98 protein-coding genes and 1 tRNA gene are annotated in these 112,453 nt (G+C 74.1%); 62 read left to right on the forward strand and 37 right to left on the reverse strand.

Features of this window, described 5'->3' with window-relative positions; genetic code table 11:
• The first annotated feature begins 4 nt into the window (after positions 1–4).
• From ANAE109_RS25230 to ANAE109_RS06860, 3 genes are all read left to right on the forward strand, one after another.
• Positions 5–169, forward strand: a complete 165-nt coding sequence (locus ANAE109_RS25230) for a hypothetical protein (RefSeq protein WP_158305873.1) — start codon at positions 5–7, stop codon at positions 167–169.
• 218 nt (positions 170–387) lie between these two features.
• Positions 388–588 carry a sulfur carrier protein ThiS gene (gene thiS / locus ANAE109_RS06855; protein WP_011985659.1) on the forward strand — a complete coding sequence of 67 codons (201 nt, stop codon included), beginning with the start codon at positions 388–390 and terminating at the stop codon, positions 586–588.
• A gap of 3 nt (positions 589–591) precedes the next feature.
• On the forward strand, positions 592–1,365 hold the full coding sequence (locus ANAE109_RS06860; protein WP_011985660.1) for a thiazole synthase: 774 nt from the start codon (positions 592–594) through the stop codon (positions 1,363–1,365).
• 44 nt (positions 1,366–1,409) lie between these two features.
• Here the strand turns inward: ANAE109_RS06860 and ANAE109_RS06865 are convergent, their stop codons facing one another.
• Positions 1,410–2,219 carry a hypothetical protein gene (locus ANAE109_RS06865; RefSeq protein WP_011985661.1) on the reverse strand — a complete coding sequence of 270 codons (810 nt, stop codon included), beginning with the start codon at positions 2,217–2,219 and terminating at the stop codon, positions 1,410–1,412.
• A 42-nt stretch (positions 2,220–2,261) separates the two neighbouring features.
• On the opposite strand from ANAE109_RS06865, the gene thiE reads away from it, so the two are divergent.
• Positions 2,262–2,882, forward strand: a complete 621-nt coding sequence (gene thiE / locus ANAE109_RS06870; protein ID WP_011985662.1) for a thiamine phosphate synthase — start codon at positions 2,262–2,264, stop codon at positions 2,880–2,882.
• Positions 2,883–2,937: 55 nt separating this feature from the next.
• On the forward strand, positions 2,938–4,032 hold the full coding sequence (locus ANAE109_RS06875; RefSeq protein WP_011985663.1) for an IS630-like element ISAnsp10 family transposase: 1,095 nt from the start codon (positions 2,938–2,940) through the stop codon (positions 4,030–4,032).
• Between the two features lie 716 nt (positions 4,033–4,748).
• On the opposite strand, the gene ANAE109_RS06880 is transcribed toward ANAE109_RS06875, so the two are convergent.
• From ANAE109_RS06880 to ANAE109_RS06890, 3 genes are read right to left on the reverse strand one after another with little or no spacing between them, the layout of a single operon-like run.
• Positions 4,749–5,402, reverse strand: a complete 654-nt coding sequence (locus ANAE109_RS06880; RefSeq protein WP_011985664.1) for a class I SAM-dependent methyltransferase — start codon at positions 5,400–5,402, stop codon at positions 4,749–4,751.
• A gap of 32 nt (positions 5,403–5,434) precedes the next feature.
• Entirely contained in the window at positions 5,435–5,899 is a 465-nt protein-coding gene (locus ANAE109_RS06885) for a MauE/DoxX family redox-associated membrane protein (protein ID WP_011985665.1), read from the reverse strand.
• Positions 5,896–6,429: a rhodanese-like domain-containing protein gene (locus ANAE109_RS06890; RefSeq protein WP_011985666.1), complete on the reverse strand. Its 534-nt coding sequence runs from the start codon at positions 6,427–6,429 to the stop codon at positions 5,896–5,898. Before ANAE109_RS06890 ends, ANAE109_RS06885 begins: the two co-directional genes overlap by 4 nt.
• An 87-nt stretch (positions 6,430–6,516) precedes the next feature.
• On the opposite strand from ANAE109_RS06890, the gene queD reads away from it, so the two are divergent.
• Positions 6,517–6,909 (forward strand): 6-carboxytetrahydropterin synthase QueD, encoded by a 393-nt coding sequence (queD, locus tag ANAE109_RS06895; RefSeq protein WP_011985667.1) that lies wholly within the window; start codon positions 6,517–6,519, stop codon positions 6,907–6,909.
• Here queD and ANAE109_RS06900 read toward each other — a convergent pair.
• Positions 6,894–7,430 carry a hemerythrin domain-containing protein gene (locus ANAE109_RS06900; RefSeq protein ID WP_011985668.1) on the reverse strand — a complete coding sequence of 179 codons (537 nt, stop codon included), beginning with the start codon at positions 7,428–7,430 and terminating at the stop codon, positions 6,894–6,896. The two genes, queD and ANAE109_RS06900, sit on opposite strands and share 16 nt — an antisense overlap.
• Positions 7,431–7,482: 52 nt before the next feature.
• Here ANAE109_RS06900 and ANAE109_RS06905 point away from each other — a divergent pair, with 52 nt between their 5' ends.
• Positions 7,483–10,545 carry a PD-(D/E)XK nuclease family protein gene (locus ANAE109_RS06905; RefSeq protein WP_234945260.1) on the forward strand — a complete coding sequence of 1,021 codons (3,063 nt, stop codon included), beginning with the start codon at positions 7,483–7,485 and terminating at the stop codon, positions 10,543–10,545.
• Positions 10,542–14,132 (forward strand): exodeoxyribonuclease V subunit beta, encoded by a 3,591-nt coding sequence (locus tag ANAE109_RS06910; RefSeq protein ID WP_011985670.1) that lies wholly within the window; start codon positions 10,542–10,544, stop codon positions 14,130–14,132. Before ANAE109_RS06905 ends, ANAE109_RS06910 begins: the two co-directional genes overlap by 4 nt.
• 187 nt (positions 14,133–14,319) lie before the next feature.
• Here the strand turns inward: ANAE109_RS06910 and ANAE109_RS06915 are convergent, their stop codons facing one another.
• Positions 14,320–14,619, reverse strand: coding sequence for a DUF2795 domain-containing protein (locus tag ANAE109_RS06915; RefSeq protein ID WP_011985671.1), 300 nt, complete (start codon positions 14,617–14,619; stop codon positions 14,320–14,322).
• Between the two features lie 188 nt (positions 14,620–14,807).
• On the opposite strand from ANAE109_RS06915, the gene ANAE109_RS06920 reads away from it, so the two are divergent.
• A complete protein-coding gene (locus tag ANAE109_RS06920) occupies positions 14,808–15,737 on the forward strand; it encodes a class I fructose-bisphosphate aldolase (RefSeq protein WP_011985672.1) in 930 nt (309 codons plus the stop codon).
• A 361-nt stretch (positions 15,738–16,098) separates the two neighbouring features.
• Positions 16,099–16,617 carry a DUF507 family protein gene (locus tag ANAE109_RS06925; protein WP_011985673.1) on the forward strand — a complete coding sequence of 173 codons (519 nt, stop codon included), beginning with the start codon at positions 16,099–16,101 and terminating at the stop codon, positions 16,615–16,617.
• Positions 16,618–16,780: 163 nt separating this feature from the next.
• On the opposite strand, the gene ANAE109_RS06930 is transcribed toward ANAE109_RS06925, so the two are convergent.
• From ANAE109_RS06930 to ANAE109_RS06940, 3 genes are all read right to left on the reverse strand, one after another.
• Complete coding sequence (locus tag ANAE109_RS06930; RefSeq protein ID WP_011985674.1) at positions 16,781–17,542, reverse strand: DUF3108 domain-containing protein; 762 nt, start codon at positions 17,540–17,542, stop codon at positions 16,781–16,783.
• On the reverse strand, positions 17,539–19,227 hold the full coding sequence (locus tag ANAE109_RS06935; protein ID WP_011985675.1) for a DUF4091 domain-containing protein: 1,689 nt from the start codon (positions 19,225–19,227) through the stop codon (positions 17,539–17,541). Before ANAE109_RS06935 ends, ANAE109_RS06930 begins: the two co-directional genes overlap by 4 nt.
• Positions 19,228–19,402: 175 nt before the next feature.
• Positions 19,403–20,155 carry a DUF3108 domain-containing protein gene (locus ANAE109_RS06940; protein WP_041448172.1) on the reverse strand — a complete coding sequence of 251 codons (753 nt, stop codon included), beginning with the start codon at positions 20,153–20,155 and terminating at the stop codon, positions 19,403–19,405.
• Between the two features lie 340 nt (positions 20,156–20,495).
• Between ANAE109_RS06940 and ANAE109_RS06945 the strand changes: the two genes are divergently transcribed.
• On the forward strand, positions 20,496–20,714 hold the full coding sequence (locus ANAE109_RS06945) for a hypothetical protein (RefSeq protein WP_011985677.1): 219 nt from the start codon (positions 20,496–20,498) through the stop codon (positions 20,712–20,714).
• Positions 20,715–20,729: 15 nt separating this feature from the next.
• Here the strand turns inward: ANAE109_RS06945 and ANAE109_RS06950 are convergent, their stop codons facing one another.
• Genes ANAE109_RS06950 through ANAE109_RS06960 form a run of 3 tightly spaced genes read right to left on the reverse strand, consistent with a single transcriptional unit; the run spans position 20,730 to position 23,564 of the window.
• Positions 20,730–21,371, reverse strand: a complete 642-nt coding sequence (locus ANAE109_RS06950; RefSeq protein WP_011985678.1) for a YggS family pyridoxal phosphate-dependent enzyme — start codon at positions 21,369–21,371, stop codon at positions 20,730–20,732.
• Positions 21,368–21,985 (reverse strand): nucleoside triphosphate pyrophosphatase, encoded by a 618-nt coding sequence (locus ANAE109_RS06955; protein ID WP_011985679.1) that lies wholly within the window; start codon positions 21,983–21,985, stop codon positions 21,368–21,370. The genes ANAE109_RS06950 and ANAE109_RS06955 overlap by 4 nt, the downstream gene beginning before the upstream one ends.
• Before the next feature lie 7 nt (positions 21,986–21,992).
• Positions 21,993–23,564, reverse strand: coding sequence for a peptidylprolyl isomerase (locus ANAE109_RS06960; protein ID WP_011985680.1), 1,572 nt, complete (start codon positions 23,562–23,564; stop codon positions 21,993–21,995).
• A gap of 114 nt (positions 23,565–23,678) precedes the next feature.
• Between ANAE109_RS06960 and mreC the strand changes: the two genes are divergently transcribed.
• From mreC to rodA, 4 genes are read left to right on the forward strand one after another with little or no spacing between them, the layout of a single operon-like run.
• On the forward strand, positions 23,679–24,560 hold the full coding sequence (gene mreC / locus ANAE109_RS06965; protein ID WP_234945261.1) for a rod shape-determining protein MreC: 882 nt from the start codon (positions 23,679–23,681) through the stop codon (positions 24,558–24,560).
• Positions 24,557–25,066 (forward strand): hypothetical protein, encoded by a 510-nt coding sequence (locus ANAE109_RS06970; RefSeq protein WP_011985682.1) that lies wholly within the window; start codon positions 24,557–24,559, stop codon positions 25,064–25,066. The genes mreC and ANAE109_RS06970 overlap by 4 nt, the downstream gene beginning before the upstream one ends.
• Before the next feature lie 6 nt (positions 25,067–25,072).
• Positions 25,073–27,499 carry a penicillin-binding protein 2 gene (mrdA, locus tag ANAE109_RS06975; protein WP_011985683.1) on the forward strand — a complete coding sequence of 809 codons (2,427 nt, stop codon included), beginning with the start codon at positions 25,073–25,075 and terminating at the stop codon, positions 27,497–27,499.
• Positions 27,489–28,610, forward strand: coding sequence for a rod shape-determining protein RodA (gene rodA, locus ANAE109_RS06980; RefSeq protein ID WP_011985684.1), 1,122 nt, complete (start codon positions 27,489–27,491; stop codon positions 28,608–28,610). Before mrdA ends, rodA begins: the two co-directional genes overlap by 11 nt.
• Before the next feature lie 285 nt (positions 28,611–28,895).
• On the opposite strand, the gene trxA is transcribed toward rodA, so the two are convergent.
• Positions 28,896–29,228, reverse strand: a complete 333-nt coding sequence (trxA, locus tag ANAE109_RS06985; RefSeq protein WP_011985685.1) for a thioredoxin — start codon at positions 29,226–29,228, stop codon at positions 28,896–28,898.
• Between the two features lie 398 nt (positions 29,229–29,626).
• On the opposite strand from trxA, the gene ANAE109_RS06990 reads away from it, so the two are divergent.
• The 5 genes from ANAE109_RS06990 to ANAE109_RS07010 are packed head-to-tail and all read left to right on the forward strand — an operon-like array spanning position 29,627 to position 34,035.
• Entirely contained in the window at positions 29,627–30,478 is an 852-nt protein-coding gene (locus ANAE109_RS06990) for an inner membrane protein YpjD (protein WP_011985686.1), read from the forward strand.
• Positions 30,475–31,797: a glutamyl-tRNA reductase gene (gene hemA, locus ANAE109_RS06995; RefSeq protein ID WP_011985687.1), complete on the forward strand. Its 1,323-nt coding sequence runs from the start codon at positions 30,475–30,477 to the stop codon at positions 31,795–31,797. Before ANAE109_RS06990 ends, hemA begins: the two co-directional genes overlap by 4 nt.
• 13 nt (positions 31,798–31,810) lie before the next feature.
• Positions 31,811–32,752 (forward strand): hydroxymethylbilane synthase, encoded by a 942-nt coding sequence (gene hemC / locus ANAE109_RS07000; RefSeq protein WP_011985688.1) that lies wholly within the window; start codon positions 31,811–31,813, stop codon positions 32,750–32,752.
• Between the two features lie 4 nt (positions 32,753–32,756).
• Positions 32,757–33,533 carry a uroporphyrinogen-III synthase gene (locus ANAE109_RS07005; RefSeq protein ID WP_011985689.1) on the forward strand — a complete coding sequence of 259 codons (777 nt, stop codon included), beginning with the start codon at positions 32,757–32,759 and terminating at the stop codon, positions 33,531–33,533.
• A 25-nt stretch (positions 33,534–33,558) separates the two neighbouring features.
• Positions 33,559–34,035 (forward strand): DUF4265 domain-containing protein, encoded by a 477-nt coding sequence (locus tag ANAE109_RS07010; protein WP_011985690.1) that lies wholly within the window; start codon positions 33,559–33,561, stop codon positions 34,033–34,035.
• 32 nt (positions 34,036–34,067) lie between these two features.
• On the opposite strand, the gene truD is transcribed toward ANAE109_RS07010, so the two are convergent.
• Positions 34,068–35,435, reverse strand: coding sequence for a tRNA pseudouridine(13) synthase TruD (gene truD, locus ANAE109_RS07015; RefSeq protein ID WP_011985691.1), 1,368 nt, complete (start codon positions 35,433–35,435; stop codon positions 34,068–34,070).
• 135 nt (positions 35,436–35,570) lie between these two features.
• Here truD and ANAE109_RS07020 point away from each other — a divergent pair, with 135 nt between their 5' ends.
• Positions 35,571–35,783 carry a twin-arginine translocase TatA/TatE family subunit gene (locus ANAE109_RS07020; RefSeq protein WP_041448173.1) on the forward strand — a complete coding sequence of 71 codons (213 nt, stop codon included), beginning with the start codon at positions 35,571–35,573 and terminating at the stop codon, positions 35,781–35,783.
• Here ANAE109_RS07020 and ANAE109_RS07025 read toward each other — a convergent pair whose 3' ends face one another.
• A complete protein-coding gene (locus ANAE109_RS07025; RefSeq protein ID WP_011985692.1) occupies positions 35,784–35,978 on the reverse strand; it encodes a hypothetical protein in 195 nt (64 codons plus the stop codon).
• A 200-nt stretch (positions 35,979–36,178) separates the two neighbouring features.
• Here ANAE109_RS07025 and ANAE109_RS07030 point away from each other — a divergent pair, with 200 nt between their 5' ends.
• Positions 36,179–36,439 (forward strand): hypothetical protein, encoded by a 261-nt coding sequence (locus tag ANAE109_RS07030; RefSeq protein WP_011985693.1) that lies wholly within the window; start codon positions 36,179–36,181, stop codon positions 36,437–36,439.
• Between the two features lie 62 nt (positions 36,440–36,501).
• Positions 36,502–37,281 (forward strand): PHP domain-containing protein, encoded by a 780-nt coding sequence (locus ANAE109_RS07035; protein WP_011985694.1) that lies wholly within the window; start codon positions 36,502–36,504, stop codon positions 37,279–37,281.
• Positions 37,282–37,456: 175 nt separating this feature from the next.
• Here the strand turns inward: ANAE109_RS07035 and ANAE109_RS07040 are convergent, their stop codons facing one another.
• Both ANAE109_RS07040 and ANAE109_RS07045 read right to left on the reverse strand, forming a co-directional pair.
• Positions 37,457–38,149 (reverse strand): hypothetical protein, encoded by a 693-nt coding sequence (locus ANAE109_RS07040; RefSeq protein ID WP_011985695.1) that lies wholly within the window; start codon positions 38,147–38,149, stop codon positions 37,457–37,459.
• A gap of 104 nt (positions 38,150–38,253) precedes the next feature.
• Entirely contained in the window at positions 38,254–38,439 is a 186-nt protein-coding gene (locus ANAE109_RS07045; RefSeq protein WP_011985696.1) for a hypothetical protein, read from the reverse strand.
• Between the two features lie 163 nt (positions 38,440–38,602).
• On the opposite strand from ANAE109_RS07045, the gene ANAE109_RS07050 reads away from it, so the two are divergent.
• From ANAE109_RS07050 to ANAE109_RS23320, 3 genes are all read left to right on the forward strand, one after another.
• Positions 38,603–40,384 (forward strand): adenosylcobalamin-dependent ribonucleoside-diphosphate reductase, encoded by a 1,782-nt coding sequence (locus tag ANAE109_RS07050; protein WP_011985697.1) that lies wholly within the window; start codon positions 38,603–38,605, stop codon positions 40,382–40,384.
• 144 nt (positions 40,385–40,528) lie between these two features.
• On the forward strand, positions 40,529–41,176 hold the full coding sequence (locus ANAE109_RS07055) for a response regulator transcription factor (protein WP_041448174.1): 648 nt from the start codon (positions 40,529–40,531) through the stop codon (positions 41,174–41,176).
• A 128-nt stretch (positions 41,177–41,304) separates the two neighbouring features.
• Positions 41,305–43,416, forward strand: a complete 2,112-nt coding sequence (locus ANAE109_RS23320; protein ID WP_049768536.1) for a GAF domain-containing sensor histidine kinase — start codon at positions 41,305–41,307, stop codon at positions 43,414–43,416.
• On the opposite strand, the gene proC is transcribed toward ANAE109_RS23320, so the two are convergent.
• Genes proC through ANAE109_RS07075 form a run of 3 tightly spaced genes read right to left on the reverse strand, consistent with a single transcriptional unit; the run spans position 43,417 to position 47,030 of the window.
• On the reverse strand, positions 43,417–44,247 hold the full coding sequence (gene proC, locus ANAE109_RS07065; RefSeq protein WP_011985700.1) for a pyrroline-5-carboxylate reductase: 831 nt from the start codon (positions 44,245–44,247) through the stop codon (positions 43,417–43,419).
• 15 nt (positions 44,248–44,262) lie between these two features.
• Positions 44,263–45,741 (reverse strand): FAD-dependent oxidoreductase, encoded by a 1,479-nt coding sequence (locus ANAE109_RS07070; protein ID WP_011985701.1) that lies wholly within the window; start codon positions 45,739–45,741, stop codon positions 44,263–44,265.
• Positions 45,738–47,030 (reverse strand): 2Fe-2S iron-sulfur cluster-binding protein, encoded by a 1,293-nt coding sequence (locus ANAE109_RS07075; RefSeq protein WP_041448175.1) that lies wholly within the window; start codon positions 47,028–47,030, stop codon positions 45,738–45,740. Before ANAE109_RS07075 ends, ANAE109_RS07070 begins: the two co-directional genes overlap by 4 nt.
• 125 nt (positions 47,031–47,155) lie before the next feature.
• On the opposite strand from ANAE109_RS07075, the gene ANAE109_RS07080 reads away from it, so the two are divergent.
• Together ANAE109_RS07080 and ANAE109_RS25235 are read left to right on the forward strand one after the other, a co-directional pair.
• Entirely contained in the window at positions 47,156–48,082 is a 927-nt protein-coding gene (locus tag ANAE109_RS07080; RefSeq protein WP_011985703.1) for an alkaline phosphatase family protein, read from the forward strand.
• Positions 48,083–48,097: 15 nt separating this feature from the next.
• Positions 48,098–48,916, forward strand: a complete 819-nt coding sequence (locus ANAE109_RS25235) for a hypothetical protein (protein ID WP_011985704.1) — start codon at positions 48,098–48,100, stop codon at positions 48,914–48,916.
• A 16-nt stretch (positions 48,917–48,932) separates the two neighbouring features.
• Here the strand turns inward: ANAE109_RS25235 and ANAE109_RS07090 are convergent, their stop codons facing one another.
• Positions 48,933–49,409 (reverse strand): hypothetical protein, encoded by a 477-nt coding sequence (locus tag ANAE109_RS07090; protein WP_011985705.1) that lies wholly within the window; start codon positions 49,407–49,409, stop codon positions 48,933–48,935.
• Complete coding sequence (locus ANAE109_RS07095; RefSeq protein WP_011985706.1) at positions 49,406–51,148, reverse strand: TldD/PmbA family protein; 1,743 nt, start codon at positions 51,146–51,148, stop codon at positions 49,406–49,408. The genes ANAE109_RS07090 and ANAE109_RS07095 overlap by 4 nt, the downstream gene beginning before the upstream one ends.
• Before the next feature lie 419 nt (positions 51,149–51,567).
• Between ANAE109_RS07095 and ANAE109_RS07100 the strand changes: the two genes are divergently transcribed.
• The 14 genes from ANAE109_RS07100 to ANAE109_RS07165 all read left to right on the forward strand — a co-directional run bounded on the left by ANAE109_RS07100 (position 51,568) and on the right by ANAE109_RS07165 (position 67,220).
• Positions 51,568–52,071 (forward strand): hypothetical protein, encoded by a 504-nt coding sequence (locus ANAE109_RS07100; RefSeq protein WP_011985707.1) that lies wholly within the window; start codon positions 51,568–51,570, stop codon positions 52,069–52,071.
• Positions 52,072–52,499: 428 nt separating this feature from the next.
• Entirely contained in the window at positions 52,500–54,314 is a 1,815-nt protein-coding gene (locus ANAE109_RS07105) for a DUF4091 domain-containing protein (RefSeq protein WP_011985708.1), read from the forward strand.
• 105 nt (positions 54,315–54,419) lie between these two features.
• Positions 54,420–56,081 carry a serine/threonine-protein kinase gene (locus tag ANAE109_RS07110; protein WP_011985709.1) on the forward strand — a complete coding sequence of 554 codons (1,662 nt, stop codon included), beginning with the start codon at positions 54,420–54,422 and terminating at the stop codon, positions 56,079–56,081.
• A gap of 337 nt (positions 56,082–56,418) precedes the next feature.
• The gene (locus ANAE109_RS07115) at positions 56,419–56,928 is read left to right on the forward strand and encodes a MerR family transcriptional regulator (protein WP_234945262.1); all 510 of its coding nucleotides are present in this window, start codon (positions 56,419–56,421) and stop codon (positions 56,926–56,928) included.
• 81 nt (positions 56,929–57,009) lie between these two features.
• Entirely contained in the window at positions 57,010–57,594 is a 585-nt protein-coding gene (locus tag ANAE109_RS07120; RefSeq protein WP_011985711.1) for a sigma factor-like helix-turn-helix DNA-binding protein, read from the forward strand.
• 122 nt (positions 57,595–57,716) lie between these two features.
• Positions 57,717–59,291 (forward strand): bifunctional phosphoribosylaminoimidazolecarboxamide formyltransferase/IMP cyclohydrolase, encoded by a 1,575-nt coding sequence (gene purH / locus ANAE109_RS07125; RefSeq protein WP_011985712.1) that lies wholly within the window; start codon positions 57,717–57,719, stop codon positions 59,289–59,291.
• Positions 59,292–59,450: 159 nt separating this feature from the next.
• Entirely contained in the window at positions 59,451–60,713 is a 1,263-nt protein-coding gene (gene purD / locus ANAE109_RS07130; RefSeq protein WP_011985713.1) for a phosphoribosylamine--glycine ligase, read from the forward strand.
• On the forward strand, positions 60,713–61,225 hold the full coding sequence (gene purE, locus ANAE109_RS07135; protein ID WP_011985714.1) for a 5-(carboxyamino)imidazole ribonucleotide mutase: 513 nt from the start codon (positions 60,713–60,715) through the stop codon (positions 61,223–61,225). The genes purD and purE overlap by 1 nt, the downstream gene beginning before the upstream one ends.
• A gap of 4 nt (positions 61,226–61,229) precedes the next feature.
• Positions 61,230–62,342, forward strand: a complete 1,113-nt coding sequence (locus tag ANAE109_RS07140) for an LptF/LptG family permease (protein WP_011985715.1) — start codon at positions 61,230–61,232, stop codon at positions 62,340–62,342.
• Complete coding sequence (locus tag ANAE109_RS07145; RefSeq protein ID WP_011985716.1) at positions 62,339–63,421, forward strand: LptF/LptG family permease; 1,083 nt, start codon at positions 62,339–62,341, stop codon at positions 63,419–63,421. Before ANAE109_RS07140 ends, ANAE109_RS07145 begins: the two co-directional genes overlap by 4 nt.
• 64 nt (positions 63,422–63,485) lie before the next feature.
• Entirely contained in the window at positions 63,486–64,820 is a 1,335-nt protein-coding gene (locus tag ANAE109_RS07150) for an O-antigen ligase (protein WP_049768703.1), read from the forward strand.
• A 47-nt stretch (positions 64,821–64,867) separates the two neighbouring features.
• A complete protein-coding gene (locus ANAE109_RS07155; RefSeq protein WP_234945263.1) occupies positions 64,868–65,653 on the forward strand; it encodes an ABC transporter permease in 786 nt (261 codons plus the stop codon).
• A 2-nt stretch (positions 65,654–65,655) separates the two neighbouring features.
• Positions 65,656–66,420: an ABC transporter ATP-binding protein gene (locus ANAE109_RS07160; protein WP_011985719.1), complete on the forward strand. Its 765-nt coding sequence runs from the start codon at positions 65,656–65,658 to the stop codon at positions 66,418–66,420.
• Between the two features lie 17 nt (positions 66,421–66,437).
• Positions 66,438–67,220, forward strand: a complete 783-nt coding sequence (locus ANAE109_RS07165) for a trans-aconitate 2-methyltransferase (RefSeq protein WP_011985720.1) — start codon at positions 66,438–66,440, stop codon at positions 67,218–67,220.
• Between the two features lie 29 nt (positions 67,221–67,249).
• Here the strand turns inward: ANAE109_RS07165 and ANAE109_RS07170 are convergent, their stop codons facing one another.
• From ANAE109_RS07170 to wecB, 3 genes are all read right to left on the reverse strand, one after another.
• A complete protein-coding gene (locus ANAE109_RS07170) occupies positions 67,250–70,009 on the reverse strand; it encodes a glycosyltransferase (protein WP_158305874.1) in 2,760 nt (919 codons plus the stop codon).
• Positions 70,010–70,148: 139 nt separating this feature from the next.
• Complete coding sequence (locus ANAE109_RS07175; RefSeq protein WP_011985722.1) at positions 70,149–71,216, reverse strand: glycosyltransferase family 1 protein; 1,068 nt, start codon at positions 71,214–71,216, stop codon at positions 70,149–70,151.
• 23 nt (positions 71,217–71,239) lie between these two features.
• A complete protein-coding gene (wecB, locus tag ANAE109_RS07180; RefSeq protein ID WP_011985723.1) occupies positions 71,240–72,385 on the reverse strand; it encodes a non-hydrolyzing UDP-N-acetylglucosamine 2-epimerase in 1,146 nt (381 codons plus the stop codon).
• 134 nt (positions 72,386–72,519) lie between these two features.
• Between wecB and ANAE109_RS07185 the strand changes: the two genes are divergently transcribed.
• The 10 genes from ANAE109_RS07185 to ANAE109_RS25490 all read left to right on the forward strand — a co-directional run bounded on the left by ANAE109_RS07185 (position 72,520) and on the right by ANAE109_RS25490 (position 82,927).
• Positions 72,520–73,794, forward strand: coding sequence for a glycosyltransferase family 2 protein (locus tag ANAE109_RS07185; protein WP_011985724.1), 1,275 nt, complete (start codon positions 72,520–72,522; stop codon positions 73,792–73,794).
• Positions 73,795–75,201, forward strand: a complete 1,407-nt coding sequence (locus ANAE109_RS07190) for a sugar transferase (RefSeq protein ID WP_011985725.1) — start codon at positions 73,795–73,797, stop codon at positions 75,199–75,201.
• A 31-nt stretch (positions 75,202–75,232) separates the two neighbouring features.
• Positions 75,233–75,850, forward strand: coding sequence for an L-threonylcarbamoyladenylate synthase (locus ANAE109_RS07195; RefSeq protein ID WP_011985726.1), 618 nt, complete (start codon positions 75,233–75,235; stop codon positions 75,848–75,850).
• An 81-nt stretch (positions 75,851–75,931) separates the two neighbouring features.
• On the forward strand, positions 75,932–77,275 hold the full coding sequence (locus ANAE109_RS07200; protein ID WP_011985727.1) for a DUF1015 domain-containing protein: 1,344 nt from the start codon (positions 75,932–75,934) through the stop codon (positions 77,273–77,275).
• Positions 77,276–77,324: 49 nt separating this feature from the next.
• Positions 77,325–78,350: a porphobilinogen synthase gene (hemB, locus tag ANAE109_RS07205; RefSeq protein ID WP_011985728.1), complete on the forward strand. Its 1,026-nt coding sequence runs from the start codon at positions 77,325–77,327 to the stop codon at positions 78,348–78,350.
• Entirely contained in the window at positions 78,347–78,559 is a 213-nt protein-coding gene (locus ANAE109_RS07210) for a hypothetical protein (protein WP_011985729.1), read from the forward strand. The genes hemB and ANAE109_RS07210 overlap by 4 nt, the downstream gene beginning before the upstream one ends.
• A gap of 3 nt (positions 78,560–78,562) precedes the next feature.
• A complete protein-coding gene (locus ANAE109_RS07215; protein ID WP_011985730.1) occupies positions 78,563–79,102 on the forward strand; it encodes an RDD family protein in 540 nt (179 codons plus the stop codon).
• Between the two features lie 45 nt (positions 79,103–79,147).
• The gene (locus ANAE109_RS07220; protein ID WP_011985731.1) at positions 79,148–81,343 is read left to right on the forward strand and encodes an ATP-grasp domain-containing protein; all 2,196 of its coding nucleotides are present in this window, start codon (positions 79,148–79,150) and stop codon (positions 81,341–81,343) included.
• Positions 81,344–81,350: 7 nt separating this feature from the next.
• Positions 81,351–82,742, forward strand: a complete 1,392-nt coding sequence (locus ANAE109_RS07225) for a P1 family peptidase (RefSeq protein ID WP_011985732.1) — start codon at positions 81,351–81,353, stop codon at positions 82,740–82,742.
• 83 nt (positions 82,743–82,825) lie between these two features.
• Positions 82,826–82,927: an aminopeptidase gene (locus ANAE109_RS25490; protein WP_200860888.1), complete on the forward strand. Its 102-nt coding sequence runs from the start codon at positions 82,826–82,828 to the stop codon at positions 82,925–82,927.
• 96 nt (positions 82,928–83,023) lie between these two features.
• Here ANAE109_RS25490 and ANAE109_RS25240 read toward each other — a convergent pair whose 3' ends face one another.
• Positions 83,024–83,497 (reverse strand): hypothetical protein, encoded by a 474-nt coding sequence (locus ANAE109_RS25240; RefSeq protein ID WP_158305875.1) that lies wholly within the window; start codon positions 83,495–83,497, stop codon positions 83,024–83,026.
• Between the two features lie 947 nt (positions 83,498–84,444).
• Between ANAE109_RS25240 and ANAE109_RS07235 the strand changes: the two genes are divergently transcribed.
• The 4 genes from ANAE109_RS07235 to ANAE109_RS07250 all read left to right on the forward strand — a co-directional run bounded on the left by ANAE109_RS07235 (position 84,445) and on the right by ANAE109_RS07250 (position 87,734).
• Complete coding sequence (locus ANAE109_RS07235) at positions 84,445–84,723, forward strand: hypothetical protein (RefSeq protein ID WP_011985734.1); 279 nt, start codon at positions 84,445–84,447, stop codon at positions 84,721–84,723.
• Between the two features lie 9 nt (positions 84,724–84,732).
• A tRNA-Ala gene (locus ANAE109_RS07240) sits at positions 84,733–84,808 on the forward strand.
• Positions 84,809–85,371: 563 nt separating this feature from the next.
• The gene (locus ANAE109_RS07245) at positions 85,372–86,340 is read left to right on the forward strand and encodes an endo alpha-1,4 polygalactosaminidase (RefSeq protein ID WP_011985735.1); all 969 of its coding nucleotides are present in this window, start codon (positions 85,372–85,374) and stop codon (positions 86,338–86,340) included.
• 632 nt (positions 86,341–86,972) lie between these two features.
• On the forward strand, positions 86,973–87,734 hold the full coding sequence (locus ANAE109_RS07250) for an endo alpha-1,4 polygalactosaminidase (protein WP_011985736.1): 762 nt from the start codon (positions 86,973–86,975) through the stop codon (positions 87,732–87,734).
• A 96-nt stretch (positions 87,735–87,830) separates the two neighbouring features.
• On the opposite strand, the gene ANAE109_RS07255 is transcribed toward ANAE109_RS07250, so the two are convergent.
• Both ANAE109_RS07255 and ANAE109_RS07260 read right to left on the reverse strand, forming a co-directional pair.
• Entirely contained in the window at positions 87,831–89,207 is a 1,377-nt protein-coding gene (locus ANAE109_RS07255) for a glycosyltransferase family 4 protein (protein WP_143827920.1), read from the reverse strand.
• The gene (locus ANAE109_RS07260; protein WP_234945264.1) at positions 89,153–90,424 is read right to left on the reverse strand and encodes a glycosyltransferase family 4 protein; all 1,272 of its coding nucleotides are present in this window, start codon (positions 90,422–90,424) and stop codon (positions 89,153–89,155) included. Before ANAE109_RS07260 ends, ANAE109_RS07255 begins: the two co-directional genes overlap by 55 nt.
• Positions 90,425–90,581: 157 nt before the next feature.
• Between ANAE109_RS07260 and ANAE109_RS07265 the strand changes: the two genes are divergently transcribed.
• Positions 90,582–91,823, forward strand: coding sequence for a glycosyltransferase (locus tag ANAE109_RS07265; protein WP_234945265.1), 1,242 nt, complete (start codon positions 90,582–90,584; stop codon positions 91,821–91,823).
• Between the two features lie 3 nt (positions 91,824–91,826).
• Here ANAE109_RS07265 and ANAE109_RS07270 read toward each other — a convergent pair whose 3' ends face one another.
• Positions 91,827–92,837: an NAD-dependent epimerase/dehydratase family protein gene (locus ANAE109_RS07270; protein WP_041448182.1), complete on the reverse strand. Its 1,011-nt coding sequence runs from the start codon at positions 92,835–92,837 to the stop codon at positions 91,827–91,829.
• Positions 92,838–92,937: 100 nt separating this feature from the next.
• On the opposite strand from ANAE109_RS07270, the gene ANAE109_RS07275 reads away from it, so the two are divergent.
• From ANAE109_RS07275 to ANAE109_RS07290, 4 genes are all read left to right on the forward strand, one after another.
• On the forward strand, positions 92,938–94,350 hold the full coding sequence (locus tag ANAE109_RS07275; RefSeq protein WP_041448948.1) for a pyridoxal-dependent decarboxylase: 1,413 nt from the start codon (positions 92,938–92,940) through the stop codon (positions 94,348–94,350).
• 8 nt (positions 94,351–94,358) lie between these two features.
• Positions 94,359–95,057, forward strand: coding sequence for a M15 family metallopeptidase (locus ANAE109_RS07280; RefSeq protein ID WP_011985742.1), 699 nt, complete (start codon positions 94,359–94,361; stop codon positions 95,055–95,057).
• Between the two features lie 856 nt (positions 95,058–95,913).
• The gene (locus tag ANAE109_RS07285; protein WP_011985744.1) at positions 95,914–97,080 is read left to right on the forward strand and encodes an HNH endonuclease; all 1,167 of its coding nucleotides are present in this window, start codon (positions 95,914–95,916) and stop codon (positions 97,078–97,080) included.
• A gap of 401 nt (positions 97,081–97,481) precedes the next feature.
• On the forward strand, positions 97,482–98,756 hold the full coding sequence (locus tag ANAE109_RS07290; RefSeq protein WP_011985745.1) for an ATP-grasp domain-containing protein: 1,275 nt from the start codon (positions 97,482–97,484) through the stop codon (positions 98,754–98,756).
• 12 nt (positions 98,757–98,768) lie between these two features.
• Here ANAE109_RS07290 and ANAE109_RS25495 read toward each other — a convergent pair whose 3' ends face one another.
• Positions 98,769–101,660 (reverse strand): serine/threonine-protein kinase, encoded by a 2,892-nt coding sequence (locus ANAE109_RS25495; protein WP_011985746.1) that lies wholly within the window; start codon positions 101,658–101,660, stop codon positions 98,769–98,771.
• Positions 101,661–101,825: 165 nt separating this feature from the next.
• Here ANAE109_RS25495 and ANAE109_RS07300 point away from each other — a divergent pair, with 165 nt between their 5' ends.
• Positions 101,826–102,407, forward strand: a complete 582-nt coding sequence (locus tag ANAE109_RS07300; protein WP_011985747.1) for an RNA polymerase sigma factor — start codon at positions 101,826–101,828, stop codon at positions 102,405–102,407.
• A gap of 4 nt (positions 102,408–102,411) precedes the next feature.
• Here the strand turns inward: ANAE109_RS07300 and ANAE109_RS07305 are convergent, their stop codons facing one another.
• The 7 genes from ANAE109_RS07305 to ANAE109_RS07335 form a co-directional block, all read right to left on the reverse strand.
• Entirely contained in the window at positions 102,412–103,002 is a 591-nt protein-coding gene (locus tag ANAE109_RS07305; protein WP_011985748.1) for an LUD domain-containing protein, read from the reverse strand.
• Entirely contained in the window at positions 102,995–104,371 is a 1,377-nt protein-coding gene (locus ANAE109_RS07310) for a lactate utilization protein B (RefSeq protein ID WP_011985749.1), read from the reverse strand. Before ANAE109_RS07310 ends, ANAE109_RS07305 begins: the two co-directional genes overlap by 8 nt.
• Before the next feature lie 25 nt (positions 104,372–104,396).
• Positions 104,397–105,140 (reverse strand): (Fe-S)-binding protein, encoded by a 744-nt coding sequence (locus ANAE109_RS07315; protein ID WP_011985750.1) that lies wholly within the window; start codon positions 105,138–105,140, stop codon positions 104,397–104,399.
• Between the two features lie 60 nt (positions 105,141–105,200).
• Positions 105,201–106,871: an L-lactate permease gene (locus ANAE109_RS07320; RefSeq protein ID WP_011985751.1), complete on the reverse strand. Its 1,671-nt coding sequence runs from the start codon at positions 106,869–106,871 to the stop codon at positions 105,201–105,203.
• 11 nt (positions 106,872–106,882) lie between these two features.
• Positions 106,883–109,786: an FAD-binding and (Fe-S)-binding domain-containing protein gene (locus tag ANAE109_RS07325; RefSeq protein ID WP_011985752.1), complete on the reverse strand. Its 2,904-nt coding sequence runs from the start codon at positions 109,784–109,786 to the stop codon at positions 106,883–106,885.
• Positions 109,787–110,017: 231 nt separating this feature from the next.
• Entirely contained in the window at positions 110,018–110,728 is a 711-nt protein-coding gene (gene btsR, locus ANAE109_RS07330) for a two-component system response regulator BtsR (protein ID WP_011985753.1), read from the reverse strand.
• Positions 110,725–112,404 (reverse strand): sensor histidine kinase, encoded by a 1,680-nt coding sequence (locus ANAE109_RS07335; protein WP_011985754.1) that lies wholly within the window; start codon positions 112,402–112,404, stop codon positions 110,725–110,727. The genes btsR and ANAE109_RS07335 overlap by 4 nt, the downstream gene beginning before the upstream one ends.
• Positions 112,405–112,453: the final 49 nt, after the last annotated feature.

Below are 112,453 nucleotides of genomic sequence, written 5' to 3' on the forward strand. Positions count from 1 at the left end.
GATCATGAAGGGTTTCGCGCTTCTCGCACTCGCTCTCGCGCTCCAGGCGGCGTTCTTCTTCAGCGTGATGATGACGCCCACCGCGTCGGAGGCCGCCGCCCGCCTCCCGGCGGTCGACGACGAGCCGGAGCTCGTCCACTACGCGGCGCCGATCGTGGTGCGCTCGTGATCGCCGGTGCGACGCTCGCGCTCGCCGGCGATGCGCGCGGGCGCGGCCGAGCTCCAGCGCCGCGCGGGAGAGGCCGCCCGGACGCGCTGCTCTCGGCCGCTCGGGTCGAGCTCCCGGCGTGAGCGGTCTCCCGCGGCTGCGCCGTCGCGTGCGCCGGAGCCGGCGGCCCGGCGCGGCGTGCGTTGACGCGGGCGCGCCTACGTTCTAAGTGTGCGGTCATGCAGGTGAGACTCAATGGGGAGCTCCGGGAGGTGCCGGAGGGCGTCACCGTCGCCGGGCTCCTCGGCCACCTCGGCGTGAAGGCGCAGCGCGTCGCCGTCGAGGTGAACGACACGGTGGTCACGAAGGACCGCTACGAGTCGCAGCGGATCGGCCCCGGCGACTCCATCGAGATCGTCGCATTCGTCGGCGGAGGGTAGGCGATGGCGGACACCTGGAGCATCGGCGCGCACACGTTCACGAGCCGCCTGCTGGTGGGGACGGGCAAGTACCCGGACTTCACCACCATGCAGCGGGCGCTCGTCGCCTCGGGCGCCGAGGTGGTGACCGTGGCGGTCCGTCGCCTCGAGCTCTCGAAGAGCGGCGAGGCCTCCTTGCTCGAGTGGATCCCGAAGGGCATGAAGCTCCTGCCGAACACGGCCGCGTGCTTCACGGCCGAGGAGGCCATCCGGACGGCCAGGCTCGGGCGCGAGCTGGAGATGGGCGATCTGGTGAAGCTGGAGGTGATCGGCGATCGCCGGACGCTCTTCCCCGACGTCGAGGGGCTGGTGGCGGCCGCGAAGGTCCTCGTGAAGGAGGGCTTCACGGTCCTGCCGTACACGAACGACGACCCGGTGACGGCCAAGAAGCTCGAGGACGCCGGCTGCGCAGCGGTCATGCCGCTCGGCGCGCCCATCGGCTCGGGCCTCGGGATCCGGAACCCGTACAACCTCCGCATCATCATGGAGACGGTGAAGGTCCCGGTCCTCGTGGACGCGGGCGTCGGCACGGCGAGCGACGCCGCGGTCGCGATGGAGCTCGGCGCCGTGGCCGTCCTCATGAACACCGCCATCGCCGAGGCGAGGGATCCGGTGCTGATGGCGGAGGCGATGCGGGCGGGCGTCGAGGGGGGGCGCAAGGCGTACCTCGCCGGGCGAATCCCGACGAAGCTGCACGCCTCGGCGTCGAGCCCGATGACCGGGCTCATCGGCACCTAGCCGTCACCGCGATCGGCGGGTGGGGCGCAGCCCCGCGAGCTCCCTCAGCCCACCGGCGCGATGCGCGCGACGGACCGGATCTGCGAGCGGAACACGCGCGAGGGCTTGCCCCAGCTCCCCGCGGCGAACCCCTGGCAGATCCGCTCGTAGGCCTCCGGGTGCTGGTGGGGAGCGAACTCCTCCACCACGCCCTGCAGCACGTACCCGTGGAAGTCGTCGAGGTCGAGGACGAGCCGCGTCTCGTGCCGGTTCGCCTTCAGGTTCATGTACGTCTTCAGCGCGAGCCCGTCGCCGTGGAACAGCGACAGCCGATCGCCCTCGACCTGGTGGTGGAAGATGAACCGCGGAGAGATGTTGGCGGTCTCACCCACCCCGACGAGCGCGTACCGGACGCCCGCGAGCGTCTCCTGCAGCTCCTCGAAGGGGACGTTCTCGAAGAACTTGAGCGTGTAGGGGCTGTGGTGGACGGTGAAGATCTGCGCTCCCTTCACCAGCAGCGCCCCGCCGTCGAGCTCCTCGACGAGGTCCCGCTCGCTCGCGCCCGCCGAGAGCACGCGGGTCTTCACCTGGTACCCCTGGTACTGCTCGACCCGCGTCATGTGGACGGTGAGCGACTCGCCTTTCTGCGGCCGGCGCGCGAGCGGCCCGGAGAGGCGGATCTCGAGGTCTCGGCCGGTCGTGCCGGGGGCGATCTCGCGGATGCGGTTCACGGAGACGGTCGCGAACGTCCCGGCGAGGCTCGTCGTCCCCATGAACGACAGCGCCTTGTCGTACTTGACCGTCGGGAAACGGCTCGCCTGCTTCGCCTTCTGCTCCTCCAGGAACGCGAGGAAGCTGTGAAGGTCGCTCGACACGTGATCACCTCTGGGCGCAGGATGGCGAGCGCGAGCTTACGAATGGCCGTTCCCGTTGTCCACCTGATCACCGACCGCCGTCTCGCTCGGGATCTCCCCGCGCGCCTCGCCGCGGCGCTCGCCGGTCTGCCGCCCGGACGGGTGCTCGTCCAGCTGCGGGAGAAGGATCTCGGCGGGCGCGACCTGCTCGCGCTCGCGCGCGCGGTTGCGGCGGCGTGTCGCGCCGCGGGCCAGCGGATCGTGGTGAACGATCGCGTCGACGTGGCGCTCGCCGCGGGCGCGGACGGCGTGCACCTGCCGGCCGCCGGGATCCCGGCGGCGGACGCCCGTCGCCTGCTCGGCCCGGACGCGCTCGTGGGCGTCTCGTGCCACTCCGCGGCGGAGGTGCGGCGCGCGCGCGACGCCGGGGCGAGCTTCGCGACCGTGAGCCCGATCTACGACACGCCCTCGAAGAGGGGGTACGGACCGCCGGTGGGGCTCGCGGTGCTGCGCGAGGCCGCCGCGCTCGGGCTGCCGATCGTCGCGCTCGGCGGGATTACCCCGGCGCGCGTGCCGGAGGTGATCGCCGCGGGCGCGCACGGAGTCGCCGCCATCCGCGCCTGGCTGGAGGGCGGCGACCCGGCCGCGGCCGTTCGCGCCCTGCTCCCGGCCACGAGGAGCTAGTGCCGTGGAACGAAGATAGCTAGCAAAACGCTGCCGCCTGTGATCTTGTCGATGTATGGCAACCATCGGCCGCCCGAAAGCTCTGCTCGTCGTGAGCGACGACGAGCGCGAGGTTCTCGAGCGTTACGCCCGTCGAGGTCGCGCGAACCGGCACCTCTCATTTCGGGCGCGCATCGTCGTGCGTTGTGCGGCAGGCGAATCGAACTGCGACGTCGCTCGCGAGCTGCGGACGACGAATGCGACGGTTGGCAAGTGGCGCAAGCGCTTCATCGATCAGCGCCTCGACGGTCTCCTCGACGAGCCGCGGCCGGGGGCCGAGCGGACGATCACAGACGACCAGGTCGAGCGCGTCGTCGTCCAGACGCTCGAGACCACGCCGAAGGGCCGCACGCACTGGAGCACGCGGTCGATGGCGAAGAGCGTCGGGTTGAGCCACACGACGATTGGCCGCATCTGGCGGACCTTCGGCCTGAAGCCGCACCGCACCGACGACTTCCGACTCTCCGACGATCCGCTGCTCATCGAGAAGGTGCGCGACGTCGTCGGCCTCTACATGGCGCCCCCCCACAACGCCGTGGTGCTCTGCGTCGACGAGAAGTCGCAGATTCAGGCCCTTGCCCGCGCCACGCCCGTCTTGCCGATGGACCTCGGTCAACCCGAGCGGCGCACGCACAACTACGCGCGCCACGGCACGACCGACCTCTTCGCCGCCCTCGACATGAAGACCGGGAAGGTCACGAGCGCCCTGTACGCGAGGCATCGCGCCGTCGAGTTCATCAAGTTCCTCGGCACCATCGACGACGACGTGCCGGCTCAGTACGCCGTTCACGTCGTCCTCGACAACCTGTCGACGCACAAGACGCCAGCAGTGAAGCGCTGGCTCCTGCGGCACCCGCGGTTCTGCCTGCACTTCACGCCGACGCACGCGTCTTGGCTGAACATGGTCGAGCGCTTCTTCGGCCTGCTCACGGAGCACGCGCTTCGCCGCGGGTCGCACGACAGCGTCAAGCAGCTCCGCGCCGCCATCGTCGAGTACATCGAGACTCACAACGACGCGCCGAAGCCCTTCCGCTGGACGAAGAGCGCCGACGACATCCTCGCGTCGCTTGCTCGCTTCGGCGGGCGCACCCTCGCGGCGCACCCGACGTGAGCTCCTTATTCAACAAATCACCGATCCACGGCACTAGCAGGCCGTTGGAATTGTCCGGCCAGAGATCGACAGCCCGGACGGTTCATGATCTGGTCCGCGCACGGAGGTTCGCCGTGCGCGGACGCAAGACCCCGCAGACCACGATGCTGAGCCTGGTCGCGCCCGAGCAGCGGGTGCCCGAGGCGCACCCGCTCCGCCGAATCTAAGGAGTTGGCCGACGCGGCGCTCCAGGCCCTCTCTCCGAGCGGTTGCAGAAGTCGACGTGGCTGAGGGCGCTCTACAGCGTCCGCAGCGACCGGCTCTTTTGCGAGCAGCTCCTGCTCCGGTGTTCGGCTGGGCGAAACGGTCGCGTGCTTCCGGAAGGCGAGGTTCAGAGCGTGGGCGCGCACTCGGCTCGCCGCCCACTTCGTCGCCGCCGCTTACAACCTGCTGAGGATCTCGAAGCTGCTGCCCGCCTAACGACCGCTCGTGGTGAGCTCGTCGAACCACGAGCGGGACCCCGGTCGCCCTTCGACAGTGAGCGGCCAACTCGTTCACACGGCCGCCCCTCGACTCCGCCCGCCTGCGGCGGGCTACGCTCGGGGCGAGCGGGGTTGTGAAGCGCGTTCTTCAACGGCCTCTAGGAGAGGCACGGGCGCGCGCGATCCCACGCTTCAGGCTCCAGGCTTCGGGAACGGCGCTTGCGCGCCTCCCTGTGGCCCGTAGCCCGAAAGCCGTCAGGGCGCGGCGCGGGGTCTCATCGCGAGGAAGTACTGGTACGGCAGGAACGATCGCTCCTCGGCGACCTCCAGCCCCGCGGCCGCGGCAGCGGAGAGGAACGCCTCGCGCGAGACCTTGTGATCCGCAGGCGGGCCGACGGGCAGCTCCCCGGCGTGGAAGTCCACGTTCACGATCCGTCCGCCGGGCTTCAGCCGGTCGGCGAGCCGGCGCAGGTAGCCGGGGCCGTCGGGGAAGTGGTGGAACGTGTTCACCACCAGGATCGCGTCGCACGGCTCGGGCGGCAGCCCCTCGCCCTCGGGCGCGTGCAGGGGCCGGACGTTCGTGACCCCCGCCTCCCTCGCGCGCTGCTCGAGCAGCGCGATCATCCTCGCGTCGACGTCGATCGCGTGGACGCGGCCGGTCGGCCCCACGGCGCGCGCGAGGCGGATGGCGAAGTAGCCCGGCCCCGCGCCCGCGTCGCAGGCGACGTCGCCCGGGCGGAGGCCCAGCGCCGACACCACCTCGTCCGGCTTCTGCCACTCGACGCGCGACGGGTCCTCGAGCCGCGCCAGGTAGGCGTCGAGGTTCTCGGGGTTCCCGTGGCGGTCGCGGCCCTCGCCGTGGCCACCGGGGCCCGCGCCGCGCTCGTGTCCCTCGCCGTGTCCGCTCATGGAGGAGGAGAGCCAGCCCGGGCCGTGCCGGTTCAGCCGTTCGCCGCCGTGGCGCCCTCCTGGGCGGAACGCGCGGCGCGCGCGCGCGCGGGGAAGAGTCTCCCCGGGCCGCGCACGAGCAGGGCGAGGGCCGCGAGGAGCATCGCCCCGTCGCGCGCGACGGTGAGCCAGGTCGCGCTCTCGGTCCCGCCGAAGCAGCCGCAGCGGAGGTCGATCCCGCGCAGCAGCGCCTGCGAGAGACCGATCGTGAACACGGCGAGGAGCGCGGTCGCCACGAGCGCCGCGCCGCGGGCGAGCCGGCCGGAGACGAGCAGCGCCCCGAGGACGAGCTCGACCCCGATCACGCCCGCGGCCACGGCGGGCACGAGCGCCGCCGGGACCAGCCGGTAGTTCGCGACGGACTCGGCGAACGCGGCCATGTCCGGCAGCTTGGTGAGGGCCGCGTAGAGGAAGGTGCCGCCGAGGGCGACGCGGAGCAGGGCGAGGACGACGCTCATCGGTGAGCCTCGGCGTGGTCGTGGCAAGCGGGGCAGAAGCCGGAGGTCCCGGCGCCGCCTCCCGCGACCCAGGCCGGCCACGCGCCCTCGAGGACGCGAACGTCCGGGAGCCCCTCGCGGAGGAGCCGCTGGGCGACCTCGTCCGCGAGCGCGCAGGAGTAGTCGCCGTCGTAGACGACCACCATCGGGTAAGCGCGCAGCGCGGCGACGGCGGCGGCCTCGTCCGGATGCCCGGCGGGCGGCAGGTGGATGGCGTTGGTCACGTGGCCGGCGGCGAATTCGGTCGCCCCGCGCGCGTCCGCGAAGCCGGCCTTGCACGCGTCGCACAGCCCCTTCGCCTCGTCGACGGCGATGCGCGGAGAGCGGGCGACCGGCGCGGCGCCGGGCACGGCGCACATGCCCGTGCCGCTCTCCGCCGCCGAATGCACCGAGCGGGCGAGCGCCGCGGGCCTCGGGCTCGCGGCGTTTCCGGCGAGCCCGAGGAGCGCTCCGGCGGCGAGGACGAGGGCGGCTTCCGACAGCGTGCGCACGGAGGGGATGCTAACGCGGGAGCGCCCGCGGAGCGATCCGAAGGCACGAGTGCGCTCCCTCGCCAAGGCGGCTATATTGCGCCGCGCATGGGTGTCCCCGTCTTCGAGATCTCCAAGGAGTTCCTGTTCAGCGCCGCGCACCAGATCCGCTTCCACGGCGGCAAGTGCGAGCGGTTGCACGGTCACAACTGGCGGATCCGCGTCCACGCGCGCGCGTCGGAGCTGAATCGCATCGGCATGGTGATCGACTTCGCGGACCTCCAGCGGATCGTCGCCGACATCGGTGGGCGCTTCGACCACCAGAACGTGAACGAGATCCCGCCGTTCGACGAGCTGAACACCACCGCGGAGCTCCTCGCGCGCCACTTCTACGAGGAGGCGAACCGGGCCGTCCTCGAGCGCGAGGGCGGACGCGTCCGCGTCTCGAAGGTGGAGGTCTGGGAGAACGAGGGCTCGCTCGCCGTCTACCGGGAAGACTGAACCTGGCCTCGGCGCGCGCGGAGCTCGCGCACGATCTCCGCCCGCGCGCCGTCGCCCAGCACCGCTCGGACGGCGGGGAACACGACCTCCTCCTCCAGGGCGAGGTGCCGCTCGAAGTGCTCCCGGACCGAGGCCGCCGCGCCCGCGAGCGCGGGAGCCAGCTCGCCGTGGCGGCCGGGGGCGCAGGCGAGCTCCCCGCACAGCTCGACCATCCGCGCCAGCGCCGCGCTCTGGCCCTCGTGATCCCGGTGCATGGTCACGAGGGCGGCGTCCACCTGCCGATCTCGCCCGGCCAGGCGCGGGAGGAGCGACTCCTCCTCGTCCTGCATGTGCAGCGGGAGGGCCTCGGCGAAGTAGCGGCGCACGCCGGCCGCGGCCCCGGCGATCTCCTCCTCCGTCGCTCCCTCGGCCATCGCCAGGCGGGTCGCCAGCTCCGTGAACGTGCGGATGCGCCCGTGGCACTCCAGGAGCAGCTCCACCGCGTCCTCCGCGATCGCCAGCGCGCCGATGTGGGTGAGCATGCCTCTTCGAACGCGGCGGGGGACGTCAGTGTTCCCCGGTATCCTGGGGGTCGTGGCCGCGCTCATCCTCGCCCGGACGTCCCTCGCCGCGGCAAGGGCAGCGCGACGTCTCTGCGACGCGCAGGACGGCGTCCTGTTCGGGCCGCAGGTCGCGACCCTCGAGCGGCTCGTCCTCCCGCTCCTCGCCGCCTCGGGGGACCGGCGCGCGGTCATCGACCCGCCGACCGAGCGGCTCGTCGCGGTCGAGGCGGCACGCGAGGCGGGCGGTCCCTTCGGATCGCTGGAGGCGCACGACGGGAACGCGGCGGTGCTGGCGGCCACGCTGGCGGAGCTCCGGCGCGCCGAGGTCTCGGTGGACGACGCGCGCGCGGCGGCGCGGAGCCTCGCCGGCGCCGCCGCGCAGCGTCTGCTCGCCCTCGCCGAGGCGCTCGCGGCGTTCGAGGGACGGCTCGTCGCGGCGGGTGCGCTCGACCGGGCGGGAGCGCTGCGGGTCGCGGCGGACGCGGCCGCGCGGGGAGCGACCTGCCCGGAGACGGTCGATCTCGACCTGCTCGTGGTGGCGGGGATCGCGGAGGCGAGCCCCGCCGAGTGGGACCTGCTCGCGACCCTCGTCGCGCGCGCGCGCCGCTCCCGGCTGCTCCTGCCGTACTTTCCCGAGCGCGCCGACGCGTGCGCGCCCGTGGAGCCGCTCCTTCGCCGGGTGGAGGCGCTCCACGAGCTCGCCGGACGGCGCGAGATCGAGGTCGTGCTCGGGCGCCTGGAAGGGGACGGCCGCGCCCCGCTGCCGGCCGCGCTGCTCGCGAGCATGGGCCGCGGGCGGGCCGCGCGAGCCGTCGCTGGCGGCCAGCTCCTCGCGGTCGCGGCCGCGGGGGAGGAGGGGGAGGCGGACGCCGCCGCGCACACCGTCGCGAGGCTGGTCGAGGACGGCGTGCCGGCCGAGGAGGTCGCGGTGATCGCGGCCGCGCCGCGGCGCGTGGCGGCGCCGCTCGCGCGCGCGCTCGCCGCCCGAGGCATCCCGTTCGCCTCCGGGCGCGGCGCCGGGCTCGCCGACCTGCCGCCGGTGCGCGCCGCCCTCGACGCGATCGTCGCCGCGGGGTCGCCCACCCGCGCCGTCGTGGAGCGGCTCGCGGCCTCGAGCTACCTGGCCTCCGCCGGCCCGGGGCTCGCGCTCGGTGCGCTGCTCGACCGGGCCGGGGCGCTCGACGGGCGGGCCACGCCGCTCGCCGCGCTCCGCCGCCGCGCCGCCGCGCTGCGCGCGCCCGCCGCCGCCCGCGAGCGGGCCGCGCTCGAGCGCGCGGCGAGCGGGCTCGAGGAGCTCTCCGCGCTGCTCGCGCCGCTCGGCGTGGCGGCGACGCCGCGCGAGCACGCACGCAGGCTCGGCGGCTTCCTCGACGCGGCGGGGGTTCGCCGGCGCGCGGCGCGCGGCCCGCGGGACCTCGCCGCGCGCGATCTCGCCGCGCTGCGCGCGCTCGAGGAGGCGGCGGACGCGCTCGCGCGGGGGCTCGCGATCGCCGGGCGCGGTGAGGCACGGCTCGAGGCGGGCGCGTGGAGCGCCCTGCTCCGCGTCGCCGTGGAGGGCGGGGCGTTGCCGGCGCCTCCCGAGCCGGCCGCGGGCGCGGTGGAGCTGTGGGGGCTCGACGAGGCGCCGGGGTTCTCGATCCACGCCGCCGTCCTCATGGGCTGCGCCGAGGGCGCGTTCCCGCCTTCCGCCCCGCCCGACCCGCTGCTCCGCGACCCGGAGCGGATCGCTCTCGCGCGCCAGGTCCGCCGGGTCGCGGTCCCGACCGCCGCCGCGCGGCGCGCCGAGGCGCAGCACCGCGCGCTCTGCGCGGTCGCCGCGGGCCGCGAGGTCCTCGCGTTCGTATGGGCGGCGCCCGGGCCGTCGGGGCGGGGCGGATCGCTGGCGCCGGTGCTCGCCGACGCCCTCGCCGTGCTCGGCGTGCCCGTGTCGCCGGTGGCGGCTCCCGAGCCGGGGCTCGCCGCCGCCCGCACCGAGCGCGAGGCGCTCCGGGCGGCGGTCCGCGCCGGAGCGACGGGCGTCGCCGCGCTCGCGGGGACGACGCTCGCGAGGCGCGCGCAGGCCGCGCTCGACCTGGGCGCGGTGGAGGCGTCCCGCGGCGAGGCGCTCCGCGGTCGCCGGGCCGCGCCATACGCGGGGGCGATCTCGGGACCTGCCGGCGACGCGCTCCGGGCGATGCTCCCCGCCGAGTGGGCCCCCACGCAGCTCGAGGGCTACGCGCGCTGCCCGTTCCGGCTCTTCCTCCATTCCGCCGCGCGGCTGCCCGATCCTGCCGCGGGCGACCTCGATCAGGAGCCACGCGACGAGGGGAGCCTGCTGCACGCCGCGCTGGAGCGGTTCGTGGCGGCGCGGCGCGCGCGCGGCGCGTGGCCGCCGGCGGGCGACGCCGCCGACGTGGCGGAGGCGCAGGCGGCCGCCGAGGCGGTGTTCCTGCGCTTCGAGGCGGAAGGCCGCACCGGAGACCCCGCGGTGTGGGCGGCGCGGCGCGAGGCGGTGCTGGCGCGCATCGCGCGCGTGGTTCAGGCGGAGGCGCGCGACCACGACGGGCTCGTGCCGGCGCTCCTCGAGCACCGCTTCGGCGGGACCTCCGGCAACCCCCCGCTCGAGGTGCGGGCGAGCGGCGAGACCGTGCGCCTCCAGGGACGGATCGACCGCGTGGACGCGTCGGGCGAGCGGCTCCTCGTCATCGACTACAAGAACGCGCGCGACGGGAAGGCGTACGCGGAGCTGCTCGCCCCGGACGCGATGGGCGTGACGAGCTTCCAGGTGCCGGCGTACCTCGCGGTGGCGGCGCGCGACCTGCCCGGGCGGGAGCGGCTCGAGGCCACCTACGCGCTCCTGCGGCGGGCGGCGCGGACCGAGCCCTTCACCACCGAGGCGTCGGCGGCGTCTGTCGCGCTCGAGGCGGCGGCCGGCGAGGCGGGCTCGCCGGCCGGGGCGTACGGGTTCGCGCTGGGTGTCGTCGAGGTCGTGCGGCGCATCCGGGTGGGCGAGTTCCCGATCGCGCCGCGCGCGTGCGAGGGCTGCCCGTACGGCGCGGTGTGCCGCGCCGAGGGCAGCGCCGGCGAGCCGGACGACGCGGGAGGCGGCGCGTGACCGCGCGGGGACGGATCGAGTTCGGGCGGGCTGCCACCGCCCTCTTCCAGCTCGACGCGCCGACCGCGGTGTCGGCCGGCGCGGGGTCCGGCAAGACGACGGCGCTCGTCGAGCTGTGCGCGCGGCTCCTCTCCGGAGAGGCGCTCGGGACGCCGTGCGCGCCCGCCGAGATCGCCGCCATCACCTTCACCGAGAAGGCCGCCGAGGAGCTCGCGCAGCGGCTGCGCGGGGCCGTGGCGGAGCGGGCGCGCGCCGCCTGCGAGGCGGACCCCGGGTCGGAGGCCGCGCGGGCCTGGCTGGAGCGCCTCGACGGCCTCGAGCGGCTTTCGGCCGGCACGATCCACGGCTTCTGCGGGCGGCTGCTGCGCGAGCACGCGCCGGAGGCGGGGCTCGATCCGGAGTTCGCCGTCGCGGACGAGGAGCGCTCCTCCGGGTGGCTGACCGCGGCCGCGCGCGCCGCGACCATCGCCGCGCTCGACGCGGGACGGCCGGCGGCGCGCACGCTCGCGGCGGGCCTGGGGGCCGCCGGCGCGCGAGGGGGGCTCGCCGGGGTCGTGGCGGAGCTCGTTCGCGCTCGTGCCACCCGCGGCGACATCGGTCCGCTCGTGCCCGCTCCGGCGCGCCCCGCGGACGTGGACGCGGCGCGGGCGAGGCTCCTCGCGGCGGCGGAGGCGATCGCCTCCTCGGGACCGCAGGCGACCGGGGCGGGGGCGCGGGACCTCGTCGAGGCCGTCCGCCGCGCGCTCGACGCCCTCGCGCCGGACGACGTACGAGGAGAGGTCGACGCGGAGGGGCTCCGACGGCTGCTCGCGCTGGGCGCGGCCGCGAAGGGGAAGCGGCTCGGGAAGGCCGACGGCCCGTTGCGCGAGCTGAAGGACGCCCTCGCCGCCGCCGCCGAGGAGCTCGGGCCGCTCGCCGCCGAGGGGCTCGCCGCCGCGACGAAGGAGGAGCTCTGCCTGCTCGTGGCGGAGGCCGAGGCGCGCTACGCGGCGACCAAGCGCGCCGCCCGGGCGGTCGACTTCGACGACCTGCTGGTCCGAGCGCGGGATCTCCTGCGCCACGACGGCGCGCTCCGCGCGGAGCTGCGCGCCCGCTACCGGGCGCTCCTCGTGGACGAGTACCAGGACGTGAACGGCGTCCAGCAGGAGCTGTTCGAGCTGCTCTCGGGGCCGGGCGGCCCGGCGGGCCCGCTGCTGGTGGCGGTCGGCGATCTCAAGCAGTCCATCTACCGGTTCCGCGGCGCGGACGTCGCCGTGTTCGCGCGCCTGATCCGGCGGCTCGAGGCGGGCGACGGGCGCGTGCTCCACCTGTCCGACAACCACCGTTCGGCGCCGGCGGTGGTGGAGCTCGTGAACGAGGTGTTCGCGCGCTGCATGCGGCCGCCCGACGGCGCCCCGCCGCGCGACGACGAGATCCGCTTCTCCGACGCGGATCGGCTCGTCCCGCGCCGGCCCGAGGGGGCGCGGCCGGCCTGCGAGCTGCTGGAGGACCACGAGGACGGGAACGCGGCCGAGCGGCGGCGGCGTGAGGCGGGCGCCATCGCCCGGCGCATCCGTGCGGTCGTCTCGGGCGCCGCCGGCGTCGCGGTGCGCGAGCGAGGCGAGGGCGGGGCCGAGCGCGTCCGGCGCCCTCGCCTGAGCGACGTCGCGATCCTGTTCCGCCGCCTGACGCAGATCGGTGAGTACGAGCGGGCCCTGCGCGCCGCGGGGATCCCCTACCGGCTCGCGCGCGGCGGCGGCTTCTACCAGGCGCCGGAGGTGCGCGACCTCGGCGAGCTGCTCGCCACCCTGGCCGACCCGTCGGACGCGATCGGCTGGGCCGCCGTGCTCCGCTCGCCCATGTGCGGCGTCTCCGACGCCACGCTCTTCCTCCTCGCGCGCGCCGGCCTGGCCCGGCTCGCGCGGGTTTCCCCGGAGCGCCTCGCCGCCGAGGTCGCCCGGGCGCTCGGCGAAGGCGGCGCAGGGGCGCTCGCGCCGGAGGCGGCGGAGCGCGCCGTGGCGTCGGTGCCCGCGGAGGACTGGGCGCGGCTCACCCGGCTCCTCGACGCGTGGCGCGAGCTGCACGCGCTGCGCGATCGGCTGGCGCCGGACGCGCTGCTCACGCGCGCGGTGGAGCGGCTGGACCTCGACGCGGTGCTGCTCGCCGGCCCCGACGGCGAGCGACGCGCGGTGAACGTCGCGAAGGCCATCGCGCTCGCCGCGCGCTTCGGCTCGGACGGCGGGACCGCGGCGGAGCTGGCGCGCCACCTGCGGGCGCAGGCGTCGAGGCCGCCGCGCGAGCCGGAGGCCGAGGTCGAGGCGGGCGACGCGGTGGCGCTCCTCACCGTGCACCAGGCGAAGGGGCTCGAGTGGCCGGTGGTGTTCGTGCCGGACCTGGGCGCGCGCCCCCGCAGCGACGCACGCCGGGCGCTGCTGGACGCGGAGGGGCGCCTCTGCGCGATGCGCTACGACCCGGCGGCGGATCGCTTCGAAGAGACCGCCTCCGTGCGCGACGCGCGCGCGCACGAGCGGCGCGCGGCGGCGGCGGAGTCGAGGCGCCTCCTCTACGTGGCCATGACGCGCGCCCGCGATCGGCTCGTCCTGTCGGGGGAGGCCTCGAACGGCGCGGAGAGCTGGCGCGGCCTCGTGGAGGTCGCGGCGGAGGCGCGGGCGGAGCTGGTGCGCCGGATCGCGCTCGAGGAAGCCGGCTCCGCGCCGGCGTGCGGCCCGCCCGTGGACGGCGACGACGCGCCGGCGCCGGCGGAGCCTCCCGCGGTAGCGCCGCCGCGCCTCGCCGGCGCCCCGCGCGTGGCCGCGGTCCGCGTGGCCGTGACGGAGCTCGCCGAGTACGCGCGCTGCCCGCGACGGCACCTCCTCGGCCGCGTGCTCGGGCTGCCCGAGCCACACGGCGCGCGCGGCGCGCCCGCGGACGATCCGGGCCGGGCGACCGCGCGCGGCACGCTCGCGCACGCCATGCTCGCAGAGGCGGATCTCGCCGCGCCGCCGCTGGAGCGGCGCGCGCAGCTCGCCGCCGCGGCGGCCCGGCGCGGCTACGACCCGCGGTCCCCCGGCGTGCGCCGCATCCTGGGCGAGGTGGCCCGCTTCGCCAACGCCGAGGGCGGGCGCGCGCTCGCCGAGGCGGCCCGCGACGGCCGCCTCCGCCGCGAGGTGCCGTTCCTGCTGCGCCTGCCGTCGCGGACGCGCGGAGACCCTTCCGTCTACCTCGTCGGCGCCATCGACGCGCTCATGGTGGACCGGCGGGCGCGCGCGCTCACCGTCGTCGACTACAAGTACGCGACCTGGCGGCCGGACGCGGCGGACCGCTACCGGCTGCAGCTCCTCGCCTACGTGCTCGCCGCCCGCCGCGCGCACCCCGACGCCCGCGTCCGCGCGCGGCTCCAGTTCCTCCGCGGCGACTGCCGCGCGGTGGACGTGACGCCCGGTGAGCGCGAGCTCACCCGCTTCGCCGCCGACGCGCCGCGCCTGGCGTGGGAGGCGTTCCGCGGCGACGGCGACCGTCCCCCCGCCGAGCTCGGCCGCGACGAGCCGCGCTGCCGCGCCGAGGCCTGCGGCTACGTCTCGCGCTGCTATCCGCCTCGGCGGGGTTGACGCGGGGACGGACTCCAAGCTCTGGGGAGAGCTCCGTCGCAATCGGGCGGGGAACCTGCGCGCAGGCCGCGCCAGCGGGCGCGTCCCTCGACTCCGCTCCGCCGCGATCGCGTCGGAGCGACGCTCGGGATGAGCGGCCGTTCACGGCCCCCGCCGAGCAGGGGGCGGAGGACGCAGTCCCCCGTCCCTACGAATGCTTGGTGGGAACCGCGCCCGTCTCCGTCGCCTCCTTGCCGATGTTCCCGCGGTGCCGCACGTCGGTCGAGAACAGGCCGAAGCGCGCGCCCGCCTCGCCGAACTGGCGCATCACGTCGTTCGGGCTCGTATAGATCCGGTCGGGGAGCGATCTGAGGAAGTTGATCGCGTCCGCCGGCGCGTCGTTCTCCGCCGCCGCCTGTGCGAGGTCATCGCGTGAGATGGGGTACTCCACCGCGGACAGGATCGCCGCGGGGCTCCGCTCCGGCCGCTCACCGACTCCACGCGCCATGGGACCTTCCTTTTCGGGGGTTCACGGTGAACCTGCGCAGCGCGCCGCGCGCCGGCCACCGCCCGGCGGGCGAGCGGCGGCTTTTCCCCTTGCCTCCCGATCCCGGCGGTCTCTAGATTGCGCGTCGACTCGAAGCGGGACTCGTCCTAGAGAACCCGAACACCTCGCGACCTCTTGGGAGAACCGAAATGCCGGAGCGAACCACCGCGCGCGTGAAAGAGATCCTCTCCTGGTACCAGAGCGACAACCCCGGGACGCTCGCCAACCTCCACCGCCTCCTCATGACCGGGACCCTGGGCGGCACCGGCAAGCTCGTGATCCTCCCGGTGGACCAGGGGTTCGAGCACGGGCCGGCGCGCTCGTTCGCGCCGAACCCCGAGGGCTACGACCCGCAGTACCACTTCCAGCTCGCGATCGACGCGGGGTGCAACGCGTACGCGGCGCCGCTCGGCTTCATCGAGGCGGGGGCGGCGAGGTACGCGGGCCAGATCCCCACCATCCTCAAGCTCAACAACTCCGACTCGCTCTCGAAGCTCGGCGGCGCGCCCATCTCCGCCGTCACCGGCTCGGTGAAGGAGGCGGTGCGGCTCGGGTGCTCGGCGATCGGCTACACCATCTATCCGGCGTCCGACGCCCGTAACGAGCAGTACGAGCACCTGCGCGAGCTCACCGAGGAGGCGAAGGCGCACGGCCTCGTGGTGGTGGTGTGGAGCTACCCCCGCGGCTCCGGCGTCTCGAAGGAGGGCGAGACCGCCGTCGACATCGCCGCGTACGCCGCGCAGATCGCGGCGCAGCTCGGCGCGCACATCATCAAGGTGAAGCCGCCGAAGGACCTCGTCGAGCATCCCGAGGCGAAGAAGGTCTACGAGAAGTACCAGATCCCGACGAAGACCATGGCCGACCGCGTGCGCCACGTCGTGCAGTCCGCGTTCAACGGGAAGCGCATCGTGATCTTCTCGGGCGGTGAGGCGAAGGGCACCGAGGACGTGCTGAACGAGATCCGGGGCATCAAGGAGGGCGGCGGCTTCGGGTCCATCATGGGCCGCAACGCCTTCCAGCGTCCCAAGGCGGAGGCCCTGAAGCTCCTCTCCGACGTGATGAAGATCTACCAGGGCTAGCGAGCGCGCCCGGGCGGCGCCGCGCGCGTCGGTCATCGCCGCGGGGTCGACGTCGGCTGCCACCGTGCGTTCGGGAGAGCGGCGCCTCCAGGGGCGCCGCTCTCGTCGTCTCCGGGTGGCGCCGCGCGCCTCCGCGGGGGCCGGTCGAGGGACGGGGAGCGCCTCCGTGCCCGTGAGGGGACGGGCCCACGGGGGCGGGTGGCGGGGCCCCGGATCGCGTGGAACCATGCTGCAGCCGAGGCCTTTTTTTCTTGCCACCCCTGGCGGCCGGGGTTTATACGGCTTTACCTTTTGTTTCGCGGTCTTCGCAACGGCACTCGGCCCGCGGCGCGGTCCGCGGCCGTCCAGGCGAGGAACATCCATGCGGCTTTACCCCAAGGTCATCCCCACGATCGCCCGCGAGGTCATCCAGACCCTCATGCAGGACGGCGACATCGAGGTCGAGACCCTGCGCATCGCCGACGCCGAGATGGACATGGCGGCGATCATGAAGGAGTACCTCGCCGCCGAGGAGCGCGTGAACGCCGCGACCCGCGAGGCGCTGGAGCGCCGCGGCTACGATCACTCCAAGTTCAGCCAGGTGAAGCGCGAGATGGCGGACGTCCGCGGCTTCAAGATGGGCGACGAGGGGATCGAGTACGTCATCGGCCAGATGATCGAGTTCCTCCTCATCTCGCGGAACGTCGAGGAGGTCTACTCCGAGGATCACGCCCTCCGGAAGAAGGTCTTCGGCATCTTCAAGAAGCACCTCGACGTCGACGACGAGATCGATCGCGAGGCGCGCGCCCGCCTGAAGCACCTGCAGGAGGGGACCAGCGCCTGGGACGTCGAGTATCAGAAGACGGTCGAGCTCCTCCGCCGCTCCCGCGGCCTGATCTGATCCGCCGGGGACTGCGTCCCCCCCAGCAGCCGCGCCGCAGTGAGTCCACGCCCGCGGACGCGGCGCGCGGGGTCTCCTCGCCGGCGAGGCCTCTCGAGCTGCCCTCCGGGATTCACTTCGGGTGACTGGCGTGAGCCGCCGCGAACGCGCGCGGCGCGAGCGGTCAGCGCGCGCCCCGCACCGACGCGAGCTCGGCGCGGACGGACCCGAGATCGATCTCCGACGTCGCGGCCACCAGCAGGCGCCGCGCGTCCCGCGTGATCCAGAGCGTGATCGGGCGCGGGCGCGCGTCGGGGCGATCGACACGGCGCGCGACCGCGTCGAGCCGCAGGGTGTCGAAGTCCCCGGCCGGCGTCTCCACTCGCTCCGGCTCCGCGGCGACGCTCCCCTCCACGTGCCAGAAGCGGCGGACCGCGATCATGTCGAAGCAGAACGGCTCGCCCGGCGCGAGCCGCGCCGCGCGCAGGTAGTACACGGCGGAGAGCGCGTCGAGCACCTCGCCCGTCGCGCCGTAGGTCGTCTCGCTCGGGCGATCCCCCCTGCGGGTGAAGATGGTGATCCGCTCGGCGTCCTCCGGGATCCGCGTGTCGCTCGTCTTGCGGACGCCGGCGTCGTCGAGGTCGTCGAGGTAGCGCTCGGGCAGCAGCGTGCCGACGTCGATCCACGAGAGCGCCACGCCCGCGAACCTCCGGATGGCGTCGAGGGGCGCGCTGGTGCGGGCGCGGGCCCGGAGCGGGACGATGCGCCCGCCGGACATGGGCCGCTCCACCGAGAGCTGGAGCGTGCCCGCCTTCAGCGCCCCGAGGATGGCCAGCTGGAGCTCGAGCGTCTCGCCCGCGCGCCACGGGCGCTGGCCGTCCGAGAGCGGCGGCAGCCCGCAGGCGGGGCCGGCCGCGAGCGTCAGGGCGACGATCGGCCCGATCACCGGCGCGCTCCGTGCTGCGCCGCCGCGAGCGTCCGCCGGGCGAGCGCCTCGCCGAGCGCGAAGCGCGCGTCGAGCCACGGCCGCGGCGCGCGCTCGAACCCGCGGGCGGTCGGGATCAGCCGCGCCGCGGTCCTCTGCGCGAGCGCGCCGAGCCCGGCGGCGTCGGCCATGCGCAGCAGCTCCACGTCCTCGAGGGCGTCTCGGATGACCTTGAGCCGGATCGACTCCACCGGGAACCCGTGCTCGCCGCCGAGCTCCGCCGGCCGGCCGGGGTAGAGGAGCGTCCCGTCCCCGTTCCCCGCGAAGGCGCGGACGTCGTGCCAGGGGTCCGCGTCGATCCAGGCGTGCAGCACGTCGTAGTAGAGCTCGCCCGAGAGCCCGCGCCGCCAGCCGAGCCACGGCACCGCGCGAGCGGCGGTGGCCGGGCGGTCGATGGCGTACCCGGGCCAGCCGCGGAAGTCGCGCAGCATCGCCGTGCGGGTCGGCCCGCCGGGGGGGATCTCGTCGCAGCCGTGGGACATGCACGAGGCGTAGGAGAACGAGACGCCGCGCTCCGGACGCTCCGGCGCCAGCGTGAGGTTCGGCGCGAACGCGTCGACCGCGCCGGCGAGCGCGGGATGAGGCGCCAGCGTCGCGAACACCCGGATCCCGGCCTGCCGGGCGAGGCGGGCGCGACGGCGCAGCTCGGGGAACTGCTCGGGCCGCGGCTCGTCGAGCGTGTAGAGCCAGAGCCGGTCGCCCCAGCCGCGCGCGTCGAAGTGACGCTTCCAGGCGCGGAGCGTCGCGGCGAGGTCCTGCTCCGGTCCGTCCCAGACCTTCGCGGAGATCCGCACCTCGGCGAACGTGCCCTTCACCCCCGGCACCAGCGTGCCGTCGAGCACCGGGCCGAGCTCGGCGTCGAAGCGCGACCAGTCGAGGTCGCAGCGGCGCGCCGTGCAGGTGCCGTCCGGCGGATCGGCCGAGAGCGTATAGGGCGAGATCCGGTGGCGCAGGAGCACCGCAGCCAGGGCGCGCCCGAGCTCCGGATCGTCCGGGCGCCCCAGCGCGCGCGTACCGACGCGCGTGGGGAGCCCGAAGGCCGCGGTGAAGGTCCCGGTGGCGGGGAGCGCGAACGGCCAGACACGCAGGCGTACCGGCACGGCCGCCAGCGCGCGATCGCCGTCCCGGAGGCGCACCTCGCCTCGGTACTCGCCCGGCGCCGCGCCGGCTGGGACGCAGACCTCCACCCAGATCGCCTGCAGGCGCCCGGACGCGACCTCCACGGGGAACGCACGGCGAGCCTCGCCGAAGAAGGCATCGCGCGCCGGCACGAGCGGGTCCGGCCACTCGCCCGCGGTGCCCTCGGGACCCGACCCGCGGGGGAGCGCGAGCGTCGCCACCCGGTAGAGCTGCACCGAGACGGCGCCGGGCCCGCGGAGCGGCGCGGCCGCGGCCGAGAGCAACGCGATCCGGTGGGTCGCGCGAACCGCGATCTGGGCGGACTCGCACTCTCCGCGGGCCGCGACGAGCGAGACCTGGCGCTGCCCGGGGACGGGATCCCCCGGCCGCAGCTTCTCGAGCCCGCTCGCGACCCCGATCTCGACCGGGGCACCGCGGGAGGCGGCCGGTGCAGCCGCCGCCGACGACCGGACGGGAGTGCTCCCCGAGCACGCCGCGAGGAGGAGGAGGGGAAGGGCGGCACGCATCGACGCGAAGTTGCGATGCGGCGCCCGGGGATGCAACGCGCGGCTCGGCCGGGGCGTGCAGGAGACGCGGCGCGCGACGTCGCCACGGAGTGGACGCGCACGCGCGCCGCCGAGGCGCCTCCCGCAGCAGTCGGGCCCCGATGCCCGGGATCGTAGCGGAGCCCGGAGCGGCGCGTCAGCGCGCGGCGACCTCGCCGCCCGGGGTGTACCTGCTCAGCTCCGCGACGATGCTCCCCACCGCGAAGTCCGCCTCGGCGCGGAGCAGCACGTGCCGCCCGTCGTCGGAGAGCCACATCCACGAGTCGCGCTTGGTCGAGAACTTCCCCTGGAGCGCGGTGCCGATCTTCACCTTGAGCCCGGGGAACGTGCCCGCGGGCGTCTCGACCTGCTCGCGGCCGACGACCTCGGCCACGAGCGTGAACTGGTGGGTGCCGGACGCGACCGGGACGTCGAAGCGGCGGCCGACGGCGAGCGGCTGGAGTCGCAGCCACATGAACGCGCTCGTCAGGTCCTGCACGTCGCGCGGGACGTCGATGGTCTTCTCCTTCTTCTTGCCCTTGCGCTGGACCGTGACCGTCGCCTGACCGCGCTCGCGGTCGAAGCGCGCGCTGTCCTGGTGGAAGTCGCCCACCTCGTACGCCTTGAGGTCGGACCCACGGGTGAGCCGCGTGCGCGCATCCCAGTAGCTGACGAGGTGCTCGCGGATGTCGATGAGCCCTGCGATGCCCTGGGTCTTGGCCTGGAAGATCACCGGCCAGATGTCGCCCTCCGGCTTGCCGACCACGATCCGTCCCTCGCCGGTGGGCAGGCTGAGATACGTGATCCGGAACACGGTCTCCTCGCCCGGAGCGAACCCCCGCGCCGCCGCGGGGGCGACGAGGAGGGCGAGGGCGAGGGCGAGGGCGAGGGTGGCGAGGCGCTGGTGCAAGTAGGCTCCCGTTTCCGCGTAGGAGTTCGTTCCGCGAGGGACCGGTTCAGCAAGCGGGGTGCCATCTTCGGCCACCCCCGGTTTTCCGGCCATCCGGCGGTCCCACCGCGCCGCGCAGCGGCACGACTGCGACACGGGTGTCGGTTTCCCGCACGCTCCCCGCGGATCGCGTGCTCCCGCCGCATACAATGGAGCGCGGCCGGACGCTATTCCGCGGCCGAAACTCACGCTGAGTCCTACATCGGAGCCTCGGCGCTCGCTCGCACGCTCGCCGTCCCTGGCGTACGCTCCTGCCCGGCACGGCGCCCGGCGTGGCGGGCGCGCAGGGAAGGGGCGGACGATGGGCATCGATCCGGGGAACGACGAAGACGAGCAGCCCGAGGGGGAGGACGCGGGGAGGGGACGGCGCTTCGGCGACTTCGACTGCCCCGACTGCTCTGCGAACAACCCGTGGGACGACGGCTTCGGCGGCGGCGACGAGATCCGCTGCTTCTACTGCGGCCAGGAGTTCCGCGCGGACGTGAACGACTCGGGCCGGCTGCGGCTCAAGCCGGTCTGAGTCGTTGGCGCGAGCTCAACCCGCCCTGGGCGCGCGCGCACCGAAGATCGCCGACCCGATCCGCACGAACGTCGCGCCTTCCTCGACGGCGACGCGCCAGTCGCCGCTCATGCCCATCGACAGCTCGCGGACGCCGAGCGCGTCCCGCAGGGCGCGCAGGGCGCGGAAGTGCGGGCGCGGGTCGTCTTCCGGCGGCGGGATGCCCATCACGCCGACGAGCTCGAGCGAGGGCAGGTCGCGGATCGCGGCCGCGAGCGCGGGGACCTCGCCGGGCGCGCAGCCCGCCTTCGAGGCCTCGCCGCCGGTGTTCACCTCGACGAAGACCCGCGCGACCGCGCCCTTCTGGGCGAAGCGGCGCGAGAGCTCGCGGGCGAGCTCCTCGCGATCCACGGTGTGCACGTAGGCGACGCGGCCGGCGAGGTACTTCACCTTGTTCGTCTGCAGGGCGCCGATGAAGTGCCAGCGGAGCTCCGGCAGGTCGGCGAGCGCGTCCGCCTTCTCGCGCCATTCCTGCGCGTAGTTCTCGCCGAAGTCGCGCTGACCCGCCTCGTACGCCTCGCGGATCGCCGCGGCGGGCTGCGTCTTCGAGACCGCCACCAGCGTCACGCCGGCGGGGAGGTCCGCCCGCAGCGCGGCGAGGCGCGCGGCGACGCTCACGGCGCTCCCCCGCCCTGCGCCGGGCCGCCGGGCGCGTCCCAGGGGAGGGGGTGGCCGGCGCGGCGGAGCAGCTCGGCGGTCTCCGCGAGCGGCAGGCCGACGACGTTGGAGACGCTCCCCTCCACGCCGAGGACGAACGCTCCCCCGACGCCCTGGATGGCGTAGGCGCCGGCCTTGTCCAGCGGCTCGCCGGTCGCGACGTACCAGGAGATCTCGGCGGGCCCGAGCGGCGCGAAGCGCACCGCCGTCGACACCACCGCGTCGAGCTCCACGGCGGACCCGCGGCCGGGGCGGCGCCGGACGCAGACGCCCGTCAGCACCTCGTGGGCGGTGCCGGACAGCGCTGCGAGCATGCGGCGCGCGTCCTCCGCGTCGCGGGGCTTGCCGAGCACCTCCCCCCGGAGCACCACGGCGGTGTCGGCCGCGAGGACGAGCTCCCCCTCCACGGCGCGCGCCTTCTCGCGGGCGACCCGCAGGACGTAGGCGCGAGCGGGCTCCCCCGGGTGCACCGACTCGTCGGTGTTCGCCGGGCGCACCTCGTGGGCGACGCCGAGCTGGTCGAGCAGCTCGCGCCGGCGCGGGCTCTGCGACGCGAGGACGAGCCGGAACGCCATGGGAGGCCTACTGCGCGGCGGCGGCGCTCCCGAGCAGCGAGAGGTTGCGCTCGATCTCGGCGTCCTTGCGGAGGCCCTCGAGCCACCGCGAGACCACCTGCGCCTCCTTCTCGTTGCGCAGCCGCTCGGCCACCTGGTCCCGCGCGCCCTCGAACGCCTTCTCGTCCGGCGTCTCGCGCGCGGTCACCACCGCGACGACCGGCCCGGCGGGCAGGTCGTACACCTTCGGGAGGACCTCGCCGGCCTTCGCCGCGCGGGCGGCGCCGACGAGCTCGGCCGCTGGGCCCAGCTTCGGCACGAACGGGCTCGAGGCGGTGAACGTGCCCGTCTCCTCGGCGGCGATCGTCTGGCCGCCGACCTTCACGGGCGTCGCCTTCGCCTTCTTGGCCGCCTCCGCGTCCGGGAACTGCTGGGCGAGCGGCTTGCCGCTGCGGGCGGCGGCGTGCGCGGCCTGGGCGCGCTCGGCGGCGAGCTTGCGCGCCCGGTCCTGCTGGAGGAGCTCGCGCGCGATGTCCAGGCGGGCGTCGGCGAGCGAGACCTTCTTGGCCGGGACGACCTCCTCCGCCTTGACGAGGTGCCAGCCGGAGGCGCTGCGGACCGGCGCCGAGACCTGCCCCTGCTCGAGGGCGAGCGCCGCCTTCGCGAACTGCTCGTCGAACAGGCCCTCGGTCACGAAGCCGAGATCCCCGCCGCGGGCCTTCGTCCCCTCGTCGTCGGAGAGCGCCGCGACGACCTTCTCGAAGGCCTCGCCCTGCTTCACGCGGGCGGCGGCCTCCTCGATCTTCTTCCGCGCCGCCGCGTCGTCCGCGCCCGGGGTCACGCGCGCGAGGACGTGGCGCACCCGGACCTTCTTCTGCTGGTCGAAGCGGGCGGCGTTGTCCTTGTGGAACTGCTCGATGCGCGCGCCGTCCTTCTCCGCGAACGCCTTCACCTCGGCGTCGGAGGGCTTCACCTCGGCCTGGAAGGCGGCGAGCGGGAAGCGGACGAACGAGAGCGAGAGCTTGTCGGCGTCGGCCTGCCACGCCTCCTTGACCTCGGCGCCGGAGACCTTCACCGTCTCGCCGACGGCGGCGAGCATCTTGCCGTAGAGGAGCTGCTCGCGGTACCAGCTCTCGAACTTGGCGGGCGACCCGAAGTTCTGGCGCGCCGCCGCCTCGTAGGTCTCGAAGTGGAAGGCACCGCTCCGGTGGAAGGCGGGGATCGCGTGGATGGCGCTCGAGAGCTCCTCGTCGGAGACGACGATGCCGCGCTCCTTCGCCTCCTGGATCACCAGCTCGCGATCGACGAGCTGGCTCAGCGCCTGCTCGGCCAGGCCGAGCTGGGCCGCGAGCTCGCGGGTGAACCCGCCGCCCATCTGCGACTGGTAGAGGTCGTACAGCTGCGAGTACTGCCGCTCCCACTCCACCGCCGGGATGGTCTTCCCGTTGACCTTCGCGGCGTAGGAGGCTCCCGCCCCCGCGCAGCCGCCGCCCTGGTTGAGGCTGCCCGGACCGAAGCTGATCACGAACACGAGGATGATCGCCCCGAGGAAGATCCAGGTGATGATGCCGCCCTTGTTTGCCCGCAGGCCTTCCAGCATGAACCGGTGCTCCGAGTTGTTGTAGGTCGGCAGCCCCGCGTGGGAGGGGGCGCCGCGAAGTTGAACACCCTAGTCGAAATGGGCTAAAATGCAAGGGTTTCTGGCCCCGCCGGAGTGTCCGTGTTCGCACTGCTGAGGCGGTACCGCGAGCTCATCCTCGTCGCGGTGCTGCTCGTCGTACCGCTCGGTGTCTACTTCGCGCACGCGAGGAAGCCGAGCGAGCGCTCGAGGCTCGATCGCGCCATCCTGTGGCTCACCACCCCGGTGGAGCGGGCCGTGGGCTGGACGGTCTCGGGCGCGGTCGGCGCGTGGGACGGGTATCTCGCGCTCCGTCACGCGCGCGAGAAGGCGACGGCGCTGTCTCAGAAGGTGAACGAGCTCGAGATCGAGCGGCAGCAGCTCCTCGCGGAGCGGGCGGAGGTGGAGCGCCTGCGGAAGCTGCTCGGGTTCGCGCAGGCGTCGCCGGACCGCAAGTACGTCGGCGGACGGATCGTGGGCGTTCGGCTCGCGCCCGCGGGGCTCCAGGTCGTGACGATCGATCGCGGCGCCGAGGACGGCGTGGAGAAGTTGATGCCGGTCGTGGTCGCCGACGGAGTGGTGGGGCGCGTCCACGCGGTCTCCGCGCACACGGCGGACGTGCTCGTGGTCACCGACCGCAACAGCTCGATCGCCGCGGTGGTGGAGCGCACGCGCGCCCGCGCCAACGTGCGGGGGCTCGGCAAGCCGGACGCGTGCAAGCTCGACTACGCGCTGCGCGTCGAGGACATGATCGAGGGCGACGTGCTCGTCACCTCGGGCACCGACGGCGTGTTCCCGCGCGGCCTCCCCATCGGCAAGGTGACGAAGCTCGAGCGGAACCAGCACGGTCTGTTCCAGGAGGCGCGCGTGGTCCCCTCGGTCGACGTCACTCGCCTCGAGGAGGTGCTCGTGGTCACCGACTGGGAGCGGACCGCGGACATCCTCCCGGCCGCCTACGTGCCCGGACACGCCCCGTGAAGCCCCTCGCGCACGTCGTCTTCGCCCTCCTCCTCGCCGCCCTGCAGTCCGCCGTCCTCCGCTGGGCCGGGGGCGGGGGCTTCTCCGTCCTGCTCCTCGCCGCCTGCGTGGTCTACCTCGGCCTCCACGGCGGCAACGTGGAGGGCTCGGTGGCCGCGGCGGGGATCGGGTACGTGCTCGACCTCGTGACCGGCTCGCCCAAGGGGCTCATGACCTTCCTCGCGGTCCTCCTCTTCGTCCTCGTGCGCGCGGTGAGCGCGGGCTTCGACGTCCGGGGCAGGAGCGGGTTCGCGCTGCTCTCGGGGGCCGGCGCCCTCGTGCTGTCCCTGGGCGCGCTCGTGCTCACGCGCCTCACCGCCACGCCCGAGACGGCGCCGGGCCTGGGGCTCCTGCCGCGCATGCTCCTCGAGGCCGTCCTGACGGCGCTCGCCGCGCCGCTGCTCTACCCGGGACTCCGGCTGGTGGACCGGCTGTTCCACCGCGAGGAGCACGGGCTCCTCCGCTGACACGCGATGTCACTCATTCCTCCCAGCGCGCCGGGGACGGCGCAGAAGGACTTCCGGCCGCGGCTCGCCTGGGCGACGGGGCTCGCGGTCCTGACGTTCCTCACGCTCGTCGGGCGGCTGTACCTGCTGCAGATCCTGAAGGGCGACGAGTACAAGGAGAAGGCCGAGGAGAACTTCGTGAAGGAGATCCGCCAGCCGGCGGATCGCGGCCACGTCCTCGACCGTCACGGCCGCATCCTCGTCGACTCGCGCCCCTCGTACGACGTGACGCTGACGCCGTACTTCTGCGGGAAGCAGTGCGACGAGGTCCTCTCGCGCCTCGCGACCATGCTGGCGATGACGCCGGAGGAGGTGGAGCGGGCGCGGGGGCAGCTCGCCGGCGCCCGGAAGCTCGAGCGGTTCCGGCCCTTCACGGTGAAGGTCGACATCGCGCGCGAGGAGCTGGACCTCTTCCTCGCGCGCCAGATGGATCTGCCCGGCGTCGACGTGCAGGCGATCCCGCACCGGAACTACCGGTTCGGCGGGCTCGGCGGGCACCTCATCGGCTACATGAACGAGGCCGGCCCCGAGGAGCTGAAGCGGCTCAACGAGGAGGTGCAGCGCTCGGGCACGGGTCAGGGGCCGTACCTGCTCGGCGACTACACCGGGCGGCGCGGCCTCGAGCGGAGGTTCGAGCGGCAGCTGCGCGGCATCGACGGCAAGGAGCGCGTCCCGGTCGACGCGAAGGGGCGCCGGAAGGAGGACGCGGACGAGCTCATCCCCGAGGATCAGCGCGTCGTGCCGAGCGTCCCCGGGCACAACCTCGTGCTCTCGATCGACTGGCGCCTGCAGGAGGCGGCGGAGGCGGCGTTCCCCGCGACGGCGGGCGTCGTGCTCGCCATGGACGCGAAGACCGGGTTCCTCCTCGCCCTCGTCGACCGGCCCGCGCCGGACCCGAACAAGATGTCGGGCCGCATCACCTCGGCGGAGCTCGCCGCCATCCACTCCGACCCGCTGGAGCCCGAGCTGTTCCGCGCGATCCAGCAGCACTACCACCCCGGCTCGACCTTCAAGGCGCTCACCGCGATCGCCGCGCTGGAGGAGAAGCACTACCACCCCGGCACCACCGTGTTCTGCCCGGGCCACTTCAAGATGGGCAGGCACCGCTGGCGGTGCGACAAGGACTCGGGGCACGGGTACGTCGACTTCGCGCACGCGCTCGGCGCGAGCTGCGACGTCTTCTTCTACGAGGCCGGCGCGCGGCTCGGCGCCGACGCCCTCGCGCGCTGGGCGCGCGAGTTCGGCCTGGGCGTGCCGACGGAGTTCGGGCTGCCGGGCGAGGTCCCCGGCGTCGTGCCCGACGTCGCCTGGCACGATCGCCACCTCCGCGGCGGCTACCAGCGCGGCATGCCGGTCAACCTCGCCATCGGGCAGGGCGACGTGAACGTGACGCCCATGCAGCAGGTCGTCTTCTACGGAGCCCTCGCCACGGGCATCGTCTGGAAGCCGCAGGTGGTGCTGCGCGTCGAGGACGCGGACGGGAAGGTGCTGCAGGAGTTCGCGCCCCAGGAGCGCAGCCGCCCGCAGGTGAAGAAGTCGACCCGCGACACGGTCATGAAGGGCCTGCTCGCCGCGGTCAACGAGCCCTACGGGACCGCCTACTGGCAGCGCATCAAGGAGTTCACCGTCGCCGGGAAGACGGGCACCGCCCAGGTCGTGAAGATGGGCAAGCGCCTGCGCGCCGACCAGGTGCCGTACTTCGAGCGCGACCACGCCTGGTTCGCGGCGTTCGCGCCGGCGGAGGACCCGGAGATCGTGGTGGTGGTGCTGAACGAGCACTCGGGGTTCGGCTCCACGAACGCCGCGCCGACCGCGATGGCGGTCATCCGCAAGTACCTGGAGCTGAAGGCGCAGGACGCCGCGGAGCGGGCCGGCGTCGCGCTCTCGCCGCCCGCGCTCGGGGCTGCCCCGGGCGCGGCCCCGGCGGCGACCGCTCCCGCCCCGGCGGCGGCCGTCGCGGGCCCCGCGGCCCTTCGCGGCGCGAAGCCCGCTCCGACGGGAGCTCCCGCGGCGGCTCCGCCGCCCAGCCGGGGCGCCCAGGTCGTCCCCACGCCGCTCGCCACCTCCGGCGCCGCGGCGGTGGCGCCCGCGGCGATGAAGCCGAAGGCTACGCCGGTCGAGGCGAAGAGCCCGCCGGCCGCGGCGAAGCCGAGCACGCCGGTCGAGGCGAAGCCGAGCACGCCGGCCCCGGCGAAGCCCAGCGCGCCGGTCGCGAAGCCGAGCCCGCCCGTCGAGACGGAGCCGGTCGCCCCGGCCGCCTCGAAGCCGCTCGCGCCGGAGGCCCCGCCGCTCGAGCCCGCTTCGCCGCCGGTCGCCGCTCCGGCGGGCGCGGCCCCGGCGGCTCCCACGCGGTCGCACGGCGAACGACAGGGAGGGAACGACGGTGGCGCCTGACGTCTCGCTCTCGGCGACGCCGCACCGGCGGCTGTTCGCCCACTTCCCCTGGCACCTCGCGTTCGTCACGCTCGCCATCTCGGCGATCGGCGTGTGGAACCTGGCGTCGGCGTCGCGGAGCGCCCACGCGCCGGTCTGGATCTCCCAGGCCGCGTGGATGGGGCTCGGCGTCCTCGTCGCGCTGTCCCTCACGCTGTTCGATCAGCGCACCTTCCACCGCTTCGCGTGGGTGTTCTACGCGGTGGTGATCGTCCTGCTGGTGCTCGTCTACGTGAAGGGCCGCTACGTGATGGGGGCGCGGCGCTGGCTCACCATCGGACCCGTGAACTTCCAGCCCTCCGAGCTCGCCAAGCTGTCCGTCGCGCTCGCGCTGGCGAGCTGGTTCCACGGCGACGCCGAGCGGCGCAAGGACGGCTACGGCCTCGTCGGCCTGCTCATCCCGTTCGCGATCATCCTCGTCCCGGCCGCGCTCGTGCTGAAGCAGCCGGACCTGGGCACCTCGCTCATCGTGATGTCCGTCGGCTTCACGCAGATCCTGTTCGCGCGGGTCCGCTGGAAGACGCTCGCGCTGCTCGCGGGCGTGGCGGTCGTCTCGGCGGGGCTCCTCTACCCGCACCTGAAGCCGTACCAGAAGAAGCGGGTGGAGACGTTCCTGAACCCCCAGTCGGACGTGCTCGGCGCGGGCTATCACGCCACGCAGTCGATGATCGCCGTCGGCTCCGGGCAGGCGCTCGGGAAGGGCTGGGGGCAGGGCACGCAGACGTACCTGTCGTTCCTCCCGGAGCAGCACACCGACTTCATCTTCTCGGTGTGGGCGGAGGAGCACGGGTTCCTGGGCTGCCTCCTGCTGCTCGCCCTCTACTTCGTGCTGGTCGCGAGCGCGATCGACATCTGCGGCAACGCGCGCGATCGCTTCGGCCACTTCCTCGCCGCTGGGCTCACCGGGATGCTCTTCTGGCACGTCGCCATCAACATCGGGATGGTGATCGGGCTCCTGCCGGTGGTGGGCGTGACGCTGCCGCTCATGAGCTACGGCGGCTCGTCCGTCATCGCGATCTACACCGGGATCGGGCTGCTCGCGAACGTCGGGATGCGACGGTTTGTCAATTAGACGGGGGACTGCGTCCCCCGCCCCAGCAGCGAAGCTGCTGGGGCCCCACCCCCTGCTCGGCGGGGCCCGTGAACCTGCGCGCCCGCTGGCGCGGGTACGCGCAGGTTCCCCGCCGGGAGGGGCTTCGCCCCTCCCCGCGCGTTGCGCGGGGCCCCTCCCGCAGGTTCCCCGCGCGTTGCGCGGCCCCTCCGGCAGTGAGGTTCGACCGCGAGACGCGAACGCCCGCGGTCCTCGAGGGGCCGCGGGCGTCGGAGCTCCAGGGGATCGGGAGCGGGAGGCAGTCCGTCAGCCGATCGCCTTCTTCAGGCTCTCCTCCAGCTTCGCCTTGGGGACGGCGCCGACGATGGTGTCGACCACGCGGCCGCCCTTGAACACGAGGAGGGTGGGGATGGAGCGGATGCCGTACTGCTGCGGGACGTTCTGGTGCTGGTCCACGTCCATCTTGGCGACCTTGACCTTGCCCTTGTACTGGCTCGCCAGCTCCTCGACCGTGGGGGCGATCGCCTTGCAGGGCCCACACCACACCGCCCAGAAGTCGACGAGGACGGGCACGTCGCTCTTCAGGACCTCCGTCTCGAAGGTGGAGTCCTGCAGGATGACGAGGTCGCTCGAGGCCATGTGTTCTCCTTACGCTCCGGTCGGTCGGGCGGTCTAATTAGCGGCACACCCCGATCCTGGCAAGCGCCTCGCGCGCCGTGGTAGGTTTCGCCCCATCGGTCACCTCCGCGCTCGATGACGCGCCCCGGCGGAGGCCGCGCCGCGATATCCTCTCCGACCATGGCAGGGCTCCACCTCGATCGCCGGGCGCGCCCGGTCCGCCTTGCCGCTGACCCGTCGAACCGTGCGGAGGGGGGTGCGGCACGATGCCGCTCTCGCCGCGCCGAGCGATCGGACCGGCGCCCGGCGAGCGGGCGGCCGGGCCGCTCGAAGGGCCGGCAATTGCGGACGTTTCGTGGAAGGAGGAGGGGGCTCCCGCCCGTTTACTCCTCGACGATCTTCGGTATGAGAAGGGACGCATGAGCATCGTCATCCTCCGCATCGCCGCCGCCCTCTACGCGGCCGCCGCGGCCGCGTACATCGTGTACTTCGCGCGGCCGCGTCACAAGCGGTCGGCCACCATCGGCTTCTGGGTGCTCGCGGCGGCGTTCCTCGTTCACGCGGCGGCGATCGGCGTGGGCTGCAGCGAGTTCGGCGGCGCGGAGTTCTTCGGCCTGCGCGGCGGCCTCGTCCTGCTCGTGTGGCTGCTCACCGGCGCGTACCTGTTCCTGCAGCGCTACTACAAGCTCCCCACCATCGGCGCGTTCGTCACGCCCCTCGCCCTGGTCGTGCTCCTGCCCACGCTGTTCGGCACGCCGGGTCACCCGGGCGTCGCGCCGGCCACGGTGCGCCACCCGAGCGTCACCCTCCACATCCTCTCCGCGGTCGGCGGCGTGGCGCTCTTCGCGATCGCGTTCGGCGTCGCCATCATGTACCTGCTGCAGGAGCGCGAGGTGAAGGGGAAGCGGTTCGGGGCGCTGTTCTCCCGCCTGCCCTCGCTCGACGCGCTCGATCAGATGATCCAGCGGCTCGTCCGGGCCGGGTTCGTCGTCTACACCGTCGCGCTCGTCGCCGGCACCATCACGGCGACCGCGGTCTGGGAGAGCGCCTGGTCGTGGGATCCGCAGCAGGTGATCTCGCTCGGCATCTGGATCCTGTACGGCGCGATGGTGCAGCTCCGCCACAGCGGCTGGCACGGCCGGCGCTACGCGCTCATGACCCTGGTCGGGTTCGTCATCCTCCTCTCCTCGATGGTCTCGCTGAAGATCGTCCCAGGGGTCACGCGCCACGCCGGCGACTACGGCCCGCGCGCGGCGGAGGTCTCGCAGTGAACGGGAAGGAGATCTTCCTCGTCGGGCTCTCGCACAAGAGCGCGCCCATCGAGGTGCGCGAGCGGGTGGCGTTGACGGGCGATCTCCTCAAGGCCGCGCTCTGCGAGCTCAGGGCCGCCGAGAGCGTCGCCGAGGCGTTCGTCGTCTCCACCTGCAACCGCGTCGAGGTCTACGTCCAGGCGGACGGGATCGAGCCGGCGCGCCGCTTCTTCACGGAGCGCGCGCCCGACGCGGACGAGCACCTGTACGCCAAGATCGGCGTCGAGGCGATCCGCCACCTGTTCCGGGTCTCGGCGAGCCTCGACTCGATGGTGGTCGGCGAGCAGCAGATCCTCGGCCAGGTGAAGGAGGCGTACGGCCTCGCGAGCGCCGCGGAGGCCGCCGGTCCGTTCATGTCGCGCCTCTGCAACCGCGCCTTCGCGACCGCCAAGCGCGTCCGCACCGAGACCGACATCGGCCGGGGCGCGACGAGCATGTCGCAGGTCGCGGTGGAGCTCGTCGAGAAGATCTTCGGCGACCTGAAGGGCAGGGCCATCCTGCTCGTCGGCGCGGGCAAGATGGGGGCGCTCTCGGCGAAGGCGCTCGCCGTGCTCGGCGCGGACCGCATCCTCGTGACGAACCGCTCGCCCGAGCGCGGGCTGGCGCTCGCGGAGCAGGTCGGCGGCGCCTTCCGCGGCTGGGACGAGCTGCCGCGCCTGCTCGTCGAGGCGGACGTCGTCATCGTCTCCACCGGCGCCCCGACCTACGTGGTGACGCGCGACCTGGTGCAGCAGGCGATGAAGGCCCGTCGCCGCCGCTCCCTGTGCCTCATCGATCTCGCCGTGCCGCGCAACGTCGACCCCGCGTGCGCCGATCTCGGCGAGGTCTTCGCCTACGACGTGGACGACATGGAGAAGGTCGTCACGGCGACGCAGGAGGCCCGCCGCGGCGAGGCGCTCCGCGCCGAGGCGATCGTCGAGGCGGAGGTGATGGCCTTCGCGAAGGAGCGGGACGCCCGGGCGGCGCTCCCGGTCCTCGCGCAGCTCCGGCGGCACGCGGAGCAGATCGCCCGGGCGGAGGCGGAGCGGACGCTCTCGCACCTCGGCCCGAAGCTGGACGAGAAGGGCAAGAAGAGCGTGGAGGCGATGGCGCAGGCCATCGTGAACAAGCTCCTGCACGGTCCCACGGCGCGGCTCAAGGCCGCCGCCGCCACGGGCGACGGCGATCTCCCGGGGGCCGCCGCGGAGCTGTTCGGCATCGACAACGACCCGGCGCGTCCCGAGGGCGCGCCGGCCCAGCCCGCCGAGGGCCGCGCCGCGGCCTCGTCGGAGCGCAGCTAGGAGAGTTCCGCAGATGATCCGCATCGCGACCCGCCGCAGCCCGCTCGCCAAGTGGCAGGCGAACCACGTCGCGGACCTCCTCCGGGCGAAGGAGCCCGGCCTCGAGGTCCGCCTGCACGAGCTCGTCACCAAGGGCGACCGGATCCTCGAGGTCCCGCTCGCGGAGGTCGGCGGCAAGGGCCTCTTCGTGAAGGAGATCGAGGACGCGCTCCTCGCCAGCGACGCGGAGATCGCGGTCCACTCGATGAAGGACCTGCCCGCCGAGCTCGCCCCGGGCCTCGCCATCGGCGCGGTGCCGGAGCGCGAGGATCCGCGCGACGCCCTCTGCTCCCCCCGCTACAAGACGCTCGCCGGGCTTCCGCGTGGTGCGAAGGTCGGGACCTCCAGCCTCCGCCGCGGCGCGCAGCTCAAGGCGCTCCGGCCGGACCTCCAGCTCGAGATGGTCCGCGGCAACGTCGAGACGCGCCTCCGCAAGGCGTCCGAGGCGCTCGACGCGGTGGTGCTCGCCTACGCGGGGCTCCGCCGCCTCGGCCTCGCCGAGCACGCGACCTACGTCTTCCCCGCGGAGGAGATGCTCCCCGCCGTCGCCCAGGGGGCGCTCGCCCTCGAGGCGCGCGCCGCCGACGCGCCGACGATGGCCCGCCTCGCGGCGCTCGAGCACCCGGAGACGCGCGTCCGCATCGAGGCCGAGCGCGGCTTCCTCGGGCGCATCGAGGGCGGCTGCCAGGTGCCGATCGCCGGCCACGCGACGGTCCAGGGCGGGCGGGTGTCGATGCGCGCGCTCGTCGCCTCGCTCGACGGGACGCGGGTCATCCGCGGGGAGCGGAGCGGCCCCGCCGCCGACGCGCGCCAGCTCGGGATCGCCCTCGCCGAGGAGCTCCTCTCGAAGGGCGCCGCCGAGATCCTCCGCGAGTGCGAGGGGAAGGCCCCGGGCCTCGCGGCCCCCAGGCGCTAGAGCCGTGGGCGCCCGGCTCGATCGGCGCACCGTCGTCGTCACCCGCGGGAAGGGAGGCGAGGACACGCTCTCGGCGCGCCTGCGCGCCCTCGGGGCCGCGGTGCGCGAGGTCCCCTCGATCGCCTTCGCCGATCCCGCCGATCCCGGGCCGCTCGACGCCGCGCTGCGCGCCCTGGACCGCTTCGAGTGGGCGGTCTTCACGAGCGCCACCGCCGTGGACCGCACCGTGGCGCGGCTGCGGGCGCTCGGGCTCGACGTCGCGGCGCTCGCGCGGCTGAGGCTCGCCGCGGTCGGCCCGGCCACGGCCGAGCGGCTCGCGGGCGTGGTGCGCGAGCCGGATCTCGTGCCGGGCGAGGCGAAGGGCGACGCGCTCGCGCGGGCGCTCGCGCCGCACGTCAGCGGGCGCCCGGTCCTCTTCCCCCGCCCGGCGGAGGGCCGCCCTGAGACGGTGGCCGGGCTCCTCGCCGCCGGCGCCGACCTGACCGGGGTCGAGGCGTACCGGACGGTGCCCGCGCCCGCGAGCGACATCGCTCCCCTCGGCGACTGGCTCGCGCGAGGCGAGGTGGACGCCGTCGCGTTCGCCTCCCCGTCCGCGGTGCGGGCGGTCACGGGGGCTCTGGGCGAGCGGGCGGCGCTCCTGAGGGGGGTGCTCCTCGCCGCCATCGGCCCTACCACCGCGGAGGCCCTGCGCGAGCAGGGGCTCGAGGCCGGGGTGCAGCCGGAGCGCTACACCGGCGCCGACCTCGCGGAGGCGGTCGCGGTGAGGCTCGGCCCCGGATAGATTCAGCGGCGAGGACCGGCCAGGCATGACGACGGAGCTGGACATCGCGGAGGGGCTGATCCGGATCCGGGTCCCGCTCGAGCGCTCGGACGGCGAGGACGGGCCCCCCGACGACTGGGTGTGGGCGGAGCCGCTCGGCGCGAACCGCTACCGCATCGAGAGCTGCCCGTTCTTCGCTTACGGGATCTCCCGAGACGACGTCGTCCAGGCGCTCGACGCCGCGGGAGAGGAGGAGCCCCGGCTCGACGACGTGGTGGAGAAGAGCGGGCATCGCACCCTCCGCCTCGCGCTCGATCCCGGCGCGGAGCTGTCCGACGGCGGCGTCCAGGCGTTCCTCGAGCGGCTGCTCGAGCACGGGTGCACGCACGAGGCGCTGCGTCCGAAGCTCGTGGCGGTCGACGTCCCACCGGAGGTGGACGTCGGGCGCGTCGCCGAGGTCCTGCAGGGCCGCGCCGAGGAAGGGCTGCTCGTCTGGGAGTGGGCCGACCCGCGCCCCTGCTGAGCGGCGCCCGCGGGGCGCGATCGAAACCGCCGTCAGGATCTCTTCTTCGCGGCCTCGCGCCGCTGCTGCCGCGCCTCCTTCTCGGCGCGGCGGCGGGCGAGGAAGCCCTGCTTCGCGGCGCGGGGAGCGGCCGGCTCGGGGGGGGCGGCCTGCGCCCCCGGGCGCGCGGGCGCCGCGCGACGGGCAGCGGCGGTGCCCGGCGCGGCTACCGGCGTGGCGCGGCGCCCCGGCGCGAGCGTCCAGTGGAAGAGCCGCTTCACGACCAGCGTGGCGTAGGCGCCGGGCGGGAGCGTGAACGCGACGTTCACGCGAAGCCGGCCGCGGTTCAGCTCGTCGGGCTTCGCCTCGCCGACCGCGAGCCGGCCGGGGAACACGAGGAGCGGGCGCTCCTCCGGCTCGAAGTGGATCTCGGGGGTGCCCGGCACGGAGAGATCCGCGAGCTCCTGGCCCTCACGCCCGAGCACCGAGAGCGCGGCCTTCTCGATCGCCGGATCTGAGAAGCGCGTGCCGGGGGCGAGGAGCGGGAACGTCCGGTCGTGGAGCTGACGCGCCTGCGCCGCGTCGAGCTCGCGCGGGAACAGGAGCGAGCCCGCCTGGTAGCGGATCGACACGAGGCGCGCCATCCCGACCACGTCCTTCAGGAGCTGCTTCACGCCCTCGTTCCACAGCCAGCTCTGGTAGGCGAACACCTGGAGCGCGCGCCAGCGCGGCTCGGTACGGAGGATGGCTCCGCGGTGATCGGTGGGGTGCGCCTTGAGCCACTTGACCACCGCCTGGTAGCGCTCCGCTCCCGGGTACGGGTTGCGGCGGTCCCACTCCCCCCAGTGCTCCTTCCAGAACGCCTTCACGCGCGCGTCGCCCGACTGATCGAGATCGCTCGGCCTGGCGAGGATGTTCCTCAGCGCGACCTCGAAGTCGCCGCGCATCAGGTCCTTCACGATGAAGCCCTGGCCGTGCTTCAGCGATCCGAAGCGCTGCGAGTCGAAGTAGTTCACGACGCCGAGGCGCCGGACCTCCGCGATGGACGCGGTCAGCCGGGCGACGTCGTCCTCGCCGAGGTCGCGCACCGTCACCGCGAAGCGGTTGGAGGTGGTGTTCGCCGCCGAGAGCGGCTCAGCCGCGCGGCCGAGCGGCTTCAGGCGGAGGTCGGGGTCCTGCAGCTCGATCTCCCGGCCCTGGATCGCGATGAGCTGGGTGGTGCGTCCCTGCTTGTCCTTGAGGCCGCAGTAGCTCACCGCCGCGCGCGGGATCTTGAACCCGGCGCAGATCCGTTCGACCGCCTCGAACGTGGAGAGCTTCTGCTTGTCCATCAGGTACACGAAGTGCGCGCCTCGCGGGTCCTCCTCGAAACGCCACGACTCGGTGACCTGGAAGTCCTCCGGCCTCTGCTTGAGCTTCATCCGCGCTCCCTACCACGCGCCGGGCGGTCGGTGCGCGGGAACTCCTCCGCGCGGGCATCGCGAGGGTGGCGCGGCTCCCCTGGGCGGGTGTATGGAGCGCGTCCGTCTTCAGCTAGCCACGCCGCGGAGGTCCGGATGGGCATCGTCGAGCTGCTTGCCGTCCTGTTCGTCGTCCTGCTTTTCTTCGGCGGGAGTCGCCTGCCCGCGCTGGGCGCGGGCCTCGGCAAGGCCCTGCGCAACCTCAAGGGCGCGGTGCACGGCGACGGCGTGTCGGGGAGCGGCTCGAAGCCCCCGCCGCGCGAGCTGCCGCCGGGCGGGGAGGGTGGGACCGGGGGCGAAGGGCGCTAGCTACCCCGCCCGTTGACGGAAGAACAGCACGATCGACAGGCAGTGGAACTCGTCGTCGCTCGACTGGGTGACCACCCGGTCCACCACCTCGAGGTCGGCGTTGGTGCGAAGCCAGCGCGTGACGGTCTCGCCCAGCTCCTCCCGCTCCTTCGCCTTCGTGGCGGAGAAGACCTTCACGCCGGTGAACTCCTGCATCGCGCTCTCCCCGTGTCTCTCTGACGCCTCGCCCTCACGGCGCGACCGACCCGAAAAAGTATTGCCGACGCATTTTGCAGTGTCAAACGCGCGGTCGCGATAACACCCGATGTCTCCTCGTGGTTTTGGGCGCGCGCTCCCCCTCCGCGGCTTTTGCTCGGCGCGCCGGCCGTCCCTACGTTCAGCCCACCGGAGGCGTCATGCGGGCGAAGAAGGGCTTCGCTGTCGAGTTCATCAACCGGATTCGCACGATGGATCCCTCGGAGCTGAACGCGCTCATCGTGCGGGAGGCGGGGGAGGATCTCGCGCAGTTCTTCCTCTCGTACAGCGCGAGCCTCATCTCGCGGGATCCCGAGAAGGTCCTCGAGAACACCTCGAGCCTCATGCTCATGGGCTATCTCATCCGCGCCGCGGAGGATCGCCGCGAGCTCCGCCACGAGCAGGCGATCGCGCTCGCCTGACGGCTTCTCAGCCCCCGCGCCCCGTGCTAAGCACGCGACGGCCCAAGGCGGCCGGGGGCGCCATGCTCATCGATCTCCACGTCCACAGCCACCACTCCCGCGGCAGCACGCTCGCGCCGCGCGAGGCGCTGCGCCGGGCGAAGCAGGCCGGGCTCGACGGCGTGGTGTTCACGGATCTCAACACGCTCGACGGGCTCGAGGAGATCCGCGCCGCGGGCCGCGAGGAGGGCATCCTCGCGCTCGTGGGCGTCGAGGTCGCCACCGACCACGGGCACTACCTCTGCTTCTTCCCCGATCCGGCCAGGGTCCCGGCGCCGCCGCAGGCCTTCGGCTCCGCGACGCCCTGGCCGGCCCGCGAGGTGCTCGCGAGGGTGCGGGAGCTCGGCGGCGTCGCCGTCGCGGCGCACCCCTACGACAAGACGATCGATCGGCCCAGCGGTGACTTCATCTTCACCATCGACGGGCTCGCCGCGATCGAGGCGCTGAACGCGAGCGTGAAGGGCCCCGCGAACGACCTCGCGGTCGAGGCGGCGGACCACATGAGCCTCCCCTGCACCGGCGCGTCCGGCGCGCACGCGTCCCTCGACGCGATCGGCAAGGCGGCGACGCTGTTCCGCGATCCGGTCGCGAGCGAGGCCGACCTCGTGGCGCAGCTCCGGGCCGGGACGGTGTTCTGCGTCGCCATCGGCGTGTCGCCGCAGCCCGCCGGGCGGGACGGTGGCGAGCGGCGCGAGCGGCGGCGCGACGACCGCGGCGAGCGCGACCGGGGCGGCCACGGCCACCGCGGCCATGGCGGGCACCGTGAGCGTGGTGGCCGTCGCGACCGTGGTGGCCGCCGGTAGGTCGAGCGCAGGCGCACGAGCTCGAGCCGAGCCGGGCGCAAGAGGAGCGGAGCAGCGCAGGCCCTCGACTCCGGTCCCGCTGTGCGGGCCCTGCGCTGGGGGATGAACGGACCGCCGCTCACGCCGAGCAGCGGAGCGACGAGTCCGCAGCCGGCGCGCCGCCTCGGGCGGCGGGTCACCTCTCCCAGCGCACCAGCCGCTCGTCCTGCAGGAACGCGCGGCGCTTCCCGCCCGCCCAGCTCCACTCCTCAGTTCCCGCGGGGCGGTCGATGCGCTTCTTCTCCGGGAGGCCCCACGCCATCTCCAGCGCGCGCGGGCTCATGCCCTCGACCGGCTCCTTCTTCGCGATCGCGGCGCGCTGCTCCTGGGGGAGGCTCCGGAAGAAAGAGGAGGGATCGTCGGCCGAGAGGATCTGCTCCAGCTCGAGCCGCACGTCCTCGTAGCTCGCGGCGGTCTGCGGGAGGACGACGACGAGGGGGCGCGACTCGCCGGCGGCCTCCACGTAGACCCACGGGCTGTACCGGGGCGTCATCACCACGCGGCGAGCGATGAGCCAGCCGGTCGGGAACTCCACCTCGCGCAGCCGCACCGGCGTGCCGGGCGGCAGCACGCGCTCCGGCGTGGGCGGCGCGATGGGCGTCCCCCCGGTCGTCTCGATGAAGTCGAGATCGGCGGGAGCCCGGTCCGAGAGCAGCAGCTTCGTCCGGTCGCCCCAGAACGGCGCGACGTAGGCTGCGACGCGCAGGTAGCGCTGCTGGCCGTCGAGCTCCTGGTGGACGCGGCTGCGCTCGGCGTCCGGGATGGCCGCGTGCGGCGCGCAGGCCGCGAGCGCGAGGAGGGCGGGGGCGAGGAGGAGGGCGCGTCGCATCCTCCAGTTCTCGCAGAGGCCCGGCCGGCGCACAAGCCGTGGGTTCGGGCCGTCGATCGGACGGGCGAGACGCGAGCGAGCGCGGTTCGCGCTCGCACCCGGCCCTACTTCCGCTCGGCGTTCTTGCCCTCCTCGATGAGCTCGCGGACCCGCTGTCCGCCCTTGTGGCCGAGCTCGGAGTAGCCCTTCGAGCCCAGCTGCTCCTTGCGTGCCTCGCCGCCGAGGCGGCCGGCCTCCCGCACCGTCATGTTGCCGCTCGCGCGGCGCTGTCCCTTGTCCCGGTCCGGCATGTGCGACTCCCTGTCCTACTGCGGATGGGCCTAACCTGAGGGCCTCCCCTGCGCGGGGCAAGGGCGCGCGCGCATAAGCTCCGCGCGCCGCCATACCGGACGCGCCGGCTGGCGCTCCCAGGCGCGAGCGGCGAAGGGACGCGAGCCTCGTTACGCTCACCCAATGGCGCGGCTGACCGACAACGCCCTGCACGTCCTGGAGCGCCGCTACCTGCTCCGCGACGAGAGAGGCGCGGTGGTGGAGACCCCCGGAGCGCTGTTCCGGCGCGTCGCCCGCGCGGTGGCGGCGGCGGAGCCTCCGGCGGAGCGCGACCGTGCCGCCGAGCGGTTCGAGGCCCGCATGTCGGCGCTGGAGTTCCTGCCCAACTCGCCCACGCTCATGAACGCCGGGCGAGCGCACGGGCAGCTCGCCGCGTGCTTCGTGCTGCCGGTGGAGGACGACCTCGCCGCGATCTTCGACGCGCTCAAGTGGGCGGCGCTCATCCATCAGTCGGGCGGCGGGACCGGGTTCGCGTTCTCGCGGCTCCGCCCGCGCGGCGACGTGGTGAAGACCACGCACGGCGTCGCGAGCGGTCCCGTGTCGTTCATGCGCGTCTACGACGCCGCGACGGAGATCATCAAGCAGGGCGGGGTACGCCGCGGCGCCAACATGGCGGTCCTGTCGGCCGAGCACCCGGACATCCTCGAGTTCGTGGACGCGAAGCGCTCCCACGGCCTCGAGAACTTCAACCTGTCGGTGGCCGCGCCCGACGCGCTCTTCCGGGCGGCGTCGCGGGGCGACCCCTGGCCGCTGCGGCATCCTCGCGGCGGGATCGTGAGGAACATCGATCCCCGCGCGCTGCTGGCCCGCATCGCGGACTCGGCGTGGGCGTCCGGGGAGCCGGGGCTCGTGTTCCTCGATCGCGTCGAGGCCGCGAACCCCACGCCGGACCTCGGGCACTTCGAGGCCGTGAATCCGTGCGGTGAGCAGCCGCTCCTGCCCTTCGAGGCGTGCACGCTGGGCTCGGTGAACCTCGCCTGCTTCGAGCGCAGCGGGCGGGTCGACTGGGACGGGCTCGGGGCGTGCGTGCGGGACGGCGTGCGGTTCCTCGACGACGTGCTCGACGTGAACGTGTGGCCGCTCCCGCAGATCGCGGAGATCTCGCACCGCAACCGCAAGGTCGGGCTCGGCGTCATGGGGTGGGCCGACCTGCTCGTCCGGCTGGGGATCCCGTACGATTCCCCGGACGCGCTCGCCAAGGCCGACGAGGTGATGGGGTTCGTCACCCGCGAGGCGCACGCCGCGAGCGAGGCGCTCGCGCGCGAGCGGGGCGCCTTCCCGGGGTTCCCGACGAGCGCCCTCGCCCACGCCGGCCGCCCGAGGAGGAACGCCACCGTCACGACCATCGCGCCGACCGGCACGCTGGCGCTCATCGCCGGGTGCTCGTCCGGGATCGAGCCGCTGTTCGCGCTCGCGTACGTCCGCCGCGCGCTCGACGACTCGGAGCTCCGCGAGGAGCACCCGCTCGTCGCGGAGGCGCTGCGCGCTGCAGGCGCCGACGCCGCGCTCGCGGCCGTCCGCGCCGCGGGACGCGCCCGAGGGGTCCCGGGCGTTCCGCCCGCGGTCGCGCGGCTGTTCGCGACCGCGCACGACGTCGCGCCGGAGGCGCACGTGCGGATGCAGGCGGCCTTCCAGCGCCACACCGACAACGGCGTGTCGAAGACCATCAACCTGCCGCGCTCGGCCGCGGTGGACGACGTCGCGCGGGCCTACGCCCTCGCGTACGAGCTGGGGTGCAAGGGGATCACCGTCTATCGTGACGGCTCGCGCGAGCGCCAGGTGCTCACGAGCGGGGCGACGCGGAACGGCGAGGAGTGTCCGCAGTGCGCCTCCCCGCTGTCGCGCACCGGCGGCTGCATGACGTGTGCGCGCTGCGGCTGGGCCAGCTGCGAGACGACCGAGTAGACGCGCCCACCCCCGCCTTGGAGCGGCCGCGGCGCCGGCTCCCGCGTCCTGCGGTGACGCGTCACGCCGCCACGGGAGTGGTGGGTCGGGTGAAGCCGCCTTACACAAGAAGCCTGACGGCGTTGGGGTCGCCCGGAGGTGCCCATGCGCGCGGTGGTCGCGGACGATCACGAGGTGGTTCGGCGAGGCGTTCGAGCGCTCGTCGAGTCGCATCCGGGGTGGACGGTGTGTGGCGAGGCCTCGAACGGGCGAGAGGCCGTCCGGCTCGCGCAGGAGCTCAGGCCCGACGTGGTGGTCCTCGACGTCACGATGCCGGAGCTGAACGGGCTCGAGGCGACCCGCGAGATCCGCGCCTCGGTGCCGGACACCGAGATCATCCTCCTGACGGTCCACGACTCCGATCAGCTCCTGGGCCAGGCGCTCGACGCCGGCGCCCGCGGCTACGTGCTGAAGGAGGACGCCGCCCGTCACCTGGTCGACGCGATCGACGCCCTCTCGAAGCACGCCCCCTACGTCCCTTCGCGCGCCGCGGAGCGGCCCGGGAACGCGGCGGCGCAGGAGCGGAACACGGTCGTGTCGCGCGGCGGGCGCGTCACCTCGCTCACGCAGCGCGAGCGCGAGGTGCTCCGGCTCCTGGCCCAGGGCGACTCGAACCGCGAGGTCGCCGGCCAGCTCTCCATCAGCGCGAAGACGGTCGAGACGCACCGTGCGAACGTGATGCGCAAGCTCGGCGCCAGCTCGATCGTGGACCTCGTGCACTACGCCATCCGCAACGGCATCGTCGAGCCCTGACCTCCGATCGCGGTGGCCGGCGCACGGGGCGCGCCCTCCCCGGCACCCTCGGGCGCATCCACCCGCGCGCTCCCGGATGGCTCCAGACGGGGCGCGTCACCCGCGCGGACGGAGCGTAAGAGAGCGAGATGCCGCCCGAGCCCCGGTCGACCAGCGCGCCCCGCGCCGACCCGATCGCGGCCGCCACCGAGCAGCTCCTGGCGGTCGGCGCCGCCGACCTCGATCGGGCCGTCGACGCCGTGCTGAGGGAGGCCGGCCTGCACGTGCGGGCCGACCGCGCGGCGGTGTTCCTGTTCGGGACCGGCGAGAGCCTGGCGCTCGAGCGGAGCTGGTCCACGCCCGGCATGCCGCCGCCCGCGACGCAGCTCGACGCGCCGTGGGTGCGCGGCGAGATCGAGGCCGGGCGAGTGGTCGCGCTCTCGTCGCTCGACGACCTCCCATCCTCCGCCGAGGCCGAACGGCGCTTCGCGGAGGCGAACGGCATCCACGCGGCGCTGTTCGTGCCCCTCTCCTGCGCCGGTCACCCGGTGCTCGGGTGGGCGGGGTTCGTGAGCCTCTCGCAGGAGCGCTCCTGGGAGCGGGAGCTCATCGCCGACGCGCGGCGGTTCGGGATGCTCCTCGCGGCGGCCCTGCTGCGGCTGCGGGCGGAGCGGGAGCGCGACGAGCAGGGGCGGCTGCAGGCGCTTGCGCTGGAGGTCTCGGCGGGGTTCATGGAGCTGCCGGCCGAGCGCGTCGGCGAGGGCGTCCGCCGCGCCCTGCGCCTCGCGGCGTGTGCGCTCGCCGCGGAGCGCGCCTCCGCGTGGTTGCTCGACGAGGACGGCGCCGGGGTCCGGCGCGTGGTCTCCTGGCCGGAGGACCCGGCAGATCCCGACCCGCGCAGGATGCACCAGGAGAAGCCCTGGCTGGATCCGGTCCTCCTGCGGCACCTGCGCGAGCACCGCGCCTACGCGCTGGCCGCGCTCGAGCACCTCCCGCCGGCGGCCACGGCCGAGCGCGCGCAGCTGCGTGCGCTCGGCGTCGGCTCGCTCGCGGCGATCCCGCTCCGCGCCGGCGAGCGCGCCCTGGGCTGGCTCGCCTTCTCCTGCCGGGGGCCGCACGCGTGGCCGGAGCGCACGCTCTCGAACGCCCTCATCGTCGGCGACATCGTCGCGGCGGCGCTCGCGCGCGCCCGCGACGCGGAGCGGATGCGCGCGAGCGAGCTCGGCGCGCTCGCCTCGCGCGACCTGCTCCAGTCCACCATCGACGCGCTCTCGGCCCACGTCGCCATCACCGACGCCGCGGGGACGATCGTCGCGGTGAACGCCGCGTGGCGTCGCTTCGCCGACGAGAACGGGCTCGCGCTGCCGCGACACGCGCTCGCCGCGAGCTACCTCGGGGAGTGCGACGCGGCGGCGCAGAACGGCTGCGCGGAGGCGGCGGCGGTGGGCGCGGCGATCCGCGCCCTCGCGGACGCCCGGCGCGAGGACTTCCGGCTCGAGTACGCGTGCCACGGCGCGCAGCGCCCGCGCTGGTTCCAGCTGCGGATCACCCGCTTCGAGGCCGGCGGGGCCACCCGGCTCGTGTTCGCGCACGAGGAGGTCACCGAGCTGAAGCAGTCGGAGGAGCGGCTCCACGCGCTCACGGGACAGATCCTGCACGTGCAGGACGCCGAGCGGAGGCGCATCGCGCGGGAGCTGCACGACGGCGTGGCCCAGCAGGTGTTCGCCCTGTCGCTCGAGATCGCGCGCGCGCGGGGGCGCAGCGAGGACGAGGAGACGAGCCGCTCGCTCGACGAGTGCGAGGCGCTCTGCCGGACCGTGCTCCAGGACCTCCGCACCGTGTCCCACGTGCTGCACCCCCCGATGCTCGACGTCACCGGCCTCGTCCCCGCGCTCGACTGGTTCGTGCGCGGGTTCGCGACCCGCAGCGGGATCGACGTGACGTTCACCTCGGAGGGGGTCGCGCGGCTCTCCCCCGAGACCGAGCTCGCGCTGTTCCGGGTGGTCCAGGAGTCGCTCGCGAACGTGCAGCGGCACTCCGGCAGCCGCTTCGCGCAGGTGGGCCTGACCCAGGCGGACGGCGAGGTGGTGCTCGTCATCCGCGACCAGGGGAGGGGGATCCGGCTCGGGCCGGAGTCGCTCGTCGGGGTGGGCGTGGGCGGGATGCGCGAGCGCATCCGCCAGCTCGGCGGGACCCTCCGGATCCGCGGCGGCGACGAGGGGACCGAGATCCGCGCGGTCGTCCCGGCGCGGCTGCCGTGATCAGTCGCCGCGCACCGCCCGCTCGCCGAGCTCGCGCGATCGGCGCGTCGCGGCCTCGACCGCGGCGATGAGCGCTGCGCGCAGCCCTCCCTGCTCGAGCGCGTGGACCCCGGCGATCGCCGTTCCTCCCGGGCTCGTCACCTGGTCCTTGAGCCGGCCCGGGTGCTCCCCCGTCTCGAGCACGAGCTTCGCCGAGCCGAGCACCGTCTGGGCCGCGAGCGTCATGGCCACGGAGCGTGCGAGCCCGACCTTCACCCCGCCGTCGGCGAGCGCCTCGATGACGAGGAAGAGGAACGCCGGCCCGGAGCCGGACAGGCCGGTGACCGCGTCGAGGTGGTGCTCCTCCACGATCACGGTCGTGCCGACCGCCTGGAACAGGCTCCGCGCCTGCTCGAGGTCCCAGTCCGTGGCGTGCGCGCCGCGCGCGAGGGCGGTCGCCCCGGCGCCCACCAGCGCGGGCGTGTTGGGCATCGTCCGTACGATGCGGACGCCGGCACCCAGCTTGCGCGCGATCGCCGCGATGGAGACGCCGGCGGCGATCGAGACGACGAGCTTGCGGTGGTCCACCGCCGGCGCGATCTCGTCGAGCAGCTGCTCCATGGTCTGGGGCTTCACGGACAGGACGACGACATCCGCCTGCTCGGTCGCCTCGAGGTTGGAGCCGATCACCTTCACGCCGTACCGGAGCGCGAGCTCCTCGCGCCGCTCCAGGCGCGGCTCGGCGCACACGATCTCCTCGGCCGACGCGGTGCCGGCGCCCAGGAGGCCCTTCACGAGCGCCTCGGCCATGTTCCCGCTGCCGAGGAACGCGATCTTCTTCCCGAGTGGCATCGGGGCAGCTTATCTCTAGCCGATGATGAAGTCTTCCCTCGCCACGGGGCCACGCGTGAACCGATCGAGCGTGAACTGCTCGAAGAGCTCGTGCTTGCCACGTCCGGTGAGCCAGTCGGCGTACAGCTCGGCGACGGCGGGGGCCATCATGAAGCCGTGCCCGACGAAGCCCGAGAGCTGGTGGAAGTTCTCGAAGCCGGCGGGGCCGAGCACGGGGTTGTTGTCCGGCGTGACGTCGTAACACCCCGCCCACTGCCGCAACACGCGGGTCCCGGCCAGCAGCGGGATGCAGTCGATCGCCGCGCGCGCGAAGCGCGCCAGGAAGCGCAGGGTCGACCCCTGCACCACGCCCTCGGGCTCGAGCGGATCGCCCATGCCGCCCACGAGCTCCCCGCGCTGCGACTGAGAGAAGTAGAGCCCGTTGCCGAGGACCGACACGAGCGGGTCGAGCCAGGGCTTCATCGGCTCGGTGACCAGGATCTCGTGGCGGGTGGGCCGGTTCGGGAGCGCGACGCCCGCCAGCGCCGCCACCTCCTTGGACCACGCCCCCGCCGCCACGACGACGAGGTCGCAGGCCACGCGGCCGCGGTCGGTCACCACCGCGGTGACGCGCTTCTCCGCCCGCTCGAACCCGGTCACCGTCGTGAACGTGGCGACCCGGGCGCCGGCGGCCTCCGCCCTGCCCGCGTAGCCCCACAGGAACGGCCAGGGGAAGACCACGCCGTCATCCGGGTTGTAGGAGGCGGCCAGGAAGCGCGCCGGATCGAGCTGCGGGACCACCTCGAGCGCCTCGGCCCGGCCGAGCACGCGGGTGCGCAGCCCCTCGCGCCGGTGGAAGTCGGCGTTCCGCTCGATGCGCTCCACCTGCTCGGGCGTGGGGGCGAGGAAGAGGTACCCGCCGCGGCGGAACCAGACGTTCACGCCCATCTCGACGGCGAACCGATCGCACAGCTCGAGCGAGCGGCGGGCGAGGCGGATCATCGTGGGCGTGGTCCACTGCGCGCGGACCCCGCCGCCGTTCCTGCCGGAGGCGCCGGCGTTCAGGTAGGCGCGCTCGAGCACGAGCACGTCCCGCGTGCCGCGCCGGGTGAGCTCGTAGGCGAGGGCGAGGCCCATGATGCCGCCGCCGACGATGACGACGTCGGCGCGGGCGGGGAGCGGAGCGAGCTCCGCCGCCGGCGTGCGCGCCTCGGCGGGGGCGACGGGCACGCCGTCGTCGAGCGGCAGCTCGTCCGGCGCGATCGCCGCGAGCGCGCCGAGCGGCACCGGCCGGTAGGGGGGCCGGACCGTGAAGGGCAGCACCTCCGCGGGCGTCGCCCCCAGGCGCAGCAGCTCGCGGGCGACGAGGGAGACGCAGCTCTTCCCCTGACAGGGGCCGGTGCCGAAGCCGGTGTAGCGCTTCACGGACTCGAGGTCGCGATTGCCCGCGAGGAAGGCGCGCCGGACCTCCTCGACGAGCACGTCCTCGCAGGCGCAGACGATGGACTTGGTCACCGCGCTGCCTCCCCCGCGCGCCGCCCGGACTCCGCCGCGCGCGCCCCGTCCATCTCCCCCGTCACCTCGCCCGCCGCGAAGAGCCCGTCCACGCCGGTCCGGCCGTCCGCCGCGACCTTCAGCCGGAACACGCCCGCGGCGACGTCGAGGGCGACCTCCGCCCCGAGCTCGCGGGCGAGCTCCGCGGCGGGTGCCGGAGCCGTCGCCACCGCCACGACGTCGCAGAGGATCCGCTCCCCGCCGAGCTCGATCGCCCGGACCCGCGCGCGCCCGAGCGCCCGCGCGCCGTCCGCCCGCGGGAGCCGGCGCACCTCGACCCCGGCCGCCGCCAGCCGCGCGGCCAGCGCCTCCGGCTCGGCGCCCTCTCCGACGACGACCGCGCGCCGTCCCGGGAGCACGCCGTGCTCGGCGAGCGCCACCGCGAGGCCTCGGCCGCCGTAGACCCCCGGTCGATCGCCGTTCTCGATCGCTGGCGGCTGCGGGTGCCCGCCGGTCGCCACGACGACGCGGCGCGGCCGGACGAGGCGGAGTCGCCGGGGCGGCCCGTCCGCGTCGAGCGCGGCGAGGGGGCTGCCGCCGTCGCGCCAGAGGCCGAGCACCGTCGTGCCGAGCGCGACCTCCCCGCCCGCCGCCGCCACGCGGGTCGCGACGCGCTCGGCCCAGGCGAGGTCCGGCTCGCCGGGGAGCTCGTAGCGGCAGCGCAGGCGGCCGCCGACGGCGGGCTCCGCGTCGGCCACGAGGACCTGCCGGCCGGCGCCGGCGAGCGCCTCCGCAGCGGCGAGGCCGGCGGGGCCGGCGCCGACGACCAGCACCTCGACGCGCTCCTCCGCGGCGGGCGGGGCGCGCTCGGCGTCGAGCGCCTCCGGGTCGGGGAGCCTCCCCAGGCCGGCGAGCCGGCGCGAGAACGCGACGGCAGCGCGGTTCGCGAGGCCGCTCCACGTCATGAGGTGGTGATGGTCGAGGCCGTGCGGGTAGGCGAGGTCGATGACCCCGAGCACGTCGTGGGCGGCGTTCGGGACGGCGTTCTGCGTCTCGATGGCGAGGCCGTCGCGGCAGGGCGTCCGGCACGCGCGCTGGTTCGGGAGCCCGCCGGCGCGCACGAGGCAGGAGCCGCACGAGCCGGCGAGGCAGAACGCACCGCGCGGGCGGTGGTACTTCGCGCTGCGCGAGACGAGCGGGCGCCCCGCGGCGAGGAGCGCGGCGGCGATCGGCTCTCCTCGCCTCGCGGGGATGGGCTGGCCGTCCAGGAAGATGGTGCAGTCGGGCTCGAAGGTCGATAGGCGGGGCATGGTGCTCGGGCGAGGAAGGGCGCGCGGAGGATAGCGCCAGGCCGGGCCGGCGTCTCGCACATGCACGGGTGGGGCGCTCCCGGGGCGCCGGCGCTCCGCCGCCGCGTTATGACGGGGGAGTGGCGGTGATCTTCGTGTTCGTCGACGGCGTCGGCGCCGGGCTCCCGGATCCGGACCGCAACCCGCTCGCCCGGTCCGAGCTGCTCCTCTCGCGCTTCGCCGACGGGAGCGGATCGCCGCTGCCCGCGGGGGGGCGGGCGGTCCTCGCCGACGCGTGCCTCGGCGTCCCGGGCCGCCCGCAATCGGCCACCGGCCAGACGACGATCTTCACGGGCGAGAACGCGCCCGCGCAGGTGGGCCGCCACGTGCTCGGGTTCCCGAACGCGCCGCTGCGCGAGCTCCTCCGGGCCCGCTCGCTGTTCCGCGCCCTCGCCGCGGCCGGGCGCACGGCGGTGTTCGCGAACGCGTACCCGCTCGCCTACCTGCGCGCCCTCGGGCTCGAGGCGGACGGCGAGCCCGAGCCGCTGCGCGTCGGCCGCCGCGCGCGCGCCGGGGCCACCACCCTCGCGTACGCGGCGGGCGGGTTCCGCTTCCGGACCTGGGCCGACGCGCGCGCGGGGCGGGCCCTCACGCACGATCTCACCGGGCGGCAGGCGCGGGCGCACGGCGCGGGGCTGCCGGAGCGCGGCCCCGAGGAGGCGGCGGAGATCCTGCGGGGGCTCGCGGCCGGAGCGGACCTCGCGCTCGTCGAGTTCTTCGAGACCGACGAGGCGGGCCACGCGCGCTCGATGGAGGCCGCCCTCGACGCGCTGCACCGCATCGACGCCTTCCTCCGCGCGCTGGTCGGCGGGCTCGGGCCGGACGACGCGCTCGTCGTCGCGAGCGACCACGGCAACGTCGAGGACCTGTCGATCCGCAACCACACCCGCGCACCCGTCCCGGTGCTCGGCTTCGGGCGGGCGGCCGGGGCGCTCGACGGCGTGCGGGACCTCACCGATCTCGCGCCGCTCCTCCTCCGCCTCGCCGGTGCGCTTGCGCCGGCGTCGCGCTGAACGGTACACGAGGGCGTGCCCCGCGCCGCGCTCGCCGTCGCGTTCGCGCTCCTCGCCGCCTGCGCGCCGCGCTCGCTCCCCGGGCCCATCTCGGGCGGGTCGCGCGTCCTCGACGTCGCTGCGGGGGGCGCTCGGTTCCGCATCGTCCACGACGCCGCGGACGCGAGGGCGGCGCGCCTCGTGGCGGACGCGCTCGCCGAGGCGGCGCCGCGCGCGCAGCGCTTCGGCGCGCTCGCCGTCCCCGTCACGATCGCGCTCCACCCGAGCCACGCCGCGCTGGAGCGCGCGGCCTCGCGCCCCGGCTACCCCTGGCTGCGTGCCTGGGCGCGCTACGCCACCGTGGACCTGCAGTCCCCGCGCACGTGGGGGCTCCTCGGCGCGCGCCGGGCCCGGGTCGCGGAGCTCCTCGCCCACGAGCTCGCGCACTGCGCCATGTGGCAGCGAGCGGGCGACGCGCAGACCTGGATGTACAAGGGCATCCCGCGCTGGTTCACGGAGGGGCTCGCGAGCCTCGCGGCGGGCCAGGCCGAGCGGCACGGCGATCTCGCGGCGCTCGCGGGCTACTACGCCGGCGTGGCCGGCGGCGGCGCGGACCCGCTCTCGGAGTCCGAGGCGCTGTACCTCGGCCGCGCGGAGGTGGTGTACGGCGCCGCGCACCACGCGGTGGCGTTCCTCGTCGCGCGCTACGGCGAGGCGCGCGTGCGCGCCGTGCTGGACGGGATGGCCGCGGGGCGCGGCTTCCCGTCCGCCTTCAGGGAAGGCGTCGGCATCGAGCCGGCCGCCTTCGCGGCGGAGTTCCGCCGCTACGTCGTCTGGCGCGGGTGGGAGCGGTGACCGCGCGTCGGCTCGTTCAGGCCCGCCGGACGACGCTCGCCACGAGCCAGAGCCGGTCGCCGTAGGCGCGCTCCGCGCACATCCACAGCCGCACCGGCTCGCCCTCCACCTCGAGCGTCGCGCCCGACTCGGGGCCCCACACCCACTCGCGCGCGTCGCCGCCGCCGCCCGTCCGCGGCGCGCCACCCTCCGCGCCGAGCAGCGCGAGCGACACGCGCACCGGGTCGGCCGGCTCGGCGCCGACCACCTCCACGAGCGTCACCAGCCCGGCGCGATCCGTCTCGACGTGCGCGACCGCCTCGAGGTCGCCGTCCTTCAGGAAGCACACGTCGGGCTCGGAGAGATCGACGTTGAGGAGCCGCCGCCGCTCGGCGTCGAGGCCACCCTGCGCGGCGTACGTCGCCCAGCCGGCGCGCAGGAACGCGTCCAGCGCGGCGCGGCGCGGCTTCAGGAGCACGGAGTCGAGCGTGGGGACGGGGAGGGGGAGGCTCACGGCGCCACCCCCGGCGCCCGCGGTGGCGCGGCCGGCCGCTCCGCCTCGGACCACGGCGCGGGCAGGATGGGGCTCCGCTCGCTGGCGCGCGCGACGCGCTGCAGCTCGATCTCGCCGACGAGGACCGCGGGCGCGACCGTCGCCACCGGCACGTAGCCGCTCTCCGCGCCGCAGTAGCCGTTGAAGGTCTTCACGTCGCGTGACGTCGCCATCACCTTGTTCACGCTGGCGAGCGGCGTGCCCACGAGCTCCACGCCGCGCACGAGCTCCTCCGCGCCGGTCCTGGCGTCCACGCGGTACACGAGCCGGGGCGTCCCCTTGAACGCCTGGTAGCCGTACGACATCGTGTTCGTGTTACCGCCGGTGATGTCGCGGATGACCAGCCCGTAGGGCTTCCCCTGGCGGCGGGCCTCCTTCATGAGCAGGCGCTTCAGCTCGTCAGGAGACACCGCGCGCCGCGACTCCACGACCAGGTTCGCCATCCGGGCCATCGGGCTGCGCGCGCCCTGGCTGCGCCCGTGGCCGTTCGATCGCTCGAACGGCCGCACCGGCTTGCGCGAGAGCAGGTACGTCGCGAGGCGGCCGTCCTCCACGAGCACCGTGCGCTGCGCGGCCACGCCCTGCTCGTCGAAGGCGTAGCTCCCGTTCAGCGCCGTCCCGCCCGCGGAGTCGAGGGTAGGGTCGTCGACGATCGACAGGAAGGCGGGGAGGATCCGCTGCCCGACCTGTCCCTTGTACGTCTGACCCTCCTTGTCGTCGTCGACGCGCTCTCCCTCGAGCCGGTGGCCCACCGCCTCGTGGAACAGGACCCCCGCCGCCTCGGGCTCGAGGATCGCGGGACCGGTGTAGGGATCGATCGCCGGGGCCTTGCGGAGCGCCTCGAGCTCGCCGATGACCGCCTGCGCCGCGCGGCCGAGCTCCTCGGGCGACGGGAGCGCTGCCTCGGCGCGGGCGTAGAAGTCGCGTCCGTCCTCGAGGAGCTGCCCGTCCGGCGCGCGCGTCACCGCCTGCAGGTGGACGCCGTAGATCGTCTGCTCGGTGACGAGGGCCGATCCCTCGCTGGAGGCGAACCAGCGGATCTGCTTCTCGGCGACGATCCGCAGCGAGGCGTCGAAGATGGCGGGGTGCGCCCGGAAGCGGGCGGTGGCCTCGCGGGCGATCGCCTTCCACCGCTCGCGGTCGAGCGGGAACGGGCGGGGCGACTCGACGGCGCGGGAGGGCGCCTCGCGGGTGAAGCTCGGCGCTCGACGAGGGTCGTCCTGGCGGTAGACGTCCCGGGAGCGCTTCTTGAAGTACGAGGAGAGCGCCTCCTTCAGCCGCTCGTCGGTCGCGAGCCAGAGGGCGCTGCGCAGCGCCTCGGTGTCGTCCTCGAGCGGCGCCTCCTTGGGGGCGTACCAGCTCGGCCCCTCGCCTGCCATCAGGAACGGTCCCTCGTCGGGCGCGGAGGAGTCGAACTCGTACGATCCCACGCGCAGATCGACGAACAGCGTCCTGTCTCGGCGGGAGTCGTCGTCGAAGACCGCGCCGTGGCGCGCCCCGATCTCGTGCCGCGTCACGTCCTTCAGCTGGTACGCCACGAAGTACGGGGCCTCGTAGCCTTCGATGCGGAGTCGCTGCATCGAGCGGGAGAGCTCGGCCTGCATCGCCCCGAGGATCGCGAGCCTGCGGTCCACGCTCGCCTCCTGAGCCGGAGGCGGGGGCGGGGTGGCGATCGCGAGGGCGAGGAGCGCGGCGAGCATGAGCGTCACTTAGCACGCCAGGGGGGCCGTGCGCCGGGGGTGCTCGCTCGCGCTGGCTGCGAGCGGTCGGGCGAGCCCGCTCCCGTGACCCGGCGTGCACGCCGTCCGTCCACCGGCGGCACGCCTGCCTGGGCGGTGGACGAGCGGTTGACTCGGGGCCCCGCGAACGTGGCGAGCCGCTGGGCGCCGGAGTTCCGCGGATGCGCTCGCACTTCACCGTTTGGGAAATCCGTTTCCCCTTGCGGCGGGCACGCCCGCGATCGGTCGGGCGCCGAGGGGGAGGTTCGCGCTGGCAGGTCCGTTGCTATCTCGATGCGAGGGGTCCGGCCGGTTCCGGGCCGAGGATCTCGAAGGCGACGGGAGGGCGGGGCGTGACAGCGGTGGCGGTGGGACTCCTCATCGAGGAGCATCGAAGCGAGATGGCGTCGGCGTGGCGCGGCTCGGCCGAGCGCGAGCTCGGCGGGGAGCCTGCGATCGGGTTCGCGGTGGGCCCGCTGCTGAGGGAGATGGCGCTCGCGCTCCGCGGGGACGGATCCCGCGTGCGGTCCGGTGAGGACGCCCTGCACCGGTGCGCGGTGCTGGTCCGCTCGGGCGCGCAGGGGGCGCGCGTCGCGCGCGAGTTCAAGCTCCTGCACCGCGCCGTCTGGGACACCCTGCGGGCGGCCGGGCGTATCGTCGCGGCGGACGAGCGGCGCGCGGTGGACGAGTGGCTCGACGAGGCGCTCGCGGCGTCGCTCGATCGGCTCGACCGCGTGCGTGCCCGGGTGGATCTCCTCGAGCGCACGCCAGCGGTGGTCCCCGCCCGGCCCACCCCCGCCGCGGCATCGCGGCCTCCGCCGCTGCCCGCGGGAGGGCGCCCGCGGCCAGCGGCGCGTCCGCCGCCCCTCCCCGTGGCGCCGGCGGCGCCTCACGGCGGAGAGTGACGCCGCGTTCGACCCTGAAATGACCGGGCGGTAGGTCCGCCCGCGTACCGCGCGCCGCGGGGCCCGACGGCCTCGCGGCGCGCTGCTTTCTTCGGGACGGCCCGTCGCGGCGCGTCCCTCCCTAGAAGCGACCCCAAATTCGCCACGGCCTGGGCACCGCCTGGAAGGCGCCCGTGCGAGCAGGGCCCGCCCTGCGCGCGCGCCCAGGCTGCAGGCACCCACGGATCGCCTTAGAGCCGCGCTCAGATCGCGAGCAGGCGAGCTCGCTGTGGGCTTCCGCTCACCCTGGCGCCAGGCGTCGGATGGCGTGGGTGGGCGTCCGAGCCACGCCCCCTCCGCGGCACCTTCCCTCACCAGGGGGCGAGAAATTCGCTCGCTTGGGCCTCCGTTCCCGGATTCGAAACCCGAACGGGAAGGAGCCCCGAACGATGAGTCCCCGCCGAGCCCTCCTCGCCGCCGCCCTCTCGACCGCCCCGCTGTTCGCCGCTGCCGCGGACGTCTGGGTGGCCGGCGCGACGGAGAAGATCCGGCCCGACGCTCAGCCGCGCCAGACGACCGAGGCGCGCATCGCGGCGGCCCGCAACGAGTTCGAGGCTTTCCAGGTGGTGGTGACCGGCCCGGCGCGCGGCGTGTCCGCTCGGGCGACGAGCCTCGAGGGCGCGGGCGTCGTGGACGACGTGAAGCTCTACCGCGTCGACGCCATCGACGTGCACACGGCCTCCGCGCTCGACGGGGCGACGGGCCGGTGGCCCGACGCGCTCGTGCCCGACGTGGACGACGTCGTGGGCGAGAAGCGCAACGCGTTCCCGTTCGACGTCCCGGCCGGCGAGAGCCGCGCGATCTGGGTCGAGGTGCGCGTGCCACCGGACGCGAAGCCGGGCACCCACTTCGGCGAGGTGACGATCGCCTCCGAGGAGGGCGAGGCGAAGATCCCGGTCATGCTCACGGTGTGGGACTTCGAGCTGCCCTCGACGGCCTCCCTCAAGACGCACTTCGGCCTGTCCTGGGGGCTCATCCCGAGCGGCCACGGCGTGTCGCCGGAGACCGACGCCTCCATCCGCGCGCGCTACGCGGCGCTCGGTCTCGACCACCGCGTCTCCCTCTCGGGCGTCGCCGACGACGGCTATCACGGCGACTTCGACCACTTCGAGCGCAACTACGCCCCCCTCGTGGACGGCACGGCGAAGACCCGCCTCCCGGGCGCGAAGCTCACGACCGTGAAGTACGTCGGCAACCAGACGTCGGTCGACGAGCACCGCCGCTGGGCGGAGCACTTCCGCGCGAAGGGCTGGTTCGATCGTCTCTTCGACTACACCTGCGACGAGCCGCCCCTCACCTGCAGCTGGGACGAGCTCCCCCAGCGCACGAAGGCCGTGCACGAGGCGGATCCGGAGTTCAGGACGCTCGTCACGACGCAGATCTGGGACGCCGAGGAGCACGGGGTCGCGGACGAGATCGACATCATGGTCCCGGTGGTGAACTGGATGGACGACAGGCCCGGCGCCGGGAGCCTGGGCCAGAACCGGGCGAAGTACGACGGCTTCCTCGCCAAGTCCGAGAAGAAGGAGCTCTGGCTCTACCAGAGCTGCATGAGCCACGGCTGCGGCGGGACCGTGAACATCGGCAACCCCTCGGAGTGGGACCGCTACAACACCGGCTGGCCGAGCTACATGATCGACTCCTCCGCCGTGCGGAACCGGGCGATGGAGTGGATCTCGTTCCTCGAGGACGCGACGGGCGAGCTGTACTGGGAGACCGCGTTCGCGTTCACCCACGACGCGTGGTCGAACCAGTGGGACTTCTCGGGCAACGGCGACGGCACGCTCTTCTACCCCGGCACGCCGGCGCGCATCGGCGGGTCCACCGACATCCCGGTCGCCTCGATCCGGCTCAAGATGATCCGCGAGGGCATGGAGGACTACGAGTACCTGAAGCTCCTCGCCGACGCGGGCCAGCGGGACGCGGCCGCGAAGATCGCGCGCGAGCTCTTCCCCTCCGCGTGGCAGACCGAGGTCGAGCCGGAGCGGGTGATGGCCGCCCGCGAGGCGCTGGCGATGCAGATCCTGGCGCTCGGCGGGAAGCCGCTCGCGACGGCGACGGGCATGCCGGAGGTGCCGGGCATGCCGGACTTCCCGCGCGTCCAGGGCGGCGGCTGCGGCTCCGCGGGCGGGTTCGGCGGGGGCGCGCTCCTCGCGCTCCCCGCGCTCGTGGGGCTGGCGCTCCGCCGCCGCCGGGGCCGCTGAGCGGCCTCCGCCATCCCACCGTCACGCACCCCTCGGGCGCGGCCGGCTCTCCGGTCGCGCCCTTTCCTTTTCGTGACACGACACGCACCGTAGAATCCGCGGCGCGTGCGCCCGTTCGGCAAGTACCGGCTCCTCGAGCCGCTCGCCTCGGGCGGGATGGCCGACGTGTGGCGCGCGGAGGTGTCGCTCGCGGCCGGGGTCGTGAAGGAGGTCGCGCTGAAGCTCGTGCGCGGCGAGCACGAGGCGGACGGCGACTTCGTCCGGATGTTCATCGAGGAGGCGCGGCTCGCCTCGCGCCTCGGGCACGCCAACGTCGTCCAGGTCTTCGAGTTCGATCAGGTCGACGGTCGGTACTACATCGCCATGGAGCTCGTCCGCGGGCACCACCTCGGCCGCGTCGTCGAGCGCGCGCGCGAGCGCGGCGAGCGGCTCGGCCTCGCGCGCGCCGTGCACCTCGGCGCCGAGGTCGCGAAGGCGCTCGCCTACGCGCACCGCCTGTCCGAGGGCGGGCGCCCGCTCGGCCTCGTCCACCGCGACGTCTCCCCCCACAACGTGCTCGTGTCGTTCGAGGGCGAGGTGAAGCTCGCCGACTTCGGGATCGCGCGCGCGATGGGGCAGGCGGGGCTCACCGCGCCCGGCACGCTCAAGGGGAAGCTCGCGTACATGGCGCCGGAGCAGGCGCGCGGCGAGGCCGTGGACGCCCGCGCGGACGTGTTCGCGCTGGGGGTGGTCCTCTGGGAGCTGTGCGCCGGCCGCCGCCTGTTCGCGCGCGAGTCGGAGGCGGCGACCCTCGGGGCCGTGCTCGAGGACGCCGCGGTGTCGCCGCCGTCGGCCTGGAACGAGGAGGTGCCGCCCGAGCTGGACGCGGCGGTGCTCGGCGCGCTCGAGCGCGATCCCGCGCGGAGGACCCGGTCCGCGGAAGACCTGGCGCGCGCGCTCGCGGACGTGCTCCTCCGCATCACGCGCTCGGCCGCGGACGTCGATCTGCGGACCTTCATGCATCGCCTCTGGCCCGAGGGTCCCGCGGCGGCGCGGCCGCCCGAACGCACGCGGGTGCGTCCGGTGCCCGTCGCCGCCGAGCCGGTCGCGGGGGCGACGCGGGTGTCCGCTCCGGCCGCCGCGGTGCTCGCCGCGGAGGCGAGCGCGCGGGGGGACGACGAGGAAGCCGCGACGCGCACCGTCCCGCCGGCGGCCGGCGAGGCGCGCCGGTCGCGGCGCTCGCGCCCCGTGGCGATCGCGATCGCGGTCGTGGCCGCCGCCGCGCTGCTGGCCGGAGCGCTCCTGCTCCGCGGCGGGAGCGCAGCGTCCCGCGCCGCGTCCACGGACACCGCGGGGCACGCTCCCGCGGCGCCCGAGCGGACGCCCCCGCCGGCCGGCGCCGGCGGTCCGTCGCCTGCGCCCACGCCGGCGCCGCAGGCCGCGCCGGTGCTCGCGGCGCCCGCCCAGCTCGAGCCCGCCGCGCCGCCAGCGCGTGTCTCCGAGCTCGCGCCGCTGCCCGCCGTGGAGACGCTCCGGATCGCGGCGCGCCTCAACGGCCTGGCCGTGCCGCCGGCGTCGTCGGGACATGGGGTGCTGGGCGTGAACGCGGTGCCCTGGGGCACGGTCTTCGTCAACGGCGTGCGCGTCGGCGAGACGCCGCTCGACGTGCGGCTCCCGGCCGGCCGTTACCGCGTGCGGGTGGAGCACCCGAAGGGCGCCGACACGCGAGTGATCGACGTCGCTCCGGGGCGGCGAACGCAGGTGCTCGCGCGGCCTCGGGCGCGCTGAGCGACGCGCCGCCCGCCGGACTCTCCTGAGGCCGGTCACCCTGTAGCGACGCGGCCTCGCCGCAGCGCGAAGTCGAAGGGCGTGGGCCGCGGCGCGAGTTGTGGGGCCTCGCCCCCGGCTCGACCTCGACCTCGACCTCGACCTCGACCTCGACCTCGACCTCGACCGCGACCGCGACCGCGACCGCGACCGCGACCGCGCTCGTGACCCTCGGTCGCTTTCCAGTCCCACCCCTGCGACCCGATGCCGCTCCCTCCGGGTGCCCAGGTGCCGGTTGACTCGCGGCACTCAGTGGACTACTTTCCAAATCAAGTTTCCAAAAGAAGATTTTCGATCCATGACACGAGTGGAGTACCTCCGAACCGAAGAGATCGCCCGCGTCGAGCGGGAGCGCGCGGGTGGGATCACCAGCGGTGAGGTGGTGCGCCTGTTCGAGTCGAAGGGCGCGCGGCTCTCGGCCTCGACGTTCCGGAAGTACGTGCAGATGGGGCTGCTGCCGCGGAGCCGGCGGGTGGGCCGCAAGGGCAAGCACACCGGCTCGACCGGGCTCTACCCGGTCTCGGTGGTGCGGCGGATCGCGCTCATCAAGCGGATGATGGCGGAGGGCTACACCGTCGAGGACATCCGCGGCAGCTTCGTGACGGTGCGGAACCAGCTCGAGGACGTGGAGAAGGGGCTCACGGATCTCGTGGCGCAGCTCTCGCAGAAGGCGCGGGAGCACCCGCGCCGCAAGCAGTTCGAGGAGGAGCTCTCACGCGCGGAGCGCGAGGCGCGCAGCGCGCTGGAGAGGCTGGAGAAGGTGGGAGGCGCGGTCGCGACGGTCCCGGGGGAGGCCTTCGGGGCGTAGCGATCGCCGGCGCCGGCCCGGCGCCCTGGTGGACGGTGTGCGGCGCTCGGGCGCCGCTGGGTGGGTAAGGGAGGGCAGGGGATGAGCGAAGCGAAGCGGAGCGAGCCGCAGGTCCGGTCCGATCACGAGGCGCGCGACGACGGGGAAGAGCTGCTGCTCGGCCCGGTGGACGACGCGACGGGGGACGCAGACGACGAGCTCGACGCCGACGGCAAGCGCGGCCGGCGCCGATCGAAGACGATGTCTCGCAAGGAGATCGCGCGCGAGCTCCGTCGGCAGCGGGCGTTCGGCATCGTCGACCCGGAGCTCGACGCGACCATCCGCGAGATCGAGGCGAGCCGGCCGCGCTCCCGGGCCGACTGCGCCAACGGGCCGCGGCCGTGCATGTTCATCGCGTGCAAGCACCACCTCTATCTCGACGTGAACCCGGCCACCGGGTCCATCAAGCTGAATTTCCCGGACCGCGAGGTCTGGGAGCTCGACGAGACGTGCGCCCTCGACGTGGCCGATCGCGGCGGGATCACGCTCGAGGAGGTCGGGTCGATCATGAACCTGACCCGCGAGCGCATCCGCCAGGTCGAGACGCGCGGCCTGGCGAAGCTGCGGACCATCGCCGAGGACGAGCCGCGGTCGCCCCCCTGCGGGGCAGACGACCTCCTGGACTGACGCCCATCACGGTGGCGGGACGGCCGCGGCCGCCCGCCGCGACGGCGCGGGACCCGCCGCTCACCCGTTGAAACGGCGCGCGCCGCGGGCTACAAGGGCACCCCCTCCTGGAGGTGCTCGAAATGGTCCGCCGCGCTCTCGTCTCCGTCTCCGACAAGACGGGCCTCGTCCCGTTCGCGAAGCGGCTCGCCGCGCTCGGCGTCGAGATTCTCTCCACCGGCGGCACGCAGCGCGCGCTCGCCGACGCCGGCGTGCCCGTCGTCTCGGTGGGTGACTACACGCAGGCTCCGGAGATCCTGGCCGGGCGCGTGAAGACCCTCCACCCGCGCGTGCACGGCGGCATCCTCTACCGGCGCGGCCTCGCGTCCGACGAGGCCGACGTGAAGGCCCGGGACATCCCCCCCATCGACCTCGTGGTGGTGAACCTCTACCCGTTCCGCGAGGCGGTCGCGGCCGGGAAGCCGTTCTGGGACTGCGTCGAGGAGATCGACATCGGCGGGCCGACCATGGTGCGCAGCGCGGCGAAGAACGCGGCGCACGTGGGCGTGGTGGTCGACCCCGCGGACTACGAGCGCGTCGCGGCCGAGCTCGAGGCCTCGCGCGCGCTGTCGGATCAGACGCGCTTCGAGCTCATGAAGAAGGCCTTCGCCCACACGGCCGCCTACGACGCCGCCATCTCCGAGTTCCTCACGGCGCGCGAGAGCACGGACGCGCAGGCGAAGCGCTTCCCCGCCACGCTCGCCGCCGTCTACTCGAAGGCGGGGGACCTCCGCTACGGCGAGAACCCCCACCAGGCGGGCGCCTTCTACCGCGCCGGCCGCGAGCCGGACGAGCCGACGGTCGCCTTCGCGAAGGTGCTGCAGGGCAAGGAGCTCAGCTACAACAACCTCCTCGACCTCGAGGCGGCCCTCGCCGCCGTCAAGGAGCACGACGAGGTCGCCTGCGTCGTCATCAAGCACAACACCCCCTGCGGCGTGTCGCTCGGGAAGACGCCCGCGGAGGCGTTCGCGCGCGCCCGCGCGTGCGACCCGGTCTCCGCGTTCGGCGGCATCGTCGCGCTCAACCGCCCCGTCGACGCCGCGGCCGCGAAGGAGCTGACCGATCTCTTCCTCGAGTGCGTGATCGCGCCCGGCTACGACGAGGCCGCGCGCGCCGCCCTCGGCGCGAAGAAGAACCTGCGGCTGCTCGAGGCGCCGCGGCTCGCCGAGCCGCGCACGAGCTGGACGCGCCGGCCCGAGGAGCTCCGCGAGCTCCGCTCGATCCCCGGCGGCCTGCTCGTCATGGACCGCGATCTCGGCGCCATCCGCCGCGACGACTGCAAGGTGATGACGAAGCGCGCGCCGACCGACGCCGAGTGGGAGGATCTCCTCTTCGCGTGGAAGGTCGTGAAGCACGTGAAGTCGAACGCGATCGTCTTCGCGAAGGAGAAGCGCACGGTCGGCATCGGGGGCGGGCAGACGAGCCGGGTCGAGTCGGTGAAGACGGCCGTCATGAAGGCCCAGCTCGAGCTCGTCGGGTCGACGGTCGGCTCGGACGCCTTCTTCCCGTTCAAGGACGGCGTCGAGGAGATCATCAAGGCCGGCGCGACCGCCATCATCCAGCCCGGCGGCTCGGTGCGCGACCCCGAGGTGATCGAGGCCGCGGACGCGGCGAACGTGGCGATGGTGGCCACCGGGATGCGCCACTTCCGGCACTGAGCGATCGGGGCGGGGGAGCCCGCCCGGAGGCTCCGCCCGGGGGGCCTGGCGGACGAGCCGCGGCAGGGCGAGGGCGCTTTTCGCGCCCGGGAGACGGCCCCGCCCGCCCGCCGCGACGCCCCGCCGCGGGGCGCGGACGTGCTATAAGCCCGGGTCTCCATGCGCGTCCTCGTCGTCGGATCGGGCGGGCGCGAGCACGCCCTCGCCTGGAAGATCTCGCGGAGCCCGCTCGTCCGCGAGCTGTTCGCAGCCCCTGGCAACCCCGGCATCGCCGAGGTCGCGACGCTCGTCGCGCTCGACGCGCTGGACGTCGAGGGCATCGCGCACTGGTCGCGCGAGAACCAGATCGACCTCGTGGTCATCGGCCCCGAGGCGCCGCTCGTGGCCGGCCTCGCCGATCGGCTCGCCCGCGAGGGGATCCCGGCGTTCGGCCCCAGCGCCGCCGCCGCCGAGATCGAGGGCTCGAAGGCCTTCGCGAAGGAGATCATGGAGGCGGCGGGCATCCCGACCGCGGGCCACGGCACCTTCTCGGACCTCGACCCCGCGCTCGCGTTCGCCCGGGCTCGCGGCGGGCGCGTCGTCGTGAAGGCGGACGGGCTCGCCGCCGGGAAGGGCGTGGTCGTCTGCGCCGACCTCCGCGAGGCGGAGGAGGCGCTCCGCGCGATGCTGGTGGACAAGGTCCACGGCGGCGCCGGCGCCCGCGTCGTGGTGGAGGACCGGCTCGAGGGGCCCGAGGCGAGCTGCATCGCCTTCACGGACGGCGCGCGCGTCCGCCTCCTCGCCGCCGCGCAGGACCACAAGCGGATCTTCGACGGCGACCGCGGCCCGAACACCGGCGGCATGGGCGCCTTCTCGCCCACGCCGACCGTGACGCCCGAGGTCGAGGCGATGGTGGAGCGGGACGTGCTGCTCCCCGCGGTGCGAGAGCTCGCCCGGCGGGGCCGTCCGTTCCGTGGCGCGCTCTACGCCGGGCTCATGCTCACGCCCGCCGGCCCGCGCGTGCTCGAGTTCAACGCGCGGCTCGGCGACCCCGAGACGCAGCCCATCCTGCTCCGCATGACGAGCGACGTCGTCCCGGCGCTCCTCGCCGCCGCGGAGGGCGATCTCTCCGGCGTGACGCTCGAGTTCGACCGCCGCGCGGCGGTGGGCGTGGTGCTCGCGGCAGAGAACTACCCGGCGAAGCCGGCGGCGGGCGACGCCATCGACGGCCTCGCGGGGCCGTTCGAGGAGGGCGTGCAGGTGTTCCACGCCGGCACGGCGCGGGCGCGAGACGGCCGCGTCGTGACCGCTGGGGGACGCGTCCTCACGGTGTGCGCGCTCGGCGACGGGCTCGACGACGCCGCCCGTCGCGCATACGCGGCCGCGGCGCGCATCCGCTTCCGGGGCATGCAGCTCCGCACGGACATCGGCAAGAGGGCGTGATGGACCCGAAGGTGCTGATCCTCATGGGCTCGGACTCCGACTGGGAGGTCATGTCGGAGGCGAAGAAGGCGCTCGACGATCTGGGGGTGCCGGCGGAGGTGCACGTCTCGTCCGCGCACCGCACGCCGGAGCGAACGGGCAAGCTCGCGCGCGAGGCCGCCGGCCGTGGGGTGCAGGTGATCGTCTGCGGCGCCGGCGCGGCGGCGCACCTCGCCGGCGTCTGCGCCGCGGAGACCGAGCTGCCGGTCCTCGGCGTGCCGCTCGCCGCGAGCGACCTGAAGGGGCTCGACGCGCTGCTCGCGACCGCGCAGATGCCCGCGGGCGTGCCGGTGGGCACGCTCGCCATCGGCAAGGCTGGCGCGCGCAACGCCGGGCTCCTCGCCGCGCGCATCGTCGCCCGCACGGACGCGCAGGTCGCCGAGCGCGTGCGGGTGCAGCGCCGCAAGATGGCCGAGGAGGTCGAGGCCAAGGACGCCGCGCTCCAGGCGAAGCTGGCGGCGCCGAAGGGCTGACGGCTTGCGGCTGCTCCACCGGTACCTGGCGAAGGAGATCCTGCTTCCGTTCGCGGCGGGCCTGCTGTTCCTGACGCAGATCCTGCTCGCGACGCAGCTCCTCGCCCAGGCGGACGTGCTGTTCGGCTCGGGCGTGTCGCTCGTGGACGTGGGCGCGGTGGTGCTGTACCTGCTGCCCTACTTCCTCGGGTACGTGCTGCCCATCGCGTTCCTCCTCGGGGCGGTGCTCGGGGTCGGTCGGCTCGCGGAGGATCGCGAGGTGGTCGCGCTGGGCGCGGCGGGGTTCTCGCCGGCCTTCCTCGTGCCGGTGCCGCTCGCGATCGGCGTCGCGGTGGCGGGGCTCGGGCTCTGGCTGTCGCTCGACGTGGTGCCGAGGAGCCTCGACGCGGCGCGCCTGCGCCTGAACGAGATCGTGAAGCGCAACGTCATGAACGACGTCCGCCCCGGCACCTTCTACGATCAGATCCCCGGCTACACGCTCTACGCCGAGCGGGTCCACGGCGGCCGGTGGGGGAACGTCCTCATCAGCGACCGGTCCGATCCGGCCGCGCCGGTGCTCGCGCTCGCGCGCGCCGGCGGGCTCGAGCCGGTGGGCGCCGGTGAGGAGATGCGGCTCGTCCTCGACGACGGCGAGGTCCACCGCGAGCAGGTGGACGCGGACGAGTACGTGCTCGCCACCTTCCGCCGCGCCGACGTCGTGCTCGGGCTCGGGACCGCGCTCTCGGACCGGAACGCGGTCTCCCGCACCGGGCGCGACGACCTGGCGGGGCTGCAGGCCCGGGTGGCCGAGGCGCGCGCGAAGGGCGACGCCGCCGCCGCGCGCCGCGCCGAGGGGAGCCTCCACCGGAGGATCGCCTCGCCGCTCGCGGTGATCCCGTTCGCCCTCCTCGCCGTGCCGCTGGGCGCCTCGCGCCGGGCCGGCCGCGCCTTCGGGGTGGGCGCGACCTTCCTCGTGGTGGTGGCGCACTACCTGCTGCTGCGCAGCGGCGAGGTGATGGCCCAGCGCGGGGTGCTGCCCGCGCCGCTCGCGCTGCAGCTGCCGACCCTCGTCCTCTCGGCGATCGCCCTGGCCCTCATCGCCCTGCAGGTCCGCCGCGGCACGGGGGCGGTGCGTTGATCCTGTTCGGCTACGTCGCGCGCCGGACCCTCAACGCGTTCGTCGGCGCCCTCGCGGGGGTCGTCGCGATCTTCCTCGCCGTCGACTTCGTCGACAACTCCGCGGCGTTCACCGGCCCGGGCTGGGCCCCGGCGGTGCTCGAGCTGTACGTGAACAAGGCCGCGGTGGTCGTGCGCCAGGTGGCGCCCGCCGCGATGATCCTCGGCGCCGGCATCGCGGTCTCCACCTTCCGGCGGACGCGCGAGTACACGGCCATGCGCGCGGTGGGGCTCGGGCCCTGGCGGCTCGCTGTGCCCGTGGTCGCGGTGACGCTCCTCGCCGGCGGCGCGCTGCTGCTCGTCCACGACCTGTGGGGCGTGGAGGCCGCGCAGCGCGCCGAGGAGATCCAGGCGCTCCGCTTCGGGCGCGGCGGCGACCGACGGCGGTTCGAGGCCGCGCGCGAGCCGAAGCGCTGGTTCCGCGGCGGGGACGGGCGGCGCGTGTACCACCTGCGCGGCACCTCGCCGGAGGGCGGGTTCGCGCACGTGACGGTGCTCGAGGTGTCGGAGGCGTTCCGGCTCGTTCGCCGCGTGGACGCCGAGCGCATGCGGCCGGAGGGCGACCGCTGGCTGCTCGAGCACGTCGAGGATCGGACCTTCCTCCCGGACGGGACCGTCCGCGTCGAGCGCGCCGCCTCGCGCCGCTACGACTTCCCCGAGCCGCCCGACGCCTTCGCGGTGGTGCCCGGGAGGCCCACGCAGATGCGCTGGCAGACGCTGCTGTCGCAGATCGGCATCCGCCGCCGGCTGGGGCTCCCGGTCGCCGAGCTCCAGCTCGAGCGGTACAACCGGCTGGCGTACCCGTTCGCCGGCGTCCCCGGCGCCATGCTCGCGCTCGCGCTCGCGCTGCGCCGCAACCGCAAGGGCCACATCGCCGCCGCGCTCGTCGAGTCGGTCGGCGTGTCACTCCTGTTCTGGGGCACGCAGGGCGTGACCTGGGCGATGGGGCTGTCGGGCCACGTCGCGCCCTGGGTGGCGGCCTGGGCGCCGAACCTGGTGTTCCTGGTGGTGGGCGCGCTCGCGGTCAGGCGGGCGGGGTAGCGGTGGCGCGCTCGTGCTCCGCCGATGAGGCGCTCCGAGGGGTTGTGTAATAATGTTGGGCTTCATGCGCGGGGGCGAGGTGGCGGTCGGTCCGGGTGACGAGGCCCGGCACGGGGGGCTCGTACGCTCCCTGCTCGGGCGCGCCGCGCTCGTGGGGGTCGTCGCCCACGCGGCCTTCCTGCCGATCTCCATCGCCGGGATGCAGATCGGGCTCGCGGTCGCGGCCGGCGCGGTGGCGGGGCTGTGGGCCCTCGGCGAGCGGCCGCCGGCGCCGCGGCTCGCGCTGCCCGTGCTCCTCCTCGCGGGGGCGGCGGCAGCCTCCGTCGCGGTCGCCTGGGCGACCGGCCTGCCGCCGAGGTCCACCTCGACCGCGCTGCACTGGCGCTACCTGCTCACCCCGCTCCTCGTCGCGCTCGCGCTCGAGGCGGGCGGGGCGGAGCGTGGGCCGGACGGCGCGCGCCGCGCGGCGCTGCTCGTGCTCGTGGTGTGGAGCGCGGCCGCGCTCGCGCCCGCGCTGTTCGCCTGGGTGCAGGTCCGCACCGGGATCGATCCGATGCACGCGCTGGGGTTCCGGGCCCACCCGCTGCCCGAGGCGCACCGCCTGCCGTTCGCGCCCGGCGCGCCCGAGCGCTTCCCGGTCGTCGGCTTCTTCAGCTGGTACACCCGGCTCGCGCACGCGCTCACGCCCGTCGCCGTCCTCGCCGGCACGATGGCCGCCCTCGCGCCGGTCGCCCGTCGCACGCGCGGGTTCCTCGCGTTCGCCGCGGCCGCGTCGGCCGCCGCCGTCCTCCTCTCTGGCGCTCGCTCGGCGTGGGCCGGGCTCGCGCTGGCGGCCGCGGCGGTCGTCGCCCTTGCGATGAAGCGGCGCGCCCGGCGGGTGGCGCTCGCCGTCTCCGCCGCCGCGGCGCTCGCCGCGACGCCGCTGCTTCCGATGGCGTGGGGGTGGCTCGAGGAGACCCGCTCCGCCAGCGGCGGCAACGGACGCGCGACGATCTGGCTGGTCTGCGCCGACGTGATCCGCGATCACCCGCTCACCGGCGTGGGGTACGGCGCGCTGCCGCGCTGGTCCGCGCCATACTGGCAGCAGCGCGATCCCGGCTTCGGAGTGCAGGCCTGGTGTCACGACGCGCTGCTCACCTCGGTGGCGGAGGGCGGGCCGCTCCTCGGCGGGGCGCTCGTGGCCTGGTTCGCGCTGCTCGCGATGGCCTTCGTGCGCTGGCGCCGCACCGGAGACGCGCTCGGCCGCGCGGGCGCCGCCGGTGGGCTCGCGGTGCTCGTCGCGCTGGCGATCAACTCCGTCGTGCACGACGTGTTCTGGACCGCGGAGCCGGCGCTCGCGTTCGGCTGCGCCATCGGCGTCGCCGCGGTCCTCGCGCGGCCGCGGGAGGTCCACACGTGAGCGGAGCCACGATCGAGGAGCGGCCCGGAGCACCACGCACGAGCGCCGTGGCCAGCTCCGTCCGCGACGTCTTCAAGTACCGCGAGCTGCTGATGCTGCTCGTCGCGCGCGATCTCAAGGTCCGCTACAAGCGCAGCTCCGTGGGGATGCTCTGGACGCTCCTCAACCCGCTGCTGCAGATGATCGTCTACACGCTCGTCTTCTCGACCATCATGCGCATCGGGATCGAGGGCTACCCGGTCTTCCTCCTCTCCGGGCTGTTGCCGTGGACCCTCGTCTCGGTGGGATCCGTCTCCGCCTCGATGTCGCTGCTCGGGAACCAGAGCCTCATCCGCAAGGTCGCCGTCCCGCAGGCGGTCTACCCGCTCGCGGCCGTGGGCTCGAAGCTCACCGACGCCGTGCTCTCCCTCCCGGCGCTGGCGCTCCTCGCCGTGGCGCTCGGCCGTCCACCGGGGGTGTCGTGGCTCGTCGTCCCGCTCGCGTTCGTGCTCGCGGCCGCGTTCACGACGGGGCTCGCGCTGCTGTTCAGCTCGCTGTCGGTGTTCTTCCGGGACGTCCGCCACCTGATCGACGTGCTGTTCCAGATCTGGTTCTACGTGACGCCGGTGATCTACCCGGCGTCGTTCCTCGAGGGGCTGCACCCCCTCCTGCGCACCGCGCTGGCGCTGAACCCCGCCTCGCCGATCGTGCGGGTGTTCCAGATGAGCATCTACGAGGGGCGGATCCCGCCCGCGTCCACCCTGGGGCTCGCGGTGCTCGCCGCGGCCGCTTCGCTCGCCGTCGGCGGCACCTTCTTCGTGCGGTCCGAGCACCGCCACATCCACAACTTCTGACCATGTCCGGCTCGCTCACGTTCGAGAACGTCGGGATGCGCTTCCGCATGTACCGGGAGCGGGTGACGACGCTGAAGGAGGCGGTGCTCGGCCGCTTCCGCCACCTGCGCACGGCCGACGAGTTCTGGGCCCTGCGCGACGTCTCCTTCCGCGTCGGCCCGGGCGAGGCCGTCGGCCTCATCGGCCACAACGGCTCCGGCAAGAGCACGCTCCTCAAGATCGCGGCCGGGGTGCTCCGCGCCTCGGAGGGACGGGCGGACGTCCGGGGGCGGGTGTCGCCCATGATCGAGCTCGCCGCGGGCTTCGACCCGGAGCTCACCGGCCGCGACAACGTCTTCCTGAACGGCGCGCTCATGGGCCACTCCCGCAAGGAGATGGCGCAGAAGTTCGATCGCATCGTCGAGTTCAGCGAGCTCGGCGAGTTCATCGACATGCCGGTGAAGAACTACAGCTCGGGCATGTACGCGCGGCTCGGCTTCGCCATCGCGGTCGACGTGGAGCCGGAGATCCTCATGATCGACGAGGTGCTCGCCGTCGGCGACGAGCGCTTCCAGGCGAAGTGCATGGACCGGATCCGGGCGATCAAGCAGGCGGGGTGCACCATCTTCTACGTCTCGCACGCCATGGACCAGGTGGAGGAGCTCTGCGAGCGCGTCATCGTCCTGCACCACGGCCGGGTCGAGTTCGACGGCGCCCCGGTGCCCGCGATCGCGCGCTATCGCGAGCTCCAGGGGTTCGTCCCCCACGCGGCGACGCGGGCGGGGTGAGGGGCGCGAGCCGCGCGATGACGGTACCTCCCGTGAACTCGCCCGAGTACTGGGAGGCGCGCTTCGCCAGCGGAGACTGGGAGACGCGGCACGGGCCCGAGCAGTCGCGCTTCTTCGCAGAGCTGGCGCTCTCGCTCGTGGCGCCGTCCGTCCGCGACGATCTGCGGGAGCGCCGCGCCAGCGTGTGCGACTGGGGCTGCGGTGAGGGAGAGGGCACCGCCGCGCTCGCAGCCGCGTGGGGAGGACGCGCCACGGGCGTCGACGTCTCCCCGACGGCGGTGGCGCGCGCGCGCGCGCGGCACCCCGGCGTCTCGTTCGCCGTGTCCGTCTCCGGCCTCGATCGCGAGTACGACGTGCTCTTCACGTCGAACACGCTCGAGCACTTCTCCGATCCGTGGGGCGTGCTCTCGTCGATGCTGGCGCGAGTGACCCGGTACGCGATCGTGCTCGTGCCGTTCGAGGAGCGCGACCGGATCGAGGAGCACGCGTTCACCTTCGAGCTCGAGAGCTTCCCGCTCACCCTCGGCGGGTTCGAGCTCGTGGATCTGCGGATCGCGCGCTGCGCGGGCATGCCGGGCTCGTTCTGGGCGGGAGATCAGGCACTCGCGATCTACGCGCGGAGCGGCGCGGACGGGAGGCCGCTGCGCCTCGATCCCGCGATCGAGGCGGCGGTGAGGCGCACCGCCGAGCTCGCCGCTGACCGGCGCGCGCTCGCGGCGGAGCGGGACGCGCTTCGAGGCGAGCGGGACGCGCTCACCGCCCGGGCGGTCCGCTCCACCCCTGCGCCGCCGCCGGAGTGAGCCCGACGTCGCCGTCCGGACGCCGGCGCTCAGGCGCGCCGCGCCCCGGTCTTCCGCAGCCAGCGGTACGCGTCGGCGTAGGCGCGGGCGTACGCGTCCGCCATCGCGCGGACGTGGAACGGACCGGTCACCTTGTCACGGCCACGCGCGCCGCGCTCCCGCCAGACGTCCCTGTGGAGCGCCACCTCGCGCATCGCCGCGGCGAGCACCTCGACGTACTCCTCCGGCGGCCGCTCCCCGAGCGCGACGAGGTGCTCGAGGGTGAGCTCCGACAACCGCTCGTAGGGGCACGGGATGACGATCCCGATGTCGCCGTCGCGGATCACCTCCCGCGCCGATCCCACGTCGGAGACGACGAGCGGGAGGCCGAAGTACATGGCCTCCATGACCGCGATGCTCCACCCCTCGACGAGCGATGGGAGGACGAAGCAGTCGGCGGCGCCCATGAGACCTGCGATCGAATCGCGACTTCCCCATGGCAGGATACGTACGCGGTCGGTCAATCCTCCGGCGCGGACGGCGTCCTCGACCTCACGCGCGTAGCGGGGATCGAAGGCGTTCCCGACGAGGACGAGCCGAGCCTCCGGCACCCCGGTGCACACGCGGGCGAACGCCTCGACGGTGGTGCGCTGCAGCTTGTTGGGCGAGAACGACCCCACCTGCAGGAAGACGAAGTCCGTCTCGGAGAGGCCCAGGCCCTCGCGGGACGCCCGGTGGGCGTCCTCCAGCTCGCTCGGATCGAGCCCGTTCGGCACGATGCGGACCCGCCGGGGATCCACCTCGAAGGTCTCCTCGAAGAAGCGCCCGACTTGCGGCGACACGGCGAGATGCAGATCGACGGAGCGCAGCCGCTCGGCGCGCGCCCTCCGGGCGAGCGGATCCAGCCACACGTAGCTCGAGTGCACGGTGTACACGGTCGCTACGCCGAGGTCGCGATAGGCGGAGAGGCCGGCGACGCTGTGGTGCAGGTTCACCACCTGGAGATTTCGCTCCCGGACCGCCTCGACCAGCCGTCGCTCGTCGCGCCCCGTGACGACGACCTCCAGCCCGTTCTCCCTCAGCGCGCGGCCGGCGGTGCCGCAGTCGGAGGCGTGAACGAGCAGGGTCGGAAGCACTCGGGACCGGTCGACGTTGCGAACGAGATCCGAGACGATCTGCTCGAGCCCGCCGCGGTCCATCCCGTCGACCTGGAAGCCGACGCGCAGCGGCTCGCGCACGGGCAGGACCCGGGCGGCCGGCTGGCGACCCGGATGCGCGCTGCGCTTCTCGAACAGGCGCAGGCTCGCGATCCGGCGGGCGAGCGCGGGATCGCGGGCGAGATCGAGGAGGAACGCGCGGCCCGGCAGCTCGCGATCGAGGTGCGCCTGGACGATCGGGTCGATGACGAACAGCAGATCCGCACGCGCGGCCACCGCTTCGTCCACCTCGTCGAGCGGCAGGTCCACGACGCAGACGCGCAGTGAGCGGCCCGCGTCCGCGGGCTCGCGCAGGGCGGGATCGCCCGCGCGCGACAGCGGGTAGGCCACGATGTCGGCCGTCTCGCCGGCGGCCGCGGGCCGCGCCCCCGGGATCTCGAGGCCGAGCTGCAGCCACGACGGCGAGGACGCGAGGAACGCGAGCCGCTCGCCGTGCCGTTCGAGCAGGCGGCGAACGCTCTCCCCGATGCGCAGCTCTCTCGCGCGCGCGTTGAGCGTGTTGTCGTGGACGCGGTACCGGTAGAGCACCTCGTCGACGTGGCCGATCCCGAAGAGCGCGTGGACCCGGAGCCAGTAGTCGTAGTCCTCCCCGCCGAAGGTGTCCTCCGCGTAAGCGCCGACGACGCGGGCCGCGTCGCGCCGATAGAGGAAGCTGGCCCCGATGAAGTTGTCGCCGCTTCGGTGGAGGTTCGCGACCGTGACCTCGCGCGGGAGCCTCATCCGGCTGCGATCGTGCGGGTCCTGGTTCTGCGGGCGGAAGGAGGCGTCGTCGAGCGGAAGCCCGCGATCGTCGATCGCCTGGTAATCGGAGAAGACCATGGCCTGCTCCGGGTGCGCGCGGAGATACCCCACGAGCACCTCGAGCTGGCGAGGCAGCATCACGTTGTCCGCCGAGGTCCAGGTGTAGAACTCGCCGGTGGCGAAGTCGAACCCGTTGTTGAGGGCGGACGGGAGCTTCTGGTTCGGCTGAGTGACGACGACGACGCGGGGGTCGTCGGCGAAGCGCTCGAGGATCGACTCCACGCCGTCCGTCGACCCGTCGTTCACCACGATGAGCTCGAGATCGCGGTACGTCTGGCCGAGGACGCTCTCGATGGACTCGGCGAGCATCGACGCCTGGTTGTAGACCGGGAGCACGACGCTCACGCGGTCGCGGCGCCCCAGGGTGAGGCCGGTCAGCTGGCCTCCGCCGTTGGGCAGGAGCGAGCGGGCCTGCGCGACCGCGCTGCGAAGCCCGCCGAGCCGGGCCTTGAGCCTGCGGGCGGCGCGGTGCGCCACCCGCAGCGGCCAGAAGTCGTCCCGGACACGGTAGTAGATCCGCGCCGCCCTCCACGCGGTGCTCGCCTGGATACCCTCGAGCTCGGCCTCCGTGCGCTGCAGCCGCTCCTCGACGCGCTGGAGATCCTGGCGGAGCTGGAGGGAGCGGGAGCGCTCCCGCACCAGCGCGAGCCGCGCCTCCGCGAGCGCCGCCTCGAGCCCCTTGGCGTGGTCGCGATCGCGGGGCGCGGTCGCCTCCTCGCGACGATCGTTTCGAGGGGAGGAGCCTGGCGAACTCGTCCGGTCAAAAGGGGGAGAGGTCACGGGAGCGCTCATGCAGTGCGCACTTTGCCACGAGTGCCGGTCCATTGACACCGCTCCGGGGGACGCGGGCGACGAACGGCGGCTCGCTCGGCGCTCGGTTCGCTGCGACGGCGGCGCCCCACGATCGCGGACGCCGCCCGGCGCGCGCGCATCATCGACGCCCCGTCACCCGCCGGTACACCTCGAGCGTCAGCCGCGCCGTGTCCTCCCAGCGGAACCGCCGCGCCCGGCCGCGCGCCGCGGCGGCGCGCAGGCGCGAGCCTTCCCGGTCGTCGAGCGCCGCGCGGATGGCCGCCGCGAACGCCTCCGGATCCGACGGGGCGGCGTACCGCACGGTCTCGCCACCCACCTCCCGCAGGGCGGGGATGTCGCTCGCCACCGCGGGCGTGCCCGCCGCCATCGCCTCGGCGAGCGGCAGCCCGAAGCCCTCCCGCACCGAGGGGATGACGAAGCAAGCCGCCCCCGCGTAGAGGGCGGGCAGATCGACGTCGGGCACCGCCCCGGCGAGCCGCACATGGGGCGCGAGATCGCCGAGCGGCAGGGACTGGGTCAGCGGGCGCCTCCCCGCGATGACGAGCTGCAGATCCCGGCCCTCCCGCCGCAGCATGCGGAGCGCGTCGAGCAGCACGGGCAGGTTCTTGCGCGGCTCGAGGGTCCCGACCGCGAGCAGGTAGGGCGCGCGGGGGCCCTCCGGCGCGCGCGCCTCGAAGAAGACGGGGTCGACGCCGTTCGGCGTCACGTGCACGCGCTCGCGCGGCACCCCCGCCGCGCGCACGAGGTCCTCGCGCGCGGCGTTCGACGGGGTGAACACCGCGGCGGCGCGCGCGAGCGCCTGGGGATAGAGCGGACGCGCGTACCAGCGCTGGTCCACCGGGAGCGCGTCCGGCTCGAGCCAGGGCGTCGCGTCGTGGATCGTCACCACGGAGCGCCCGCGCCAGAGGAGCGGGGTGGGGGAGCCCGGCGAGTGCAGCAGGTCGACGCGCGCGCCCGCCGCGGCGAGCGGGAGCCAGGCCTGGTCCAGCGCGACGCGCGTGCGGAGCGGCGCGGGGCGCTGCTCGACGTCGAGCTCCGCGATGGCCGGAGGGGGATCGGGGCGGGTGAAGAGGACGATCTCCCCGGCCGCGAGCGCCGCGAGCGCGCGGGCGAGCCCGATCGCGTGGCGCTCCGGTCCAGCGAGGCGATCCGGCCGCAGCCAGGTGAAGGCGATGCCGACGCGCACGGGAGCTCTGCCGGTCGGGGTCCTCAGGCCGCCGCCCACTCCCGCGAGGCGCCCGAGGGCGGAAGCCCCAGGGCGTCGCCGATGCGCGCGCTGGCCTTCCCGTCGCCGTAGAGGTCCACCCGGCGCGCCATCCGCGCGTACGTCGCCTCGTCGCGCAGGAGCGAGTTGCACGCCTCGCGGATCACCTCGCGGCTCGTCCCCACCAGGCGAGAGACGCCCGCCTCGACGCTCTCCTGCCGCTCGGTGACGTCACGCATGACGAGCACCGGCTTCCCGAGCGCCGAGGCCTCTTCCTGGATGCCGCCGGAGTCCGTCAGGATGAAGCGGCTCCGCTGGGCGAGCCAGACGAGCGCCGGATACTCGACGGGCTCGACGAGGTGGACGTTCGACAGGCCGGAGAGGATGCGGAACACGGGCTCGCGCACGTTCGGGTTGAGGTGCACCGGGTACACCACGTCCACGTCGTCGCCGGTCGCGACGTCGCGGATCGCCTCGCACAGCTCCTCGAACGGCTGGCCGAAGCTCTCGCGGCGGTGGCCGGTGACGAGCACGAGCGGCCGGCTCGGGCGGAGGAACGGGAAGCGCGCCCCGTAGGTCGCGTCGAGCCCCCTGTCGCGGAGCGTCTGGACGGCGAGGAGGAGCGCGTCGATGCCGGTGTTGCCCACCACGCGGATGCGGTCCTCGGGGACGCGCTCCGCGCGCAGGTTCGCCTTGGCGCGCGAGGTGGGAGCGAGGTGCAGCGAGGCGATGGGCGTCGTGAGCACCCGGTTCATCTCCTCCGGGAAGGGAGCGTGCGGATCGCCGCTGCGCAGGCCGGCCTCGACGTGCGCCACCCGCACCTTGCGGTGGAAGGCGGCGAGCGCGGTGGCGAGGCAGGTGCTCGTGTCGCCCTGCACGATCACCCAGTCCGGGCGGCGCGACTCGAGGATTCGATCGACCCCCGTGAGCGTGCGGGCCGCGACGTCGGACAGCGTCTGGTTCGGCCGCATGATCTCCAGGTCGTGATCTACGTCAACCCCGAAGAAGGAGACCACCTGGGTCACCATCTCGCGGTGCTGTCCGGTGAGGCACACCTCCACATCGGCGCCGGGGCGCTGGCGCAGATCGTGTATGAGAGGGGCCAGCTTGACGGCCTCGGGCCGGGTGCCGAAGACGATCAGGATGCGCATGTAGCCCAGACGTTACCAAGAGTATCGCCGTGAGGATATAAGGACTTGGGGACGCAACGGGCGGTCGTCGCAGGTCGCGCGAGGCGGCTGGTTGGCGTCAGGGCCTCACGAATGGCCGCTGCCTGGGGGAATGGATGATTCTGTTGCACGCGCTCGAGTGGGTGCTCCTCGCGCTCGGAGCGTATACATTCGGCGTCGCCCTGTGCGGATTCCTCCCGCGCCGGAGAGTCCCCGCGGTCGCGCCCCTCCACCGCTTCGTGGTGCTCGTACCGGCCCACGACGAGGCGGCGGTGGTCGGCGAGGCCGTGCGAGCGCTGACGCTGCTCGATTACCCGCGCCGGATGTTCCGCCTGGTGGTGGTCGCGGACAACTGCACCGACGACACGGCGGAGCGGGCCCGGGCCGCGGGCGCCGACGAGGTGCTGGAGCGGACGGATCCGGTGCAGACCGGCAAGGGCTACGCCCTCCGCTGGGCGCTCGAGCGCGTGGCCTTGCGGTGGACGCCGGACGCGGTCTGCGTGTTCGACGCGGACAACGTCATGACGCCGAACTTCCTCTCCGTCATGAACGCGCGCCTGGCGGCCGGCGCGCACGTCGTGCAGGGCTACCTCGACACCAAGAACCCGGACGACAGCTGGGTGACCAAGGCCATCTCGACCGGCTACTCGGTGTCCTCGCGGCTCTTCCAGCTGTCGCGCGAGAACGTGGGCATGTCGGCGGCGCTCGGCGGCACGGGGTACTGCATCCGCGTCGCCACGCTGCGCGCCTTCCCGCCCGATCCCGCCTGCGTGACCGACGACGCGGAGCTGCAGATGCGGCTCCTCCGCGAGGGCATCCGGGTGGAGTGGGCGCACGACGCCGTCACCTTCGACGAGAAGCCGCTCACGCTCCAGGCGTCGAACGCGCAGCGCACGCGCTGGATGCAGGGGCGCTGGGACGTGGCGCGCCGGCACCTCCTGCCGCTGCTGGCGAGGGCCTTCCGGCGCGCGGACCACGCGGCGCTCGACGGCGCCATCGCGTGCGTGCAGCCCTCGCGCTCCGCGGTCGCCGTCCTCGCGACGGGCGTCGCCGCCGCGCACGCGCTCGCCGCGCTCGCCGGCTGGCCCGCGGCCGCGTGGTTCTCGGTCCCGCTCGCGGCCTGGGGGGTCCTCCTCCCCTGCTACGCGATCCTCCCGGCTGCCGCGATGCGCGCGGAGGGCATGCGGACTCGGGAGCTGGCGCGGTACGTCTACACGGCGCTGTTCAACTCGACCTGGCTCCCCATCCTCGTGCGCGGGCTCGTCCGCAGCGGGGAGCGCCGCTGGGTGCCGACGCGCCACACGAGGAGCATCTCGGCCGAGGCGCGGCTCGCGGCGCGGCGCGGCGACCCCGATCGCGAGGGCCCCGACCGGTCGGAGCGGGTCGCCTGAATGCTGAAGCAGCGCGCACGCGCGGTGGCCGGCGGGCTGCGAGCGCTCGATCTCGCCCTGCTGTGCTCCGCCTTCGGCCTGGCCTACGTCACCCGGCGCGCCCTGCCGGGGACGCTGCCGGACCTCTACGCGCCGGAGCGCTACCTCGCGTGGGTGGCGGCGGCGCTGCTCCTCTGGAGCCCGGCGGCGGCCGCCTCGCGGGTGTACGGTGCCTACCGCACCCGCTCGCTCTTCGAGGAGCTGTGGCGCCTCTCGCGCGCGGTCGCGACCCTGGCGCTCCTGCTCGGCACGGCCACGTTCGTCGCCCACGATCAGCAGCTCTCGCGGCTGCTCGTGGCGATCTGGCTCGCGGCGTCCCTCGCGCTCCTCGCGGCGAGCCGCGTCGTGCTCCGGACGACCGCGCACGCCGTCCGGCGCCGCGGCCGCAACACCCGCAACTTCGCGGTCGTCGGCAGCGGCCCGATGGCGGCGGCGATGGCGCGGCGCCTCTCGAGGCGGCCGGAGTGGGGCTTCCGGTTCTGCGGCTACATCGTGGACGCCCAGGCGCCGGCCCGGAGCCGCGCGCCGGTGCTCGGCCAGATCGAGGACATGGGCCGGATCCTCGACCTGCACGTGCTGGATCTGGTCGTGTTCGCGGTCGGGCGCGATCGCCTCGGCGACGTCGAGGAGGCCATCGCGCTGTGCGGCGAGCAGGGCGTGCCCGCCAAGATCGCCCTCGACCTGTTCCCCGCGCTCGACGCGCCGCTGGAGATCGAGGAGCTCGACGGGATCCCGCTCCTGTCGATCGCGTCCGGACCGCAGGAGGTCATCCCGCTCCTGGGCAAGCGCGCCTTCGACGTCGTGCTGAGCACCCTCGGCCTCGTCCTGCTCTCGCCCGTGCTGGTGCTCGTGGCGCTCGCCGTGCGGCTGGACTCCCCCGGGCCGGTGCTGTTCCGCCAGCGGCGCATGGGCCTCAACGGCCGCGAGTTCACGCTCTACAAGTTCCGCTCGATGCGCGTCGGCGCCGAGGACGAGTTGCACGGGCTGCGCCCGCGCAACGAGGCGGACGGCCCGGTGTTCAAGATGCGGGACGATCCCCGCGTCACCCGCGTCGGTCGGTTCATCCGCCGCACCTCGATCGACGAGCTGCCGCAGCTCTGGAACGTGCTGAAGGGCGAGATGAGCATCGTCGGCCCGCGCCCGCCGCTGCCGGAGGAGGTGCGCCGCTACGAGCGGTGGCAGCGCCGGCGCCTGTCGATGAAGCCGGGCATCACCTGCACCTGGCAGGTCTCGGGCCGCTCGGACGTGGAGTTCGAGCGCTGGATGGAGCTCGACCTCGCGTACATCGACGAGTGGTCGCTGTGGCGCGACCTGCGCATCGTGGCGCGCACCATCCCGGCCGTACTGCTCCGGCGCGGCGCGCGCTGACGGCGCCCCGCGCGAGCAATATCTTCCCGCCGTGCCGCTCCCCCACCAGCTCCAGTCCCGCGCCGCCGCCGCCGCGGCGGTGCTGCGGCGCGGCGGCCTCGTCGCGTACCCGACCGAGACGTTCTACGGCCTCGGCGCGCTCGCGAGGGATCCGGCGGCGCTCGAGCGCCTGGCGCGGGCCAAGCTCCGTCCGGAGGGGAAGCCCCTGCCGCTCCTCGCGGCGGACGCGGACCAGGTGCGCGAGGTCGCCCGGCTGGACGGCCTCGCCTCCAGGCTCGCCGAGCGCTTCTGGCCGGGACCGCTGACGCTCGTGCTGCCCGCGCTGCCCGGCCTGGACGCGGCCGTCACCGCGGGGTCGCGCACCGTCGCCGTGCGGGTGCCAGGCAGCGAGCTCGCGCGGGCGCTCGCCCGCCAGGCCGGGGGGGCCATCGTGTCCACCTCGGCGAACCTCTCCGGCGACCCGCCGCCCAGCTCCGCCGCGCAGCTCTCGCCATCGCTCGTCGCGCGCATCGACCACGTGCTCGACGGAGGAAGCACGCCGGGGGGGCGGCCGAGCACGATCGTGGAGGTCGTGGGCGAGCGGGTGCGGCTCGTGCGCGACGGCGTCATCCCCTTCGAGGAGGTGCAGGCCGCCTGCGCGGCCGTGTGACCGGGCCCGCGACGAGGGCGCGCGCCCCGTCACCTCGGGCTCCTTGCACCCCGCGGGGCGGTGATCTAGCGTCCCACCCCCATGGCGGAAATCGCCCCGTTCCGCGGCATCCGGTACGCGGCCTCCCGAGGCCGCGAGCTCGGTCAGCTCATCGCTCCTCCTTACGACCTCGTGTCGCAGGAGCAGCGGGACGACCTGCTCCGGCGCAGCCCGCAGAACGTCATCCACCTGACGCTCGGGGAGGAGCGGCAGGGCGACGGACCCGGCCAGAACCGTTATACGCGCGCCGCGGAGTACTTCCGCCGCTGGCTCGCGGACGACGTGCTCCGCCGCGATCCCACCCCCTCGCTCTACCCGCTGGAGCAGAGCTTCTGGGCGCCGGACGGGCGGCACCTGCGCCGCCGCGGGTTCATGGCGGCGGTGCGGCTGCACGAGTTCCGGGAGGGCATCATCGTCCCTCACGAGAAGACCCTCGTCGCGCCCAAGGCGGATCGGCTCGAGATCCTCCGCCACGTGGGGGCGAACCTCTCGCCCATCTTCGGCCTGTACCGCGACGAGGCTCAGGTCACCGAGCGGACGCTCGACGCGGCGGCGGCCACCGAGCCGGTCGCCGAGACCGACTCGGACGACGGCGTGCACCACCGGCTGTGGCGCACCGACGACCCCGCGCACGTCTCGGCGCTCGCCGAGCTCGTCGCCCGCCAGCGCGTGTTCATCGCCGACGGCCACCACCGGTACGAGACCGCGCTCGTCTACCAGCGCCAGCTCGAGGAGGCGAACCCCGGCCTCCCCGAGTACGGCGGGCACCACTACATCCTCATGTTCCTCTGCCCGATGAACGATCCGGGCCTGTTCCTCTTCCCGACGCACCGGCTGCTGTTCGGGCTCCAGGGCTTCTCCGCCGCGCGCTTCCTCGAGGGGCTCGCGCGCTACTTCACCATCGAGACGCTGCCGGAGGACATCCGGCGGCCGGCGGGGCGTGCCTGGGCGATCTCCAAGCTCGCCGAGCACGGCGGCAAGGCCAGCACCTTCCTCGTGGTCTCCGCGGAGGACCAGAAGGCGCGGGTGGTGACGCTGCGCGACGACGTGGACCTCTCCGAGGCCGAGCTGCCCGCGAACGAGACCCTGCGCGCGCTCGACGTCACGGTGCTCCACTCGATCGTGTTCCAGCACCTCCTCGGCCTCTCGCCCCACGCCCAGGAGAACCAGGAGAACCTCACCTACGTGCGCGACGCCGGCGAGGCGGTGAACCGGGTGCTGTCCGGCGAGCACCAGATCGGCTTCCTCCTCAACCCGACGCCCATGTGGCAGGTCGAGGCGATCGGCGATCAGGGCGAGACGATGCCGCAGAAGAGCACGCTCTTCTATCCGCGGCTCCAGAGCGGCCTCGTCATGCGCGAGGTGAACCCCCGGGAACGGCCGTAGCGCGGCCGCCGGCTTTGTCGAAACCCGCCGTCTGCGATAGAAAAACGCCATGCCCTTCCCCCAGGACCGCCCCCGCCGCATGCGCCGCAACGAGGTGCTGCGCAGCCTCGTCCGCGAGACGATCCTCGCGCCGGACGACCTCGTCTGGCCGCTGTTCGTCCTCCCGGGCAAGCGCGTGCGCAACCCCGTCAAGTCCATGCCGGGCGTCTTCCAGCTCTCGGTGGACGAGCTCGTCGCGGAGGCGCAGGCCGGCTACGAGGCGGGCGTCCGCTCGGTGATCCTGTTCGGGATCCCGGAGCACAAGGACGAGATCGGCAGCGGCGCGTACGACGAGGACGGCATCGTCCCGCAGGCGATCCGCGCGCTGAAGGCGCAGGTCCCGGGCCTCGTCGTGATGACCGACGTGTGCATGTGCGAGTACACCGACCACGGCCACTGCGGCATCCTCAAGGCGCCGCGGGCCGGCGGTCCCGGCCAGGACCTCGGGGTCGACAACGACGCGACCCTGCCGCTGCTCGCGAAGGAGGCGGTCGCGCACGCCAAGGCCGGCGCGGACATCGTCGCCCCCTCCGACATGATGGACGGCCGGGTGGCCGCGATCCGGAAGGGGCTCGACGCCGAGGGGTACGGGGACGTGCCCGTCCTGTCGTACGCGGCGAAGTTCGCGGGCGCGTTCTACGGTCCGTTCCGCGACGCGGCCGAGAGCGCGCCGCGCGAGGGCGCCGGCATCCCGAAGGACCGCAAGGGCTACCAGATGGATCCCGGCAACTGGCGGGAGGCGCTGCGGGAGGTCGCCCTCGACGTGGCCGAGGGCGCCGACATGGTGATGGTGAAGCCCGCCGTCCCGTACCTCGACATCGTGCGGCTCGTCCGCGATCGGTTCGAGCTCCCGGTGGCCGCGTACCACGTCTCCGGTGAGTACGCGATGATCAAGGCCGCCGCGGAGCGGGGCTGGATCGACGAGGCGCGCGTCGTGCTCGAGACGCTGCTCTGCTGCCGCCGCGCGGGCGCCGACCTCGTCCTCACCTACTACGCGAAGGAGGCGGCCGGCCTCCTCACGGGGAAGCGGCGGTGACGCCGGGGGCGCTCCGGGGCGTCGAGCCGGGCGGGACGGCCTCCTACAAGGTCGTCGAGGTCTCGCCCGTCGGCGAGGAGAGCCTGGAGGGCGCCCTGAACCGCTGGACGAAGGAGGGCTTCGCCTTCGAGTCCGTGCACTTCGTCATGCGCGAGGGCTCGCACCGGCCGGCGATGGCGTACCTGTTCTTCGTGCGGGGGAGCTCCTAGCGGATGCGCGACGCGCGGCGAGAGGGCAGCCCTTACCCGAAGGCGGACCTGTCGCTCCGCGGCCTGGCGCGGCTCGCCGACTTCACGCTCGCGCTGGTGCTCGCCCAGACCTCGCCGCAGGTGGGGCCGCTCCTCGCGGCGCTCTACCTGCTCGTGGCCGACGGGCTCCTCTCCGGCCAGTCCATCGGCAAGAAGATCTTCGGCGTGCGCACCGTCGTCGTGCCGCGCCGGGCGCCGGCCGGCTACCGCGAGTCGATGCTCCGCAACGCGCCCTTCGCGCTGGTGGCGATCTTCTACGCCGTGCCGCTGCTCTGGCCGGTGCTCTTCGTGGCCGGCGTGCCGATCGTCGCCTTCGAGGCGTACATGATCTACACCGACCGCCTCGGCGTCCGGATCGGGGACATCTTCGCCGACACGCAGGTCGTGGACGGCAAGGTGCTCGCGAAGGGGGACGCGGTCGCGCCCGATCTCGCCGCCACGCCCGCGCCGCCCGGTCCGTCGGCGAGCGCGACGCGGGGCGGCGCCGCGCGCTCCGCGGCCTAGACGTCGCCCGCGTCCCACGCCCCGCCGCCCAGGAGCCGGCCCACGATGCGCATCGCGCTCACGCACAACCTCCGGCTGTCCGACTCCGAGGAGGAGGCCGAGTTCGACACCCGCGAGACGGTCGACGCCCTGGCCGCCGCCCTCGAGCGGCTCGGCCACCGCGTGGAGCGCCTCGAGGTCTCCGGGCCCGCGTCCCGCACCGTCGCGCGCCTCGAGGCGTTCGGGCCGGACCTCATCTTCAACACCGCGGAGGGCCGCCGCGGGCGCTTCCGCGAGGCCTTCTTCCCGGCGCTGTTCGACGAGCTCGGGATGCCGTACACCGGCTCCGACGCCTACGCGCTCGCGCTCACGCTCGACAAGCAGCTCACGAAGCTCGTGCTCGCCCAGCACGGCGTCGCCACGCCCCGCTGGCAGTACGTGGAGGAGGCGCGCCAGCTCCAGCCCAACGCGCTCCGCTACCCGGTCATCGTGAAGCCGAACTTCGAGGGGAGCTCGAAGGGGATCACCCAGGACTCGGTGGTCGAGGACTCGCTCCGCCTGCACGAGGTGGTGCGCGAGGCGCTGCGCCGTTACCCCGCCGGCCTGCTCGTGGAGGAGTTCATCGTCGGGCGCGACGTGACGGTGCCGTACCTGGAGGCGGCGGCGCCGGAGCGCCACGGCGTCCTCCAGCCGGTGGAGTACGTCATCGACGAGGCCGCCGCGGCGACCCGCCGCTACGCCATCTACGACTACGAGCTCAAGACGAAGCTCGACCGCTACGTCTCCGTCCGGGCGCCGGCGAAGCTGAAGCGGAGCCAGGCCGAGCGCATCCAGCAGCTCTGCGAGACGGTGTACCGCCAGCTCGGCATCCGCGACCTGGGCCGCATCGACCTGCGCCTCGGCGAGGACGGCGCCATCTACTTCCTCGAGATCAACGCGCTGCCCTCGCTCGAGCCCGGCGCCGGCATCTACGCCTCCGCGGCGCTGGAGGGGCTCCACGCCGACGCCGTGCTCGGCGCGGTGATCGAGAGCGCCACGCGCCGCTTCAACATCGCCGAGCCGCGCGGGCGGCGGGGCCGGCCGAAGCGCACCGAGCGGCTCAAGGTCGGGTTCACCTTCAACGTGAAGCGGGTCAACCCCGAGCCGACGGGCGAGGGCGACGAGGAGGCCGAGTACGACTCGCCCAAGACGCTCCAGGCGATCCGCGAGGCCATCGCGAGCTACGGCCACGAGGTGGTGGACCTCGAGGCCACCACCGAGCTCCCCTTCGTGCTGGCCGCGACGCCGGTGGACGTCGTCTTCAACATCGCCGAGGGCTTCCGTGGCCGGAACCGCGAGTCGGCGGTGCCCGCCCTGCTCGAGCTGCTCGACATCCCGTACACCGGGTCCGATCCCGCCGCGCTCTCCGTCTCGCTCGACAAGGCGCTCGCGAAGCGAATGGTCCGGACCCACGGCGTGCTCACGCCCGACTACGCGGTCATGCACACCGGCAAGGAGCGGCTGCCGCGGGAGCTCTCGTTCCCGCTCCTCGTGAAGCCGGTCGCCGAGGGCACCTCGAAGGGCGTCACGAAGAAGTCCATCGTCCGCGACGAGCTGGAGCTGCGAGAGGTGGCGCGCGAGCTCATCGCCAAGTACCGGCAGCCCGCGCTCGTGGAGGCCTACGTCGCCGGGCGCGAGTTCACCGTCGGGCTCCTCGGCGAGCGACGCCCTCGCGTGCTGCCGCCGATGGAGATCGTCTTCCTCGACGCGAGCGATCCCACCCCGATCTACTCGTTCGAGATGAAGCAGGACTGGAACGACAAGATCCGCTACGAGGTGCCCGCCAGGCTCTCGCCCAGGGAGCTCGACCGCCTCGAGCGGGCCGCGCGCGAGTGCTTCACGGCGCTCGGCTGCCGCGACATCGCCCGCGTCGACTTCCGCATGGACGCCGAGGGCCGGATCTACTTCATCGAGTGCAACCCGCTGCCGGGCCTCGCGCCGGGGTGGTCGGACCTCGTGCTCATCGCGCAGGCGGCGGGCATCGAGTACCGGGCGCTCATCGGCGAGATCCTCGCCTTCGCGATCCGCCGGTACCAGGAGCGCGAGCGCGAGCGGGAGCGCGCGCGCCGCGCCCAGGCGGCCGCGGAGCGGGAGGCGCTGGAGCGCGCGGCGGCGGAGCGGGCCGCGCCGGCGCCGGCGCCGGCGCCCGCGGGCCCCGCGGCGGGCGCGAACGGACCGGAGAGGCCTTCCGGGACCTCCGGGGACGGCGCGCCCCCCGTATAATCGGGCGATGCCCGACGACCGTGCCACGAACGAGCCTCGCCGCCGCGCGCGCGAGCTGGGGATCCCGCTCGGCCGGTACAAGCCCGGCCGCTGGAACGCCATCACCGACGTGGCGGGCGTGAAGGTGGGCCACGCGACGATCATCCGCGGCGCGGCCGGTCCGCTGAAGGTGGGCAAGGGACCGGTCCGCACCGGCGTCACCGCCATCCTCCCGAACCCGGCGAACGTGTTCGAGGAGCGGGTGGTGGGGGGCGGCTTCATCCTCAACGGCGCCGGCGAGGTCTCGGGCATGACGCAGCTGCTCGAGTGGGGGCTCATCGAGACCCCGATCTTCCTCACCAACACCCTCTCGGTCGGGGCGGTCTCGGACGCGGCCGTGAAGTGGATGGTGGACCGGTTCCCCGGGATCGGCCACGAGCACGACGTCATCATCCCGCTCGTCGGCGAGTGCGACGACTCCTGGCTGAACGACATCGCCGGGCGCCACGTGAAGGAGGAGCACGTCTCCGAGGCGCTCCGCACCGCGAGCGACGGGCCGGTCGCGGAGGGGAGCGTCGGTGGCGGCACGGGCATGATCACCTGCGACTTCAAGGCGGGGATCGGCACCTCGAGCCGCAAGCTCCCGGAGGCGCTCGGCGGCTACACCGTGGGCGTGCTGGTGATGTCGAACTTCGGCGTGATGCGGCAGCTCAGGGTGGGCGGGCTGCCGGTGGGCGAGGTGCTCGAGGGGCGCTACCAGTCGGTCCCGCGCCGCACCCAGAACTACGGCTCCATCATCGCGGTCATCGCGACCGACGCGCCGCTCATCACCCACCAGCTCAACCGCATCGCGAAGCGCGCCGCGCTCGGCATCGGCCGCGTCGGCTCGACCGCGATGCACGGCTCCGGCGAGATCGTCCTCGCGTTCTCGACGGCCAACAAGGTGCCGCGCGAGACGCGCAAGATGGTCTACCGCGTGAAGATCCTGCTCGACCAGCGGCTCGACCCCCTGTACGAGGCGGTCATCGAGGCGACGGAGGAGGCGATCCTCAACTCCCTGTGCATGGCGCGCGACCTCGAAGGCGCGAACGGGCACGTGTCCCGGGCGCTGCCGCTGAGCGACGTGAAGGAGCTCGTCGAGCACTGGCTCTCCCGCGAGGGGCGGGAGCCCGCCCCGGCGGCCCCGCGGGCCGGGGACTTCCCCGCGTCGCGCCCCAGGAGCCCTGCCGCCCCGGCTCGCCCGAGCGCGGTGCGCGGCGCCGAGGGCATGCCGCGACCGGCGCGGACCCCCGGCGCTCCCCCGGCGACGCGCATCGATCGGAATGACGCGCGCAGCGACTCCCAGGAGGCGAAGGCGGAGGCGGCGGGAGGGGAGGGCGCCCCTCGCCCGGACGGCCGCGCGCCCGGCGACGGCGATTAGCGCCCCTGGCGCGGAGGGCCCCGGCGTGCGATACACCGTCGCCGCAGGATCTTCTCGCGATCGAGACGACTCACGGAGGAAGCATGGCCAACTCGAAGAGCAAGCACATGCGGATGAAGAGCGAGCGGCGCCAGAAGTGGAAGGCCCGCAAGAGGCGCCAGAAGGCCGCCAAGGCGAAGAAGTAGCGCTCCACGCGCACGGCCGGAAGCTGCGCGAACGGCGGGACGGCTCGTAGCGGCCGTGCCCGCCGCTTTCGTTCGGGCCGCCCGGCGGACGCGCCCTCAGAACAGCAACGAGAGCCCCAGCTCCGGGCCGGAGTAGCGGAGCTGAGGCCCGTCCTCCGGGTCGCCGGACACGTCGATCGCGCGCCAGCCCGCCGCGAAGCCGAACGGGCCGGCGTGGAGCACCGCCGCCGCCCGGGTGTCGGCCACCGGCACCGGCAGCGGCGTCACGCGCACGTGCCCCTCGAACCCGAGCGGCCCGACGAGGCGCGTGTGGCCGGAGACCCCCAGGCTCGGTCCCACGGCGACCGTCCCCGCGTAGGGCTGTCCGGCGAGCGCGTCCGAGTCCGGCATGTACAGCATCGACGCCCCGCCCTCGAGCCGGATGCGGTAGCGCTGCGTGGCGAGGAGCGACCAGGTCGCGTGCGCGGTGCCCCAGCCGACGATGGGCTCCTCGTCCACCGGCACTCCGCGAAGCTCGTCCGCTCCGATCCCGCCGACGCTGCCCTGGAACCCGAACCGCCGTCCGTCCACGCCGATCGCGAACGCTCCGGCGCCGGCCCCGCTGTAGGCGCCACCCTGGAACGAGATGACGGTGGCGCCCGGCGCGGGCGGCGCGGCGGCCCGAGGGGCGGACGCGGCCGGCTGAGGCGGCGCGTGAGGCGGAGACGGTGCGTACGGCCCGTAGTATCCGTACGGCGGGTAATCCCGGTAGTACGGGTCCCAGGGATAGTAGGAGGAGTAGCCCAGACCCCAGCCAAGCCCGAACCCGACCCCGAAGCCGAACCCCCAGTACGGATAGTACGGATAGTAAGAATACGGATAGTGCGAGTACGGGTAGTAGGGGAAGCCGTGGTGGGGGTAGCCGTAGTACGGACCGTACCGGACGCTCCCCGGGGCGGGCGCGGGCCGGACGCCGGCGGCGCCGGCGCGAGGCGTCGGAGCGGGCCTCACTGCCCCGGAAGGCCGCGGAGCCGGGGCGCCCTGCCTGGACGGCGCGGCTCGGGCCGAAGGCGCGGGCGCGGCGCGCACCGATGGAGAAGGGGCGCGGGCCGCCGGTGCAGGCGCGGGTCGCGCGGGCGCTGACGCGGCGAGGGCGCGGGCGGGGTACGGGCGAGCGGACGCCGGATCGGCTGCCGCCGGGACGGCGGGACTGGCGATGACCCCGACGGCCGCCAGGGCGATCAGCGCGCGCATGAAGGACCTCCTAGACGAGCAGCTAGCATCAGGGGTGCCACGCAGAGGTGTCGGGACGCTCGCCCCGCTCCTCGTGGATCTAGCGAACTCCGGGCCGGGCCGCCCTCGCGCGACGCGCGCGGGTGACCTCGCGCCGCACGGGCGTGAATCGACGCGTCGCCGGGCGGCCTCGTGGGCGGCCCCCTCGCCACGCCCGCCGCGGCTCACGACGTCCTTGACGCCGCCCTCGCGCTCGCGCTAATCACTGCCCTCCCTCGCGGTCACCAGGGCCGCGCGGGCGAGAGGTGCAGCCGGTAAAGTTCTTCGAGACCCTGCGAGATCGGATCGTCCTCCGCTCGCAGATCGGGAAGCGGAAGCTGGATCGTTCCGCCACCCGTCGGGAGCTGGACCAGGCCTCTCGGGAGCTCGGCGAGCGCTTCGCGGCGCTCGCGCGCATCGGGAAGGCAGAGGTTCCCGGCGAGCTCTCGGTGTTCCTGGACGCGGTGCGACTCCTCGAGGAGAAGCTCGTGGTGCAGGAGAGGGAGATCGCGGAGCTGGAGGGAGAGTCTCCGCGGCGAAAATAGAAGACCTATGGGCCCGTGGCGCAGCTGGGAGCGCGTCTGAATGGCATTCAGAAGGTCACCGGTTCGATCCCGGTCGGGTCCACCAGCAAAGGCGTAAATATCGAAGGGGCTACGGGAAACCGTGGCCCCTTCTTCTTTTTGTCGGCGTCCCGTCTGCTCCGATGCCCTGCCCGCGATCCGTCGCGCGGCTCGGAGCCGGCACCGGGCGAGAACGGGCCGGGGTTCCTCGCCGGTCCTCTCCCACTGCTCCTCGAGGCGAAGGGCTGACGCGCCGTCGCGCTGCGCGCATCGCTGGGATCCGCTCGCACTGAGCGGGGCAGCGTCCCCGGCGCCGTCCGTCAACGTCCTCCGTACCCGAATTCTCCACGGACGTGCAGGCGCCTTCTGAGACGACGTCCCTCCGTGCCCACGCTCGCTCGGGTGGAGGGGCGGGCGACCAGCGCGTGAAGCTCAACTCCAGCTGAGAAAAAACGAGCGACCGAGCGCGGTGTGCGCGCTCGATGACGCACGTCGGCATCGGTGAGCGGACGGGGGTGCACGCACCATCCACACCCCCTCCTCCTCACCCCTGCCCACCTGCCTGTGGGAAATGCGGTCGGTAGCCCTCCCGTTCCATCGCCGAAACCCGGAACGGAAGGAGCCGACCTGTTGAGAAAGCCCGCCATCCTCGCCGCAGTGCTCTCGCTCACCTCTCTCGCCAGCGCGTGCGGAGGGGGCGCCTCCTCGTGCCCCGACGACGACGTGACCTGTGCGGCCGCGGCTGGCCCTGTCGTGGGCGCCGCGGTCGGGGACGATCCCGCCGCGGGCGGTAGCCCTGAGGGGGGCAGCACGACCTTCCGCGGCGACGGCTCGCCGACGCCGTCGTTCGGAGGCTGGGCGTGGGGCGACGTGCCGGCGGACGCGGTCGCGCGCGCCGGCTTCGACTGGTTCGAGACCGGCTACCCCGGCGACGTTCGGACGAACGAGGTCCTCACGCAGGCGGGCGTGCGCCCCTTCGCGTACGTCAACCTGGGCGAGCTGCACGACGACCTGCGCGACGAGTCGGGGTACAGCGGCGAGATCCTGCGGACGAACGGCGACTGGGGGACGCACCTCATCGACGTGACGCACCCCTCGTGGCAGGACTGGCTCGTCCGTCGCGCGGACGAGGCCTATCGCTCCGGCTCCAGGGGGATCAAGTGGGACGTGGCGACGCCCGACGTGCCGCCCGGCAAGACGCGCGCGGACGTGAACGACGCGATCGCGTCGGTGATGCAGCGGATCCTCGACCAGCACCCCGACATGAAGTTCATCTTCAACCAGGGGTGCGAGTTCGCCCTCGCGTATCCGCAGCTCGTCCACGGCGTCGAGACCGAGGGCCTCTTCTCCGCCTCGAGCTATCCCGAGGCGTACCTCGAGCCGTGGCAGGACCCGTTCTACTGGGGCCCGCAGTTCGAGCAGCTGAAGACGCTCCGCGAGCGCGGCATCCCGGTCTTCGTCGCGGAGTACGCCGACCCCTTCAGCCAGGAGGCGCGCGCGCTCCACGACGCCATCGCGGCGCAGGGCTTCGTCCCGTACATCACGAGCGAGCGCTGGGACATCCGCGGCCGCGGCTACCAGATCGAGCCCGGCTGGTGACGAACGCGTGAGACGGGTCGTCAGGCGCTCCCTGCGGCCCGTCGAGCCCTGGCGAGGGTCCGCGCCTGCGCTGACGGTGACTGGCGGCGGCGCTCCGGCGCTCCAGAACGGGTGGAGAGCTTCTCTGCACCCGAGATCTCCACGGGCGTGTCGTCGCCCGGGGTGAGGGCGCGATCCCGTGCGCGCGCCTGCTCCCATGCCGAGGCGGGGGCCCTGCGCAGCTCCGTCAATGTTCGCTGGAGGAAAACGGGCGACCGAGCGCGGTGTGCGCACGGGGCGTCAAGGTAGGCGCAGGTAGGCTTCACTGTTCGCGTAACGCATGGAAGCCTACTCCGGATCACGTTTGTCCACCTCTTGGTGGGAAATGTGGTCGGAGCACCTTCCGTTCCGTCGCAGAACCCGGAAACGGAAGGAGCACGCCTCTGACTCGACAGCCAGCCGTCCTCGCCACAGCGGTCTCGCTCGTCTCGATCGCCGCCGCCGCGTGCGGTGGCGGTTCCCAGCAACCCTCCGCGTGCGGTGACGGCGCCGCGTGCCCCCCCGCCGCCAGCGACCTCGCCGGCGCCTCCACCGCCGCCGAGGGCGGCTCGCAGGCCGCGCTCGAGGCGACGTTCCGAGGCGACGGCTCCACGATGCCGTCGTTCGGCGGCTGGGCCGGGGCCGACCTGCCGGCGGAGGCCGTCGCCCGCGCGGGCTTCGAGTGGTTCGAGACCGGCTATCCCGGTGACTCGCGGACGAACGAGGTCCTCGCGAACGCGGGGGTGCGCCCCTTCGCGTACATCAACCTGGGCGAGCTGAAGGACGACGTGTGGGCGGCGGCGGAGTACGGCGGAGAGATCCTGCGGACGAACTCCGCATGGGGGACGCACCTCGTCGACGTGACGCACCCGTCGTGGCAGGACTGGCTCGTCCGCCGCGCCGACGAGGCGTATCGCTCCGGCTCCCGCGGCATCAAGTGGGACGTCGGGACGCCCGACGTGCCACCCGGCAAGACGCGCGAGGACGTGAACGCCGCCATGGCGTCGGTGATGCAACGGATCCTCGACCAGCACCCCGACCTGAAGTTCCTCTTCAACCAGGCCTTCGAGTTCGCCCTCGCGTATCCGCACCTCGTCCACGGCATCGAGACCGAGGGGCTCTTCTCGGCCAGGAGCTTTCCCGCCGCGTACCTTCAGCCGTGGGAGGACCCGTGGTACTGGGGGCCGCAGTTCCACCAGCTGAAGGCGCTGCAGGCCCTCGGGATCCCCGTCATCGTCGCGGAGTACGCCGACCCCTCCAGCCAGGAGGCGCGCGAGCTGTACGACGCCATCGCGGCGGAGGGTTTCGTCCCGTACATCACGAGCGAGGAGTGGAACGTCCGCGGCTGGGGCTACGACGTGCCGCCCGGCTGGTGAGCCGCGTCGGGCCCCGCTCCCCGAGGCGAGCTGGCCGTCCAGGGCCTCCCGGCGGCCCGCCGGCGCTCACGCGGAGGGCGGCTCCGCGGCGCCGCCCTACGCACCGGGGGTCAGGGTGCGGGGGCGCTTCGGCTCCGCCCGAGCGCCGCTGCGCGGCGCGAGCGGGATGGGCTGCGCGCGGGCGCCCCCGGCGCCGTTCCGCCGTCTCGCGCTCCGCGCCGACCCTCCGCCGATGAACTCCGAGAACCTCTCGAGCAGCAGCGCCCCGTTCCGCTCGAGGGTGAACTCGCGCAGCACTGCGCGCCGGCCGGCGAGCGCCAGCCTGCGCGCGAGCGCCGGGTCCTCGACGAGCCGCTGGATCGCGTCGGCGAGCCCCGCCGCGTCGCGCTGCTCCACGAGCAGCCCTGTCTTCCCATCCCGCACGAGCTCCGGGATGCCCGAGACGCGCGTCGAGACGACCGGGCAGGCCATCGCCATCGCCTCCATCAGCGCCACGGGGATGCCGTCCATCATCCCCGCTCCGGTCACGACGCTCGGGTGGACGACCACGTCGGCGGCGCCGAGGAGCTCGCGCACCTTGTCCTGCGGCATCGCCCCGAGGAGCTCCACCTGCTCGAGCTGCAGCGCCGCGAGCTGGCGCTGGAGCGCGGCGCGCTCGGGCCCGTCGCCCACCAGGACGCAGCGGAACGCGACGCCGCGGTCGCGCAGCAGCGCGCAGGCGTCCAGGAGGTGGCGGTGGCCCTTGTAGTCGCGCAGCCCGGCGACGCAGGCGATGATCGGCGGGCCCTGCCGCACCGGCTGGGGGCGCGGCTGGAAGCGCGTCGGGTCCACGCCGCAGCGGATGACGGTGGTCTTGGCCGCCGCCTCCTCGCCATACAGATCGCGCAGGAAGGCGCGGTTGTACTCGGAGATCGTGACGACGAAGCGCGCCTCCCGGACCTTCTCGTCGAGCATGGCGCGGTCGAGGTACAGGTCGTGCGCGTGGGCGGTGAAGCTGTAGCCCGTGCCGGTGAGCTCCTTCACCACGAGCGCCGCGAGGGCGGGGTGCGTCGCCCAGTGGGCGTGGACGTGCGCGTGGCCTCCCGCCTCGACCTCGCGCGCGATGAACGCCGCCCGCGGCACCACCACCGCCGCGCGGGCGAGGAACCCGGGGGAGCGCAGGTTCCCGCGCAGGGCGCGGGCCCAGGCGCGCAGGTAGGCGATCGGTCGCCTCCTGAGCCAGTGCAGCTGCGCGGCGACGACCTCGCCCGAGAGCCCGCGGTGGTAGCGCGTCCGGGCCACCATCTCCTCGGCGCCCGGATGGCGTGGCCCGGGCGCGGCGCCCAGCAGCGGGTAGACGTCGATGTCCAGCCCCTGGCGCCGGAGCTCGAGCAGCTCGTGCAGGATGAAGGTCTCGGTCGGCGCCGGGAACCAGGACATCAGGTACGCGACGCGCCCGCGGCGCGCCTTCGGCTTCGGCTCGGTGTCGGGCATCGGCTCTCTGCTCCCCCGCCGGCCGCCGGCTCGTTCCGGCGAAGCCGCGAGTAGACCTCCAGGAAGGTGTCGGCGACGCGATCGAGCCCATAGCGGGCGGCGACCTCGTCGCGCGCGGCCCGCGCCCGCTCGCGCGCGTCCGGCTCGCGCAGGGCCTCGAGCAGTCCCGCCGCCAGCGCGTCCGGGCGCTCGGGGGGCACGAGCCGGCCGGTCACTCCGTCGCGCAGCACCTCGACCGAGCCGCCCACCGCGGTCGCCACGGCGGGCACCCCGCACGCCATCGCCTCGAGCAGCGCGACCGGCATCCCCTCGGTGCGCGACGGCAGCACCGCCGCGTCCGCGGCCCGCACGAAGGGCGCCACGTCGGGGGCGGCGCCGGGGAGGGCGACGGAGTCGGCGACGCCGGTCCGGCGCGCGGCCTCCTCGAGGCGCGCGCGCTCCGTCCCCTCGCCGAGCAGCCACAGCCGGGCCGCGGGGAGCCGCGCGACGACCGCCGGCCACGCCGCGAGGAGCAGGTCCACGCCCTTCTCCGGCGCCAGCCGTCCGGTGTAGACGACGAGCGGTCCCGGGGGGAGGCCGAGCGCCCGGCGGAGCGCGCCGCGCTCGTCCGGATCGGCAGGCCGGAAGCGATCGAGCTCCACGCCGTTCGGGATCGTGAGGATGCGCTCCTCCGGGACCCCGGCTCCGCGCAGCTCGGCGTGGATCGGTCCGCTGATGGCGACGAAGGCGTCCGCCCGAGCCACCGTCGCGCGCAGCCGCAGCCGGCCGAGGGCCGTCGACGAGAGGACTCCCACGTCGCCGATGGTCCCGCAGGCGTGCGGGTTCAGCAGGACGGGCGTCCCGGCGAGCGCCTTGACGAGGAGGGCCGCCGACGAGGGCGACAGGAGCTGGTGCGCGTGGACCACGTCCACGCGGGGCGTGAGCGACGCCACGAGGCGCGCCGCGCCGGCGACGTACGCCAGCGTCGCGAGCGGCCCGGACGAGCCCGGCGGAGCCCCCACGCGGTGCACGTGAAGGCGCCCCTCGACGGCGTGGAGCGGATGGCCAGCCGCGCGGCGGGTCACGACGTGCACCTCCGCGCCCTTCGCCGCGAGCGCGCGGGACAGCGAGAACGTGTGGCTCTGGATGCCGCCGACGGACGGCGGATAGAGGGCGGTCAGCATGGCCACCCGGACGATCGGGCGCGCCGAGCTCCCCGCGCCGGTCGCGTCGGTCACGGCCCCGCCGGGCGCTGCGCAAAGCTCGGCTCGAAGCATCGGTCTCCCTGTCGAGGTGAACGCTCGTCTGCTGACGCCGTGAAAGGAAGGACCATCTTCGGGAAGGGCGGGTCGTGCACGGCGTGCCGAGATTCGTCCGGGAGGGGGGACCTGCCGTTTGCGCATCGCCGAGATCATCAACTCGTTCGACATCGGAGGCGGAGAGGTCCAGCTGCTCGAGCTCCTGCGGGGGCTGATGCGGCGACATCGACTCTCCGTGCACGCGCTCGAGCTGCGCGGGCCGCTCCTCCCCAGCGTCCGCTCTCTCGGCTTCGAGCCGGACGGGCATCCGCTCGGCGGCTCGCTCGCCAGCAGGGGGGCCCTGAGGGCCATCGCGGAGCTCGCGCGCACCTTTCGCCGGGACGCGGTGCAGGTCGTGCACGCGCATGACTTCTACTCCGCGTTCGTCGCCGTCCCCGCCGCGCGGCTGGCCGGGGCCGGGGTGGTGGTGGGGCGGCTCGACCTGGGGCACCTGCAGAGCCCCGCGCAGCGGGCGGTCCTCGCCGGGCTGTCACACGCCGCGGACGCGGTGATCGCCAACTGCGGCGCCATCTTCGACCTCGTCATCGGCGACGAGCGGGTGCCGCCCGAGCGAGTCTCGCTCATCCGGAACGGGATCGACCTCGCCGCGTTCGACGCCGCGCGCGAGCGTCCGCTCGCGCTGCCGCTGCCGGAGACGACCGGGCGTCCGCTCGCCGTCATCGTCGCGAACATGCGCCACGAGGTGAAGCGGCAGGAGGACTTCCTCCGCGCGGTATCCCTGGCGCGCCGCGAGCGGCCGGAGCTCGCCGCGTTCCTCGTCGGCGAAGGTGAGCGCGTCGACGGGCTGAAGGCGCTGGCGGCGAGGCTCGGCCTGGAGGGCCACGCGTTCTTCCTCGGCCGGCGCCCCGACGTGCCGGCCGTGCTCGCCCGCGCCGCCGTGGGCGTGCTGTCGTCGGCCCAGGAAGGGCTCTCGAACGCCGTCATCGAGGGGATGGCGGCTGGACTGCCGATGGTGGTCACCGACGCGGGCGGGAACGGCGAGCTCGTCCGGGACGGGGAGCGCGGCCTCGTCGTCCCGGTCGGCCAGCCGGAGGCGCTCGCGCGCGCCATCGTCGAGGTGATCTCGGAGCCGGAGCGCGCGCGGGCCTTCGGCCAGGCCGGCCGGCGGTTCGTGGAGCGCGAGATCACCGTGGACCGGATGGTCGCCGAGCACGAGCGGCTGTACCGGCGCGTCGCGGCGGAGCGTCCCGGCCTGGCGCGCTCCGTGGCGCGGGCCGGCGGCGGCGCGCGGCGGGTCGCCACCGGCGGACTCGGCTTCCTGCGACACCGGGCGGCGGCGCGGGCGGTCGGCGATGGCTCCGCGCGCGACCTGCGCTGACCCTCACGCGGTGGGGCCGACCCCGGGCGCCGCGAGCGCGCGCTCGATGTCGCGGCGCGCGTATCCCTCGGGCCTGTCCGAGGGAGGGTGGGCGAGGAAGCTCGCGACGATCTTGCCGAGGTAGATCTCGAGCGCCTCGTGCCGGAAGCCGAGCTCGGCGTGCGCGCGCGACGGGTCGAGGAACGACATCCACCGGCCGCTGTAGGGGGAGAGCCGCAGCGGCTCGAGGCCTGCTGCCCGGATCTTCTCGGAGGGGATCGCGACCACGTCGGCGCGGCTGCCGAGGTGGTGCCGCAGGATCGCCATGAGCTCGGCGAGGGTCGGCGTCTCGTGCTGCGCGACGTTGTAGGCCTTCCCGAACGTCTCGGTGCGGCCGAGGAGCTCCGCGAGGAAGCGCGCCACCTCGCCGCCGTAGACGTGCCGGACGCGGTGCTCGCCCCCGTCCGGCAGGATGACGGGACCGCCGTCCACGAGCCGCCAGAGGTACGTCTCCAGGCGGCGGTGGTAGTCGCGCTCGCCGTTCACCATCGGGATGCGCACGCGCGTCGCCGGGAACCCGCTCGCGGCGTGGGCCTCGGCGAGCGCGTCCTCGCAGGCGCGCTTGCCGAGCCCGTACTCCCAGTCGGCGATGTCGGCGGGATCCGGAGGCCTTCCCATCACCCGCCCGTCGTAGTCCTCCTCCCGCGCCGGCCGCGGCGCCTCCTCGCGCACCAGGTAGACCTGGCCCGTCGAGACCATCACGTAGTGGCCGCAGCCGGCGAAGAGCTGCGAGGCGCGCCGGCCGTCCTCTCCCGTGAACGCGGCGAGATCCACGACGGCGTCGAAGCGGCGGCCCTGCAGCAGGCGGTCGAGGTCGCGCGAGGTGCGGTCGGCGACGATGCGATCGACGCGCCCGCCGAACGGGTCCGCCAGGCGGCCGCGGTTGAGGAGCGTGACCTGGTGGCCAGCGGCGAGGAGCCTGAACCCCAGGAGCCAGCCGACGAACCGGTTGCCGCCGATGACGAGGACGTCCACGCAGGGTCCCCTCCTCGCTCGTACGTGCCCCCGCGCCCGGGCTGGCGTCAAGGAGGAAAGCGGTCCCCCCGGCGAGCCGGGGATGGGGCAGACTCCGCGGATGACCCCCGAAGAGTTTCGGCGCCTCGGCCACGCGCTCGTCGACTGGATCGCCGCGTACCGGGATCGCCTCCCCACGCTGCCGGTGATGAGCCAGGTCGAGCCCGGCGCCATCCGGGCGCGCTTCCCCGAGGAGCCGCCCGCGGAGGGCGGCCGGCTCGCCGAGGCGGTCGCCGCGCTCGACGACGCGGTCCTCCCCGGCATCACGCACTGGAACCACCCCGGCTTCTTCGCCTACTTCCCCTCGAACACGAGCCTCGCCTCGGTGCTCGGCGACCTCGTCGCCGCCGGGCTGGGGGCGCAGGGGATGAGCTGGCAGACCTCGCCCGCCGCGACCGAGGTCGAGGAGGTGGTGATGGGCTGGCTCCGGCGGATGATCGGGCTACCGCCCGCGTTCGCGGGGGTCGTGCAGGACACCGCCTCGACCGCGACGTTCACCGCCCTGCTGTGCGCCCGCGAGCGGACGAGCGGCTTCTCCCAGAACGGCGCGGGCCTGCAGGGGGGCGGGGCGCCCCTCGTCGTCTACGCCTCGGACCAGGCGCACAGCTCGATCGAGAAGGGCGCGCTCCTCGCCGGCTTCGGGAAGGCCCACCTGCGGCTCGTTCCGACGGACGACGCGCACGCGCTCCGGCTCGACCTCCTGGGGCGCGCCATCGCCGACGACCTCGCCGCGGGCCTTCGCCCGTGCGCGCTGGTCGCGGCCACGGGCACCACCGCCACGACCGCCCTCGATCCGGTGGCCGGGATGGCGGACCTCGCCGAGCGCCACGGGCTGTGGCTGCACGTCGACGCCGCGCTCGCCGGGACCGCGATGGTGCTGCCGGAGTGCCGCTGGATGTGGGCCGGCGTGGAGCGGGCGGACTCGGTGGTCTTCAACCCGCACAAGTGGATGGGGATCGGCTTCGACTTCAGCGCCTACTTCGTGCGCGACCCGCAGCACCTCGTGCGCGTCATGAGCACGAACCCGTCCTACCTGCGCACCGCCCACGACGCCGTGGTCAACAACTTCCGGGACTGGGGCATCCCGCTCGGCCGCCGCTTCCGGGCGCTGAAAGGCTGGTTCCACCTCGTCGACGAGGGCGTCGCGGCGATGCAGGCGCGCCTCCGCCGCGACCTCGCGAACGCGGCGTGGCTGAAGGAGCAGGTGGACGCGGCGCCCGGCTGGGAGCGGCTCGCGCCGGTGCCGCTCCAGACCGTCTGCCTGCGCCACGTGCCCGCCGGCGTCGCCGACGAGCGCGCCCTCGCGGAGCACAACCTCGCCATCGCGCGGCGGGTGAACGAGGGCGGCCGGGCGTACGTGACGCCGAGCGTCCTCAAGGGGCGCCAGATGATCCGCGTGTCCGTCGGCGCGGCGGCCACGGAGCGCCCCGACGTCGAGCGGGTGTGGAGGGAGCTGCGGGAGGCGGCGGGGTAGGGGGGACGATGCGTCTCGACTCGGAGCTGCAGCGGCTGCTCGTCGGCCGTTGCTCCGATCCGATGATCCCGTTCGGAACGAGCGGCGTCCGGCTTCACCGAGAGGTGATCCCGCCGCTCGAAGCGCTGGTCGCCGCCGCGGCCGGCGAAGGCATCGGGCTCGAGGTGGCGAGCGGGTTCCGCGAGTTCGATCGGCAGGCGAAGATCTGGAACGAGAAGGCACGCGGAGAGCGTCCGCTGCTCGACGCCGCCGAGTCTCCGGTCGATGCGAGCCAGCTGTCACCCGAGCAGCGCGTCTTCGCCCTCCTTCGGTGGACCGCGCTCCCCGGAGCGAGCCGCCACCACTGGGGCACCGATCTCGACGTGTTCGACCGAAGCGCGTTGTCGCCCGGGGCCGAACCGCTGCTCGAGCGGCGCGAGGCGGAGCACGGCGGGACGTTCGCGCGTCTACATGCGTGGCTCGACGAGAACCTCGATCGCTTCGGGTTCTTCCGGCCCTATGACCGGGACCGGGGAGGCGTGAGGCCCGAGCCGTGGCACCTCAGTTACGCTCCTGTGTCGCGTCACCTGCAGGAGGCGTTCTCGCTCGAGCTCCTGCAAGGCGTCCTGGGAGGTACCGAGCTCGAGTTGAAGGAAGTGGTGCTCCGGCACATCGAGACCATCTACGCACGATACGTGGACAACGTAGCGACCTCCTCCCGAGCGTAGCCTACGGAGCGGAGTCGAGGGACCCCCGACCTCGACCTTGTCACTCATCGCGAGGACGTGGGAGCGCGTTTCCCCTCGAACCTCGTCAAGCGGGCAACGTTAACCCACCGCAACGGTGACTCGCGTGGCTCGCAAGAGCTACCGCTGGAGATAGCAAGAACGCATAGTGAATGCCGCGAGACGCTTGCGCGACTTTCCTCGGACCTGCTCTCGGGGTGGGGGTGGGGGTCGGGGTCGGGGTCGGGGTCGCGGTCGGGGTCGAGGTCGAGGTCGAGGTCGGGGTCGGGGTCGGGGTCGGGGTCGCGGTCGGGGTCGAGGTCGAGGTCGAGGTCGGGGTCGGGGTCGGGGTCTCTTCATTCGTCACATCCCACGGCGACAGCACGCGCGCGCGGGGTTGTGTGCCGCCGCTCGACGCAGAGGGCTCGGGCATCGAGGGGAGAAGCGCCCGGTTCCCGGCGCGCCTCGGGCATGGCACGCGGCGGGTCTTCGTCGCCGTCGGCGCGAGGACTGGACGAGCGGGCAGAGCAGGTCCGAGGAAGTTGCGCGCACGTCTCCGCCCATGCCGGCGTTCACTAATAGTCCCCGCTATCTCCAGCGATAGCTCTTGCGAGCCACGCGAGTCCCAGTTGCGGTGGGTGAATGTTGCCCTCTTGACGAGGTTCGAGGCGAAACGTGCTTCGACGTCCGCGGCACGTCGAGAGCACGCTCCTCGCGAGCGCAGGCAGGTCGCACCGTGCGCGTCCGGCGCACCGCGTGGACGGCGAAGGGGCGGGCCCGGAACGCAGCGCAGGCGCGAGCCTGGTGCGTTCCAGGAGAGCCGCAAATCGCGTGTTACGAAGTGCACAGGAGGTGCACCATGCCCGCGATCGCCCCTTCCGCCCTCGACTCGACCCTGCTCGCCCAGCGCCTGCGCGAGCTCGCCGGCCAGGAGCGCGACGTCCAGGTCGAGTTCCTCCTCCACCTCGAGGTGTTCGATCGCCGCCGCGCCTACGTGGAGGCCGGCTACCCCTCGCTCTGGGCGTATTGCCTGGAGGTGCTCCACCTGCGCGAGGGCGCGGCCGGGCGACGCATCCAGGCGATGCGGGTGCTGCGCCGGTTCCCCAGTCTCGAGGGCGCGCTTCGGGATGGCCGCCTTTGCATCTCCACCGTCCAGCTGCTCGGCCAGGTGCTGACCGAGGAGAACCTGCCCGACCTCGTCGCCCGGGCCGCCTACCGCACCAAGGCCGAGGTGGATCACCTCGTCGCCTCGCTCCAGGCGCGCACGGCTCCGCGGACGGGCCTGCGCAAGCTGCCCGACCGCGCCTCAGCCGCGAGCGCCCCGGCGCTGCCGCTGGCGACAGTCCATGCCGGACCTGCCGAGCCGCAGGAGGCGATCCCCGCGCCGGCGGCGGCTGGTGGGTCGCTGCCGCCCACGGTCTCCGCGCTGCCCGACGTTCCTCGCCCGAAGGCGCGGGCGGAGACCCGCGCCGTGAGCGAGAGCGGCTGGTCGCTGCGGGTCACCATCGACCGGGGCTGCAAGGAGGACCTCGAGACGCTCACCGCGCTGCTCTCGCACAAGATCCCGGACGGCGATCTCGCGGCGGTGCTCCGCGAGGCCATCCGCTGCGCCATCGAGACGCACGGCAAGCGCAAGGGCGCGATCGCGCCGGAGCGGCAGCGGAAAGCGGACGGGGACCCACGGCCCTCTGCCGAGCGCGCCGCGCCCACGGGCACGATCCCGGCGATAGTGCGGCGCGAGGTCTGGAAGCGCGACGGCGGACGCTGCGCCTGGGTCGCTCCGGACGGGCGGCGCTGCAACAGCCGCTGGCAGCTGGAGCTCGACCACATCCACCCGCAGGCCCTGGGCGGACCCTCGACGGTCGAGAACCTCCGAGTCGCCTGCAAGTCGCACAACCTGTTGCACGCCGAACAGACCTACGGGCGCGAGCACATGGACCGCTTCCGTCGCATGGGCGTCGCCGGGGTGACGCCAGATGCCAGCGGGGCGCCACCAGCGCCGCAGCAGGCCCTGTGGGGACCGTGACCCGGGCCTACGGAACGGGAGCAAAGCCGACCGCAGCGTCTTCCGGCGACGCCGATCCGCGGCGACTCCGCCCCTCGGGCCTCCTCGTAGCCCGCCTTTCCCTCGCTCGTACTGCTCCGTCGCGCGTGCCCACCACGCTCGCGCGGTCGGCACCTCGTCCCGAGTCCAGCGCGAGCCGATGTGACGAATGACAAGGTCGGGGTCGGGGTCGCGGGGCTCGGGCATCGAGGGGAGAAGCGCTCGGCTGCGGGCGCACCTCGCGCATCGCACCGGCGGCCGCCTGGATCCCTGACGCCGGCCACCCCGAGCCCTTCGAGCACTCCGCGGCCCGAAGGCCTCGGGGCCCGTCGGGGTGGGGCTGCGGTTGCCCTCCGCCCGTCTCCGTCGCATAACTCCGCGCGATGACGACCTCCGCTGGCGAGCTCCTCCTCCTCGTCCCCACCACGAGCTACCGGCTCGACGACTTCCAGGCCGCCGCACGGCGGCTGGGGGTGCCGCTCCTGGTCGGGAGCGATCTCTGCCACAAGATCGAGGACACCTTCGGGGCGCAGCCGGACCTCATCCCGCTCGACTACCGCCGGCCGGCGCGCGCGGCGGAGCAGGTCGCCGAGGCGGCGGCGGGGCGTCACATCCGCGGGATCGTTCCGGCGAGCGACGCGACGGCGGTCATCGCGGCGCTCGCGGCGGAGCGGCTGGGGCTCCCGTACAACCCCCCGGAGGCGGCGCGCCGCGCCGCGAACAAGCACGCGATGCGCAGCGCGCTGCGGGCCGCCGGGGTGGCGGTGCCGGACTTCGCGCTGCACGACCTCCACTCCGACCCGGAGATCGCGGCGCGGGCGACGCCGTATCCGTGCGTCCTGAAGCCGCTCATCTTCTCGGCCAGCCGCGGGGTCATCCGCGCGGACGATCCCGCCGGGTTCGTGGCCGCCTGGCGGCGCATCGCGCGGCTGCTCTCCGACACGAAGGCAGAGCGGCGGCCGCGCGAGGAGGACGAGTCGCGCGAGGTGCTCGTCGAGTCGTTCGTGCCCGGCGCGGAGGTGGCGCTGGAGGGGCTCCTCCGCGGCGGCGCGCTGGAGGTGCTGGCGCTCTTCGACAAGCCCGATCCGCTCGACGGCCCGTACTTCGAGGAGACCCTCTACGTCACCCCGTCGCGCCACCCGGCCACGCTGCAGCGCGAGATCGAGCGCGTGGTCGCCGACGGCGCGCGCGCCCTCGGCCTGCGAGAGGGGCCGCTGCACGCCGAGCTGCGGCTCTCGCCCGCGGGTCCGGTGGTGCTGGAGATCGCGGCCCGCTCCATCGGCGGGCTCTGCTCGCGGGCGCTGCGCTTCGGCGCGGGGCTCACGCTCGAGGAGGTGCTGGTGGCGCACGCGATGGGGCTGCCGCTCGAGTCGCTCCACCGCGAGCAGCGCGCGTCGGGCGTCATGATGATCCCGATCCCGCGGCGCGGGATCCTCCACGCCGTGCGCGGCGTGGAGGCGGCGCGAGCGGTGCCGGGCGTCGTGGACCTCGTCGTCACCGCCGAGCCGGGTCGCGAGGTGGTGCCGCTGCCGGAGGGGGAGGCGTACCTGGGCTTCCTGTTCGCGAAGGCCGAGACGCCCGCCGAGGTGGAGGCGGCGCTCCGCGAGGCGCACCGCCGGCTCGAGCTCGACATCCGCGCGCCGCTGCCGACCGTCTGACGGAGCTCGAGCTCAGCGCCGCGCGAGCTGCGCCCGGAGCGCCAGCGCCTCTTGCAGCATCGGGAGATCGGCGTCTGCGCCACGCCACAGGGACAGCAGGCGCTCGACCTCGGCGCGCGCCTCGTCGCGTTCCCCGAGCCGCGCGTGCGCGAGCGCCGTGCGCAGGATGGACCGCGGGTAGGTCCACGCGAGGAACGCGTGGATGAACGGCGCGGGATCCGCGAGCGCGCGTCGCGACGCGGCGTACCCCTCCAGCGCGCACCGCCAGTCGCCCGCCGCGAAGCACAGGTCGGCGGTCAGGTACGCCGCGGTCGCGCCCTGCACCACGTCGCGCTTCGCGACGGCGCGCGCGCGGGCGACGGCCGCCACGGCGTTGCCCGCGTGGAGCTGGTCCCACGCGTCGACGAAGGCGCGGTACCAGGCGGCGCTCGGGAGCGGCGTCGCGCGGACGCTCTCTCGCGCGAGCTCGACGTCGCCCGCGAGGAGCCCGCTCAGCGCGGTGAGGCCGCACTGGTCCTCCATCTCGCGGCAGTGGCGCCGCGCCGCCGCGCGGTGCTGCTCGGGCGTGGCGATCCCGCCGAGGAGGAAGACGTGGCGCGCTGCGGCGTCCGGGACGCGGTAGCCGCTCGACCAGTCCCCCTTCAGGACCCGGCGCGCCTCGGCCCACCGCCCCTCGGCGACGCGCATGAAGGCCAGGACGAGCGGGGGCGCGTCCGCGACGCTCGCGACGACCTCGTCGGCGCCGGCGTAGTCGTCGTTCGCCCACAGCGCCGCGGCGATCGGGTAGTGAGACTGCCACGGTACCGTCTCGTGAATGGCGGCGATGCGTCGCCCCACGTCGAGGAGCGCCTCACGATCGCCGCGCCACAGGTGCACGGAGTAGAGCAGCCTCAGGTCCGAGTAGGACGCGACGTGAGCGACGCCCTCCCGCGCGAGCGCCAGCGCCTCGTCGCACCGCCCCGCGCCGCAGAGGAGCCGGTAGTGGAGCCGCCGTGTCCTGCGATCGTGCGGGTCCAGCCGGAGGGCCTGCTCGACGAGCGGCACCGCCTCGGGACGAAAGCCGCCGTCGAGCCAGAGCATCGTCGCCGCCTCGAGGTACGCCTCCTTCTCCTCCGGAAAGCGGGCGATGGCCTCGCGGTAGAGCGCGAGCGCGCCATCGAGGTCGAGGCGCATCCGCGCGTCGAACGCGCGGGCGAGGAGCCGCTCCCTCTCGGGGAGCACGCCGGCCCCGTCCATCACGCGGGACATCATGTCGCGGATCGCCGCCCGCGCGAGCGTCCCGTCGGACTCGATGAGGGCGAGCTCGAGCCGCGCGAGCGCGAAGCGTGGATCGATCGTGAGGGCGCGCTCGAGGAGTGAGCGGAGCCGCGTCGAGTCGAGGCGCCCCCACCGCTCGTCGCGGGCGCACGCGTAGAGCGCGTAGGCCGCCAGGCTCGGGGTGACGGACTGCGCGACCCTCACCGATGACCGCGCGATCTCGTCGCGCGGCTCCCCGAGGCGCACGCGGATCCGCGCCCCGAGCTCGTCCACCAGCGCGGGGACGTCCTGCACGTGGCGCGCGTAGGCGACCTCGGAGAACAGGCGTAGGTTGCGGACGCTGTCGCGAGCCTCGAGCACCAACGCGTACCCGCCATTCGCTCTTCTGAACACGGGCGTCAGCAAGATCCGGGCGCCCGCGCGGCGCGCCACCGCGAGGGAGGTCGTGACGTCGAGCTCGAGGCCGCCCTCGTCTCCCTCGCGCCCGAGCAGGTCGAGCATCCGGCTACGCGTCATGACCCTGAGGCGACGGGATTGCTCGAGGGAGGTGATGAGGAGGCCGGAGACGGCGTCCACCTCCGCATGATCCGTCTCGTTGGACACGTCGGCGACCGCGAGCGCGACCACGTCGCCCGTCGGCAGCGCGTCGCCGCCCCAGCGGGAGGAGAACGCCATCGCCAGGACGGTGAGCGCCCCCAGCGCCAGCAGGGCGAGGCGCCGTTGCCGCCGACGCGTCGCGTGGCCCTCCACGGCGGTGAGCGCCGCCTGCACCGACCGGAAATCGGGCAGCCGATCTTCTGCGGCAGGAGCGATCATCCGCTCGACGACGCCTGCGAGCGTCCTGGGCACGTCGTTCGGCACGCCCGCGCGTGAGCGCTCCGTGCCGCCCGCGCCGCCGTCGCGCCGGTGCGGGAGCGTGCCCCTGATCATCTCGTGCAGCATCACGCCCAGCGCGAAGACGTCGGCGCGGGCGTCCTCGGGCTCACCGCGCCACTGCTCGGGCGCGACGTAAGCTGGCGTGCCCCCGCGCTTGGCCTCTGCGCCGACGAGCTGCGCGAGCCCGAAGTCGAGCACCTTCACCGATCCCTCGTCCGTCAGAAACACGTTCCCGGGCTTCAGGTCCCGGTGCATCACGCCGTGGCGGTGCGCGTGCGCGACCGCGGACGCGACGCCGAGCGCGATCCGGAGCGCCTCGCGCGGCGGCAGCGGCCCGCGCCGCAGCCGTCGCTCCAGCGTCTCCCCGGTGAGCAGCTCGAACACGAGGTACGGCTGTCCGCGGTACATCCCGAGGTCGTGGAGGGCGACGATGTTGGGGTGCTGGAGCTGCGCGGCGGCCTCGGCCTCCTCGACGAGCCAGCGCGCCTCCGGCGCGCCGCGCGATCGGTCCGGCCTCAGCATCTTCAGCGCGACTCGGCGTCCGAGCGCTTCGTCCCGCGCTTCGTACACGACGCCGAAGCCGCCCGTACCGAGCTCACGAAGCACCTGAAACCTGCCGACGGACGTGCCTGGCACGAGCGACGAGGCGTCGTGGCCGCCATCGTCCGGAGCAGCGGCGATCGCCGCGAGCAGCGCGGTCACGGTCCCGTGAGCGATCCCGCCGCCGGTCCGGCGGCCGGAGCGCTCCGCGTCCTCCGACCCGAGCTCCACGACGTCGCCTCCCCGTTGGCTCGCATCATGGCACGCCCGGACGACGCGCCGGTGGGGCTCATCTCTGAGGGGGCTACGGAAGTGACTTGGCCAGGTCGCGCCTTACGATGGGCGATGGGATGGACCGTGCGATGGACGAGAGGCGCACGCGTCCTACGGTGAACGGTGTACCTGGATCCGGCGAACCTCGAGGCGAGGAGCCGCGCGCTCCTGGCGGCGGGAGACGACCGAGCGGCAGCCACGATGGTCCTGCGCGAGCTGGGCCCCCAGGTGGTGCGCTACCTGCGCTCCGTGCTTCGCCACGAGGACGACGCCGCGGAGGCGTTCTCCTCCTTCGCCGAGGATCTCTGGCGCGGGCTCCCGGCGTTTCGCTGGGAGGCCCCCCTGCGCAGCTGGGTGTTCCGCGTCGCCTGGCACGCGGCGCTCGCGGTGCGGAACGACGCCTTCCGGCGGCACGGCCGGCGGCTCGAGACCGGGGAGGCGTCCGCCCTGGCGGCGGAGATCCACACGACGGCCGCGCGCGTCGAGCTGCAGCGCCGCGCGCTCGGCGCGCTCCGCGACGCGCTCTCTCCCGAGGAGCAGTCGCTGCTCGCCCTGCGGGTGGATCAGCAGCTGCCGTGGGAGGAGGTCGCGGTCGTCCTGACGGGAGAGGCCGACGCGCGGAGCGTCGCGGCGCTGCGGAAGCGCTTCGAGCGGCTGAAGGAGCGCATCGCCCGGCTCGCGCGAGAGCGCGGCGTCCTCGAGTGAGCCGCTACCCCACCAGGAACACGGTGCACGATCGCGCGCCGTGCGCGCCGATGACGAGCGCCTGCTCGATGTCCGCGGTCTTCGACGGTCCGGCGATGAACAGGCCGTAGCTCCTCGGCAGCGCGGCGATCCGCGCGTAGGCGGCGTGCATGTCGGTCACGACCTCGCGCGCGGGGAGCACGAGCGCGAGGTGCTGCGTGACGACGAACACGCCGCGATGGGGGAGCGCGGCCGCGTTCACCCAGATCGCGCCGTTCTCCGCGACCCCGAACTCACCGGGCAGGATCGCGAGATCCAGCCCCTCCAGCTCGTGCGGATCCGCGAGCTCCTCCGGGCGGACGGTCCCGGGCGCGGCGCCCGGCACGGCGGACGCGATCCGTGTCGCCCCGAGCTGCGCCACGACCGCGGCGACGGCCTCGGGGAGCGCGGCGACGCCCGCGACCCGCACGGGCACGGCGGCGACCGCCTGGAGCGCGGCCTCGAGCTGGGCGAGCGGGTCCGCGTACGGCACGGTCTCGCTGCGCGGGTCGGGGAGCGGCGCCGGCGGGGGCGCGGCGGCGCGCAGCCGCTTCAGGATCTCGCTGCGGCTATCCACGGCGCTCGCTCCTGTGCTGCCGGTAGAGGTCGCGGAAGCTCTCCCGCGGCAAGGGCGGCAGCTCCCGCTGACGGCCCCACACGTTCCAGCGGCCGTACAGGATCCGGCGGGGCAGCGCGCGGCCGAGGAGCTTCCCCAGGCGGCTGGCGAGCAGGTACAGGAAGCCGGAGCGCAGCACCATCCCCGCGAGCCTCATGCCGAGCCGCTTCCCGGAGGAGAGGAGCCCGGCGCGGGCGGCGTCGCGGCGTCGCGCGAGGAGCTGGTCGTGGAGCGGGATGCGGACCGGGCAGACGTCGTCGCACGAGCCGCATAGGCTCGACGCGAACGGGAGCGAGGCGTGCGCGCGCGGGTCGACGGAGGGCGCGAGGACGGAGCCGATGGGGCCGGGGATGGTGTACGCGTAGCTGTAGCCGCCGCTGCGCCTGAAGACGGGGCAGGTGTTCATGCAGGCGCCGCACCGGATGCAGTGCAGCGCGCGCCGGAAGGTCTCGTCCGCGAGCAGCCGGCTCCGGCCGTTGTCCACCACGACGATGTGCAGCTCGCCCCCGCGGAGCGGGCCCAGGAAGTGGGTGGTGTACGTGGTCGTCGGCTGGCCGGTGGCGCTGCGCGCCAGCAGCCGCAGGAAGACCGCCAGATCCGCGAGGCGCGGGACGAGCTTCTCCACCCCCATGCACGCGATGTGGATGGGCGGCAGCGAGGTGCCCATGTCCGCGTTGCCCTCGTTCGTGCAGACGACGACGTGGCCGGTCTCGGCGACCGCGAAGTTCACGCCGGTGAGCCCGGCCTGCGCGCGCATGAACCGCTCGCGCAGGTGACCCCGGGCGGCCTCGGTGAGGACCTTCGGGTCGGAGAGCCCCGCCGCCGTCCCGAGCTTGTGGTGGAACAGCTCGCCGATCTCCTCCTTCTTGCGGTGGATGGCGGGGAGCACGATGTGCGAGGGGGGCTCGTGCGCGAGCTGGACGATTCGCTCGCCGAGATCCGTGTCCACGACCTCGATGCCCCGCGCCTCGAGGTACGGGTTGAGGTGGCACTCCTCGGTGAGCATCGACTTCGACTTCACGAGGCGCGTCGCGCCGCGATCCGCGAGGATGCGGTGGACGATGGCGTTGTGCTCCTCCGCGTCGCGCGCCCAGTGGACCCGGGCGCCCGCGGCGGTGGCGTTCCGCTCGAACTCCTCGAGGTAGTCGGCGAGGCGCGACTGGGTGTGCGCCTTGATGGCGGAGGCGAGCCCGCGCAGCCGCTCCCAGTCCGGGACCGCCGAGGCCGCCTTGTCGCGCTTCGCCCGCACCCACCAGAGCGCCTGGTCGTGCCAGTGCGCCCTCGCGTCGTCCGCCGCGAACCGCGCCGCTCGCTCCGCGTGGCCGATCATCTGCGCCTCCCGCCGGGGTGCCGGATCATGCCATGGCCTCCGCGAGGATCTCCGCCACGTGGCGGAACCGGACCCGCTCGCCGGCGCGGCGGGCGAGGCCGTCCATGTGCATGAGGCAGGAGACGTCCGTGCCGGTGACCACCTCGGCGCCCGCCTTCACGTGGTCGGCGATCCGGTCGCGCCCCATCATGCAGGAGACCGCCTCCTCCGCCACCGCGAAGGTGCCGCCGAACCCGCAGCACTCGTCCGGCCGCGCCAGCGGGACGAGCTCGATCCCCTCGAGCGACGAGAGCAGGCTCGCGACCTTGCTGTAGCGCGGCACGAGCAGCTCGCTCGCGCTGCCGAGCCGGAGCTCGCGCAGCCCGTGGCAGCTCTGGTGGAGCCCCACCTTGAGCGGGTAGCGCCCCGGGATGCGGGCGACCTTCAGGACGTCGGTGATGAACTCGCAGAGCTCGAACGTGCCCTGCTTCAGCGCCTCGAAGCCGGGCGCTCCGGCGAGGTACGGGTCGTAGTGGTTCCGCACCATCGAGGTGCAGCTCCCCGACGGGCAGACCACGTGCTCGAAGCGCCCGAACACCTCGAGGAACTTCCGGGCGAGCGGCGCCGCGTCGTCGGCGAACCCGGCGTTGGCCATGGGCTGGCCGCAGCAGGTCTGCTCCTCCGGGTAGACGATCTCGACGCCGAGCTTCTCGAGCACGCGCACGGTGGCCATGCCCACGTGCGGGTAGAGCTGGTCCACGTAGCACGGGATGAACAGCGCGACCTTCATCGGGCCACCTCGCGGAGGCGGCGCCGCCGGCCCGGAGAGCGGGCCGGCGCGCCGCGCCGTCTACTTCGGGACCATGCCCGTGAGCCAGTAGGCTTGCAAGAACGTGACGACGCCGACCAGGCAGGCGAGCACGAGGGAGTGCCAGAAGACGTAGCGCAGGATGACCCCCTCCTGGCCGTGCTGGTTCGTCGCGACGCTCGCGACGACGATGCTCTGCGCGTCGATCATCTTGCCCATCACGCCGCCGGTGCTGTTGGAGGCCGCGGCGAGGATGGGGCTCATGCCGATCTGCTGCGCGGAGACGACCTGGAGGTTCCCGAAGAGCACGTTCGAGGAGGTGTCGGAGCCGGTGAGCGCGACGCCGAGCCAGCCGAGGAGCGGCGAGAAGAACGGGAACATCCAGCCCGTGGAGGCGAACGCGAGCCCCATCGTCGAGTCGGAGCCGGAGTAGCGCGTCGTGAACCCGAGCGCGAGCATCGCGGCGATCGTCAGGAGCGAGAACCGGACGCGCTTCAGCGTGTGCAGGTAGGTCTTCACGAGCTCCCGGACCCCGAGCTTCAGCCACAGGCCCGCGACCACGCCGGCGAGGAGGAGGCTCGTGCCGGTGGCGGAGAGCAGGTTCAGGCTGAACTTCGCGGCCTCGGGGTGGAGCGCCTTCGCGACCGGCGGCGCCTTCAGCACGAGGTTGTGGAGGAACGGGACGTCCCAGGTCGGGTTGAAGATCCCGTTGAGCCAGGTCTTCACGGACGGCATGCCCCAGATGAACACGAGCACGGAGAGCACGATCCAGGGCATCCAGCCCATGAACGCGTCGCGCGGCGAGTGCTTGCGGTGCGGCGCGGTCCCGGCGGCGCCGAGGGACGGGCGGACCCCCGCCGGCGCGGCCGCTCTCTCGTCGGCGAAGCGCCACTCCTCCTTCGGCTGCCAGACCTTCAGGAACAGGTAGGTCGAGACGATGCAGGAGGCGGCCGCGACGATGTCGACGAGGGACGGGCCGAAGAAGTTGGAGACGACGAACTGCGGGATCGCGAACGAGAGCCCGGCGACGAGGCACGCCGGCCATACGCCGAGCATGCCGCGGAAGCCGGCCATCGCCCACACGAGCCAGAAGGGCACGATGAGCGAGAACAGGGGGAGCTGCCGGCCGGCCATCGCGGAGAGCGAGAGCTCGGGGAGGCCGGTCACCTTGGCGAGCGTGATGATGGGCGTGCCGAGCGCGCCGTAGGCCACCGGCGCGGTGTTGCCGATCAGGGCGAGGCCGGCCGCCGCGAGCGGCTTGAAGCCGAGGCCGATCAGCATCGCCGCAGAGATCGCCACCGGCGTGCCGAAGCCCGCGGCGCCCTCGATGAACGCGCCGAAGGCGAAGGCGATGAGGAGCACCTGGATGCGCCGGTCGCCGGCGAGGCCCGCGATGGTGTCCTTCACCACCTCGAACTTCCCCGTCTTGACCGTGATGTCGTAGACGAAGATCGCGTTCAGCACGATCCAGCCGATGGGCAAAAGCCCGAACGCCGCTCCGTACAGCGCGGTGGCGCCCGCCATCTGCGCGGGCATGCCGTACACGAAGATCGCGATCGCGAGCGCCAGCACGAGGCCGAGCACCGCCGCGACGTGCGCCTTCACGTGGAAGAACGCGAGCGCCCCGAGCAGCACCACGACGGGCAAAGCCGCGACGAGCGCGGAGAGGAACAGGTTTCCGAGGGGCGTGTACCCTTGAATCCAGGGACTCATACGAGCGGCTCCTACTGGGTGGGGTCGGCGATGCGCACCGCGGCGTGCGCGACTTCGGGTGGGGACGCGCGCACCGGCCGCGGCGACGCGCAGCGGTCCACGAGGACCGCGAGGGAGCGGTAGGGGATCCCGGAGTGCAGCGAGAGCCCGATCTCGCAGGTGCGCGAGGCGGAGAAGCCCTCGCGGCAGTCGGCCGGCAGCGCGGCGGCGAGCGGGGCGAGGGCCGCCGCGTTCAGCTCCGGGTGCGTGAACCCCCGGTCCCCCGCGAAGCCGCAACAGCCGACGCCGCTCGGGACGACGACGCGCTCGGCGCACGCGACGGCGACGCGCCGGTAGGTCTCCGCGAGCCCCGTCTTGGTCGCGCTGCAGGTCACGTGGAGTGCGATGGGCCCGGGCGCGCGCACGATCTCCAGCCGCGGGAGCAGGAAGCGGTCGATGAACTCGACCGGATCGAGGATGCGCAGCTTCCCCTGGGTCACGCTCTTCATGCGGTAGGTGCAGGGGCTCGTGTCGAAGACCACGGGGAGCGCCCCGTCGTCGCTCGCCGCGAGGAGCGCCTCCTCGAGCTGGCGCGCCTTCTCCTCCGCCTGGACGGGGAAGCCCTTCGACTCGAAGGGCATCCCGCAGCACAGGTCGGCCATGCCGTCCGGGAAGACCACGTCGCAGCGCGCCTTCGCGAAGAGCGACAGGAGCGCGGCGTACACCGGCGGCGCCTCGTCGCCGCGCGCGGGCCCCATCGTGCGGGCGATGCAGCTCGGGAAGTACACCGCCCGGAGATCCGCGCCGGTGGAGGTGCCGGTGAGGCGCGGCTTCACGGCGCGCGGCATGGCCGGGTTCCAGAGCGGCAGCCTCCCTCCGGTCGCCGCGCGCACGCCGCGCGCGACGGCGCCCATGGCGCCGGCACCCAGCACCGCGTGGGCCGCGTCGGCGGCCCGCAGGGCCGCCCGCGCCACCGAGCCCACCACGGCGAAGTGCTCGGCGGCGGAGGCCGCGATCCCCGGGTCGTCTCCGCGCCGCTGGGCGCGCAGCCACTTCGTGTGCGCGCCGGTGTCGATGCCGACCGGGCACGCGGTGGCGCACAGGCCGTCCGTCGCGCAGGTCTGGTCGCCCATGTACTCGTAGTCGGCCTCCAGGCGCTGGAGCAGGTCGGGATCCTCCGCGGTGACGCGCAGCCGCGCCAGCTCGCGCTGGACGACGATCCGCTGCCGCGGGGTGGTGGTGAGGTCGCGCGACGGGCAGCGCGGCTCGCAGAAGCCGCACTCGATGCAGCGGTCGATGATCGGGTGCGCCCGGGGGAGCGGCTTCAGCGCCTGGAGGTGGGCGCGCGGGTCGCCGTTGATGATCACCCCGGGGTTGAGCAGCGTGTGCGGGTCGAGCAGCGACTTGATGCGGCGCATGAGGCCGTACGCCTTCTCGCCCCACTCGAGCTCGACGAACGGCGCCATGTTCCGGCCGGTGCCGTGCTCGGCCTTGAGCGAGCCGTCGTACTTGCGCGCCACCATCTGGCAGACGTCGTCCATGAAGCGTGCGTAGCGCGTCACCTCCTGGACGTCCCCGAACTCCGGGGTGAAGACGAAGTGGAGGTTCCCGTCGAGCGCGTGGCCGAAGATGATCGCGTCGGAGTAGCCGTGCGCGGTCAGGAGCCGGCGCAGGTCGACCGTGCCCTCCGCCATGCGGGCGATCGGGAACGCCACGTCCTCGATGACCACCGTGGAGCCGATCGGGCGCGCCGCCCCCACGGCGGGGAAGAGGCCGCGGCGGATGTCCCACAGCCGCTCGTACTCCGCCTTCACCGGCGTGAAGGCGACCGGGGAGAGGGTGGGGACCGGCGCCAGGCGCGCGAGGCACTCGGCGATCTGCGCGTGGAGCGCGGCCGGATCGGGGGCGCGCGTCTCGATGAGGAGCGCCGCCGCGTCCTCCACGAGGCCGCGCAGCTCGGCGGGCATGCCGGGCTTCCCCTCGACCGCGCGGAGCGAGGCGCGATCCATGAGCTCCACCGCCGACACCGGGCCGCCGGCCAGGAGCTGCGTCGCCCGCGCGGCCTCGCCGATGTCCGGGAAGAACGCCAGCGCGCTCGCCTTGTGCGGCTGCTCGACCACGGTGCGGTAGGTGATCTCGGCGATGAAGGCGAGGGTGCCCTCCGAGCCGACGAGGAGGTGCAGCAGGATGTCGACGGGGTCGTCGAAGTCCACGAACGCGTTGAGCGAGTAGCCCGTCGTGTTCTTGATGCGGAACTTCTCGGCGATCCGGGCGCGCAGCGCGGGGTCCGCGCGGAGCTCGTCGCGGACGGCGGCGAGCCCGCGGAGGAGCTCGGGGTGGCTCCCGGCGAGGCGCGCGCGCGAGGCCGCGTCGGCGGTGTCGACGAAGGTCCCGTCCCAGAGGACGAGCTTCATGCTCTCCACGGTCCGGTACGTGTTCTGCGCGGTGCCGCAGCACATCCCGGACGAGTTGTTCGCGGCGATGCCGCCCACCATGCACGAGCCGATGGAGGCGGGGTCGGGCCCGAGCTTGCGCCCGAAGGGCGCGAGGGCGAGGTTCACGTCGGCGCCGATCACGCCCGGCTCGCAGGCCACCCGCTCCCCGCCGTCGAGCACGGTGAGCCCGCGGAACCCTCCCGCCACCAGCACGAGCACGGAGTCGGAGATGGCCTGGCCGGAGAGGCTCGTGCCGGCGGCGCGGAACGTGACGGGCAGCCCGAGCGCGGCGGCCTCGCGCAGCACCCTCGCCACCTCGTCGGCCGAGCGCGCCTGCACGACCAGCTTCGGGATCAGCCGGTAGAAGCTCGCGTCGGTGCCGAAGGCGAGCCGGCGCAGGGGATCGGCGATGATCCGATCCCCGGGGAGGTGAGGGGCGAGCGCGTCGTGCAGGCGCCGGTACGGCTCGGGCAGCGCGCGAAGGTCCTTCCGCTTGGGCATGGCCGCCGAACTCCAGCAAATCCGGAGGGGTCCGCACGGGGGAACTGCGCGACCGGCGTCCCCCGCCTCCCGTGCGGTCGCAGGGGAGGGGTGAGCGGTGGACGGGCGGACGAATGACGCTCTGCGTGATCGGGTGGCGCCTCGGCCGGAGACGAGCGGATCGGGGAACGCCGCTCGCGGTGAGCATGTCGAACCGCGGGCGAGCCCGATCGACTCGAGCGGGCACGGCCATCACAGCCCCAGCCGCTCCCTGAGCGCCGCGAGGAACCTCCGGCTCACCGGCACGAGATGCCCGGCGCGGGTGCGGACGGTGGCGGCGGGATCCTCGCCGGGCCGGATCTCGTCGATGCGCTCGAGGTTCACGAGGTGCTGCTTGTGGCAGCGCACGAGGCCGCCGCGCTCCTCCAGCACGCGCAGCGTGAGGTCGGTGAGGAACTCGCCCGCGGCGGTCACGACGTACACGCCCGCCGCGCTCGAGCGGACGTGATCCACCTCGGCGAGCGGGACGAGCTTGATCGCCTTGCCCGCCAGGCATGGGACGCGCGTGAGCGGGGGCGCGGGGACGGTCGGGCGCGGCGCCGGGGAGGTGCGGCGGGCGAGCTTCTCGACCGTCTTCGCGAGCCGCTCGCGCGTGACGGGCTTCAGGAGGTAGTCCGCCGCGCTCTCCTCGAACGCCCGCAGCGCGAAGGCGTCGTGCGCGGTCACGAACACGACCGCCGGCAAGACGTCCTCGTCGAGCATGGCGAGGAGCTCGAACCCGTTCACGACCGGCATCTGCACGTCCAGGAACAGGACGTCCGGCCGCTCGCGCTGGACGGCGTTCAGGGCCTCCACGGCGTTCGGGCACTCGCCCGCGATCTCGACGGCCCCGGTCTGCTCGAGCAGCGCGCGCAGCTCCGCGCGCGCGCCGGGCTCGTCGTCCACGATGAGCGCTCGCATCATGCCGCGCGCGCCTCCAGCGGGACGCGCACCGTCACCCGCGTCAGCTCGGCCGGCACGCACGAGACGCTCACCCCGAAGGCGCCGCCCATGAGGCTCTTGATGCGCCGGTCGACGAGGGTCATCCCGAGCCCGTCGCCGGCGAGCGGAGCGCGCCAGGTCCCGGCGTTGTCCTCGACGTCGATGAGGGCGACGTCTCCCTCGCGCCGGGCGCGAATGCGGGCCACCCCGCGGTCGAGGGTGGCGGCGAGCCCGTGCTTCACGGCGTTCTCGATGAGCGGCTGCAGCGTGAAGGTGGGCAGCTCGACCGCCAGGAGCTCCGGGTCCACGTCGATCTCGACGACGAGCCGGTCCGGGAAGCGGGCCCGCTCGATCTCGAGGTAGGAGCGCACGTGATCGAGCTCCTCCTCGAGGGTGGAGAGCTCGGCAGAGCGCTTCAGGTTCTTGCGGAAGAAGTTGGAGAGGTGCACGAGCAGCGCGCGCGCCTGCTCCGGCGCCGTGCGGGTCGCGGCGATGATGGTGTTCAGCGCGTTGAACAGGAAGTGCGGGTTCACCTGCGCCTGGACGAGCTTCAGCTCGGCGCGGACGAGCAGGTTCTTCTGGCTCTCGTAGCGCGCGCGCAGGAGCTGCTCGGAGAGGAGGTGGGCGAGCCCCTCTCCGAGGGAGCGGTTCATGCTGCGGAACCGCTTCGCGCGCGGCTCGAAGAGCTGGACCGTCCCGATGATCTGGCCGTCCACCTCGAGCGGCACCACGAGCGCCGAGGCGATCGGGCAGGTCGGCGAGAGGGGGCAGCGGTAGCGCTCGCGGCGCCCGTCGGCGAACACCACCTCGCGTCCCTCGATGGCGCGGCGCGTGAGCGGGGAGGCGATCGGGGCGCCCGGGCGGTGGTGATCGAACCCTGCCCCGACGAAGGAGAGGATCGTGTCGCCGTCGGTGATCGCGACGGCGCCGACCCCGGTCTCCTCCTGGATGATGGTCGCGAGCTCCACCGCGACCTCGCGGTTGAAGCCCTTGGCGAGCGGCTCGAGCGTGCGCTCCGCGACCCGGAGCGCCTTCGCGGAGGTCATCGCCCCGACCTTGTCGTAGAGGTTCGCGCGATCCCGCAGCACCGTCATGAACAGCGCGGCGCCGGCGGCGTTCGCGAGGATCATGGGCCCCGCGATGATCCGGATGAGGGCGATCACGTCCGCGGTCGGCCGCGAGACGAGGAGCAGCATCCCCATGTGGCCGACCTCGCCGAGCGCGGTGAGCGCGCCGGCGAGCCTCCAGCTGATGATCCGCTCGGGCGTCCCGCGCCGCGTGAAGTAGAGGTGCACGAGCCCCGCGATCAGCCCCTCGAGCGAGGTCGAGATGGCGCCGGACATCGCCGTGATTCCGCCCAGCGAGATGCGGTGCAGGCCGGCGGTCACGCCCACGGCCCCGCCCAGCGCCGGTCCGCCGAGGAGGCCCGCGAGCACGGCGCCCATCGCGCGCGTGTTCGCGACCGCGCCGCCCTCCAGGCGCAGGCCGAGGTAGGTGCCGAGGATCGAGATCCCCGAGAAGAACAGGTAGAGCGAGAGCCTCGCGCGGGGGCGCAGCCAGTCGGTGCGCTGCGGCCGGAACGCGGGCGAGCGGCTGTACAGGTGGAACAGCACGAAGAAGACGGACATCGCCTGGAGGAGCGAGAGGAGGAGTCGCATGGCGAGGCCGGTTCGGGGTGCCGGGGGGCGACGATAGCCAGGGCGGCGC

Origin of the sequence: Anaeromyxobacter sp. Fw109-5 (assembly GCF_000017505.1) — a bacterium.
GTDB lineage: Bacteria > Myxococcota > Myxococcia > Myxococcales > Anaeromyxobacteraceae > Anaeromyxobacter.

What these genes read in the sequence shown, in the direction of transcription:
- hemC (WP_011985688.1), top strand. Translation starts at nt 31,811, where the DNA reads ATGATCCGCATCGCGACCCGCCGCAGCCCGCTCGCCAAGTGGCAGGCG.
- ANAE109_RS07120 (WP_011985711.1), top strand. Translation starts at nt 57,010, where the DNA reads ATGAGCGAAGCGAAGCGGAGCGAGCCGCAGGTCCGGTCCGATCACGAG.
- ANAE109_RS07075 (WP_041448175.1), bottom strand. Translation starts at nt 47,030, where the DNA reads ATGCCCCGCCTATCGACCTTCGAGCCCGACTGCACCATCTTCCTGGAC.
- trxA (WP_011985685.1), bottom strand. Translation starts at nt 29,228, where the DNA reads ATGGCCTCGAGCGACCTCGTCATCCTGCAGGACTCCACCTTCGAGACG.
- ANAE109_RS07255 (WP_143827920.1), bottom strand. Translation starts at nt 89,207, where the DNA reads ATGCCCGACACCGAGCCGAAGCCGAAGGCGCGCCGCGGGCGCGTCGCG.
- ANAE109_RS07045 (WP_011985696.1), bottom strand. Translation starts at nt 38,439, where the DNA reads ATGCCGGACCGGGACAAGGGACAGCGCCGCGCGAGCGGCAACATGACG.
- ANAE109_RS23320 (WP_049768536.1), top strand. Translation starts at nt 41,305, where the DNA reads ATGCCGCCCGAGCCCCGGTCGACCAGCGCGCCCCGCGCCGACCCGATC.
- btsR (WP_011985753.1), bottom strand. Translation starts at nt 110,728, where the DNA reads ATGATGCGAGCGCTCATCGTGGACGACGAGCCCGGCGCGCGCGCGGAG.
- ANAE109_RS07220 (WP_011985731.1), top strand. Translation starts at nt 79,148, where the DNA reads ATGCGCATCGCGCTCACGCACAACCTCCGGCTGTCCGACTCCGAGGAG.
- ANAE109_RS06935 (WP_011985675.1), bottom strand. Translation starts at nt 19,227, where the DNA reads ATGCGTGCCGCCCTTCCCCTCCTCCTCCTCGCGGCGTGCTCGGGGAGC.
- thiS (WP_011985659.1), top strand. Translation starts at nt 388, where the DNA reads ATGCAGGTGAGACTCAATGGGGAGCTCCGGGAGGTGCCGGAGGGCGTC.
- mrdA (WP_011985683.1), top strand. Translation starts at nt 25,073, where the DNA reads ATGTCACTCATTCCTCCCAGCGCGCCGGGGACGGCGCAGAAGGACTTC.
- ANAE109_RS06990 (WP_011985686.1), top strand. Translation starts at nt 29,627, where the DNA reads ATGAGCATCGTCATCCTCCGCATCGCCGCCGCCCTCTACGCGGCCGCC.
- ANAE109_RS07115 (WP_234945262.1), top strand. Translation starts at nt 56,419, where the DNA reads ATGACACGAGTGGAGTACCTCCGAACCGAAGAGATCGCCCGCGTCGAG.
- ANAE109_RS07025 (WP_011985692.1), bottom strand. Translation starts at nt 35,978, where the DNA reads ATGCAGGAGTTCACCGGCGTGAAGGTCTTCTCCGCCACGAAGGCGAAG.
- ANAE109_RS07320 (WP_011985751.1), bottom strand. Translation starts at nt 106,871, where the DNA reads ATGAGTCCCTGGATTCAAGGGTACACGCCCCTCGGAAACCTGTTCCTC.
- ANAE109_RS06875 (WP_011985663.1), top strand. Translation starts at nt 2,938, where the DNA reads ATGGCAACCATCGGCCGCCCGAAAGCTCTGCTCGTCGTGAGCGACGAC.
- ANAE109_RS07105 (WP_011985708.1), top strand. Translation starts at nt 52,500, where the DNA reads ATGAGTCCCCGCCGAGCCCTCCTCGCCGCCGCCCTCTCGACCGCCCCG.
- truD (WP_011985691.1), bottom strand. Translation starts at nt 35,435, where the DNA reads ATGAAGCTCAAGCAGAGGCCGGAGGACTTCCAGGTCACCGAGTCGTGG.
- ANAE109_RS07040 (WP_011985695.1), bottom strand. Translation starts at nt 38,149, where the DNA reads ATGCGACGCGCCCTCCTCCTCGCCCCCGCCCTCCTCGCGCTCGCGGCC.
- ANAE109_RS07055 (WP_041448174.1), top strand. Translation starts at nt 40,529, where the DNA reads ATGCGCGCGGTGGTCGCGGACGATCACGAGGTGGTTCGGCGAGGCGTT.
- purD (WP_011985713.1), top strand. Translation starts at nt 59,451, where the DNA reads ATGCGCGTCCTCGTCGTCGGATCGGGCGGGCGCGAGCACGCCCTCGCC.
- thiE (WP_011985662.1), top strand. Translation starts at nt 2,262, where the DNA reads ATGGCCGTTCCCGTTGTCCACCTGATCACCGACCGCCGTCTCGCTCGG.
- ANAE109_RS07325 (WP_011985752.1), bottom strand. Translation starts at nt 109,786, where the DNA reads ATGCCCAAGCGGAAGGACCTTCGCGCGCTGCCCGAGCCGTACCGGCGC.
- ANAE109_RS07030 (WP_011985693.1), top strand. Translation starts at nt 36,179, where the DNA reads ATGCGGGCGAAGAAGGGCTTCGCTGTCGAGTTCATCAACCGGATTCGC.
- ANAE109_RS06880 (WP_011985664.1), bottom strand. Translation starts at nt 5,402, where the DNA reads ATGAGCGGACACGGCGAGGGACACGAGCGCGGCGCGGGCCCCGGTGGC.
- ANAE109_RS06900 (WP_011985668.1), bottom strand. Translation starts at nt 7,430, where the DNA reads ATGCTCACCCACATCGGCGCGCTGGCGATCGCGGAGGACGCGGTGGAG.
- ANAE109_RS06885 (WP_011985665.1), bottom strand. Translation starts at nt 5,899, where the DNA reads ATGAGCGTCGTCCTCGCCCTGCTCCGCGTCGCCCTCGGCGGCACCTTC.
- ANAE109_RS07035 (WP_011985694.1), top strand. Translation starts at nt 36,502, where the DNA reads ATGCTCATCGATCTCCACGTCCACAGCCACCACTCCCGCGGCAGCACG.
- hemB (WP_011985728.1), top strand. Translation starts at nt 77,325, where the DNA reads ATGCCCTTCCCCCAGGACCGCCCCCGCCGCATGCGCCGCAACGAGGTG.
- purE (WP_011985714.1), top strand. Translation starts at nt 60,713, where the DNA reads ATGGACCCGAAGGTGCTGATCCTCATGGGCTCGGACTCCGACTGGGAG.
- ANAE109_RS07100 (WP_011985707.1), top strand. Translation starts at nt 51,568, where the DNA reads ATGGCGTCGGCGTGGCGCGGCTCGGCCGAGCGCGAGCTCGGCGGGGAG.
- ANAE109_RS07020 (WP_041448173.1), top strand. Translation starts at nt 35,571, where the DNA reads ATGGGCATCGTCGAGCTGCTTGCCGTCCTGTTCGTCGTCCTGCTTTTC.
- ANAE109_RS07290 (WP_011985745.1), top strand. Translation starts at nt 97,482, where the DNA reads ATGACGACCTCCGCTGGCGAGCTCCTCCTCCTCGTCCCCACCACGAGC.
- ANAE109_RS07170 (WP_158305874.1), bottom strand. Translation starts at nt 70,009, where the DNA reads ATGAGCGCTCCCGTGACCTCTCCCCCTTTTGACCGGACGAGTTCGCCA.
- ANAE109_RS25230 (WP_158305873.1), top strand. Translation starts at nt 5, where the DNA reads ATGAAGGGTTTCGCGCTTCTCGCACTCGCTCTCGCGCTCCAGGCGGCG.
- proC (WP_011985700.1), bottom strand. Translation starts at nt 44,247, where the DNA reads ATGCCACTCGGGAAGAAGATCGCGTTCCTCGGCAGCGGGAACATGGCC.
- ANAE109_RS06925 (WP_011985673.1), top strand. Translation starts at nt 16,099, where the DNA reads ATGCGGCTTTACCCCAAGGTCATCCCCACGATCGCCCGCGAGGTCATC.
- ANAE109_RS07310 (WP_011985749.1), bottom strand. Translation starts at nt 104,371, where the DNA reads ATGATCGGCCACGCGGAGCGAGCGGCGCGGTTCGCGGCGGACGACGCG.
- ANAE109_RS07250 (WP_011985736.1), top strand. Translation starts at nt 86,973, where the DNA reads ATGCCGTCGTTCGGCGGCTGGGCCGGGGCCGACCTGCCGGCGGAGGCC.
- ANAE109_RS06920 (WP_011985672.1), top strand. Translation starts at nt 14,808, where the DNA reads ATGCCGGAGCGAACCACCGCGCGCGTGAAAGAGATCCTCTCCTGGTAC.
- ANAE109_RS07165 (WP_011985720.1), top strand. Translation starts at nt 66,438, where the DNA reads ATGACGGTACCTCCCGTGAACTCGCCCGAGTACTGGGAGGCGCGCTTC.
- ANAE109_RS06960 (WP_011985680.1), bottom strand. Translation starts at nt 23,564, where the DNA reads ATGCTGGAAGGCCTGCGGGCAAACAAGGGCGGCATCATCACCTGGATC.
- wecB (WP_011985723.1), bottom strand. Translation starts at nt 72,385, where the DNA reads ATGCGCATCCTGATCGTCTTCGGCACCCGGCCCGAGGCCGTCAAGCTG.
- ANAE109_RS07285 (WP_011985744.1), top strand. Translation starts at nt 95,914, where the DNA reads ATGCCCGCGATCGCCCCTTCCGCCCTCGACTCGACCCTGCTCGCCCAG.
- ANAE109_RS07190 (WP_011985725.1), top strand. Translation starts at nt 73,795, where the DNA reads ATGCTGAAGCAGCGCGCACGCGCGGTGGCCGGCGGGCTGCGAGCGCTC.
- ANAE109_RS07335 (WP_011985754.1), bottom strand. Translation starts at nt 112,404, where the DNA reads ATGCGACTCCTCCTCTCGCTCCTCCAGGCGATGTCCGTCTTCTTCGTG.
- ANAE109_RS07280 (WP_011985742.1), top strand. Translation starts at nt 94,359, where the DNA reads ATGCGTCTCGACTCGGAGCTGCAGCGGCTGCTCGTCGGCCGTTGCTCC.
- ANAE109_RS07225 (WP_011985732.1), top strand. Translation starts at nt 81,351, where the DNA reads ATGCCCGACGACCGTGCCACGAACGAGCCTCGCCGCCGCGCGCGCGAG.
- purH (WP_011985712.1), top strand. Translation starts at nt 57,717, where the DNA reads ATGGTCCGCCGCGCTCTCGTCTCCGTCTCCGACAAGACGGGCCTCGTC.
- ANAE109_RS06915 (WP_011985671.1), bottom strand. Translation starts at nt 14,619, where the DNA reads ATGGCGCGTGGAGTCGGTGAGCGGCCGGAGCGGAGCCCCGCGGCGATC.
- ANAE109_RS07215 (WP_011985730.1), top strand. Translation starts at nt 78,563, where the DNA reads ATGCGCGACGCGCGGCGAGAGGGCAGCCCTTACCCGAAGGCGGACCTG.
- ANAE109_RS07275 (WP_041448948.1), top strand. Translation starts at nt 92,938, where the DNA reads ATGACCCCCGAAGAGTTTCGGCGCCTCGGCCACGCGCTCGTCGACTGG.
- ANAE109_RS25490 (WP_200860888.1), top strand. Translation starts at nt 82,826, where the DNA reads ATGGCCAACTCGAAGAGCAAGCACATGCGGATGAAGAGCGAGCGGCGC.
- ANAE109_RS07160 (WP_011985719.1), top strand. Translation starts at nt 65,656, where the DNA reads ATGTCCGGCTCGCTCACGTTCGAGAACGTCGGGATGCGCTTCCGCATG.
- ANAE109_RS07010 (WP_011985690.1), top strand. Translation starts at nt 33,559, where the DNA reads ATGACGACGGAGCTGGACATCGCGGAGGGGCTGATCCGGATCCGGGTC.
- ANAE109_RS06955 (WP_011985679.1), bottom strand. Translation starts at nt 21,985, where the DNA reads ATGGCGTTCCGGCTCGTCCTCGCGTCGCAGAGCCCGCGCCGGCGCGAG.
- ANAE109_RS07315 (WP_011985750.1), bottom strand. Translation starts at nt 105,140, where the DNA reads ATGAAGGTCGCGCTGTTCATCCCGTGCTACGTGGACCAGCTCTACCCG.
- queD (WP_011985667.1), top strand. Translation starts at nt 6,517, where the DNA reads ATGGGTGTCCCCGTCTTCGAGATCTCCAAGGAGTTCCTGTTCAGCGCC.
- ANAE109_RS07095 (WP_011985706.1), bottom strand. Translation starts at nt 51,148, where the DNA reads ATGCTCGCCGCGCTCCTCGCCCTCGCGATCGCCACCCCGCCCCCGCCT.
- ANAE109_RS07050 (WP_011985697.1), top strand. Translation starts at nt 38,603, where the DNA reads ATGGCGCGGCTGACCGACAACGCCCTGCACGTCCTGGAGCGCCGCTAC.
- ANAE109_RS06945 (WP_011985677.1), top strand. Translation starts at nt 20,496, where the DNA reads ATGGGCATCGATCCGGGGAACGACGAAGACGAGCAGCCCGAGGGGGAG.
- ANAE109_RS06860 (WP_011985660.1), top strand. Translation starts at nt 592, where the DNA reads ATGGCGGACACCTGGAGCATCGGCGCGCACACGTTCACGAGCCGCCTG.
- ANAE109_RS07185 (WP_011985724.1), top strand. Translation starts at nt 72,520, where the DNA reads ATGATTCTGTTGCACGCGCTCGAGTGGGTGCTCCTCGCGCTCGGAGCG.
- ANAE109_RS07200 (WP_011985727.1), top strand. Translation starts at nt 75,932, where the DNA reads ATGGCGGAAATCGCCCCGTTCCGCGGCATCCGGTACGCGGCCTCCCGA.
- ANAE109_RS07150 (WP_049768703.1), top strand. Translation starts at nt 63,486, where the DNA reads ATGCGCGGGGGCGAGGTGGCGGTCGGTCCGGGTGACGAGGCCCGGCAC.